Here is a 111,279-nt window from a genome sequence, read left to right on the forward strand (position 1 = left end):
ATCAGATCGCGAGGTATTCGGCGCGCAATTGTTCGTTTTCCAGCACTTCCTGCGCCGTGCCGTCAAAGACGATTCCCCCGGTATCGAGGATCACCGCACGGTCGGCCAGTTTCAGCGCGCGGATCGCGTTCTGCTCCACAAGGATCGTGGTGATGCCCTGCTCCTTGATGATCGCCAGTGTCTTTTCGATCTCGTCCACGATGACGGGGGCCAGCCCCTCATAGGGTTCATCCAGCAGCAAGACCTTGATGTCGCGGGCCAGGGCGCGGGCGATGGCCAGCATCTGCTGCTCGCCCCCCGACAGGGTGGTGCCTTCCTGATTCTTGCGTTCGCCCAGACGCGGGAACAGCTCGTAAAGCCGGTCCAGCGACCAGCCGATGGGCGGCGCGATCTGCGCCAGCTTCAGGTTTTCCTCAACCGTCAGGCCGGGAATGATACGGCGGTCCTCGGGCACCAGGCCCAGCCCCCATTGCGAGGCCTCATGCGCCTTCATCTTGTGCAAGGGCTTGTGGTCGAGCCAGATTTCCCCTTTGCGCACCTCGGGGGAGGCCAGTCGCGCGATGGCGCGCAGGGTCGATGTCTTGCCCGCGCCGTTGCGGCCCAGCAGCGCCAGGATTTCGCCCTCGTGCACGTTAAAGCTGATGCCCTGCACGATATAGCTTTCGCCATAATAGGCCTCAAGATCCCAGACCGACAGAAAGGCGGGGGCGGTGGCGGCGTGGTTGGCGTTCTTTTCGAGGGTTTGGGTGTTCATGAAACCTGTCCTTTGGCGGTCGGGTGGGGCAAGCCCGGTCTATGCGGCATCCTGGGATTCACCCAGATAGGCTTCGCGGACCTTGGGATGTCCCTTGATCTTTTCAGGCGTGTCTTCGACCAGCGGGGTGCCCTGCGCCAGCACGGTGATCCGCTCGGCCAGGGAGAACACCACATGCATGTCGTGTTCGATGATCGCGATGGTGATGTCGCGCTCGTCCTTGATGCGTTTCAGCAGGTCGATGGTGTTGTTGGTGTCGGCCCGCGCCATGCCCGCCGTGGGTTCATCCAGCAGCAGCAGGCGGGGGTCCTGTGCCAGGCACATGGCAATCTCAAGCCTGCGCTTGTCGCCCCGCGACATGGCGGCGGCATGCATCCCGCGCTTGTCGATCAGGTTCATGTCCTCCAGCATATGCTCCGCCTTTTCGACGATGTCGCGCTGGCTGGTCACCGATGTGATGGCGTTCAGCTCGAACGCGCCGTCGCGCTTGGCGAAACAGGGGATCATCATGTTTTCCATCACCGTCAGGTCGCCAAAGATTTCCGGCGTCTGGAACACGCGGCTGATGCCCATCTGGTTGATCTCATAGGGTTTTCGCCCCAGCACCGATTGCCCGTCGAACATGACGGACCCGGTATCCGGGATCAGCTTGCCCACCAGGCAGTTCAGCAGGGTGGACTTGCCCGCACCGTTGGGTCCGATGATCGCATGGCAGGAGTTTTCCGCCACGCTCAGGTTCACGTTGCTCAGGGCCTGCAGACCGCCAAAGCGTTTGCCCACGTTCTTGACTTCGAGAATTGCCATTGTGTCGGTCCTTATTCCGCAGGTGTCTTGGAGCCGTCAGGCGCGTCGTTCCTGGCACTTTTTCGGCGGAACAGCCGCGCGATGCGCTGGCCGCCCTCCACAAGGCCGCCGGGCAGGAAGATCACGACGATCATGAACATCAGGCCCAGGGTCAGGTTCCAGCCCTTGCCCACAAAGGGATGCACGATGACCACCAGGAAATCCTCGATCCCGTCCGGCAGGAAGGAAAACCAGCTGTGCAGCACGTTGTCGTTGATCTTGGAAAAGATGTTCTCGAAGTACTTGATGAAACCGGCGCCCAGCACCGGGCCGATCAGCGTGCCCGTGCCGCCCAGGATCGTCATCAGCACAACCTCGCCCGAGGCGGTCCATTGCATCCGTTCGGCCCCGGCAAGCGGGTCCATCGCGGCCATCAGCCCACCGGCCAGCCCGGCGTACATGCCCGAGATCACGAAGGCGGCCAGCGCATAGGGACGGGTGTTCAGGCCGGTATAGTTCATCCTTTGCTGGTTCGACTTCACCGCCCGCAGCATCATGCCAAAAGGCGAGCGGAAGATGCGGATGGCAAGGTAGAAGGTCAGCAGCATGATCACCGCACAAAAGTAGTAACCGGCGTTGAAGTCGAAGGACCAGTCGCCCAGACGCATGGTATAGGTGCTGCGCATCTCGACCAGGCCCAGCAGGTGCGGCACGCTTTCCCAGCTGTCGATCAGGACCTGCGGGTCCGAACGGTAGACCTGCAAGCCGGTTTCGCCATTGGTGATGGTGGTGCCAAAGAAGCGGCCCAGAAGGTCAGAGTAGCTGATCGCGAACATCATCTGGGCAAAGGCCAGCGTGAGGATCGAAAAGTAGATCCCGGACCGCCGCAGCGAGATGAAGCCGATCATCAGGGCAAAGACGCCCGAAATCACGATCGCCAGCGGCAGCCCCCAGATGATGTTGTAATCCAGCAGCTTGTACATCCAGACCACGGCATAGGAACCGACCCCGAGAAAGGCCGCATGACCAAAGCTGAGATAGCCGGTCAGGCCGAACAGGATGTTGAACCCGATGGCGAAGATGCCGAAGATCACAAAGCGCTGCATCAGGTCGGGATAACCCGCGTTGAATTGCGCCATGGCCGATCCCGCCGGGAAGGGGTTGAGCAGGAAGGGTGCGAAAAGCGTCAGGATGGCGACGATGATCAACAGGGCGGTGTCTCTTTTTGCGGTGCCGAACATGTCTTATTCCTCCATCACGCCCTTGCGGCCCATCAGGCCTCGGGGACGTGTCAGCAAGATGATGATTGCCACCACATAGATGATGATCTGGTCGATGCCGGGCAGGATCGCCTTGATCTCGTTCATCGAGGCAAAGGATTCCAGGATGCCCAGCATGAAGCCGGCCAGCACCGCGCCGGGCAGGGAGCCCATGCCCCCCACGACCACCACGACGAAGCTGAGCACGAGGAAATCCATGCCCATGTGGTAATTGGGTGAGTTGATCGGCGCATACATGACGCCCGCGAGGCCCGCGACGGCGGCGGCGATGCCGAACATGATGGTAAAGCGGCGGTCGATGTCGATGCCCAGCAGGCCCACGGTTTCGCGGTCCGCCATGCCGGCGCGGACGACCATGCCGAAGGTGGTGAATTGCAGAAAGGCAAAGACGGCCCCGATGATCACCGCCGAGAAGGCAAAGTAGACCAGCCGCCAATAGGGATAGGCAAGTGCTGTATCCAGCCCCAGCAGGGCGCCGAAGTCGAAACTGCCGCGGAAGGCGTCGGGCGCAGGCGTGGGGATCGGGTTGGCACCGTAGAAATACTTGATGACCTCCTGCAGCACGATGGCAAGGCCAAAGGTCACCAGGATCTGGTCGGCATGGGGGCGTTTGTAGAAATGCTTGATCAGCCCGCGTTCCATCACATAGCCGATCACCAGCATCACCGGGATGGCAAAGAGGATCGCCAGGGGCACCGACCAGTCGATGATCAGCCCGCCGATCTCGGGGCCGAACCAGTTCTCCATGATCGGGGTTTTCACCTCCAGCGGACGGCCAAGGAAATCCTTCTGCGTCTCGTCGATGCTGATGGTGCTGATTGTCAGGATCTTTTGCAGCGTCACCGAACAGAAGGCACCGATCATGAACAGGGCGCCATGGGCAAAGTTGACCACGCCCAATGTGCCAAAGATCAGTGTCAGCCCCAGGGCGATCAGCGCATAGGCCGACCCCTTGTCGAGACCATTAAGAATTTGAAGAAGGATAGCGTCCATGATCCCCACCCGAGGTATGCGCGCAGCCGCCGGTCGAAACCGGGGCTGGCGGGTCGTTTAAGAGGGAAGGGCGGGGAGTGTCCCGCCCTCCTGGTAGGTCCGGCTCAGGCGCCCGGGTTGCATTCGCCCAGGTCGCCACCGGCGAACATCGGGTGGTCGGGTTCGTATTCGACCTGCGCGCGCGGCGTGACTTCGACGATTTCCAGCGTGTCGTACTCATTGGACGGGTTCTCTGTCCCCTTCATGACAAGCACGTCCTTGAAACACTGGTGGTCGGCACCGCGATAGGTGGTCGGACCGTTGCCCATGCCGTCGAAGTCGAAATCTTCGAGCGCTTCGGCAACCGCGCAGGGGTTGAACGACCCGGCACGTTCGACCGCATCCGCATAAAGCAGCGTCTGCACGTAGCAGGTATGCGCGGAGTTCGAGGGCGGACGGCCATATTTTTCGCCAAAGGACTTGGTAAAGGCCTTGGAGCCTTCATCCTGAAGCTGCCAGTTCCAGTTCATCGACCCGATCACGCCCTGCACGTTCTTGCCCGCACCGGCGGCCATCAGTTCAGAGTAGAGCGGCACGACGATTTCGAACTTCTTGCCGTTCACTTCCTTGTTCAGCAGGTCGAACTGCACCGCGTTGGTCAGCGAGTTCACCATGTTCCCGCCGTAGTGGTTCAGAACCAGCACATCGGCACCCGAGTTCAGCACCGGCGCGATGTAGGACGAGAAGTCGGTGCTGGCCAGCGGCGTCAGCACGTTGTTGACGGTTTCCCAGCCCATCGCCTCGGTGGCGGCGGCCATGGATTCCTGCTGCGTCCAGCCCCAGGTGTAATCGGCTGTCAGGTGATAGGCCCGGCGGTCCTTGCCGTATTCCTTCGCCAGCACGGGTGCCAGGGCGGCACCGGACATATAGGCGTTGAAGAAGTGACGGAAACCGTTGGCTTTCTTGTCCTTGCCGGTGGTGTCGTTGGAGTGGGTAAGACCGGCCATGAAGATCACGCCCGCTTCCTGGCAGAGACCCTGAACCGCAACAGCCACGCCCGAGGACGAGCCGCCGTTGATCATGATGGCGCCGTCTTTTTCAATCATCGCCTTGGCGGATGCGCGGGCGGCGTCCGATTTGGTCTGGGTGTCGCCGGTCACGAAAGTGACCTTCTTGCCCAGAATGCCGTTCCCCTTCAGCGCCTTGGAGCTGAAAGTGTTCATCATCCCGCCGTCGCCTTCGCCGTTCAGGTGCTGGACAGCCAGCTCCTGGGCGCGCAGCTCGTCAAGGCCCTCTTCGGCATAGGGGCCGGTCTGCGGCACGTTGAAGCCGAATGTGACGGTGTCGCCGGTGGGCGCATTGGTAAACCCGGAATGGGCGTCAGCACGCAGATAGGTGGGCAGCGCAAGACCTGCACCGGCCACGGCGCTGGTTTTGATCAGACCACGACGTGTCAGTTTCGAAAATGACATGAATTCCTCCCGATTTGTAAACGCATGCCGGCTTCCTCCGTCCGACACACGCGGCACTATTGTGCAAATACTTTATCACCCGGCTTGTGAAACCCATCAATAAGTCCTTTTAAATTCTGCATAATCCTGTAAATATATTCGCAATGAGTTTATCGAGATTGTAAATATCATGATATTGCAGCGCAGAAACACGTTGAAATTGCACAGTTTTACCGGATGTTTTTGCCATGGCGCGTGAGGCGCTGACCGGCAGCCGGATCCGCGAAAGGCGGATCATGGCATCGCTCAAGCAGGCCGACCTGGCGCGCGCCATCGGGATCTCCGCCAGCTACCTGAACCTGATCGAACACAACAAGCGCAGAATCGGCGGCAAGCTGCTGCTGGACATCGCCGCCGCCCTGGAGGTGGAGCCGCAAACCCTGACCGAAGGGGCCGAAGCGACGCTGGTCGCCGCCCTGCGCGAAGCGGCCCATGAGGCGGGGTTGAGCGGGGCGGAAGCGGACCGGGCCGACGAATTCGCCGGGCGGTTTCCGGGCTGGGCCGATGTGCTGGCAGGCACCCGCCGCCGCCTCGACGCGCTGGAGACCACGGTGGAGGCGCTGACCGACAGGCTGGGCCATGACCCGCATCTGGCGGCCTCCATCCACGAGCTTCTGACGACGGCTGCCGCGATCCGCTCCACCGCCTCGATCCTGGCAGAGACCAAGACGCTGCAACCGGAATGGCGCGACCGGTTTCATGCCAACCTGAACGAAGACAGCGACCGGCTGTCCGCCAGCGCGCAGAATCTGGTGGCCTATCTTGATGCGGAACCCGGGGCGGAGGATGCCGCCAGTTCCCCGCAGGAAGAGGTGGAGGCTTTCCTCTCTGCGCGCGATTTCAGTTTCGAGATGCTTGAGGGCGCCGCCGACACCGATGCGCTGATCAGTGGGATGCTGGCGGACGATCCTGTCCTGCGCACGCCTGCCGCGCTTTTCATCGCCCGTATCGTCCTGCGCCAGATCGCGCGGGATGCCGCACAGCTGCCCCTTGCCCGTCTGCGCGCCGCCCTTGCGGTCTCGGGGGTGGATCCGGTTGCGCTTGCGCGCGCGCTGGATCAGCCGGTCGGGCGGGTGCTGCGCCGGCTTGCCGCGCTGCCGGAGCTTGAGGCCGGGATGATCGTCTGCGACCGCTCCGGCACGGTCACCTTTCGCAAGACGGTGGATGGTTTTTCGGTGCCGCGCCACGGTGCCTGCTGCCCGCTTTGGCCCCTGTTTGCGGCGCTTGGGCAACCGGGCACGATCATCGCGCAACGGGTCAGCCAGCTGGGCCGGGCGCAGGCGCAGTTCCAGTGCTATGCGGTCAGCGAACCGGTGACGCCCCAGGGCTACAACGCCCCGCCGCTGGTACATGCCATGATGCTGCTGCTGCCGGTGCCGGAAGGCGGCACATTCGGGCTTCCGGTGGGGGCAACCTGCCGGGTCTGCCCGCATGAGAACTGCAGCGCCCGGCGCGAACCGTCGATCCTCAGCGCCGGGGCCTGAGCCTGGCACAACCGTGGCACGCGCCCCTGGCCCTTTCGCTCAAACCTTTGCGGTCGCAGGCAAATTCGGAGCTTTGACAGGTCGCATCTTCCGGTGCATGTTGAAGCGCGGCCGCAACAGGCCGCATGGGGAGGGAAAACCGCGCATGAGCAAACATGTCGTTTTGGTGGAGGACGAGCTGAACATCGCCGAAGCGATCCGCTTTGTCCTGTCGAATGACGGATGGCGGGTGGAGACATTGGCAAACGGGCTGAACGCGGTGGAGGTGATCCGCAAGGCCCGCCCGGATCTGGTTTTGCTGGATGTGATGTTGCCGGGCCGCAGCGGGTTCGAGATATTGCATGATCTGCGGGCCGATCCGGCCTTTGCCGATCTGCCGGTGATGATGCTGACCGCCCGCGGCCAGAGCCGCGACCGCGAAATGGCCCGCAAGGCCGGGGTGAGCAAATTCATGACCAAACCCTTTTCCAATGCCGAGATGCTGGAGGCCGTGCGCGAACTGACGGCCTCTGCCTGAGGGCCGGGATGCCCGCGCGACGCCTGTTTCTTGAACGGCGCAGCTACCGGATGCGCCGGGCGATGGATGCCGTGCGCCTGTTGCCCTTCGTGGGGCTGGCCCTGTGGATGGTGCCGCTGCTCTGGGCGGTGCCGGGCGACGGGCAGGGCGCGCCGATCCCGATGTCCTCCGCCCTGCGCTATCTCTTCGGGGTCTGGGTGGTGCTGATCCTCGGGGCGCTGGGCCTGTGGTGGCGCACCGGGCGCGGTGCCGCAGAGGATGGCGCGGACGATCCGCCCCGGCCGCGCTGATGGTGGCACTGAACGAACTTGTCATTGTCTGTCTGGCCTATGTGGCCGGCTTGTTCCTTGTCGCCTTCCTGGCAGAGCGCGCGGCGCTGCGGGGCAACGGCGGCGCGCTGCTGCGTTCTCCGCTGGTCTATACGCTGTCGCTGTCGATCTACTGCACGGCCTGGACGTTTTACGGTGCCGTCGGCTATGCGGCGCGCTCGGGGCTGGAATATGTCACCATCTATCTTGGCCCCAGTCTGGTGATGATCGGCTGGTGGTGGGGCCTGCGCCGGCTGGTGCGGATCGGGCGCAGCCAGCGGGTCACCTCCATCGCCGACCTGATTTCAAGCCGCTATGGCAAGTCCAACAGCCTGGCGATCATCGTGACCCTGATGGCGGTGATCGGTGTCACCCCTTACATTGCGCTGCAATTGCAGTCGGTCGTCCTGTCGCTGTCGATCTTCGCGGCAAACGGGGAGGGCGGCAGCTACAACCCGGTCAGCGCGGCCCTGTGGGTGGCGGCAGGGCTGGCGCTGTTTACGGTGCTTTTCGGCACAAGGAACCTCAACGTCAACGAACGCCACCACGGCGTGGTGATCGCCGTGGCGGTGGAGGCCATCGTGAAACTTGTCGCCTCGCTGGCCGTGGGCATTTTCGTGGTCTGGAGCCTTGGCGGCGGGGTGGAACAGACGCTGGCACGGGTCGATGCCTCGGCCATCGGGGAATGGCAGGTGCAGGGCGGACGCTGGGCCACGCTGACGCTCTTGTCGGCGGCGGCCTTTGTCTGCCTGCCGCGCATGTTTCAGGTCATGGTGGTCGAGAATGACGAGGAACGGCATCTGCAGATCGCCTCCTGGGCCTTTCCGCTTTACCTGATGCTGATGAGCCTCTTTGTGGTGCCCATCGCGGTGGTGGGGCTGGACCTGATGCCGCCCGGGTCAAACCCTGATCTCTTTGTGCTCAGCCTGCCGCTGAGCCAGGGGCAGAACGGGCTGGCGATGCTGTCTTTCCTGGGCGGATTTTCATCGGCCACCTCGATGGTGATCGTGGCCACGCTGGCCCTCTCCACCATGGTGTCGAACCATATCGTCATGCCGATCTGGCTCAGCACCCGGCATGGCAGCGCGGTGCAATCGGGCGATGTCAGGCAGGTGGTCCTGCTGGCGCGGCGGCTGTCGATCCTGCTGATCATCGCGCTTGGCGTGCTCTATTACCGCATCTCCGGCGGCAGCGCCGCGCTTGCCGCCATCGGCACGATCTCTTTCGGCGGGGTGGCGCAGTTCCTGCCGGCACTTCTGGGGGGGATATTCTGGCGCGGCGCCACGCGGTCGGGCGCGCTTTGCGGTCTCGGGATCGGCTTTGCCATCTGGGTGTTTACCATGCTCTTGCCCAGTTTCGGCGTCGGGGCCGCGCTCTCGGCAGAGATCTTCAACCAGGGTCTCTGGGGGCAAAGCTGGCTGCGGCCGCAGGCACTGTTCGGGATCTCGGGGCTGGACCCGACGGTGCATGCGGTGGTCTGGTCGCTGTCGCTGAACGCGCTGGCCTTCGTCGCGGTCTCCATTGTCAGCTTTCCCGACCCGATCGAACGTCTTCAGGGCGCGCAGTTCGTGAACGTGCTGGAACATTCCGGCCCGGCGCGCAACTGGACCGCCTCCGTGGCGGGCAGCGAGGACCTGATGATCATGGCGCAGCGTATCCTCGGCGCGCCCGAGGCGCAGGCCTTCTTCCGGGCCGAGGCCGAGGCCCAGGGCATCACCGGCGGCCTGCCGGAACCGACACCCGCCTTTGTGCAGGCGCTGGAGCGGGAGCTGGCAGGTTCCGTCGGGGCCGCGACGGCCCATGCCATGGTCAGCCAGATCGTCGGTGGCACCTCTGTTTCGGTGCAGGACCTGCTGGCGGTGGCGGACGAATCCGCCCAGATGCTGGAATATTCCAACCAGCTTGAGCAGAAATCCCGCGAATTGACCGAAACCGCGGCCAAACTGCGCAGCGCCAATGAAAAGCTGACCCAGCTTTCCCTGCAAAAGGATGGGTTCCTCAGCCAGATCAGCCATGAGCTGCGCACGCCGATGACCTCGATCCGGTCGTTTTCCGAAATCCTGCGCGATGCGGGCAAACTCTCGGAGGCCGACAAGACGCGCTATGCCTCCATCATCCATTCGGAGACCCTGCGCCTGACCCGTCTGCTGGACGAACTTCTGGACCTGTCGGTGCTGGAAAACGGGCAGGTGACCCTGCGCATGGGGCAGGACAGGCTGAGCGACATCATGGACCGCGCGGTGACAACGGCGCTGGCCGGGGCAGGGCCTGCGCTGGCGGTGCGGCGTGAAACCGAAGCGCCCGATATCGTGCTGCACACCGATATCGACCGTCTGGTGCAGGTCTTCATCAACCTTGTCTCCAACGCGCGCAAATATTGCGACGCGGCAGAACCTGCGCTGACCATCCGCACCAGCCGACATGCCGGTGGCCTGTGGATCGACTTTGTCGACAACGGCAGCGGGATCGACGCGGACGTGCAATCGGTCATCTTCGAAAAGTTCTTTCGGATCAGCGGGGAAGAGGCCGAGGGCGTGGGCCTTGGCCTTGCCATCTGCCAGGAGATCATGTCGCGGCTCGGCGGGCAGGTGATCTATCTGCCGATCGAAAACGGAACCGCCTTCAGGGTCAGCCTGCCGCAGAGCGTTCTGGTGCAGGAAACCGGAAATCCGGGCAAGACGGCGGTGTCTTAAAGGGCTGCTGAAAAACGCCGGGTATTGTCGTTGGGGAGGGAAATTGTTCCTTGCAAAGGCGTTTGTTCGGATCACAGAGGGACGCGCCCGACACTGGGAGGGCGCGTTCCAGACGTTTGAACAGCGTGCCGCGCTGCAAATACTCTGTGCTGTCAATGATTTGCGTGACGTTGCAAAAGCGCCCTCCCGTGGGGAGGGTCGGGCGCGGCCCGGGCTTTCAGCCCGCGCCAAGCGTTGTGGCGACCGCATCGACGAACAAGTTCCCAGTTGCGGCTTGGAAAATCGCATACACACTTGTTTTTCAGCGGCCTGTTAAAGGGCTTGGTAACGGGTTTGACGTTAAGGCTGTGGCAATGATGCGCGCATGAAGGGTGGCCATGGGGCAAGCTCGACAAAATTCAGACCCTGGGGAAGGCTCCGTTCTGCGGCGCAAGACCGACCGGGGGCGCGCCAGCCATCAGGCCCGCGCGATGACTTTGGCCAAATCCCTGCGCCTTGGCCTGGCGAAGGTGGCGGATGAGCTGTTTGACCTGGCGCTGGCCGCCCTTGCCATCCGGGTGGCAGAGGTGGCGGGTGATGAGGTGCAGGATCACTTTGACGCGCAGCACCTGTTGATCCTGCTTGATGGTCCCGATGGGCGGCCCGCGGCGGCGGCGCTGGACCCTTTGCTGGTCGGCGCGCTGATCCAGCAGCAGACCATGGCGCAGGTATTGCCCGATGCCGGGGGCGATCCGCGCCCGATGACGGATACCGATGCGGCCATCACCGCCCCTTTCGTGAATGCGCTGATCAGCCGGGCGGCGGCGCTGCCCGACGCGCCCACGGACAAGCGGCTGCTGGCGGGATATGCCTTTGGCAGCCGGGTCGATACGCCGCGCCTGCTGTCCCTGGCGCTTGAGGCACAGGCGTATCGCCTGATCACCCTGACCGTGGATATTGCGGGCGGCCTGCGGCAGGGCCAGATCCTGTTCTGCATGCCGGAACCGGATGATGCCACGGCACAGCACCCCACGGCGCAGGAGGGGCAGGAGGCTGCCAGCAGGGCTGAACAGCGCCCCGCCACATTGTCGGAATCGGTGCTGGCGCTGGATGTTGCACTGGACATCGCGCTGGCGCGGCTGCGCATGCCGCTGGCAAAACTGGGCCGGTTGCAGGTGGGCGATCTGCTTGACCTGAACGGGGCGCGCTTTGACCGGGCAGAGGTGCTCAGGCCCGGCGGCGGCACGCTGGCGCGTGGTATGCTGGGGCAGCTGGACGGATGCCGTGCGCTGCGGATCGTGCCGGCCAAACCGGCGGCGCAGACCCCCCGCCGCCGCGCCAGCGACCGGGCGGAGCTGGATCAGCGCGAGCCTGAACCGCTGCCGCAGGCGGGCATGCCAGCGTCGGAGCCGCCGGAGATGCAGGCTTTGGATGTGAGCCCCGCAGGTGCCGATGCCATGCCCGACCTGCCGGATTTGTCCGACCTGCCGGAACTGGATCTGTCAGACATGAGTGACCTGCCCGAACTTGACGATCTGCCTGACCTGGACGATCTGCCCGGGCTTGACGACCTGCCTGACCTGGACGACCTGCCAGAGCTGGACGATCTGCCCGACCTGTCAGAGCGCAAGGCAGGCTGAACGATCAGGTGAAAGGGGCGTCCAGCGTCGGCCGGATGTTGGAGATGTCATAGCCACCCGCGCGGGCGGCGGCGACGATCTCCTCCGCCGGCATCCGCCCGGCCTGACCCAGCGCCCAGGCGATGGTGGACCGTGTGCCGGAGGCGCAATAGGCCAGCACCACATCATCCGTGTCTGCCCCCAACGCGCGGTTTTGCCCGATCACTTCCGGCACCATGGTCTGATGGGTCAGCGGTTGCAGCGCAAAGCCGATGCCGGCCGCTTCGGCGGCGGCCCGGATGGCGGCGGCCTGGTGGCTGGGCGGCACCTCGGCGTCCGGGCGGTTGCACAGGATGCGGGTGATGCCCGCAGCGCGAATGGCCTCCATGTCCGACGGATCGATCTGGGGGGCCACGAAATAGCGGGGGGTGAGTTGTCGAATGTCCATGGGATGATTTACGCAGACCGTTGCCTTCTGTCCAGCGATGCGATGCGTTTCGGGTCCGGAACTAGCCCAGAAAGATGCCGACGATCACCATCATCAGGCCGATCACGGAGAGAAACAGCGCGCCCAGGTTCAGCGGGATCGCGGATTTCAGCACCTGGCGCATCGCCTCATCGTCCAGCCTGGCACGTTTGGCGCGTGACACGCTGATGATGCACCAGATCAGCCCGACCAGCCCCAGCAGCGAAATCGCCGCCCCGGTCCAGATCACGATGTCCAGTATGTTGGTCGCACTTGTTTCCATGGCGCCTCCGCTACGCCAAAGAGGGGACCGGATCAAGTGCGTCTTGCAGGGCGCGCGGCGCGCTTGTAGTCAGTGCCGACCAACACCAAGCGCAGGAGAACGCAATGAGCGATACAGGCACCAACCCCGAAGTTGTCGATACAGTGGGCGATGCGACCTACCGCGTGACCGCCAATGAACTGCGCCAGTTCATCGAACGGATCGAACGGCTGGACGCCGAGAAAAAGGACCTGGCCGAGCAGCAGAAGGAAGTCATGGCCGAGGCCAAGGCGCGCGGCTATGACACCAAGGTGATGCGCAAGGTGATTGCCCTGCGCAAGCGCGACAAGGACGACATTGCCGAAGAGGAAGCGGTGCTGGAAATGTACAAGGAAGCGCTGGGCATGTGAGCCGGCGGGGCGGCCATTCAGGAACTTTTTACGCCGGCATGATTAATTCGGGCCGAACAAGTTCATCAGGGTGGCCGCATGACGTACATTATATCAGCAGTGTCGCGGCCATTTTTGACCGTGGCGCTGGTCTTGGCGGGATCGTGCGGTGCGGGTTATGGCCAGCAAGCCTGGGCCGAGGTGGATGCCGCGCAAAATGCCCGCAACAGGATCAGCCTGGCCGCGCGACAGCGCATGTTAAGCCAGCGGATGGCCAAAAGCGCCTGTCTGTCGATGGTGTCGGTCGACGCGGAGGTCGAAGCGCGCCGCGCGCATGATGCCGCAACCAGTTTTGACGAGATGCTTGTCAGTCTTGCCGAGGGCAATGCCGAACAGGGCGTGCTGAAAGAAACCTATCCGGACGTCCGTGCGGGGCTGGCGCGCACTGCGGCTCTTTCTTCGGGGCTGACCGCGTCGGTAAGGCAAATCGCGGCGGGTGACCTGCACACAGTTGTTGTCTGGTTGATGGTCAGCCGCAATGTTCCGGCCTTGACTGAAATGAATGCAACCATGGAATTGATGGAGGCGCATTACGGCACCGCGCAGATTGATCCCGGGATCGCTGCGGCAATTGTGCTTGCGGGCCGTCAGGGCATGCTGAGCCAGAAAATGGTCAAGGAGCTTTGTTTCCTGTCGATCGGCATCGGGGGCGCGGATGTGCGCGAAGCTCTGGCAGATACAGTCGATGTCTTTGACACGGCGCTTCACCGGCTGTTCAGGGGCGGCAAGGACGGCGCGTTGGGCGGCAAGCCGAAGCCTAAGCAGCGCGGTCAGTTACGTGCCGTGAAAAAAAGTTGGAAGCCGATGAAACAGATGCTGGAGGAGGTTGTGGGAGGTGGTGAGATCACCGAAGAAATCCTGCGTGACGCCGCCCGGCAAAGTGAAGTTGTGCTACAAGAAGCCGATGCGCTTGTCCTGCTTTATACGCAGGACTAGACTCAGCGCCCCAAATCCCCTTGCACCCCAGCGCCCTGCTCAATAGAAGGGCAGAAATTTTCGCCCGCGCCCCATTCGGCGCGGCCTTATTCTATGGAGCACACATGCAGGTCAACGAGACGCTGAACGACGGTCTGAAACGCGGCTATGCCATCACGCTGACGGCGGCTGAACTGGACGCCAAGGTGAACGAGAAACTGGCCGAGGCGCAGCCTGACGTTGAGATGAAGGGTTTTCGCAAGGGCAAGGTGCCGATGGCGCTGCTGAAAAAGCAGTTTGGCCAGCGCGTGATGGGCGAAGCGATGCAGGAAAGCATCGACGGTGCGATGAACGAGCACTTTGAGAAATCCGGCGACCGCCCCGCGATGCAGCCCGAAGTCAAGATGACCAACGAAGACTGGAAAGAAGGCGACGACGTCGAGGTCACCATGACCTATGAGGCGCTGCCCGAGATCCCCGAGATCGACATGTCCCAGATCGAGCTGGAAAAGCTGGTGGTCAAGGCCGACGACGCCGCCATCGACGAGGCGCTGAAGAACCTGGCCGAAACCGCGCAGGATTTCAAAGCCCGCAAGAAAGGCTCCAAGGCCAAGGACGGTGACCAGGTTGTCATGGACTTCGTCGGCAAGGTCGACGGAGAAGCCTTTGAAGGCGGCTCTGCCGAGGATTATCCGCTGGTGCTGGGCTCCAACTCCTTCATCCCCGGCTTTGAAGACCAGCTGGTGGGCGTGAAGGCCGGCGAGGAAAAGGCGGTCACCGTCAATTTCCCCGACGACTACCAGGCCGAGCATCTCAAGGGCAAGGAAGCGACCTTTGACTGCACCATCAAGGAGGTCAAGGAACCCGTCGCCGCAGAGATCAACGACGAACTGGCGACCAAGTTCGGCTCCGAGGATCTGGAAGGTCTGAAAAAGCAGATCGCGGAACGTCTGGAAGCGGAATATGCCGGTGCCTCCCGTGCGGTCATGAAGCGCGGTCTGCTCGATGCGCTGGACAAACTGGTGAGCTTCGATCTGCCGCCCTCGCTGGTGGAAGCCGAAGCGGGCCAGATCGCGCATCAGCTGTGGCACGAGGACAACCCGGACGTGCAGGGCCACGACCACCCCGAAATCGAAACCACGGATGAGCACAAGACGCTGGCGGAACGCCGGGTGCGTCTGGGCCTGCTGCTGGCAGAGATCGGTCAGAAGGCCGAGGTCGAAGTCTCGGACGCCGAGATGACCCAGTCGATCATGAACCAGGCACGCCAGTATCCGGGCCAGGAGCGTCAGTTCTTTGAATTCGTGCAGCAGAACCAGCAGATGCAGCAGCAGCTGCGCGCGCCGCTGTTCGAGGACAAGGTGATCGATCACATCGCCGAACAGGCGAAAGTGACAGAAAAAGAAGTGTCCAAAGAGGACCTTCAGAAGGCTGTCGAGGCGCTGGAAGACGAATAAACCGCGTCTCTTTAGAGGCTTGCAGGGCCGTGTCCGTTGGGTACGGCCTTTTGCGTTTGGGGGGCGATTTTTTCGAAAAAATCGGCCCGGAGTTTTTGAAAACTCCGGCGGGTGGCAAGGGTTGCATGCCGGGTGAAAGCGCCGTTTTCTTCGAAGAAAACGGTCCGGAGTTTTTGAAAACTCCGGTGCCACGCGGAATTGGAGAGCGCCGAGAAAGGCACAATCGCCCATTTCGATCTGGGGGCGGTGACCTATGGTCTGGTGCTGGCGGCATGGAGCAGGGGCCTTGGCACCGTGATCAACGGGCAGGGCATCATGCAATCGCCCGTGGTGCGCGAACATGCGCAGATCCCGGAGGATCAGGTGATCCTGAGCTGTGTCGCCATGGGCTGGCCCGATGACAGTTTTTCCGCCAATGCGGTGCGCTCCCGGCGGCGCGGGGTGGATGAGGTCGCCCGGTTTGTCGGGTTTGACTGACCGTCAGCCAAAGATGAGAAACCCGGTATAGGCGGTGTAACCCGCAAGCAGCGCCGCCCCTTCGCCCCGGCTGATCCGCCGGCCCGTTGCCCCCATGACCAGAACCGCCAGTGCGGCCGCTGTCATCACCCAGATGTCCAGTGTGACGAATTGCGCAGGTACCTGCATCGGGCGCACAAGTGCGGTGACGCCGAGAATTCCCAGCACGTTGAAGATATTGCTGCCGATGATATTGCCAAAGGCCATCTCGGCCTGACCCTTGCGTGCGGCGACAATCGAGGTCACCAGTTCCGGCAGGGAGGTGCCGACCGCCACGATGGTCACCCCGATCAAGGCCTCTGACACCCCCCAGGAGGCGGCCACGGCAACCGCGCCACTCACCAGGGCGCGTGCCGCGAGGATCGTCACGATCAGACCGCCCAGTACCCCGAGCGACGCGCGCCAGAGCGGCGCAGCGGGCGTGTCACTGATGCAGTCCAGGTTATCCTCACCGCGCCGCAGGGCGCTGACAAGATAAAGCGCCAGACCGGCCACCAGCAGCAGCCCCATGGGCCGGGTGATGCTGCCCCAGAGCACCAGCACAAGTGCGGCACCTGTGGCCCCCAGCATGACCAGCCCGTCCCGCTGCAGCGTTGCCCTGGCCACCACCATCGGGCTGAGCGCGCAGGTCAGCCCCAGGATCAGCAGGATATTGGCGATATTGCTGCCCACCACATTGCCGATCGCAATGCCGGGCGAGCCCGCAAGGGCGGCCTGCACCGATGTCACCAGCTCCGGCATCGAAGTGCCGAAACCCACCAGCGTCAGCCCGATCACCAGCGGGGATACGCCCCAGCGCGTGGCAAGGCCCACGGCCCCGTCCACCAGCCAGTTGCCACCGACCAGCAGACCGGCAAAGCCGATCACGATAAGCGCAAGATCAATCATTTGGGTGTCCCGGAAAGACCGGAACAGACACGATGCCGATCACTGCGCCACCCGGTAACGCCTAGATCATGGCGGGTGGTGCAGGCTTCAAGAGGTGGATGATAATATCGTCCGGCGCGGGCAGGGATCAGCCGCTGCGCAGCCCGGTCTCGACCAGCATGCCGCGGCGCTTGGCCTCGTAGTAATAGCCGCGCGCGTACCATTTGATGGCTGTGCTCTGGTCACCGTCCGAGAGCAGCCATGCCCCGCGCAGGTATTTCAGCGCATATTCAAGATTGGTATCGGCATCCAGCAACTCGGAGGGCGCGCCCTGGAAGCCCATCGACCGTGCGGTGGCGGGCAGGATCTGCAACAACCCGTAATAGGGGCCATTGCGCGCCTTGGGATTATGGGTGCTTTCGCGGATCGCCAGCTTGTGCACCAGCGGGCGCGGCAGCTCGTAATGATCGGCCCAATAGTTGATCTTTTGCCGCAGCTCCGGAGTCTCGTTGGGATGCAGCGGAATGGCAAGCCGCGGGGCGGGTTTGACCTCTGGCGCGGCGGCACAGGCAGAGACGGCAGCGGCGCAAAGCAAGGCCAGCGCGGCGCGACGGGTGTGATGAAACATTGTACGGATTCGCGATTGTGGCAACTGCGCAGAAACTACCGGCAGCGGGCTTTCTGGCAAGGGTGCAGCGCCGCGATGCGCGGGAAGTCGCAGGGGGATGCGCGGGAATCGGCCCAATGGGCCTGTAATGCAGGGGGATCAGGCCGGATGTGCCCATGCCTGCGGGAGGCCGGGCCGGTCAGCAGGCTGGCCCGAACACCCCCGAAACTTGCACTTCGGATCCGGATTTTCTAGACTTCCGGCATCGGTCAACACGCACAAGGGGAGGGCACAAGCTGAACATGCGTATCATCCGCCGACTTCAGCATGGTCCCCGCTACGCCCTGTAAATCCGTTTGCAGGGCTGGTCAGAGACGACACGTCGAACTGCCTGCCCAGGGCCGCGTTGCGGCACCCCTTTGTTTGACCAGAGAATCCCATGACCATCATCAATATCAACGCTTTGGGCGTCACCCTTGGCGCATCGCTGTTTTCTGACCTGAGCCTGAACATCACCAGGGGCGACCGCATCGGTCTGGTGGCCGCCAACGGGCGCGGCAAGACCACCCTGTTGCAATGCCTGGCCGGTGAGCTGGACCCCACGACCGGCGAGATCACCCGCGCGCGCGGGTTGCGCATTGGCTATGTCGCGCAGAATCTGCCGGAGGCGGCGCTTGGCCAGACGCTCTATGACCGGGTGCTTGCAGCACTTCCGGCGGAACAGGCCGAATACGAGGGCTGGCGGGTCGATGTGGTGCTGGACGATCTCAAGGTGCCATATGACATTCAGCACAAGGAGCTGGGCGCGCTCAGCGGTGGCTGGCAACGCACCGCGATGCTGGCTTCGGTCTGGATCACCGAACCGGATGTGCTGTTGCTGGACGAGCCGACCAACCATCTGGACCTGCAGCGGATCGGGCTGTTGCAGGGCTGGCTGGCAGCTTTGCCCCGTGATGTCGCGGTCGTGGCCACATCCCATGACCGGGCGTTTCTGGACGAGACCACCAACCGCACCCTGTTCCTGCGGGCGGAACGCTCCCGGGTGTTCCAGCTGCCCTATAGCGCCGCACGGGGCGCGCTGGACGAGGCCGATTCCGCCGACGAGCGGCGCTTTGCAAATGACCTCAACAAGGCGCAGCAATTGCGCAGGCAGGCGGCCAAGCTCAAGAACATCGGGATCAACTCCGGTTCCGACCTGCTGGTGGTCAAGACCCGGCAGCTGAACGAAAGGGCCGCACAGATGGAGGCGGCGGCCAGGCCCGCGCATCAGGAGCGCAGCGCGGGAGAGATCAGGCTCACCAACAGCGGAACCCATGCCAAGGCGCTGATAACACTGGATGATGTGCCGGTTGAAACGCCGGGCGGAGATCTGTTGTACCGGACCGGGCAGAAGTGGATCCTGCCCGGTGACCGGGTTGTGCTGCTGGGGGCCAATGGCACCGGCAAGACCCGTCTGGTCATGCTGATCGCGCAGGCGCTGACAGATGCCGCGGGCCCGGTGAAATGCGCGCCCTCGGTTGTGTCGGCCATTTCGGACCAGCATCTGAGCCAGCTTTCGGACCATGACACCCCGATGACGGCCATCACCGGGGCTTTCGACATCGGCGACCAGCGCGCCCGCGGGGTGCTGGCCGGGGCCGGGGTGGAGATCGGCATGCAGGACAGGAAGATCGGCGCGCTTTCGGGCGGGCAGAAGGCGCGGCTGGCGATGCTGGTGCTGCGGCTGAAGAACCCGAATTTCTACCTGCTGGATGAGCCGACGAACCATCTGGACATCGAAGGGCAGGAGGCGCTGGAGCAGGAGCTGATTGCGCATGGCGCCTCCTGCCTGCTGGTCAGCCATGACCGCAGCTTTCTGCGTCAGGTGGGGACCCGGTTCTGGTGGATTCGCGGTGGCAAGCTGGAAGAGGTCGCCAGCCCGGAGCCCTTCCTGGCCGGAGCGATGGGGGTCGCGCCGGGGTGAGGACCAGCTGTTGCGTGATGTCGGAAGGTGCTTGTGCGGCGTTTTCTGCTGCCCCGATTTTGCAGTGACTGGTACACAATGCACCCGCCCGGCCTCCGCCATGCGCGCCGCTTGTTGAGGCGGGCCTGCAATGTGACAGAAACGTCGGTTCTACCCGACACCGGATGCCGGAAACAAAAACGCCGCGCGGACCCTTCCGCGCGGCGTTTCAATGTCAGTCAGGAAAGGTTCAGCCGCGGCCTGCGGTGTCTTCCTGATCGCCAGATGCGGCTTCTTCGCCGGCATCATTGCCTGTGTCGATGTCCATGTCGTCCAGCTGCGCTGCGCCGATATCGTCGAACAGCTCCTGGATTTCGAACTCGGCCGCCGCTTCTTCTTCGGCTGCCAGTTCCTGGATGGATTTGCCGGATGCCTGAAGCTCGGCTTCTTCGACCGAACGGGCCACGTTCAGTTGAATGGTCGCTTCGACTTCGGGGTGCAGGACGATCAGCACGTCGTGCAGGCCCAGTTCCTTGATCGGGGCGCTCAGCACGACCTGCTTGCGGTCGATGGTGAACCCGCCTTCGGTCGCGGCATCGGCTGCGTCACGGGTGGTGACGGAACCGTAAAGCGCGCCCGCGTCGGAAGCGGAGCGAATCACGACGAACTGCTGACCGTTCAGCTTGTCCGCCATCTTGTCGGCTTCTTTCTTGGTTTCCAGGTTCTCGGCTTCAAGCTGCGACTTGCGCGCCTCGAAGGCTTCGACGTTGGCCTTGGAGGCCGACAGCGCCTTGCCCTGAGGCAGCAGGTAGTTGCGTGCAAAGCCGGGCTTTACGTCCACGACTTCGCCCATCTGACCCAGTTTGGCGACACGTTCCAGAAGGATAACTTGCATGTGCTTTCTCCTTACTTGACGGCGTAGGGCAGCAGGGCGAGGAAGCGGGCACGTTTGATGGCACGGGCCAGTTCACGCTGCTTTTTCGCAGAAACTGCGGTGATGCGGGAGGGGACGATCTTGCCACGCTCAGAGATGTAGCGTTGCAGCAGACGTGTGTCCTTGTAGTCGATCGCAGGTGCGTTGTCGCCCGAGAAGGGGCAGACCTTGCGACGGCGGAAAAATGGTTTTGCAGCCATGGTTTATGTCCTTTTCTTCAAGCTGATGATCAACGGCGCTCACGGCGCTCGGGGCGCTCGTCGCGTTTCTGCATCTGCACGGAGGGCAGCTCGGCGTGGGTGTCGACCTTGATGGTCAGAACGCGCATCACGTCGTCGTGCAGGCGCATCAGGCGTTCCATTTCCTGAACGGCCGGTGCAGGTGCATCCGAACGCAGGAAGGCGTAGTGGCCCTTGCGGTTCTTGTTGATCTTGTAGGCCATCGTCTTGACGCCCCAGTACTCGCTATCCACGAGTTTCCCGCCGTTGTCGGACAGGACGGTGCCAAAATGTTCGATAAGGCCTTCGGCTTGCGTGTTGGACAGATCCTGACGCGCAATCATGACATGCTCATATAGCGGCATGCGGTCTCCTATTTATATCAAGGCGCATTTCATAGGCGGGGCGGTATCCCTTGCGGCCCCACCACGAGAGACTGCGCGGTTCAACAGATGTGCAAAGGAAACGCCGATATACACGGTTTGCGGCGCAGGGCAAGCGCCCCGCGCCGTTTTTCACGCTATCCAGGTTGCGGGCCGCGCCCCGCCGCGAACAGCCCCCGGCGCAGGCCAAGCGCCGAAACGCTCTGCTGCAGCACCACAAGGGTCAGCAGCGCCATCATGCATTCCGCCAATGGCCCGGCCAGCCAGATCCCCGGCTCCCCCAGGATCAGCGGCAGACAGAATGTCAGCGGCAGGCCGAAAGCATAGCTTTTCGTCAGCCCCAGAAGGGCGGCGCGGCTGGCATTGCCGATGGCCTGGAAATAGGAGGCAATGACGATCAGCGGCCCGGCCAGCCAGAACATCGCGGTGTTCACCGGCAGGATGCGCGCGAATTCGGCGATGACCCCCGGCTCGGTGACAAAAAGGCCCGCGATGCTCTGCGGCATGGTGGCAAAGACCGCCTGCATTGCCGCGCAATAGACAAATGCGGTGCCAAGCCCGATCCGCAGCCCGGTGTCGGAACGTGCCCATGCCCGCGCGCCATAGTTGTTGCCGACGATGGTTTGCAGCGCATGGGTCAGCCCGAGCAGCGGCAGAAAGGCAAAGGTCATGACGCGGGTCAGGATGCCGAAGGCCGCGACAGTTGTTTCATAAAGCGGCGTGTTCACCAGTTGCAGCACCACGATCACCGCAGCGGAGCTGAGCGAGAGGCCGATGAAATTCAGGCTTTGCGGTGCCCCCAGCGCCAGAATGCGCCCCCAGCAGGCGTTGAGCGGGATGCGCAGCAGCAGACCGGGGCGCAGCTCGGTACGCCCGAAGCTGCGGAAGGCGATGATGATGACCAGCGCCAGCATCTGCGCCAGCGCCGTGCCAAGGGCGGAGCCGGCCACGCCCAAGCCCAGAAGGGCGATCAGGATATAGTTGAACCCGATGTTCGACAGCGACACCAGCAGGCTCATCGCAGCCATGAAGCCGACGCGCCCCTCGTTGCGCAGGGCGTCGGAATTGACCGCAAGGACAAAGAACAGCGGCGACATGAACACCGTGATGCCAAGATAGGTCTGCCCCATGGCCGCCAGCACCCCGGACCCGGAGGCCAGCGCCAGGGTCACGACCCCGCCAAACAGCAGATAAAGCAGCATCAGCACGCCGCTCATCAGCAGGGCGAGCCCATGGGCGCCGGTAAAGACTCGCGCCGCCCCGGCCCGGTCTCCGGCGCCCAGGTTGCGGGCAAGGATGCTGGACATGCCGTTGGAGACCAGCGTCGCCAGCGCGACGATCACCATATAAAGCGGAAACACCAGGGTCACGGCGCTCAGCGCGTCAGCGCCGACGTAGCGGCCGAGGAAAATGGCGTCCACGACGGCCAGCAAACCGTTCATCCCCATGACAAAGATGATGGGCAGGGCGGTTCGGGCAAAGATCGGGCCAAGGGCACCGTGGACAAATGGATTTGGAGCAGGGTTCGACATTGTGGTCCTCGCAAGCTGCTTCACATGGGGGAGGGTGCTCGCCTTGCCGACCTGCGAAGTGCATGTGAGGTCAGAGATGTTACACGACCTTCACCGTGACTTGCGTCTGCGAGCAGCAGGTGGCCGGACCTGCGGCAGGATTAGCGCAGGAAATCCTCTGTCGCAATGGCAAATCGGGGAGTGTCGCGCGCATTGGTATCCGCGTTGCGGTCCGTTCGGCGCGTGGCGAAGGGCAGGAAAGAGCCAAGTCTGACCGATGTGGCGGCAAGGATGAACGGCAGCGCCCGACGATGATGCGGCCAACCCCGGTTATCCCGGGTCGGCTTTCAGTTTTCCCGAACGCCATTTGAACATTTGAAGATGAGCCATCCTGACCACAGGGACGCATTCGGAACAACGACGGCGAGGATCGCAGGCTGTGGGCTTTCGACTGAGCATTTAGAATTAATGGGTCCAGAGCCTAAGGCAGCGTGCCGATTGCAAAGAAAACGCCATACCGCGCGAAAGGCATCCTTGTCGCGCCCGCCATGCAGGCCGTGACTTCCGGGATGATCGGTGCCGCGCGTGACAGCAGGATCATCACCGGGCCGCTTTCCTGAAAGATCGCGATTAAGGAGGCACGCTCCTCCGCATCCTTGACCAACAGGGCAACGCCCTTTTGCCCCCAGACCCGGCTGATCCAATACCCGGTTCCCGCGGCCAGGGACATGCCCGTGATCGCCGCCACGGCCCCCGCGGGAAAGCCGATCAAAACGCCCGCCAATATGGTGATGGTGAGTGCCGGCACCGCGACGAAGAGGTCTGCGAACAACAAGAACACAACCAGGCCGAACACAATCGCCGGGTCCACGCGCTGTGCCCATTCCAATAGTGCCTGAACGTTTTCGACCGTGAGAATCCCCAGCAGCCGTCCCGCAACGAAGGTCAGTGCAAACAGACCTCCAAGGATCAGCATGACTTTGAGGAGTGGTTTCATCGCTCAGGCCCCCTTCATGATGCGCGCTGCGGCCATGGGCGACAGGCGTTGAATGAGCCGGAGCAGTTTTACCTTGCCAACGTCGATGTTGGGGCGGCCGGTTGACAGGCCCGCGACGATCTCTGCCACGGCCTGTTCAGGTGTGATTTTTTGGCCACCGCGCCCGTCGGTCATCTTGGTGTCGACCATCGGCAGAAACACCTGTTTGACGGAGACGCTTGTCCCCTCCAACTGATAGCCGAGGGATTGCGAAAAGATATTCAACGCCCCCTTGGTGGCGCAGTAGATGGCGGACCCTGCCTTGGGGGCCAAGGCCAAACCGGAGTTGATGTTCACGATCATCGCCGATTGCGCCTGCATCAGTTGCGGCAAGAGCAGATGGATCAGGGCACAAACTGAGGTGAAATTGACATCAATCTCCCGGCGTATCGTTTCGTACCGGAAGTCAGGGTCAGTAAAGCGTGGCGTGAATTGAACGGCGGCATTGTTGAACAGCACATCAATGGCATCGCCCCGCTTCACCAACGCGTCCGCCGCACGCTCAACCGCAGCAATATCAGCCAGATCGGCCTCTTGGATCGAAATTTTGGGAAATTCCGCGCGTAGTGCATCCAACCCGCCTGATGGCCGCGCAATGACAGAGATGCGGTTGTTCGGTTCAAGCCGTCGCAAAATTGCAAGGCCCAGGCCCGACGCAGCTCCCGTGATTACAATGTGTTTGTTTTGAAGTTCCATGTCATACACCCGTTGCGCTTTCATGATTTGCGGGCACGTTAGGCAAACCCCAAGACGCTGGAATTAACCCGGGTTAAAACGCATGAAATTATCTGACTACGTCGCTGCGCACGGGCGGCCCCGCACATACGACGCAGGAGAATATCTGTTCCGCCAGGGTGAACAGGACGGATCAATCTACAGTCTTCAAAGCGGCTTGTTAAAGGCATACTATCTGTCGGAAGACGGAAAGGAGCACATCAAGTCCTTCATCCTTCCCGGCGGCAAGATCGGCAGTCTCGCATCGTGCTACCAAGGCGAAGCGTGCACGTTCAGTTTGGTCTGCCTGAAGCCATCCGCGCTTGTTGGTGTGAACTTTTCTGATCTCAATGAAGCGAGCCGATCTGATCCGGAACTGTCCGGCGAGATTGTCGATTTTCTGCTGAGCTTTGGCATTCGCAAGGAAATGCGCGAATATGAACTTCTGTGTCTGTCGGCAGAAGACCGGTACAAAAGGCTGTTGGAACACACGCCAGACCTGTTTGACCTGGTGACCCAGAACGAGATCGCGCGATATCTGGGTGTGACCCCGGTGGGATTGAGCCGGATCAAGAACCGAATTTCGTAGAGCGCGCTATTTGGAAACCAAAATACCAGCGGCAGCCTCCGCCCGGATTGGGCCTGCGGTTTCAACGGGCGGTCGCAACACTTTTTTGCGAACGCTGGCAAAATCCGCCGCACCGGACCCTTCCACCCTGCGCTGAATGGCTTGTCCTGCCCGGAAAAGGGCGACGGCAATGCCGGTTCTGCCCCCGGTCTCAACAAGGTCCGATCCGCGCCGCGGCTTCGCCCAGCTTTGGTCCAATTCCTTTTGCAGCATCACATCAACCAAACAAAGGCCAACCAAATAAAGGCCAACCAAATAAAGGCCAACCAAATAAAGGATTGGGCAGATGACGGCAGCAGCGGATTTTACCAAAGGCAGCGCAATCACGCGTGAACCGGTATCCATGGTGGACGGGGGCCGGATGCTGGCCCGCACATTGCAGCGCATCTGTGGTGCGGGGCTGTTTCTGGCAGCTTTCGTGATCTGGCTTGCGCCCGGCACCGCCGAGGCGGAAGTGATGTTGTTCCGGCTGTTGCTTTCCGTGGCGGCGGCACTGGCGGGACTGGGCATGATGCTGGCCAGCAGCAAGCCCGGGGCGCCCGAAATCGAAATCGACACGATCCGCCGCACCGTCAGCCTGGTCCGGCCCGACGGTTATGGCGCGCGGGAGGTGCTGACGCGCAGCAGCTTTGCCGAACTTGGCGCGGCCGAGGTCAGCGGTCCGGTTGTCCGTTTGTGGGATGCGCAGGGCGTCCTGCTGGCCGTCGCGACGCTGACGGATTCATCCCTGCGCAACAGCCTGATCAACGGCCTGCGCGACGCGGGCAAACTCGCCTGATGCGCTGACAGCAGATGCGCAGCCCGGAAGGGTTCGCAGAAGGCAATTGTTTGCTGGCGCGCAGTCGCTGTGAGGACATGTTGAATTGATTCCGTCGTGGCAAGCCGCACATCTGCTGCCACGACGATCAACCAACATCCTCCCAGGAGTACCACATGAAGCATATGATTTTTGCCGCGGCTCTGGCCCTTGGCGCGACCGGTGCAATGGCGGCCGACACGGCGACCAAGGCGGAAAAATACACGCTGGACCCCAGCCATTCGCAGGTCGTGTTCAGCTATGAACACCTCGGCTTTTCGACAACCTACGGCATCTTCTCGGGTTTCGAGGGTGAGATCATGTTCGATCAGGAAGACCCCGCCGCGTCTTCCGTCACCGTGTCCATGCCGGTCATGTCGATGTTCACCGGTTGGGAACAGCGCAAGAACCACTTCATGGCCGATGACTTTTTCGGTGCGGAAGAGGGCGACATGATCACCTTTACCTCAACCGGGATCGAGGTCACCGGCGAGGATACGGCCCTGATCACCGGCGATCTGACCATGAACGACGTGACCAAATCCGTGGTGCTGGATGCGAAGCTGAACCAGCTTGGCGACCACCCGCAAGAGGGCAAGCCCTGGGCCGGTTTCGATGCGACCACCACCATCGTGCGGTCCGACTTCGATCTTGGTGCCTTTGCACCCTATGTCAGCGACGAAGTTCAGGTGAACATCTCGGTCGAGGCGATGAAAGCCGACTGATCGTTCTGAGCGGAACAAGCGAAAGGCCGGGGATTGTTCCCGGCCTCAGACTGTTGACAAACCCGGAAACGACTGCCGCCTGAGGCTAATCGTTCTTCTGCGCTCTGCGTTACGTTGTCGAACGAAGGGCCGCGCCCGAGCCTGGGAGGGCGCATTGAGACGCGCATTCGGAGCGCCTCCCTTACAAATATCAATGTTGTCAGTGTGATACGAGAAGTCACCAAAAGCGCCCTCCCGTTTTGCCGGAGGCAAACCTTCGGTTTGACGGGAGGGTCGGGCGCGGCCCGGGCTTTCAGCCCGCGCCAAGGGTTGTGGCTGGCGTCGTGGAAGAACGATTTCGTTGTTTCGGGGGGAGCGGGTGCAGGAACGTGCGTTTTCAGCAGCCTCAGGCCGGGGATTGTTCCCGGCCTTTTTGCATCTGGAAGGCTGCGATTGGAAGGCTGCTATTCGGTGCCGGCCTGCGCGCGACTTGCGGTCAGCCGGATCGCGACATCCACTGCAAAGGCCAGGCTGTCCTCCTTGGGCATGTTGTCACCGATGCCAAAATCGCGCCGGTCCAGGGTCACATCCGCCCGCATCTCGGCGGCGTTGTCCCGGATCGACAGCAGGAAGGGCAGGGTCAGCGGCACTGACCTGTCCTTGATGGTCAGGGTGCCCAGGGCTTCGTACCCGTCGCTGGCATGACGGATCTCGCCGCTGAAGGTGGCGGTGGGAAAGCTCTCGGCGGCAAAGAAATCCGCGCCCAATGCCTGTTTGGTGACCGACCCCAGCGTCAGCGAGGGGATGGAAATGGTGGCGGTGACATCGCCCACGACACCGGTCGGCTGCGCATCGTCAAAGGAAATCGCGGCGGTCCAGTCGTTGAAACGGCCTTCGACCTCGGATCCGAACTGGGTCACGCGCAGCGCGATCGTGCCCTCCTGCACCTGCCAGTCAGAGGTGACTTCGCTCAGGGCCGGACCATTGGGGAGCGCCCCATCCGCGCCCTGCGCCATGCTCAGGGCCAGACCAAGCGAGGCGCACCAGATTGCCACAGCGGCCACCACCGGTAGGGCGCTGTGGCTGGCCTGCGGCAGGGGGCCAATCGGCGCGTCGCCCGGCAACATGCGGCGCAGGGTGCTGTCTCGGTCGATAAAGTGATGTTTCAGTGCGCCGATGAAATGCAGCAGGATTGCCCCGATCAGCACACGGCCCGAGATAAAGTGTACCGCACCGGCGAGATGTTCCAGGCTGGTGGATTTGGGCACCAGCGGCAGATTTTGTCCCAGCGGCCACCAGATCGGCGCAAATCCGGAGGCGGCGGCATGCCCGATCCAGCCCGACAGCGGCACAATCACCAGCGCGCCATAGAGCAGCCAGTGCACCAGCTCGGCCAGAAAACTCTCTGCCCTCTTGTCGGCGTTCAGCAGGCCCGGCCTGGGCTGGCTGACTGCCCAGAGGATACGGGCGAGGGCGACGAAAAAGACCAGCACGCCAAGGGTCTTGTGCAGCGAGAACAGCCAGGCCTTGCGTGCAAGTTCGGCATCTGTGGCATAGGGCAGATCCTCGGCCACGAGGCCCAGGACAATCAGGGTCAGGATCAGCAGCGCGGTCAGCCAGTGAAAGGTTTTCGCGACACCGCCATAGCGGATCTGGGTGTTGGTCAGGGGCATCTGGATCTCCGGTCGGGTTTGGCGCATAGATACCGGCTGTTTCCGCCGGGGCAATGCCAATAGACGCAGGCCCGCTGTGCAGCCATGCGCGATGCGCTGCGGGCTTGTTCCGGCAGGCCGTGCAGGCTAGACCCGGTGCCAACAAAGAGGAGGCCAAGATGAGCATCGCATTCGTATTTCCAGGGCAGGGCGCACAGACCATCGGGATGGGCAAGGCGCTGGCCGACAGTTACCCGGAGGCGCGGGCGGTGTTCGACGCGGTGGACGAGGCGTTGGGTGAGAAACTCTCGGCGCTGATCTGGGAGGGCGAGGCAGAGGCGCTGACCCTGACCGAAAACGCCCAGCCTGCGCTGATGGCAACCTCGATGGCCGCCCTTGCCGCGATGCGCGCCGAAGGTTTCGACCTGGACCGCGCGGCCTTTGTCGCGGGGCATTCGCTGGGGGAATATTCCGCGCTTTGTGCAGCAGGCACCCTGTCGCTGGCTGATACGGCGCGGTTGCTGCGCATCCGGGGCCGCGCGATGCAGGCGGCGGTGCCGGTGGGTCAGGGCGCCATGGCGGCGGTTCTGGGGCTGGATGCCGAGGCCGCCGAGAAAGTGGCGGCAGAGGCCGCACAGGGCGATGTCTGCCAGCTGGCGAACGAGAACGATCCCAGCCAGAACGTGTTGTCGGGCAGCAAGGCGGCGATTGATCGCGCCGTGGTGCTGGCCAAGGAGGCCGGTGCCAAGCGCGCGCTGCCGATGCCGGTCTCTGCGCCTTTCCATTGCGCGCTGATGCAGCCCGCCGCAGAGGAGATGGCCCGCGCCCTGGGCGAGGTCGGGATGAAGGACCCGGCCGTGCCGCTGGTGGCCAATGTGCTGGCGACCAGCGTGACGGATGCCGGGCGCATCCGCGAACTGCTGGTCGAGCAGGTGACAGGCCGGGTGCGCTGGCGCTCTTCGGTGGAATGGATGGCCGCCCAGGGCGTGACCGAGTTCTGGGAGATCGGCGCAGGCAAGGCCCTGTCCGGCATGATCCGCCGCATCGCCAAGGACAGCACCTGCCGCGCGGTCGGCACGCCGGAGGACGTGGCCGCGCTGAAAGACGCCTGATGTTCCGGCGCCTTGCCCTGCTCCTGTTGCTGGCGCTGGCCGCCTGCGCGACGATCGAGAACGCCAGCGATGGCACGACCCTGCGCGTCGAGGGCGACAGGCTGTATCTTGCGGGGACAATCACCAGCCGCACACCTGCCAATTTCGAGCGGCTTCTGGCGCAGAATCCGCAGGTCAGGACACTGGTGCCGACGCAGGTGAGCGGCTCTGTCGATGGGGCGGCGACGGTGCGCATGGGCTATCTGCTGCGCGCGCGCGGCATCGACACCCATCTGACGCCGGACAGCGTGGTCGACTCGGGCGGGGTGGATCTTTTCCTGGCGGGCAACCGCCGCACGATGGCGCGCGGCGCGTCCCTGGGGGTACACAGCTGGCGCAATGGCTACCGCGAGGGCAGCAGCTATCCGCGCAGCGCGCCGGAACACGATATGACCCGCAGCTATGTCACCGATATGCTGGGCAGCGATGCGTTTTACTGGTTTACCTTGGCTGCCGCCCCCTCGGACGGGATACATGAAATGACACCGGGCGAGATCGCCCGCTATGGCCTGCTGACAGAGCCGGTCGGGAATTGACCACGAAAAGGAAGATATATGTTTGATCTGACAGGGAAAAATGCGCTGATCACCGGCGCGTCCGGGGGCATCGGCGCAGAGATCGCGCGGCAATTGCACGCGCAGGGGGCGGTTGTCGGCCTGTCCGGCACGCGGACCGAGCCGCTGGAGGCGCTGAAGGCGGAACTGGGCGAGCGGGCGCATGTGCTGCCCTGCAACCTGAGCGACTTGGCGGCGGTGGATGCCCTGCCGAAACAGGCGGCTGAGGCGATGGGATCGGTCGATATTCTGGTCAATAACGCAGGCATCACCCGCGACAACCTGTTCATGCGGATGTCGGATGAAGAATGGCAGTCGGTGCTGGATGTGAACCTGACGGCAACCTTCAAGCTGTGCAAAGGCGTCATGCGCGGCATGATGAAGGCGCGCTGGGGCCGGATCGTGAATATTTCGAGCGTGGTGGGGGCCACCGGCAACCCCGGTCAGGCGAATTACGCTGCGTCCAAGGCGGGCATGGTGGGCATGTCCAAATCGCTCGCCTATGAGGTCGCAAGCCGTGGCATCACCGTGAACGCGGTGGCACCGGGCTTTATCGCCACGGCAATGACCGACAAGCTGACCGACGACCAGAAGTCTGGAATCATGGGGCAAATCCCTGCGGGCCGGATGGGCACCGCGGCGGAAATCGCGGGCGCGGTTGTCTATCTCAGCAGCGCGGAGGCCGCTTATCTGACCGGCACCACCTTGCACGTCAACGGCGGCATGGCCATGTTGTGACCCTGCGCCTGTGGCGTCAGGCCATGACCTTGAATCGCCAATACCCTGCCGCGCCAAGCGCTCTGGGGACATTGGCGATGTGACCTGTCTTGGGGCAATGGCCGGAGGCTGTAATAACATTTGCGTGTCATGCGTCATGTGCTAAAGGGGGCGCAGAATCGTAAAAGGGGGTGCTTGCGTGCCCTATGGGCCTTGTGCGAACAAGGGTCAGAGCCGCTTCGGAAACGGGGCATCCGCCAACCGCTGAACATCAGCATGAGGCTAGTATAAACGGGGGTCATACCGGCCACCGGAAGACATGAGGACTTATTATGAGCGACGTCGCAGACCGCGTAAAAAAGATCGTTGTGGAACACCTTGGTGTTGAAGAGGACAAAGTCACCGAGAATGCGTCGTTCATCGACGATCTGGGTGCCGACAGCCTCGACACCGTTGAACTGGTGATGGCATTCGAAGAAGAGTTCGGCATCGAGATTCCCGATGACGCAGCCGAGAACATCCAGACATTCGGCGACGCGGTGAAGTTCATCAAGGAAGCTTCCTAAGTCCATGGGCCGACGGCATGGCCGCGGCTGAAAACCATCGAACGGCGTCATCCTCTGCGGATTGACGCCGTTTTTCGTTTCTGCGGTGCGGCGGGGGTTGCGAAGCAGCACGGGCATTTGCCAATGTGCGGTCAGGCAGTTCTCAAGAGTGAAAGTCATTCACCGCATGTCCCGCAATGTTCCGACGATCAATACCCACCGGCTGACGCTGCGCGCGATGCGGCGCGAGGATTTTCCGCGTTTCGCGGAGATCTGGGCAACGCCGGCGGTGGTGACCCATATTTCCGGCAAACCCTGGCCCAAGACACGGTCATGGGATGCCTTTCTGCGCAATGCCGGGCATTGGCAGATCGCGGGCTTCGGGCAATGGGCGATCCAGATACATCGCCAGCCCGAAATGTCCGGGCAAACGGGATTTTTCTTTGGTTCCAGGGGATTGGGTGATGATTTTGACCCGTTTCCCGAGGCCGGATGGGTGCTGGAACCCGGGGCCCAGGGGCGCGGCCTGGGGTTGGAGGCGGCGCAGGCGGCACATGATTGGTTCGACAGGGTGGTGGCGGGCCGGACGGTTTGCCTGATCACGCCCGACAACGAAGGGTCGTTGCGGATTGCCGAGACTCTGGGCTATACCCCGATGCGCGAGACCGAGATGGACGGTGATCCGGTGGTCCTGCTGACCCGGAAGGGCCCGCCGGTATGAGCCGCGCCGGGGCTGCGGGACACCACAGGGGGTAAGGTTTGCCTGACTTGCTGCACGGCAGTGGTGCTGGCAGATTTTCAGCTATCGGAAACCAAGGTATTTTCACTCATGCTCTCATTTTCGGAATTTCTGCGGCAAAAGCAGCATCTGCTTATCTCGGCCTGCGCCCTGTACCTGACATTGGTGATGGTGCCGCAAATGCCGCTGGCCGGTCCGCATATCTGGCTGATTGCGGCCGCTTTTTCCATTTTCGTCAATTTGACCTATCTGGCCAAGACCCATGGCCGCCGCGCGCCGCTGGGGCCGGAGACGCTGATCGCTTCGGTCCTGATCTGCGGCGGTGTGCTGGGGCTTGTCACTTCGCCCGCGCTGATTGTCGTGACGATCTTTGCGCAGGGCATCTGGCATCTGATCCGGCGCCTGCAGCACGGCGTGCCGCTGAAGTCTTTGAACACGCTGGGCTGCTTTGTGGTTGAAACAAGCTATGGCCTTGTCCTGCTGGTGCTTTTCCTGCGCTGAGCCGTCTGCCGCCCGATTTGCCTGATCCAGCCGAGCCGAGCCTCGGCTCTTGAACACGGGGCCTTGGCCAAGGTATAGCCCTGTAAAAGACATGAGGGGGCATATGATGCGCAGAGTGGTGGTGACAGGATTGGGGCTGGTGACGCCCTTGGCCGACGGGGTCGAGGCAAGCTGGTCGCGGATTCTGGCGGGGCAATCCGGGGCAGGTCCGATCACCTGTTTCGACGCGAGCAATGTGATCACGCAATATGCCTGCGAAGTTCCCCTTGGCGACGGGTCCGACGGGACCTTTGACGCGGGCAAATACATGGAGCCCAAGGAACAGCGCAAGGTCGATACCTTTATCCTGTTCGGCATGGCGGCGGCGCAGCAGGCGGTGGAGGATTCCGGCTGGATGCCCGAAGACCGCGAGAGCCTTGAGCGGACGGGTGTTCTGATCGGCTCCGGCATCGGCGGGCTGAATTCCATCGCCAATACCGCGATCATGATGAAGGAAAAGGGGCCGCGCCGCGTGAGCCCGTTCTTTGTGCCGGGCGCGCTGATCAACCTGATTTCCGGACAGGTGAGCATTCGCTACGGGTTCCGGGGCCCGAACCATTCGGTCGTGACCGCCTGTTCCACCGGGGCGCATGCCATTGGCGATGCCTCGCGGCTGATCCAGCATGGTGATGCGGATGTGATGATCGCGGGCGGGGCCGAGGCCGCGATCTGCGAAATCGGGATTGCCGGGTTCAACGCCTGCAAGGCGCTGAGCACCAAGCGTGCCGATGACCCTACCAAGGCCAGCCGCCCCTATGACGCGGACCGCGACGGCTTTGTGATGGGTGAGGGGGCCGGCATCGTGGTGCTGGAGGAATATGAACACGCCAAGGCGCGCGGTGCCAAGATCTATGCCGAGGTGCTGGGATACGGGCTTTCGGGCGATGCCTATCACATCACCGCACCGGCGGAGGATGGCGACGGGGCCGAACGCTCGATGCGCAGCGCGTTGCGTGGTGCCGGGCTGGAGCCGGGTGATATCGACTATATCAACGCGCATGGCACCTCGACCATGGCCGATACCATCGAGCTGGGCGCGGTCGAGCGGATGCTGGGCGATGCGGCGGGCAAGGTGACGATGTCATCGACCAAATCCGCCACCGGGCACCTGCTGGGCGCGGCCGGCGCGATCGAGGCGATCTTCTCGATCCTTGCGATCCGCGATCAGGTGGCACCGCCCACCATCAACCTGGACAACCCGGCGGTGGAAACCGCCATCGACCTTGCGCCCAACAAGAAGGTCGAGCGCGAGATCAAGGTGGCGCTGAGCAACTCGTTCGGGTTCGGCGGGACAAATGCCTCTGTCCTGTTCGGAAAGGTCTGATTCATGTGGCGACATATTGCGTCCAACGCAGTGACTTTCCTGATTGTGGGACTGTTCCTGCTGGGCGGTGTCATTCTTTGGGGAAAGTCACAATATCAGGCTGAGGGGCCGCTGGATCAGGCGATTTGCCTGCAGGTCGAGCGTGGGTCCAACATGCGCAGGGTCAGTCAGAGCCTGGTCGATCAGGGTGCGATTTCCTCTGCCGCGATCTTTCGCATCGGCGCGGATTACGAGGAGAAGACGGGCCAGTTGAAGGCCGGCAGTTTCCTGGTGCAGCCCGGCACCTCGATGTCGCAGATCGTCGATGTGGTGACCAAGGGCGGGGCCAGCACCTGTGGCACCGAGGTGGTCTACCGGATCGGGGTGAACCGCGTGTCGGTTCAGGTGCGTGAACTGGACCCGGCCACCAATCGGTTCGTGGAGCGTGCGGAGTTCACGCCCGGCGAAGGCGATGTGCCGGAGGTTTTCACCACGCTCAGGGCAAAGCCTGACACCCGGTTCCGGGTGGCCATGGCCGAAGGTGTGACAAGCTGGCAGGTGGTCGAGGCGCTCAAGGGCATCGACCTGCTGGAAGGCGAGATTGCGGATGTGCCGCCCGAGGGCGCGCTGGCCCCCGACAGCTATGAGGTGCGCCCCGGCGACGACCGCGCGGCAATCCTGGCGCAGATGGAGGCCGCACAGGAGGTGCTGGTTGCCGCTGCCTGGGAAGCGCGTGATCCCGATCTGCCCATCGGCAGCCCCGAAGACCTGCTGATCCTGGCCTCCATCGTCGAGAAGGAGACCGGTGTGCCGGAGGAACGGGGGCAGGTGGCTTCGGTCTTTGTGAACCGGTTGAACCAGAACATGCGGCTGCAGACCGATCCGACGGTGATCTATGGGATCACCAAGGGGGAAGGTGTGCTGGGCCGGGGCCTGCGGCGGTCGGAGCTGCGTGCGGAGACGCCCTGGAACACCTATGTGATCACCGGGTTGCCGCCCACGCCGATTGCCAATCCGGGCCGGGCCAGCCTGATGGCGGCGGCGCAGCCGGATGAGACCGATTATGTGTTCTTTGTCGCCGATGGCACCGGTGGACACGCCTTTGCCACCACGCTGGAGGCGCATAACGAGAATGTCGCACGCTGGCGCCAGATCGAGGCGGAACGCGGTGCGGCGGCTGCGGGCAATGCTTCTACCGGGGGCAACTGAGGCGGCGCACGGTCGTATAAGGTGTTGTTAACACTTAAAAACTTGACTTTGCGAACGGTCTGACGTATAGATTCAGGCATGCTAGGACAGATGGCAGGCGGCCCCGGGGTGACCCGGGTGCCGCCTTTTTCATGTCTGTTCGGTCAGGGCCCCCTAATGCGCCCCGCCTTAAACTTGAACCGCCCATACCCTGCCGCGCTACGCGCTCTGGGGACATTGGCGATTTGATCTGTCTCAGGTCCAGGGCGGGACGCTGTAGCAAAAGGTTTGACTCTGAATGACGATCAAGACCCAGGAGCAAGACGTGGCATATAGCGCAGAGGTCTTTGAGGCCCTGCAAAATGCGGTCCGGGATCTGCGGCGGCGGATCGAGGACCTGACGACACAAGCGCAGTCCATTGAGGACATCGACGGAAAGGCGGTGATGCAGGCCCTGAAGGAGATTCAGGGGCTGATCCCGCAATGTGCAAAGGCGGAGAACAATCTTCATGAAAACAGAAACAGACAAGCTGGCATCGCAAGGGGAGCCTATACCCTCGATCTGGACAAAGCCCGGTTTGAGATCGGGTGCAAGCTGGATCGCCTGCGCCGGTGCAGACCTCCAAAAACAGTTTCTTGATGACCTTGACGAGGGGGAGCTGCTGGCATTGCCGTTTCTGTTCGAGTTCTGGGCGATGGACCATCAGCTGCCGCCCGAAGGCGCCTGGCGGACCTGGGTGGTGATGGGCGGGCGGGGGGCGGGCAAGACCCGTGCCGGTGCCGAATGGGTCCGTTCGATGGTGGAGGGGCCGATGCCGCTGGACCCGGGGCAATGCCGCCGGGTGGCGCTGGTGGGCGAGACCATCGAGCAGGTGCGCGAGGTCATGATCTTTGGCGACAGCGGCATCCTGGCCTGTTCGCCCGAGGACCGCAGGCCGGTGTGGGAGGCCGGCCGCAAGCGGCTGGTCTGGCCCAACGGGGCCGAGGCCTGTGTGCATACGGCGCATGACCCCGAAGGTTTGCGGGGGCCGCAGTTCGATGCGGCCTGGGTGGATGAGCTGGCCAAGTGGAAGAAGGCGCAGGCGACCTGGGACCAGTTGCAGTTTGCGCTGCGGCTGGGCGAGGACCCGCGGGTCTGTGTCACCACCACGCCGCGTAATGTGGGGGTGTTGAAGGCGCTGCTGGCCTCGCCCTCGACGGTGACGACCCATGCGCCGACGCAGGCCAATGCCGCGCATCTGGCGCAGTCCTTCCTTGACGAGGTGATGGCGCGCTATGCGGGCACGCGCATGGGGCGGCAGGAGCTGGAGGGCGTTCTGCTGGCGGAGCCTGAGGGGGCGTTGTGGACAACCGCGATGCTGGAGGCGGCGCAGGTGGCGCGGCTGCCGGAACTGGACCGGATTGTCGTGGGGCTGGACCCGGCGACGACATCGGGCAGTGCTTCGGACGAATGCGGGATCGTGGTGGTGGGCGCGCAGACGCGCGGGCCGGTGCAGGACTGGCGGGCCTATGTCCTGGCGGATGCGACGGTGCAGGGGGCGACGCCCACGGGCTGGGCACGCGCGGCGATTACCGCGATGGAACGCTTTGGCGCGGACCGGCTGGTGGCGGAGGTCAACCAGGGCGGTCAGATGGTGGGCGAGGTGCTGCGCGGGGTCGACCCGCTGGTGCCGCTCAAATCGGTACATGCGAGCCGGGGCAAGGTGGCACGGGCAGAGCCGGTTGCAGCGCTTTATGAGCAGGGCCGGGTGCGCCATGTCAGGGGGTTGGACAGGCTGGAGGACCAGATGTGCCGGATGACCGCGCAGGGGTTCGAGGGTGGCGGTTCGCCCGACCGGGTCGATGCGCTGGTCTGGGCGCTGCATGAGCTGATGATCGAGCCTGCGGCGAAGTGGCGGTCACCCGGTGTGCGGAGCCTGTAGCGGCCGGATGATTGCGTATCTCCGGCAGGAAGAATCGGGTGTTGCGCACCCCACCGGGCGGTGGGGTTTCGGGACCTTAATCAGTTTGAGGCAAAGTGTTCCTGCGTCGGATGAGACGGCTTCCGGCAGCAAGAGACATGAGGAGCGACGGTATGGTGTTTGATTTTCTGCGGCGCGGCACGGCGGCGGCGGGCGTGCCGGAGCAGAAGGCTTCGGCGACCGGGCCGGTGGTGGCCTATCAGACCTCTGGCCGCGTGGCCTGGAGCCCGCGCGACACGGTGAGCCTGACGCGCACCGGGTTCTGTGCCAACCCGGTCGGGTTCCGCTCCGTCAAGCTGATTGCGGAGGCGGCGGCGGCCTTGCCGCTGGTGGTGCAGGATGCCGAGCGGCGCTATGAGGCGCATCCGCTGGCGGCGCTTCTGGCGCGGCCCAACGGGGCGCAGGGCCGGGCGGAGCTGCTGGAGGCGCTTTATGCGCAGCTGCTGCTGAGCGGCAATGGCTATGTCGAGGCGGTGGGCGGTGCCGGGGGCCTGCCGGTGGAGCTGCATGTCTTGCGCTCTGACCGGATGTCGGTGGTGCCGGGGGCCGATGGCTGGCCGGTGGCCTATGAATATGCCGTTGGCGGGGCCAGGCACCGGTTCGAGGTGGCGGAAGGGGCAAGGCCCATCTGTCATATCCGGAACTTCCATCCGCAGGACGATCATTACGGCTTTGCCCCGTTGCAGGCCGCCGCGATGGCGATGGATGTGCATAACGCGGCCTCGCGCTGGTCCAAGGCGCTGCTGGACAATGCGGCGCGCCCCTCGGGGGCCATCGTCTACAAGGGGATCGAGGGGCAGGGCAAGCTGAGCGAGGATCAGTACGAGCGGCTGGTGAGCGAGATGGAGAGCCATCATCAGGGCGCGCGCAATGCGGGGCGTCCGATGCTGCTGGAAGGCGGGCTGGACTGGAAGCCGATGGGGTTCTCGCCCAGCGACATGGAGTTCCAGAAGACCAAGGAGGCCGCCGCGCGGGAGATTGCACTGGCCTATGGGGTGCCGCCGATGCTGCTGGGCATCCAGGGGGATGCGACCTATGCCAATTACCAGGAGGCGCACCGGGCGTTCTATCGCCTGACGGTGCTGCCGCTGGCCACGCGGGTCACGGCGGCGCTGGCGGGTTGGATGGCCGGGTTCAGCGGCGAGGTGCTGGAGCTGAAGCCCGATCTGGACCAGGTGCCCGCGCTGGCCGGAGAGCGTGACGCGCAATGGGCGCGGGTGGCGCAGGCGGATTTCCTGAGCCAGGCGGAAAAGCGCAGCCTGCTGGGGCTGCCTGCGGTAGCTGACGATGCATGAGCCGGGGTTCGAGCGGTTCGATTGCGCGCCGGGGTTGCGGTTGCAGGCCCATGAGGAAGTCAGCCGAATCCATCGGGAGAACCTGATGCGCCGGCTGGATCAGCTTGAGGGGGTGATGGCGCGGATGGAACGAAGATTGTGGCTGACCGTCTATGGGGTGGTTGCGGTGATACTGGCGCAGGCGGTGCAGTCGTTCCTGGCGGTAACCCCCTGAACATCTGAAATTCACAGGAGTTGTCATGGATCATGATCAAGGCGACCTCGGGGCGGTTCCGGGGAACGGGAAAGATATGTCCGGCGGGCTGCCGGGGCTGGAGCGCAAGTTTGCCCGCTTCGGGCAGGCCATCGAGGTCGAGGGCGGCACCGAGATCAGCGGCTATGCCAGCCTGTTCGGCGATGCCGATCAGGGCGGTGACGTGGTGGAGGCCGGGGCCTATGCCGCCAGTCTGAAGGCGGTCGCGGTGGCGGGGCGCAGCATCAAGATGCTGTGGCAGCATGATCCGGCCCAGCCCATCGGGGTCTGGGACGAGGTCCGCGAAGATGCGCGGGGCCTCTGGGTCAGGGGGCGCATCCTGTCGAGCGTGGCGAAGGGCCGCGAGGCGGCGGCGCTGATCGTGGCGGGGGCGATTGACGGATTGTCGATCGGCTATCGCACGCTGCGGGCGAGCAAGAACACGAAGGGCCAGCGGCTCTTGTCGGAACTGGAGCTTTGGGAGGTGTCCCTGGTGACCTTCCCGATGCTGCCCAGTGCGCGGGTCGGCGCCAAGGGGGACAGTGCGCCCCTGGGTGACGTGCTGCGGGAGATGGCGGCGGCCTTTGACGGGGCGCGCGCTGAACTGGCGCGCGGGACCTCCCGCGGCTGAACCAAGTGAGGACAATTGATGAGCAAGACCGAAACGGGGGGCACAGAGCTGTCTCCGGCGGAGGAGGTTCGCCAGGCGGTGACGGGTTTTGTCACCGACTTCAAGGGCTTCCGGGGCGAAATTGAGATGAAACTTCAACAAACAGAAGAGCGAGTGACAATGTTGGACCGCAAGATGACTGTACGGACCCCGCTGGCCGGTGGCGTGGAGGCGGCTGCGCCGCATCAGAAGGCTTTCAACGCCTATCTGCGCAATGGCGATGACGATGGGCTGCGCGGGCTGGAGCTGGAGGGCAAATCGCTGTCCACGGCTGTCAATTCGGATGGCGGCTATCTGGTCGATCCGCAGACCTCGGAGACCGTGCAATCGGTGCTGAACGCAACAGCGTCGATCCGCGCGATTGCCAGTGTCGTCCGGGTCGAGGCGACTTCTTTCGATGTGCTGGTGGATCATACCGACGTGGGCGCGGGCTGGGCCACAGAGGCGGGGCCGCAGGCGGAGACCGACACGCCGCAGATCGACCGGATCACCATCCCGCTGCATGAGCTGTCGGCCCTGCCCAAGGCGTCACAGCGGCTGCTGGATGACAGTGCCTTTGACATCGAGGGCTGGCTGGCCGGGCGCATTGCCAACAAGTTCGCGCGGGCCGAAGCGCAGGCCTTCATCAACGGGGACGGCGTGGACAAGCCCAGGGGGTTCCTGACCCATGCCACTGTCGACAATGATCTGTGGTCCTGGGGCAACCTTGGCTATGTGCCAAGCGGCGTGGATGGCAGCGTGACCGCCGATGCGATCATCGAGTTGGTCTATGCGCTGGGGGCGCAGTACCGCGCCAACGGGTCCTTCGTGATGAATTCCAAGACCACGGCGCTGGTGCGCAAGCTGAAGGACGCGGATGGCCGGTTCCTGTGGTCTGATGGTCTGGCGGCGGGCGAGCCTGCGCAGCTGATGGGCTATCCGGTGCTGGTGGCAGAGGACATGCCCGATCCGGGGTCGGATTCCATCTCCATCGCCTTTGGCGATTTTGCGGCCGGCTACACGGTGGCGGAGCGCCCCGATCTGCGCATACTGCGCGATCCCTTCAGCGCCAAGCCGCATGTGCTGTTCTACGCCACCAAGCGTGTGGGCGGCGATGTGAGCGATTTTGCCGCGATCAAGCTGCTGAAATTCGGCACGGCCTAACAGCCCGTGACGGATGCCGGGGCCGGGGAGACCTGACCTCGGCTCGGGTGCGCGCCTGAAGATATCTTCGCATCGCCTAGCTGCTCCCCTCTGACCGAGCGGTGCGGGTGGGTGCGCGCCCGGAATGATGACGACCACCGCCCGAGGGGGCGATTTTTGGAGATGATCCATGATGTTGATCGAAGTAACACCCGCCCCGGACAATGCCTTGCCCGTGGATGCGTTCAAGGCACATCTGCGGTTGGCCAGCGGCTTTGGTCTGGAGGATGTACAGGACGCGGTGCTCGTGTCGTTCCTGCGGGCTGCCGCGGCCGCGATCGAGGCGCGCACCGGCAAGGCGATATTGCGGCGCGCGTTCAGCCTGGAGCTGTCAGCGTGGCGTGATGCCAGTGGTCAGGAGCTGCCGCTGGCCCCGGTGCAGGCGGTCAGCCAGGTCATATTGGTGGCGCAGAGCGGCGCGGAGACCGAAGTGCCGGCGACCGGCTATTGGCTGGAGCGGGACATGCAGGCACCGCGGCTGCGGCCGGCGGGATCGGTGCTGCCACGGGTGCCTGGGCAGGGCAGTGTGAAGATCGTCTTTGAGGCCGGGTTTGCAGCGGAGTGGGAGGGGGTGCCCTCTGATCTGCGGCAGGCGGTGCTGATGCTGGCGGCGCATTACTATGAATACCGCAATGACACCGGGCTGAGCGGTGGCTGCATGCCCTTTGGGGTCAGCAGCCTGATCGAGCGCTATCGCGCAGTGCGCATGGGGCTGGGGGCATGAATGTGCCGCGCCTGAACCATGCGATGGTGCTGGAGACGCCGGAGCAATTGCCGGACGGTGCCGGGGGCTTTGTCGAGGGCTGGTTGCCGCTGGGCACGCTTTGGGCGGAGCTCACGGCGCGGACCGGGCGGGAGACACGGGCCGCCGGGGCTTTTGTCAGCCGCGCGGGGTTCCGGATTGTTGTGCGGGGCGCGCCCTTTGGCAGCCCGGAACGGCCACGCCCGCAACAGCGGCTGCGCGACGGGCAGCGGGTTTTCAAGATCACGGCAGTGACGGAGCGCGACCCGGATGGGCGTTACCTGATCTGTCATGCGCAAGAGGAGCAGGTGGCATGAGTTTTGCGGGGTCAGCGCCGTTGCAGGCGGCGGTATTCGAGGCGCTTGGCAATGATGCGGCACTGGGGGCCATCGTGGGGACGGCGATCTATGACGCGGTGCCATCGGGCAACCTGCCTGCGATCTATGTGCGGCTGGGCAGTGAGACAGCGAGAGATGCCTCCGACGGGACCGGGGCGGGTGCGCTGCATCGGTTCACGGTGTCGGTGATCACGACGCAACCTGGGTTTGCCAGCGCCAAGCAGGCGGGATCGGCGATCAGCGATGTGTTGCATGACGCGAATCTGACCCTGAGCCGGGGGCGGCTGGTGTCACTGCGGTTCGAGCGGGCGCGTGCCGCGCGCATCGACAGCGGTGCGGCGCGCCAGATCGACCTGCGCTTTGCCGCGCGGGTGCAGGACGACTGAGACGAGAATTTTCGGGATCAAGCAGGAGACGTGAAATGGCTGTTCAAGCTGGTAAGGACCTTTTGGTCAAGGTGGACATGACAAGTGACGGGCAATTCGAGACCATTGCCGGGCTGCGCGCCACGCGGGTGAGTTTCAATGCGGAGACCGTGGATGTCACCACGCTCGACAGTGCCGGGGGCTGGCGGGAATTGCTGGTGGGGGCGGGGGTACGTTCGGCCGCGATCAGCGGATCGGGGGTGTTTCGCGATGCGGGCACCGATGAACGGGCGCGACAGTTGTTCTTTGACGGGCTGACGCCGGATTTCCAGATCATCATTCCTGATTTTGGCGTCGTGCAGGGGCCGTTCCAGGTGACGGCGCTGGAGTATGCCGGGTCGCTGAACGGCGAGGCGACATTCGAGGTCAGCCTGATGTCGGCGGGTGAACTGGCGTTCACGCCCGATGCCACGGAGGTCTGAGCATGGCCAACCGGTGGCGGGGGGATGTGGCGGTTGTCATTGACGGGCAGCGCCATGTGGCGCGGCTCACGCTGGGGGCGCTGGCCGAGCTGGAAGAGGCGCTAAAGGCGGGGTCGCTGGTGGCCTTGGTGGAACGCTTCGAGAGCAACAGCTTTGCCAGCCGCGATGTTGTGGCGCTGCTGGGGGCGGGGCTGCGTGGCGGGGGGGCGCGGATCAGCGATGCCGCCCTCGCGCAGGCGGAGATCGGAGGCGGGCCGATGGCGGCGGCGCGGGCGGCGGCGGAGCTGCTGGCGCGGGCCTTTGTGGTGCCGGAGTGAGCAGCGGGCAATCTCTGGACTGGGGTGCGCTGATGCGGGCGGGGCTGCATGGGCTGCGGCTGAGCCCGGATGTGTTCTGGGCGCTGACCCCGGTGGAACTGCAGATCATGCTGGGGCGCGCAGGCGCGCAGGCCCCGATGCTGAGCGATGGGTTGGCGGCGCTGATGGCGGCCTATCCGGATCAGAGGAAGGAAACCGGCGATGGCTGAGTTTGAAGACATGGACGCGCTTGAGGACAATGCGCAGGGGCTGAACAGCACGCTGGCCGAGACCGGTGGGCTGGTGGCGGCCTTTGACGGTGAGTTGGGGCGGATGCGGGTGTCGCTGGCCGCGACTGGCAAAGACGTGGCGACATTGGAGAGGGGCCTGAGCAAGGGGTTGCGCAAGGCTTTTGATGGCGTGGTGTTCGACGGGATGAAACTGTCGGATGCGCTGACCACGGTGGCCCAGTCGCTGATGCGCACGACCTATAATGCGGCGATGCGCCCGGTGACCGATCACTTCGGGGGGCTGATCTCTCAGGGGGTGGGCAACATCATGCAGGGCATCCTGCCCTTTGCCGATGGGGCCGCCTTCAGCCAGGGGCGGGTGATGCCCTTTGCCAGTGGCGGCGTGGTCAGTTCGGCCACGGCGTTTCCGATGCGCGGTGGCACGGGCGTGATGGGCGAGGCAGGGCCGGAGGCGATCATGCCGCTGGCGCGGGGCAGTGACGGCAAGCTGGGGGTGCGCGGGGCCGGGGGCGGCACCACGGTGGTGATGAACATCACCACGCCGGATGTGCAGGGCTTCCAGCGCAGCCAGTCGCAGATCGCGGCACAGATGAGCCGCGCCCTGGGTGCCGGCAACCGCAACAGATAGAAGGGAGCAGCATCATGGCATTTCACGAGGTACGATTTCCCTCCAGCCTGAGCTTTGGCGCGATGGGCGGACCGCAGCGGCGCACGGATGTGGTGACGCTGGCCAATGGCTTCGAAGAGCGCAACACCCCCTGGGCGCATTCGCGCAGGGTCTATGACGCGGGTCTCGGGATGCGGTCGATTGACGATCTGCAGCTGCTGATCGGGTTTTTCGAGGCGCGGATGGGGCAGCTGCATGGTTTCCGCTGGAAGGATTGGGCGGATTACAAATCCTGCCGGGCGTCGCGGGAGCCTGCCTTTGACGATCAGACCATCGGCTATGGCGACGGGGTGAAAGCCGACTTCCCGCTGGTCAAGACATATCGCTCCGGCGCGCAGAGCTATCTCCGCCCGATCCGCAAGCCGGTTGCGGGCACGGTGCGCCTGGGGCTGGAGCAGGATGAAGTGCAGGAGGGGCTTGATTACGAGGTGGATCTGACCACGGGCATCGTCAGCTTTGCCCATCCGCCCGATCCGGAGATCGAAATCCGAGCGGGCTATGAATTTGACGTTCCCGTCCGGTTCGACACCGACCGCATCCTGACCTCGGTTGCCAGTTTTCAGGCCGGGCAGGTGCCGGATGTGCCTGTCATCGAGGTGCGGATCTGATGGCCGGGGTGAGCGCGGCGCTGCAGGCGCATCTGGAGAGCGGGCATACGACGCTGTGTCATGCCTGGCGGATCACGCGGCGGGACGGGGTCAGCTTTGCCTTTACCGATCACGACGTGCCGCTGGTCATGGAGGGCGAGCTGTTCCGCGCCGATACCGGGTTGAGCGCCAGGGCCATTGCGCAGAGCACGGGGCTGGCGGTGGACAACACCGAGGCGCTGGGCGCGCTGAGTGACGTGACCCTGCGCGAGGACGAGATCGAGCAGGGGCGGTTTGACGGGGCGCAGGTGCAGGCCTGGCTGGTCAACTGGGCCGATACATCCCAGCGCAAGCTGCAGTTTCACGGTACGATTGGTGAATTGCGCCGGGTTGGGGGGGCGTTTCGCGCCGAATTGCGCGGGTTGACCGAGGTGCTGAACCAGCCGCAGGGGCGGGTCTATCAGAAGCCCTGTACCGCGGTGTTGGGCGACAGCACCTGTCGTTTTGCGCTGGAGACGCCGGGCTATGTCGAGACGCGGAATGTGCGGGATGTGGAAGAGGGCCGCATCTTTGCCTGGGACAGCTTTCAGGGGTTCGAGGCGGGGTGGTTCACGCGGGGGCGGCTAGAGGTGCTGGACGGCACCGCGCAGGGGCTCTGGGGGTTGATCAAGCATGACCGGTTCGACGGTGCTCGGCGCGTGATCGAGCTGTGGGAGCCATTGCGGGGGGATCTGGCGGAGGGCACCTCCGTGAGGCTGGTGGCGGGCTGTGACAAGCGGATGGAGACCTGCCGACTGAAATTCAACAACCTGCTGAATTTTCAGGGGTTTCCGGACTTGCCGGGCGAAGACTGGGTGGTGGCGGTGCCACGGTCAACGGGGGCGAACACGGGCGGGTCGCTGCGGTGAGCCGGATCGTGGAGGCCGCACGCGGCTGGATCGGGACGCCCTATGTGCATCAGCAGGCCAGCAAGGGGGCGGGCTGTGATTGTCTGGGCCTTCTGCGTGGGGTCTGGCGCGAGGTGCTGGGGGCGGAGCCCGAGGCGGTGCCGGCCTATTCGATGGATTGGTCCGAGCCGCAGGGTGAGGAGCTGTTGTGGGCGGCCGCCCTGCGGCATCTGCGGGCCAGGCCGCTGGATCAGGCGCGGGCGGGCGATGTGCTGCTGTTCCGGATGCGGGCGGGATCGGTGGCCAAACATCTGGGGCTGCAGGCGCGGGCGGGCCGCGCACCGGCCTTCATCCATGCCTATGCGGGGCGTGGTGTGGTGGAAAGCCCGCTGAGCGCCCCCTGGGCGCGGCGGATCGTGGCGCGGTTTGAATTTCCTCAAGGAGACGGTTGATGGCAACGGTGATTTTTTCGGCTGCGGGTGCGGCATTGGGTGGCTCTGTCGGCGGCACGCTGGCGGGGCTGTCATCGGTTGCCATCGGACGTGCCGTGGGGGCGACGCTGGGCCGCTTTGTCGATCAGCGGTTGCTGGGGCAGGGCGGGCAGGCAGTCGAGACCGGCAAGGTGGACCGGTTTCGCCTGACCCGCGCGGGCGAAGGGGAACCGGTGGCGCAGGTCTATGGCCGGATGCGCATTGGCGGACATGTGATCTGGGTGTCGGATTTTCAGGAGGCGGTGAATGTCTCGGGCGGGGGCAAGGGGGCGCGGCCCACGCCGCAGACAACCGAGTACAGCTATTCGGTGAGCCTTGCCATCGCGCTTTGCGAGGGGGAGATCACCGGCATCGGGCGGGTCTGGGCCGATGGGGAGGAAGTGGCCCGGGACGATCTGAACATGCGGGTCTATACCGGGGGAGCGGATCAATTGCCCGACCCGGTGATTGAGGCGATCGAGGGCGCGGGGCAGGTGCCTGCCTATCGCGGGACCGCCTATGTGGTGATGGAGGACCTGCAGCTGGCGGCTTTCGGCAACCGCGTGCCGCAGTTTTCCTTTGAGGTGTTGCGCCCCGAACAGCGCGGCGCGCCGGGTTGGGCGCATATGCCGACCCATGGGGTGCGCGGTGTCGCCCTGATCCCTGGAACCGGGGAATGCGGGCTGGCCACGACAGATGTAACTTACGTCGATGGAGCAGAGGCGCGGTGGAGCGCCAATGTGAACACACCGGAGGGCAAGGCGGATTTTGCCGTGTCGCTGGAGGCGCTGGGCGAGGAATTGCCCGAATTGGAAGCCGCATCGCTGGTGGTGTCCTGGTTCGGCGATGACCTGCGCTGTGGGGAATGTACCGTCCGGCCCAAGGTGGAAGACCCCACCATCGAAGGGGAAAACATGGCCTGGCAGGTGGCGGGGCTGACCCGGAGCGCGGCGCAGGTCATCGCCCGGCAGGACGGCAGGCCGGTCTATGGTGGCACGCCGACGGACCGTTCGGTGATCGAGGCCATTCAGGCGATGACGGCGGCGGGCAAGGCGGTGATGTTCTACCCCTTTATCCTGATGGATCAGGGGGAGGGGAACAACCTGCCCGACCCCTACAGCGATGCCACCAGCCAGCCGAAACTGCCCTGGCGCGGGCGCATCACCCTGTCGCAGGCACCGGGACGGCCCGGCAGCCCGGATGGCACCGCCGGGGCCGAGGCAGAGGTGGATGCGTTCTTTGGCACGGTCACGGCGGCGGATTTTGCCGTGTCGGGCGAGACGGTGAGCTACTCCGGGCCGGATGAATGGTCCTTGTCGCGGTTCATTCTGCATTACGCGGCGCTTTGTGCCGCTGCGGGCGGGGTCGAGGCCTTTTGCATCAGTTCGGAAATGCGGGGGCTGACGCAGATCCGGGGCAGCGGCAACAGCTTTCCTGCGGTGGCGCGGTTGCGGGCGCTGGCGGGGGAGGTGCGTGCCCTGCTGGGGCCGCAGGTCAAGATCAGCTATGCGGCGGATTGGTCCGAATATTTCGGCTATCAGCCGCAGGACGGCAGCGGCGACCTGTACTTTCACCTTGATCCGCTCTGGGCGGATGACAACGTCGATTTCATCGGGATCGACAATTACATGCCGCTGGCGGACTGGCGCGAAGGCGAGGATCATCTGGATGCGCAGGATCACGATGCGATCCATGACCTGGATTACCTGCGCGGGAACATCGAGGGCGGCGAAGGCTATGATTTCTATTATCATTCGCCCGAGGCCCGGGCGGCGCAGATCCGGACGGAGATCACCGATGGCGCCTATGATGAACCCTGGGTCTACCGCTACAAGGACATCCGCAACTGGTGGCAGAATGCGCATCATGAGCGGCTGGGGGGCCTGCGGCAGGAGAACCCGACGGATTGGGTGCCTGCATCGAAGCCGATCTGGTTTACGGAATATGGCTGTGCGGCGGTGGACAAGGGGGCCAATGAGCCGAACAAGTTTCTGGATCAGAAAAGTTCGGAAAGTGCTTTGCCGCGCTATTCGACGGGGGCGCGCGATGATCTGATGCAGATGCAGTATCTGCGGGCGATCTCCTCCTACTGGGATGATCCGGCGCATAATCCGCAGTCTTCGGAATATGAGGGGCGGATGCTGGACATGACGCGGGCCTTTGTCTGGGCCTGGGACGTGCGGCCCTATCCGTTCTTTCCCAACAACCGCGATCTGTGGAGCGACGGGCAGAATTATGCGCGCGGTCACTGGATCAACGGGCGCAGCTCGGCCCGCACGCTGGCCTCTGTGGTGGGGGAGATCTGCAGGCGGGCGGGGCTGGATGCGTTCAGCACGCAGGGGCTGCATGGATATGTGCGCGGCTATGTCGTGGATCAGGTGGCGGATGCGCGGACGGCGCTGCAGCCGCTGATGCTGCGCCACGGTTTCGATGCGGTCGAGCGGGATGGGGTGCTGTCCTTCCGGTCTCGGGACGGGCGGACGCCGCAGGTGCTGGACCCGGCGCTGCTGGCGGTCAGCGAGGAACTGGACGGGGTAAGCGAACAGCTGCGCGAGGCGGAGGCCGAAATCTCGGGCCGGGTGCGGCTGCGCTTCGTGCAGGCGGATGGCAATTTTGACACCATTGCGGAGGAGGCGGTTCTGCCCGATGAGGCGACCCATGCGGTTGCGGCATCAGAGCTGAACATGGCGCTGACCCGGGCCGAGGGCCGACAGGTGGCCGAACGCTGGCTGGTGGAGGCGCGGGTGGCACGCGGGCATCTGCGGCTGGCCTTACCGCCCTCAAGGCTCGCGCTGGGCGCGGGGGATGTGATTGAACTGCCGGGTGAGGGGCAGGAGGGCGCGGCGCTTTACCGGATCGACCGGGTGGAGCAATCGGACCTGCAGCTGGTGGACGCGGTGCGGATCGAGCCGGAGGTCTATGATGCCGCTGAGCTCACGGATGAGCTGGTGCCATTGCGGCCCTTTGCAGCGCCGGTGCCGGTGCAGCCCTATTTCATGGACCTGCCGCTGCTGCGCGGCGACGAGGTGCCGTATGCGCCGCATCTGGCGGCGACGGCGCAGCCCTGGCCGGGGGCGGTTGCGGTCTATCAGTCGAGCACCGATGCCAATTACCGGCTGAACGGGATATTGCCCGCGCGCAGCACCATTGGCGTGACCCTGAACGATCTGGCAGCGGCATCGCCGGGGTTGATCGACCGGGGCGATGCCCTGGAGGTCAGGCTGACTGCCGGCACGCTGGAATCGGTGACCGAAGAGGCATTGTTGAGCGGGGCGAACCTGGCCGCGATCGGAGACGGATCGGCGGACAACTGGGAGTTGTTCCAGTTCCGGACAGCGACTTTGGTCGCACCGGGGGTCTACTGGCTGTCGGGGCGGCTGCGGGGGCAGGCGGGGAGTGACGCGCTGATGCCGCCGGTCTGGCCCGCCGGGTCGCGCTTTGTCCTGCTGGATGGCAGGCCGCAGCAGATTGATTTCAGCCCGAACCTGCGCCAGGTGGCACAGCATTTCCGCATCGGGCCCGCGCGGCGCGGCTATGACGATCCGTCCTATCGCCATCTGGTGACGGCCTTTGCCGGAAACGGGCAGCGCCCGCTGAGCCCCTGTCACCTGGGGGTCGTCAAACAGGCGGACAGCAGCTTTGATGTGAGCTGGATCAGGCGGACGCGGCTGAACGGCGATGCCTGGGAGGTGCCGGAGGTGCCATTGGGCGAGGAGAGCGAGCGCTATCTGCTGCGCATCACGGCGGGTGGCAGCATCCTGCGCGAACAACAGGTGGATGCGCCGGGCTGGACCTATAGCGCGGCGGATCAGGATACCGATGGTCTGACCTTGCCCTTCGAGGTCTCGGTGGCGCAGATCTCGGCGGTCTATGGGCCGGGGCTGGCGGAGACGCGGGTGGTGGGCGGCTGATGCGCGCGGTGCTGCTGAGCGATGTCCGGACGGCGGCGCGGGCCCTGCGGGCGGTGCCCGCGCCACAGCGCGCGGCGCTTTGTGCGCGGTTGTTCCTGGAGGCGGATTGGGCCGACCGCCACACCCGGCGATTGGGGCGGGTGCATCCGCTTTGGGGCAATGGCACCTTGCTGGCCGCCGCCGGGGCGCGGCGGCTTGCCCCGCCGGGCCGCTTTGATGACGCGGAGGATTGCGCGTGTTTTCAGATGGTTGTCACGGCGGTCCTGGAAAAATGCGCGGCTGCCTCTTGCAAGCAGGGCTTACATGCACACATGGGAAATTAGTTGCATCACGGGTTTGCCATTGGTTTTCTGATGCGGCATGAGGTAGTCTGAGCGCAGCAAAGGACGTGATGTTATGGCCGAACCCCGCAGAAATATCTCCAGCGTTGACCCGGTCTGGCAGCAGATCCAGCATGAAGCCCAGCAGGCGGTGAAGGATGAGCCGCTGATCGGCGGCTTTGTGCATGCCTGTATCCTGCACCATAAATCCATCGAAAAGGCGCTGTCCTACCGGATTGCGGCAAAGCTGGCGTCGAATGAGATGTCGATGGTCGTGGTGCGCGAGATCGTGGATGAGGCGATTGCCGAGGACCCCGGTCTGGTTGAAGCGGCGCGCGCCGATCTGGTGGCGATTTACGAGCGCGACCCGGCCTGTCACCGGCTGGTGCAGCCGATCCTCTATTTCAAGGGCTATCAGGCGGTTCAGGCGTACCGCGTGGGGCATCACCTGTGGAAGAAGGGCAAGCGCGACCTGGCCTATTTCGTGCAGATGCGGGTGAGCGAGATTTTCGGGGTGGATATTCACCCCGCGGCGCGGATCGGCAAGGGGATCATGATCGACCATGCCCATTCGATTGTCATCGGTGAGACGGCGGTGGTGGGCGACAACGTGTCGATGCTGCATTCGGTGACGCTGGGCGGGACCGGCAAGGAAGAAGAGGACCGTCACCCCAAGATTGGCGATGGCGTGCTGATCGGGGCCGGGGCCAAGGTGTTGGGCAACATCAAGGTGGGCCATTGCAGCCGGATCGCGGCGGGCTCCGTGGTGCTGGAGGAAGTGCCGCCCTGCAAGACCGTCGCGGGCATCCCGGCGAAGATCGTGGGCGAGGCGGGCTGTGATCAGCCGTCGGTGCTGATGGATCACATGTTCGGGACCAAGAGCGTCTGACTGCCAGCTGACATTGTGAAGAATTCAAAAAGTGAAGAATTGAAAAAGCCGGGGCGCGCGTGCGCCCCGGCTTTTGCATGATCACGGCCGCGTCCCTGACGCGGCGGGTGAGGGGCTGTCTGCCCCTCACACTCCCCGAGGATATATGCCTGCCAAAAAGGGATCAGGCGAGCATGGTCATCGGCGATTCGAGGTTGGCCTTGATCGCGTTCAGAAGCTGCGCGCCCAGGGCACCGTCGATGACGCGGTGATCGACCGAGAGGGTGACCGACATGACCGTGGCCACGCTGACCTGGCCTTCGGCATCCACCACCGGCTTTTTCACCCCTGCACCCACGGCCAGGATCGCGCCATGGGGCGGGTTGATGACCGCATCGAAGTTATCGATGCCGAACATGCCGAGGTTGGAGATGGCAAAGCTGCCGCCCTGGTATTCATGCGGCGCCAGCTTGCGGTCGCGGGCGCGGGTGGCGAGATCCTTCATCTCGGCCGAGAGGGCGGAGAGGGATTTCATCTCGGCGTCTTTCAGGACCGGGGTGAACAGCCCGCCTTCGATGGCCACGGCGACGGCGACGTCGGAGGGTTTGAGCTTGAACACCTTGTCGCCTGCCCAGACGGCGTTGGCCTCCGGGACCTCCTGCAGCGCCAGGGCGCAGGCCTTGATGATGAAGTCATTGACGCTGAGCTTCACGCCCCGTGCTTCAAGCTGTTTGTTCAGCTGGGCGCGGAAGGCCATCAGCGCGTCAAGCTGGATGTCGCGGCGCAGGTAAAAATGCGGCACGGTCTGCTTGGCTTCGGTCAGGCGCGCGGCGATGGTGCGGCGCATGCCGTCGAGTTTGACTTCCTCGTAGTCGCGGCCTTCGTACATCTTGGCGATGGCATCTGCGGAGGGGCCGGCCGGGGCCGCGGCCCTGGGCGCAGCGGCAGCGGCCTCGGCAGGTTGGGAGGCGGCGGTTTTGGGCGTGTCGGAGGCGGAGAGCCCTTCGACATCGGCCTTGACGATGCGGCCATGCGGGCCGGAGCCGGTGACGCCGGAAAGGTCCAGCCCCTTGTCCGCCGCGATGCGACGGGCCAGCGGCGAGGCAAAGATGCGGTTGCCGTCACCGCCTTTGGGGGCAGGTGGGGCGGCAGCGGTCTCGGGCCTGGCGGCTTCGGGTGCCGCCTTTGGCGCATCCTCTTTCGGGGCTTCGACCTTTGCGGGTGCGGGGGTGTCACCGATGTCATCGGCGCTTTCGCCCTCTTCCAGCAGCACGGCGATGGGGGTGTTGACCTTGACCCCTTCGGTGCCGTCGGTCACGAGGATCTTGCCGATCACCCCTTCGTCCACGGCTTCGAATTCCATCGTGGCCTTGTCGGTCTCGATCTCGCACATCACATCGCCGGAGGCGACGGTATCGCCCTCCTTGACCAGCCATTTGGCAAGCGTGCCTTCTTCCATGGTGGGCGAGAGGGCGGGCATGAGGATTTCTGTTGGCATCTGTCCGCTCCTTACTTGTAGGTGACTTTTTTGACGGCTTCGATGACCTCGTCGGTGGTCACCAGCGCGTGTTTCTCAAGATTGGCCGCATAGGGCATCGGGACATCCTTGCCGGTGCAGTTGATCACCGGGGCATCGAGATAATCGAAGGCCTGCTGCATGATGACACTTGAGATGTAATTGCCGACCGAGCCTTGCGGCCAGCCTTCTTCCACCGTGACGCAGCGGTTTGTCTTCATCACCGATTTGATGATGCTGTCGGTATCCATCGGGCGCAGGGTGCGCAGGTCGATGACCTCGGCCATTATGCCTTCTTCTGCAAGTTTGTCAGCGGCTTGCAGGGCATAGCTCATGCCGATGCCGAAGCTGACGATGGTCACGTCGTCGCCCTCGCGCCAGATCCGGGCCTTGCCGAAGGGAACCGTGTAATCCTCGATCTCGGGCACGTCGAAACTGCGGCCATAGAGGATTTCGTTCTCCAGGAAGATCACCGGGTTGGGATCGCGGATCGCGGTTTTCATCAGGCCTTTGTAGTCCGAGGCGGAATAGGGCATCGCCACTTTCAGGCCGGGGATCTGCATGTACCAGGCGGCGTAATCCTGGCTGTGCTGCGCGCCGACGCGGGCGGCGGCACCGTTGGGGCCACGGAACACCATGGGCGAGCCCATCTGACCACCGGACATATAGAGCGTCTTGGCGGCGGAGTTGATGATCTGGTCGATCGCCTGCATGGCGAAGTTCCAGGTCATGAATTCGACGATCGGGCGCAGACCGCCCCAGGAGGCGCCGACACCGATGCCGGCAAAACCATGTTCGGTGATCGGCGTGTCGATCACGCGTTTGGAGCCGAATTCATCCAGCAGACCCTGGGAGATCTTGTAGGCGCCCTGATATTCGGCAACTTCCTCGCCCATCAGGAAGACGTTTTCGTCGCGGCGCATTTCCTCGGCCATGCCGTCGCGCAGGGCTTCGCGGACCGTCTGTTTCTTCAGCGTGGTGCCTTCGGGCCAGTCGGGGGTTGTATCGACCCTGGGTTCGGGGTGCGACCTGGCCTCTGCCGGGGCCGCTGCGGATTTTTGCGACGCGTCATCGGCGGCGGGGGCTGCTGCCGGTGCTTCGGGTTTGGCGGCGGTGTCGATGTCATCCGCGCTTTCGCCTTCTTCCAGAAGAATGGCGATGGGGGTGTTCACCTTGACCCCTTCGGTGCCTTCGGCGATCAGGATCTTGCCGATGGTACCTTCGTCCACCGCTTCGAATTCCATCGTGGCCTTGTCGGTCTCGATCTCGGCCATGATGTCGCCGGAGGCGACGGTGTCACCCTCCTTGACCAGCCATTTGGCCAGGGTGCCTTCTTCCATGGTGGGCGAGAGGGCGGGCATGAGAATTTCGGTTGCCATAGTCTTATGCCTCCTGCGGGACTTCGGTTGCGTAGATATCGGTCCACAGCTCATCAAGTGCGGGCTCGGGGCTTTCCTTGGCGAATTCGGCGCTGTCGTTCACGACTTTCTTGATGTCCTTGTCGATGGCTTTCAGGTCCTCTTCACTGGCATGTTTGCCGGTCAGCAACAGGTTGCGCACGGCCTCGATCGGGTCGCGTTCGTCGCGCATCTTCTGCACCTCTTCGCGGGTGCGGTATTTCGCGGGGTCCGACATGGAGTGGCCGCGATAGCGGTAGGTCTTGATTTCAAGGATATAGGGGCCCTTGGCGGCGCGGCAGTGCGCGACCGCCTTGTCGCCCGCTTCCTTCACCGCCAACACATCCATGCCATCGACGGCCTCGCCGGGGATGCCGAAGGCCTTGCCGCGTTCCCAGATCTCGGCGGAGGAGGTGGAGCGTTGCTGCGATGTGCCCATGGCGTATTGGTTGTTCTCGATCACGAAGATCACCGGCAGTTTCCACAGGGCCGCCATGTTGAAGGCCTCATAGACCTGGCCCTGGTTGGCGGCACCGTCCCCGAAGTAGGTGAAGGTGACGTGGTCGTTGCCCTTGTATTTGTCGGCAAATGCGATGCCCGCACCCAGCGGCACGTTGGCGCCCACGATGCCATGGCCGCCGTAAAAGCGTTTCTCTTTCGAGAACATGTGCATGGAGCCGCCCTTGCCGCGTGAATAGCCGCCTTCGCGGCCGGTGAGTTCGGCCATCACCCCGTTGGGATCCATGCCGCAGGCCAGCATATGGCCGTGGTCGCGGTAGGTGGTGATGCGGCTGTCGCCTTCCTTGGTGGTGGCCTCAAGGCCGACAACCACGGCTTCCTGTCCGATATAGAGGTGGCAGAAACCACCGATCAGGCCCATGCCGTAAAGCTGGCCTGCTTTTTCCTCGAACCGCCGGATCAGCAGCATGTCCTTGTAATAGGCTTTCAGCTCGTCTGCCGAAACATTGGGTTTCCTGGTGGTTTTTCTGGCGGCCATGGGCATCTCCTCAGTGCGCGCGGGTGGCGGGCTGCGCAATTAGTTTAGCGTTAAACTATTCTGTAGCGGATTCGGTGACAGAAGTGTAGAGCGGTTTTCTGCACGCGTGCAACCGGGCGAAAATCCGTGCGTTTGAGGCTTATCTGATTACAATTTCATCAGGGCGCACCATGCCGAGCACCCGGCGCACCTGTTCGTCGACCAGATCCAGGTCCAGGTAATCGTCCGACATGCGCTTGGTCAGGTTCTCCATACGCGCCACATCCATGCGTACTGTGGACAGCTGGCTGCGCAACTCCTGGCTTTCGGCGAGGATTTCGGCGCGGCGGAACAGGCCGTAATCGCCCTGGACGGCGGCAAAGGTGAAATAGAGGCTGAGCGCGAATGCAATCGCAAAGAACAGCAATGTGCCGAAAGCCGGGCGTGCGGTGCGTGTCATCTGGTCTGCCTCAAATCGTCTCTTGGTGGACGTGACGGGAGTATGACACAGGTGATTCGCCAAGGGAATCCCCTCTGTGTGCGCAGATCAGTTTTTTGACATGAATATACCGGTCATTGCACGGGCAACACCGGGGGCAGGGCGGCGGGATTGGCCGCCGAATGCCTGTTTCAGCTGTTCAGCGCCGCGACGCCGGGCAGTTCCTTGCCTTCCATCCATTCCAGGAAAGCGCCCCCCGCGGTGGAGATATAGGTGAAATCATCGGCCACACCGGCCTGGTTGAGGGCGGCAACGGTGTCACCGCCGCCCGCGACGGAGATCAGCGTGCCGGCGCGGGTCTGGCGCGCGGCGGCCTGTGCGGCGGCAACGGTGGCGGTGTCGAAGGGGGCGATTTCAAAGGCCCCCATCGGGCCGTTCCAGATCAGGGTCTTCAGCCCGGCAAAGGCCGCTTGCAGCACGGCGATGCTTTCCGGGCCCGCATCCAGCACCATCTGGTCCGCTGCCAGTTTTGCATCCGGGCCCAGGGCCATGACCTCATGCGCGGCCCCTTCGGCGAATGCGCGCGCCACCAGCCCGTCGACCGGCAGGATCACCCGGCATCCGGCCTTGTCCGCCTGCGCCAGGATGTCCCTGGCGGTGCCGTAGAAATCCGGCTCTTTCAGCGACGCGCCCATGTCGGCACCAAGGGCCGCAAGAAAGGTGTTGGCCATGCCGCCGCCGATCACCAGCACATCGAGCCGGTTCACGAGGTTCTCCAGCAATTCGATCTTGGTCGAGACCTTGGCCCCGCCCACCACCGCGCCCACCGGGCGTTCCGGGGTGGCAAGGGCGGCTTCCAGCGCGCTCAGCTCGGCCTGCATCAGACGGCCTGCGCAGGCGGGCAGCAGCCGCGCCAGCGCCTCGGTCGAGGCATGGGCGCGGTGCGCGGCGGAAAAGGCATCGTTGCAATAGATGTCCCCCAGCGCGGCGAGGCGGCGGGCGAAGCCTTCGTCATTGGCCTCTTCCCCGGGGTAGAAGCGGATGTTTTCCAGCAGCAGCACATCGGCGTCCGCGTTCAGCCCCTGCTCGGCGGTTTCAAGACTGTCGATCAGGGCGACGGAACGTCCCAGCGCGCCCTCAAGCGCGGGCAGCAGCGGTTTCAGCGACATCTCCGGCACCACCTTGCCCTTGGGGCGGCCGAAATGCGCCAGCAGCAGGGGCTTGCCGCCTGCGGCAAGGATATCCGCGACGGTGGGCACGATCCGTTCGATGCGGGTGGCATCGGTGACGCGGCCATCCTCCACCGGCACATTGATGTCGACGCGCACCAGCACTGTCCTGCCGCCGAGTTCCATGTCGTCCAATGTCTTCCAGCCCATGCCGTGCCTCCGGTTTCAAATATGCTGGCTGTCTTTTGCCATATCAGGCGCGGGGGTCAATGCATCTGCTTGGCAATCGGCACAATCGACCTTAGGTATCGCTCAACCAATTTTGCGAAGGAGACCCGCATGGCCGAGATCAAAGACCCCGAAAATACGATCCTGATGGAGCTGAAAGGTGGCACCGTGACCATCGAACTGCTGCCGGATGTCGCCCCCAAGCACGTCGCGCGGATGAAGGAACTGGCCCGGGCGGGCAAATATGACAACGTCTGTTTTCACCGGGTGATCGACGGGTTCATGGCCCAGACCGGCGATGTGGAACATGGCAACATGGAAGACGGTTTCAACCTGCGGATGGCAGGCACCGGCGGGTCGGATCTGGGCAATGTGCCTGCCGAATTCTCCAAGGTGCCGCATGCACGCGGCTCGCTGGGTGCGGCGCGTTCGGCCAATCCCGACAGTGCCAACAGCCAGTTCTTCATCAACTTCAAGGACAATGATTTCCTGAACGGCCAGTATACCGTTTACGGTCAGGTGGTGTCGGGGATGGAGCATGTGGATGCCATCGCCAAGGGCGAGCCGCCCGCCCAGCCGGACCGCATGATCAGCGTCAAGGTTGCCGCGGATGCGTAAGCTGATCCTCTGTGGCCTGTGCGCCACCTTTGCCGCCGGCCCCGCGCTGGCCACCGGGCTTGAAATCGTGGTCGAGGGCGAGGCCAATGGCACCGTGACCATCGACCTGCTGGAGGACCTCGCACCCCAGCATGTGGAGCGCATCACCACGCTGGCAGAGCAGGGGGCCTATGACGGCGTCGTGTTCCACCGGGTGATTGACGGTTTCATGGCGCAGACCGGCGATGTGGAATTCGGCAAGGAAGGCGGCGACATGTCCCGCGCGGGCATGGGCGGCTCCGATATGCCGGACGTGCCGGCCGAGTTCTCCGACACGCCCTTTGACAAGGGTGTCGTGGGCATGGCCCGGGCGCAGAACCCGGATTCGGCCAACAGCCAGTTCTTCATCATGTTCGACGAGGGGCATTTCCTGAACGGCCAATACACCGTGGTCGGCCGGGTGACCGGCGGCCAGGACGTGGTGGACGCGATCAAACGCGGCACCGGCGGCAATGGCGCTGTCGAGGGCACGCCGGACGTGATGCGCAAGGTCACCGTGACCGAGTGATCTGTGCTGCAGGCAAAGCAAGGGGCGGGCCGTTTGGTCCGCCCTTTTGCGTTTGGGGAGGTGGTGTGGGAAGGGAGGTTCTGAGATCAACGTGTCGTGGGGCGCAAGCCGGGTATCGCCCGACCTGGAGGGCGTTCCGAACTTAAGTGTGGCAGGGAACATCTCGGCCCGCAGGCCGGTCATGGTTTGGCGGAGGCTGCAAAATCGCCCTCCGGGGGGAGGTCGGGCGATGCCCGGCTTGCGCCGGGCGGGGTGAGCGATACCGACTTGTGTCGGTGGCACTTTATTTCTCAACCATGATGAGTCCTATCGGGAGAACACCCAGCCTCACCAAATCGCCTACCCGTCATGCCAAAGGCATGCAGACGATCAACGGCGCACCTTTGGTGCGACCGGCGGACAGGCGATGGCCCGGCGCCTTCGGCTTGTTCCGGGCTTTGGTGGTGGTTGGCAGCAAAGTCCGCGCTGTTGCCAACCAGTCACCCGTCGGCGACGGTCGAGGCCGGGCCAATAGAGCCTAGGCGTCCCGAAACCTGAGGGCCGCGCCCGCCCAGAGGGCGGGTCGGGCGATGCCCGGCTTGCGCCGGGCGGGGTGGGCGCGGCCCGGAAGCGGGGCGTCCGGGCGTTGTGGTTAACCGGGGTTTCGGCCCGTACAGCCAATCCCACATCACCCCCCAAACAAAAAAAGGCGCCGCAGCCTGCGACGCCCTTTGAAACCGGGATGCCGATGCCTCAGGAGGCGGGGTTCGGCTTCTGGGTCGGTGCGTTCTTGGCACCGGGGTTCAGAGGGTCGTCCTGACGCTGGACGGAGCCTTCGAAATGCGCGCCGGATTCAATCGCGATGGTCTTGTGGATGATGTCGCCTTCGACCCGTGCGGTCGAGGTCAGGCGGACCTTGAGGCCGCGCACGCGGCCCACGATACGGCCGTTGATCACCACATCATCGGCAACCACTTCACCCTTGATGGTCGCGGTTTCGCCGATGGTCAGCAGATGCGCGCGGATGTCGCCCTCCACGGTGCCTTCGACGTTGATATCGCCCGTGGTCTTCATGTTGCCGGTCACATGCAGATCGGAAGACAGGACCGAGGCCGGGGGTTTCGCCTTGGGCGCCGATGCCTTGAACTCGTTGGGCTTGGGCTGGGCAGGCGTGGACTGCGCCGGGGCCTGCGGTGTCGCCTGGCGCTGGCTTTCGGCATCCTTGTTCGGGGCGGGATCGTTGATTTTGCTCTTAGAAAACATCGTTTGCAGCCTTGATATAGATCATGGGGTTAACAGCTTTGCCGCCGACTCGGACTTCATAGTGCAGATGAACGCCGGTGACACGTCCGGATGCTCCCATATCACCAATGTGCTGCCCGCGCGAGACCCTTTGTCCGACCTTCACGCGAATGCGCGACTGATGGGCATAGCGGGTCTCGATCCCGAACTCATGCTGGATCTTGACCAGACGGCCATAGCCGGACTGCCAGCCCGCATGGGTGACCACGCCATCCGCGGTGGCATAAAGCGGCGTGCCGATCCCGGCGGCGAAATCGACGCCGGAATGCATCCGCCGGCCGCCGGTCTTGGGATCGCGGCGATAGCCGAACTGGCTGGTGAAGCGAAAAGCGGATTTGACCGGTTTGGCAAAGGGCGCTTTCTGCGCCGCGATCCGGTAGAGGTTCAGCCGGTCCATCTGGTTCAGCAGACGGTTGGCGCGCAGCGTGTCGGGGGAGGGCTCCTCGCCCCGGGTGGTAAAGGAGAGCGGCGTCATCGGGCCACCCTGGCCGGAATAGCCGCGCTTGACGGTGGCCAGGATGCTGTCGGTGGACATGCCCGCATTGCGGAACATCTTGTCCAGCGGGGCGACGGAAACGGTCATCGCCTCTTCGAGCTGGCGGAAAATCGCGTCGTTCTGGTCTTTCATCAGGGCGATCTGCTGGGCCATTTCGTCGGCCTGCAACAGCGCGTCCTGTGCATCGACGATCACCTGATCACGTTCCTTGGCGGTCTCGGCCAGTGCTTCGGCCAGAAATTCGATGGGGGCGCTGGAGGCGGCGGCCTGCACGACGCCGGTGCCGCCTTCGGCCAGCGACCCCTCAAGCGCGGCAAGCTGGGCGCGGGCGTCCTGACGCTCTTTCATGGTGTCGCGCAGGGTGGACTGGATCACGTCGATTCCGGTTTCCAGCTCGCGGCGGCGGGTTTCGGATTCCAGCAGTTCGGACTGCATCGTGGAAATCTGCTTGAGTGCTGCGTTGAACCGGTTCTGGGCGGCCAGCGCCTCTTCGGCGCGGCCATCGCGCTGTGCGGAAAGATCGTTCAGACGGGCCTGGTAGGTGCGCTGATCCCGCTTGGCCTGTTCGCGGAAGTTGCCCGACCCGATGCTGTCCATCAGCAGGATGGCGGTGGCGACGATGGCCCAGGCAACGACGGCGGCACAGCCGGCAAAGGCGATGATCTGGGTGCCGGGACGCAGGCGGATAAAGCGCGTGTCACTGTCGGATTTGAGAAACACGCGACGTTCGGGAAAGTACTTCTCCAGCGTCGCATGGACCTTGATGGCAAGCGTAGAGCGCAATGTATATTCCTTTTTCCGTCCCAAAACGGGCGCGGTAATCCCCATACGCGCCCGAATTCAGATTTTCTTAGCTACACTGTGACCTTGGGGCAACCCTGTTGACCTGTCAGGGGGCGGCATTTCACCGGAATGCGGCATATTGGCAAAAATCCGCCGATACCAAGAGCTTGACGATTTGTGTTGAAGTTGAGCGTCTCAGCCCGAGGCGGTCAGCGGCCAGTAGAAGTCCGGCGGAATGCCCGCTTCGGCGCGTTTTTCCTCGTTGAACGGGGGTTTCAGATCGCCGTGGAAGTAGGTCCGCACAAGGCTGTGAAACCGTTCCTTGGGGTCTTCGTCGAAGCGCCCGCAGAGAAAGTGAAACCACTTGGACCCATAGGCGACATGGGCCACTTCCTCGGCATAGATCGTCTCAAGCGCGGCCACGGCGCTGTCGGCCCTGGCCTGTTTGAAGATCTTGATCATGCCGGGGGTCACGTCCAGGCCGCGGGCCTCAAGCACCATGGGCACAACCGCCAGCCGGCCCATCAGGTCATCCACCGTATCCTCTGCCGCGCGCCACATGCCCGCATGGGCGGGCAGCGCGCCGTAATGGCTGCCCATTTCTTCAAGGCAATCGCACATCAGGTTGAAATGTTTGGATTCCTCATCCGCCGCCTTGACCCAGTCGTCGTAGAACCCCATCGGCAGGCGGGTGTCGGTGAACCGCGCGATGATGTCCCAGTGCAGATCTACCGCGTTCAATTCGATATGGGCGACAGCATGCAGCAGGGCGATGCGCCCCTCGGGCGTGCCGGGGCGGCGGCGCGGCACGTCGCGCGGGCTGAGCAATTCGGGCGCGGCGGGGCGGGCAGGGTGCAGCGGCGGGTCGGCATGGCCGATTTCAGGCGTCTCGCCCGCCGCGCGGGCGGCCTGCCACGCCGCCGCATGGCGGCGCGACAGGGCGGTCTTTTCGCGGCCATCGGCACAGCGCAGCACCGCCTCGGCCATCTGGGCAAGGGCAATCACAGGGCGCGCGCCGCCTCCAGCACCGCCTCCACATGGCCGGGCACTTTGACCTTGCGCCAGACCTGCGCGATCCTGCCGTCGGCGCCGATCAGATAGGTCGCGCGTTCGATGCCCATGGATTTCTTGCCGTACATGTTTTTCTCGACCCAGACGCCATAGGCCTCGGTCACGTCGCCCTGTTCATCCGACAGCAGCGGCACGGTCAGCGCATGTTTGGCCACGAATTTATCGTGCTTGGCCATGGTATCGCGGGAAATGCCGAAGACCTTTGCGCCTGCCGCCTCGAAGTCCGACAGGTTTGCCGAGAAGCCGATGCTTTCCGTGGTGCAGCCCGGTGTGTCGTCGCGCGGGTAGAAGAACAGCACGACCGGTTTGCCGCGCAGGTCAGAGAGGGTCACCTCGCCGCCGCCGGTCACAGGAAGGGTAAAGTCTGGTGCTTGTTCGGAAATCTCGGGCATTGATCACGTCTCTTTCACTTGGATGCAGGATGTCGGGCTGTCATACTATGCCAATTCAGGCGCGTGCCAAGAGGGCCGGCCGATTTGGGACACAGATGAGCAAACCCGACACGCCCCGCCCCAGACGCAAGCCGCATCAGCATGTGGCGCGTTTCGGCCTGTGGTCGATCCTGCTGCTGAGCCTTGCCGCCGGGGCGCTGGTGGGGGCGCTGTGGCTGTCGATGGGCCAGCCCCTGCGCGCGCCCGGCTGGCTGCAGGAGCGGATCGAGGCGCGGATCGCGCGTGAGCTGCCCCAGGTCCGGGTCTCTCTGGGCGAGGCGGAGCTGGTGGTGGAGGAAGGCTGGCATCCGCGCGTGCGCCTGCGCAATGTCGCCATCAGCACGCCCGAAGGGGCCGAGATCCTCAGCCTGACGGAGTTCAAGACCGGCTTTGCCCTGCGCCCGCTGCTGGACGGGATCGTGCAGCCGCAATCCATATCGCTCTCGGGGGTGGTGGTGACCCTGCGCCGGGATGCGGCGGGCCGGGTGGCGCTGAGCGCAGGCGTGGGGCCGGGCAGCTTCAGCCGCGAGGCCGCGACCCTGCCGCAGCTGATCGCCCAGCTTGACGGTGTCTTGCAGCGGCCGGCCTTGCAGGCGCTGACCGAGGCGGAGCTGCGCGCCGTGACCCTGCAGTTCGACGACCTGCGCGCGGGCCGCAGCTGGACCGTCGATGGCGGGCGGCTGCTGTTATCGCGCGAGGCCGGGGTGCTGGCGCTGTCGGCGGATCTGGCGCTGCTCAGCGGCGGGGCCGGGGTGGCGACCCTGTCGGCCAATTATGCCAGCCGCATCGGTGCCAGTGCCGCCGAATTCGGTGTCAGTTTCGAAGGCGTCGCAGCCGAGGATATTGCAACCCAGGGCCCTGCCTTTGCCTGGCTGGGGGTGCTGCGCGCACCGATTTCAGGCGCGGTGCGCAGCGGGCTGAACGATGCGGGGCAGTTCATGCCGCTGAACGCCACCCTGCAGATCGGCGCGGGCGTGGTGCAGCCCAATGCGCGGACCCGGCCGATCCCCTTTGAGGGCGCGCGCAGCTATTTCAGCTATGATCCCGCCGAGGCGCTGCTGCGCTTTGCCGATGTGCGTCTGCGCAGCAAATGGATCAGCGCGGAAAGTTCCGGCACCGCAACCCTGGGTCTGACGCCGGAGGGCCAACTGAGCGATCTGGTCGGGCAGTTCACCATCCGCGACCTGCGCGCCAATCCGGCTGATATCTATCCCGCGCCTGTCGGGCTGGCCGAAACCGACCTCGATTTCCAGATGCGGTTGAACCCGTTCCGCCTGCAATTGGGGCGGGTGCAGATCAGCGATCAGGGCAAGACGCTGCTGCTGGATGGCAAGCTCTCGGCGCGGCCCGACGGCTGGCGGGTGGCGCTGGACGGGCAGATGGACGGGCTGACACCTGAGCGGCTGCTGCAGCTTTGGCCCGAGGGGCTGAAGCCCAAGACCAGGACATGGCTGGTGGAGAATGTCCGCAAGGGGGAGGTCAGCAACCTTGACCTGGCGCTGCGGGTGGCACCGGGCAAGGCACCGCAGACCTATGTGGGCTTCGATTATGCCGGGGCCGATGTGCAGTTTCTGAAAACCATGCCGCCGGTGACCGGGGGCAAGGGGCATTTCAGCCTGATGGACAACCGGCTGGTGGTGGCTGTGGATGAAGGGGTGGTCACGGCGGATGAAGGCGGCGATGTGCGTCTCGGGGCTTCTTCCTTCATCATTCCCGATGTGCGCGTGCGTGATGGTGCCCCGGCGGTTGTCCGGCTGGAGGCGGAAGCGAGCGTGACCGCGGCGCTGTCCCTGCTGAACCGGGCGCCGCTGAACGTGATGGACAAGGCCAATCTGCCGGTCGATCTGGCAGGCGGGCGCGCCGCGCTGAGCGGTCAGATCGCCCTGCCGCTCAAGAAAGGCAGCAAGGACAAGGTGGTCTTCGACGTGTCGGGCAAACTGCGCGATGTCAGCAGCAGCGTTCTGGTCAAAGGTCGCGCGCTGTCGGCCCCCGAAATCGACGTGGTGGTGGACAATGACCGGGTGATCCTGACCGGTGCGGGAGAACTGGATGGCGCAGGCTTTGACGGCAGTTTCGTGCTGCCCATAGGGGCGGGGCCGGCAACGGAAGAAGCGCCACGGACAGCCGGTTTGCGCGCGGAGGTCAGCCTGGATCAGGCGGCGCTGGACGCCTTCGGGATCGCCCTGCCGCCCGGGACTGTCGCGGGGCAGACAAAGGCGCAACTGGAGGTGGACCTGCCGAAGGGCCGCGCGCCGGAGTTCGATCTGCAATCCGATCTGCGGGGGCTGCGCCTGTCGGTGCCGCAGCTGAACTGGGCCAAACCCCCGGCCAGCGCCGGAAAGCTGCGCGTGACCGGGCAGCTGGGTGCCACGCCGCGCGTGGACCGTCTGGCGATTTCCGGCCCCGGCCTGAGTGCCGAGGGCGCGGTGCGGTTGCGCGAAGGCGGGGCGCTGGACCGGCTGAGTTTTGACAGGCTGCGCGCGGGGGAATGGCTGGATGCGGCGGTGGATATCGTCGGGCAGGGCGCGGGCAAGCCGGTGCAGGTGGTGCTGCGCGGCGGTGTGCTGGACATGCGGCAGGCCGATCTGGGCAGTGGCGGTGGCGGCGGCGCACAGGCCAGCGGCCCGCCGGGCCCGCCGATGCAGGTCCGGCTGGACCGGTTGCAGATCACCGATACCATCGCCCTGACCGACCTGCGCGGCAATTTCGGCACGGCGGGGGGGCTGGACGGTTCCTTCCAGGCCCGGCTGAACGGCGGCACCCCGGTCGAGGGGCGGATCGTGCCGCAGAACGGACGTTCCGCCGTGCGGCTGATATCGGCGGATGCGGGCGGGGTGCTGCGCGCCGCCGGATTGCTGCGGCAGGTGGTGGGCGGGCAATTGTCGCTGACGCTGCTGCCGGTGGGGACCGGCGGGGCCTTTGACGGCACCCTTGAAGTCACGGATGTGCGGGTCAAGGATGCGCCGGGCATCGCGGCGCTGCTGAACTCGATCTCCGTGGTGGGGCTGATCAACGAGCTGAACGGGGACGGCATCTATTTCGATCAGGTCGAGGGCAGGTTCCGCCTGACGCCAAAGCGGCTGACCCTGACCGAAGCCAGCGCCGTCGGCGCCTCGATGGGCCTGTCGATGGACGGGATCTATGCGCTCGATTCCGGCGTGATCGACATGCAAGGGGTGATCACCCCGGTCTATCTGCTCAACGGCATCGGGTCGGTGCTGACCCGCAAGGGCGAGGGGCTGATCGGGTTCAACTATACGCTCAAGGGCCCGGCCAGACAACCCAGTGTCGGGGTCAACCCGCTGTCGGCGCTGACGCCCGGCATGTTCCGCGAGATCTTTCGCAGGCCGCCGCCCAGGGTGCCGCAGGCTCCGGGGGTGCCGCAGCCACCGCAAAAACCCGTTGTCCGGCGCACGCCGGGGCGATAGACGGCCCGGAAAAAGGCGCACCATGAAACTGTCCGATTTCGATTTCGACCTGCCCGAGGCATTGATCGCGACCCGGCCCGCCGTGCCGCGGTCTTCGGCGCGTCTGCTGGTGGCCGATGGGGCTGCGCTGCACGATTGCCGGGTGACCGACCTGACCAACTGGCTGCGCCCCGGCGACCGGCTGGTGCTGAACGATACCCGGGTGATCCCGGCGCGGCTGTCCGGGGTCCGGCTGCGCCAATCGGCGCAGGGCCAGGTCACCGCCCGGATCGAGGCCACCCTGCTGGAGCCGCGCGCCGATGGCACATGGGCCGCGCTGATCAAGCCGCTGCGCAAGCTCAAGGTGGGCGAGCGGGTGGATTTCAGCCCGGAGCTTCATGCAACGCTGGAAGCGGTGGCCGAGGGGCAGGGCCATCTGCGCTTCAACTGCAAGGGCGCGGATTTCGACGCGGCGCTGAACGCGGCGGGGGCGATGCCGTTGCCGCCCTATATCGCGGCGAAACGCCCGGCAGATGCCCGCGACCGGACGGATTACCAGACCATCTGGGCGCGCCATGCGGGGGCGGTCGCGGCCCCCACGGCATCGCTGCATTTCGACGCGCCGCTGCTGGAGGCCCTGGCGGAAAGGGGCGTCTGCTTTTCCCATGTGACGCTGCATGTGGGTGCGGGCACCTTCCTGCCGGTCAAGGTGGATGACATCACCCGGCACAAGATGCATGCCGAATGGGGACAGGTCAGCGCCGAGGCCGCATCGGAGATTGCCGCAACAAAGGCGGCAGGTGGCCGGGTGATCCCGGTGGGGACAACCGCCCTGCGGCTGATCGAGACCGCGGCGCGGGAGGGGGAGATCAGGCCCTGGGAGGGCGACACCGACATCTTCATCACGCCGGGTTTTCGCTTTCACGTCACGGATGCGCTGATGACGAATTTCCATTTGCCGAAATCCACCCTGATGATGCTGGTCTCCGCGCTGATGGGGCCGCAGGCGATCCGTGACATCTATGACCATGCAATCGCGCAAGAATACCGGTTCTTCTCCTACGGGGATTCCAGCCTGCTCATTCCGGGTCAAAAGTGACACAAGTGCCAGGTGCCAGGCAAAACCGGCTTTTGCGTCACATCGCTGACCCGGAGTGCGGCGCTGCGTCCGAAGGACGGGGCAGGGGCCGGGCGCCTTCGGCATGTTCCGGGCCTGGGTGCCAGTGATCGAACGGCAGTTTCGTCCGCTTATCTGACCTTCACGCGCGTTGCAGCGAAGGTCCGGAAAGAGTCCGGAGTGACTTAACCACACAGGGCAGCGCCTGACCGCGGGTGGGCAGCGGAACGTCCGTGGGTGCCACTTTATTTCTAATCTTTGGCGTGGGGATGATGAACCGCAATACGGTGAGAAAGCGCCCGCCCATGGGGCGGTCGGGCGCTGCCCGGCGGTGCTGCGCACCTTGACTCCGGGCTTTGGCGGACGGCCGCTTTGTTCGCTCACCTGACCTTGCCCCATACCACGCCCAAGGTCTGGTCCGGGTCGGAAATGCCTGGCACGGCCCAGTGACAAGATTCAGCAAATGCGCCGCCAGGAGTCGGAGTTGCGCGACAATCGACAACAAGGGCGGTTCCGGCCCGACATGTGACACGATTCGCAAAAAATCGCCTGAATGTCGTATAACCGGGTGACGCCGCTGCCCAAGAGGTTCAGGGAGGGGCCAAACGGCAGATTGGATTCGCAGCGATGATACAGGTTCTTTCCAGCGCATGGGCGCTTTTGCTGGGCATGTGCCTGTTGATGGTCGGCAACGGGATGCAGGGCACGCTGCTGGGTATCCGTGGCGCGCTTGAAGGTTTTTCCACCTTCGAGATGTCCATTGTCATGTCGGCCTATTTCGTGGGCTTTCTGGGCGGGTCGCGGCTGGCGCCGCATATGATCCGCAGGGTCGGGCATGTGCGGGTCTTTGCGGCACTTGCCTCGCTGATCTCGGCGGTGATGATTCTCTATCCGACCTTTCCGGCGGTCCCGCTCTGGGCAATCGGGCGCGTGCTGATCGGGTTCTGCTTTTCCGCGGTCTATGTGACGGCGGAAAGCTGGCTCAACAATGCCGCCGACAATTCCAACCGGGGGCAGGCGCTGTCGCTTTACATGATCGTGCAGACGCTGGGCATCGTCGTGGCGCAGGCGCTGCTGCTGGCGGCGGACCCTTCGGGCTATGTGCTCTTCGTGATCCCCTCGGTGCTGGTCAGCGTGGCGGTGACTCCGATTCTGCTGACGATCAGCCCGACACCGGCCTTTGACACAACCAAACCCATGAGCCTGCGGGAACTGGCACGGTTCTCGCCGCTGGGCTGCATTGGCATGTTCCTGCTGGGCGGCGTCTTCTCGGCGCAGTTCGGCATGGCCCCGGTCTATGGCGCGGAGGCGGGGCTGAGCGTGGCGCAGATCTCGACCTTCGTGGCCACCTTCTTTGTCGGTTCTGTGGTGCTGCAATATCCCATCGGCTGGGTCTCGGACCGGATGGACCGGCGCACATTGATCGTCATCACCTCTGCCATCGGGGCGGCAGGCTCGATCATGGGGATGATGCTGGGCGATGTGTTCTGGCTGCTGCTGATCTCCGCCTTCATCGTGGGCGGCATGTCGAACCCGCTCTATTCCCTGCTGATCGCCCATACCAACGATTTCCTCGAACATGAGGACATGGCCGCAGCTTCGGGCGGGATGATCTTTATCAACGGGCTTGGGGCCATCCTGGGGCCGATCATCACCGGCTGGATGATGGGCACCTCGCTGGGGCCGGGCGGGTTTTATCTGTTCACGGCGGTCCTCTTCGTGATCCTGGCGGTCTATGCCACCTACCGCGCCACCCGCCGTCCCGCCGTGCCGGTGGACGAGACCGGAAACTATGTCGCGCTATACCCCACAGCCACAGCTGTCGCCGTCGAATATGCGCAGGAATATGCCATCGAAAGCGAGCAGGATGACGAAAACAACAGTTGAACGCGGCAAACATGTCGCAATTGATATAAATCGTGAGTCGCCGTTGGGGTTAAGATGTTCATAAGGTGGAATGATCTTGCCATAGGTCGCAAGATTGCGTGCAAGCTGAGGAGTGTGATCCATGCAAGGCCCTGATGAAGTACTTTCGTTCTGGCTGGACGAAGTTGGCCCCAAGGGCTGGTACGAGGCCAGCGACGCGCTGGACGCCACCATCCGTGACCGCTTCGAGGCGACATGGGAGGCGGCCTGCGAGGGCAAATTCTCGCTCTGGCTGACCTATCCCTCGGGCGCATTGGCCTACATCATCCTGATGGATCAGTTCTCGCGGAACATGTTCCGGGGCCAGGCCAGGGCCTTTGCCAGCGACCGTGCCGCACTTGCGGCAGCGAAATCCGCGATCGAGCGGGGCTGGGACCTGAAGATCGACGAACCGGCACGACAGTTCTTCTACATGCCGCTGATGCATTCCGAGAATCTGTGTGATCAGGACCGCTGTGTGCGGCTGATGTGCGAACGCATGCCCGAAACCCGCGAGAACAACCTGCTGCATGCGCGTGCGCACCGCGAGGTGATCCGGCGGTTCGGGCGGTTCCCCTATCGCAACGAGGCCCTGTCGCGCGCGGGCACCAGCTGCGAGATCGCCTATGTCAGCGATGGCGGCTATGGGCAGACTTTGCGCGAATTGCAGGCAGAATCCGCCGTCGCCTGACGACTTTCAGTTCTCGCGGTTGTGACAGATCAAAAAGTGGTTTAACGGTAAACTATATCTGTCTGTCACATTGCGAGGACCTCGAGAATGGCTGCAAAATCCTTTGATCTTATCGTGATCGGTGCGGGGCCCGGTGGCTATGTCGCCGCAATCCGGGGGGCGCAACTGGGGCTTTCCGTGGCGATTGTCGAGCGCGAGCATCTGGGCGGCATCTGCCTGAACTGGGGCTGCATCCCGACCAAGGCGCTGCTGCGCTCTTCCGAAGTCTTCCATCTGATGCACCGGGCCAAGGAATTTGGTCTGAAGGCCGAGGGCATCGGTTATGATCTGGACGCGGTGGTCAAACGCTCGCGCAAGGTGGCGGGGCAATTGTCGGGCGGGATCGGCCACCTGATGAAGAAGAACAAGATCACCGTGGTGATGGGCGAGGCGACGTTGCTTGCCAAGGGCAAGGTCAGCGTCAAGACCGACGCAAAGAATGGTGGGGGCACCGAAGAGCTGACCGCCAAGAACATCGTTCTGGCCACCGGTGCGCGGGCCCGCGAACTGCCGGGGCTGGAGGCGGATGGCAAGCTGGTCTGGACCTACAAGCACGCGCTGCAGCCGACACATATGCCGAAAAAACTGCTGGTGATCGGTTCCGGGGCCATCGGCATCGAATTTGCCAGTTTCTACAATACCCTGGGGGCCGACACCACCGTGGTCGAGGTGATGGACCGCGTCTTGCCGGTGGAGGATGCCGAGATTTCCGCCTTTGCCAAGAAGGCCTTTGAGAAACAGGGCATGAAGATCATGCAGAAGGCCATGGTCAAGCAGCTGGACCGGGCCGGTGACAAGGTGACCGCCCATATCGAGGTGGGCGGCAAGATCGAGAAACAGGATTTCGACACGGTGATTTCCGCCGTGGGCATCGTCGGCAATGTGGAGGGGCTGGGTCTGGAGGACCTGGGCGTGAAGCTGGACCGCACCCATGTGGTCACCGATGAATATTGCCGCACCGGGGTCGAGGGGCTTTATGCCATCGGCGACATCGCCGGGGCGCCCTGGCTGGCGCATAAGGCCAGCCATGAGGGTGTCATGGTGGCCGAGCTGATCGCGGGCGGGCATCCGCATCCGGTCAAACCCGAAAGCATCGCGGGCTGCACCTATTGCCACCCGCAGGTCGCATCGGTGGGCTATACGGAGGCGAAGGCCAGGGAGCTGGGCTTTGACATCAAGGTGGGCCGTTTCCCTTTCATCGGCAATGGCAAGGCCATCGCACTGGGAGAGGAAAGCGGGATGATCAAGACCATCTTTGACGCCAAGACCGGCGAATTGCTGGGCGCGCATATGGTGGGGGCGGAAGTGACCGAGCTTATCCAGGGCTATGTGGTGGGCCGTCAGCTGGAGACCACCGAGGAAGACCTGATGAACACGGTCTTCCCGCATCCGACCCTGAGCGAGATGATGCATGAGGCGGTGCTGGATGCCTATGGGCGTGTGATCCACATGTGATCCCGCCGGGGTGTGATCTGACGGACGCGCTGCGCGCGACACGATCTAGGCTCTGGACCCATTAATTCTATATGCTCAGCGGCGATTTCGCGAAATTTCAATGGTTTGGGGCGTGCAGCCAATAGTGGTTCTATTTGCAAGCGACCCAAGACGTTGAAATGAAGTGAAATCACCGCCCGTCGCTCCGAAGGAGCGCCGACTCATGTTGGCACGCCTTTGGCGTGACGGGTTTGACGGATTTTCCCGCAGCCCACTGCCCGGCAGGGCATTGCGCAGCAATGTCCCGAGAGGAGGCGTCACATCTGCTTGAAATAGAACCACTATTCTTGCGCAGATGTTCCTGGTCTGCGAAAAAATCTGTCAAACTGAGCATATAGAATTAATGGGTCCAGAGCCTATGGGTGTTTGTTGCGGGCCTGAGCCCCTCGGGGCGGATGTTGCGCGGTTCGAAGGGTTTGATTTTCTGCTGAGAAGGTGTTCAGGGCGCGATGCGTCCTGAACGACCTGTTTCGATGGTTTTCCGAGTCTGAACCGCCTCAAGGACAAGCCGCTGCGCGGGGCCTGCGGCCTCCTTGACCCGGTTCAGACTCTTGTTGTGCCAGACTCTTGTTATGGACGGGCCGCAGGGCCGGTGGCATAAGCAGGGCATGGTAAGTCTCAATCGTGTCGTCATGCAGCCGGCCAGCCGCCGGATGATCAATGCCCTGGGTCCCTCGGATCTGGATTGTGCAGAGATATCAGGCAAATGGGGCAAGAGGTTCGATTTCAAATCCTACAGCCAGTTTCGCTATCCCGAGTATGACGTCTGCGGTGAACCCTTTACCGATGCGGCGGGGGTGCCGCTGACCTTTGACCTGATCCTTGCCAATCAGGTCTGGGAACATCTGGACCGGCCCTATGCCGCCACCCGCAACATCCATCGCATGTTGCGCCCGGGCGGGTATTTCTGGGTTGCGGTGCCGTTTTTCGTGCCGCTTCATGCGGCCCCGCAGGACAATTCGCGCTGGAGCGCGCGGGGGCTGAAGAACCTGTTGATCGAGGGCGGTTTCGCGCCCGATGCCATCCATGCGGAGCAATGGGGCAACCGGCATGTGGCAATGCGCAACCTCGAAGCGCGCTGGCCGCCGGAATATGACGCAGAGACCGACGACATCAGGAACGACCCGGAGATGCCGATCTGTTCCTGGGCGCTGGCGCAGAAGGTCTGAGGCGAGGGGCGGATGGCAGCGAAACAGACGTCTTTTGCGCTGGTCCTGGCGCTTTGGGCCGCGGGGCTGGGCGCTGCGGCGCAATATGGCAAGGTCTCGGTGATTTTCGACATGCTGCCGGGGGTCTATCCTGCGGCGGGGGCGTCGCTGGGTTTTGCCGTGTCGCTGGTGGGCTTTGTCGGCATCCTGCTGGGGGTGGTGGCCGGGCTGGTGGTGGCGCGGGTCCGCTATCGCCGGGCCTTGCTGATGGCGCTGTGGCTGGGGGCGGTGCTGTCGCTGTTTCAGTCTTTGTTGCCGCCGCTGCCGCTGTTGCTGGTGTCGCGGGTGATCGAAGGCGCCTCGCATCTGGCGATAGTCGTGGCGGCCCCGACGCTGATCGCGCAGATCAGCGCGGAAAAGGACCGCGGCTTCACCCTGACCCTTTGGGGCACCTTCTTTGGCGTGGCCTTTGCGGTGCTGGCGGTGCTGGGGCGGCCGCTGGCGCTGGCCTATGGACCGCAGGCGGTCTTTGCCGCCCATGGCGCCTATATGGCGGGCTGTGCGCTCTATCTGTCGTCGCGCCTGCGCCGCCTGCCGGACGAGGGGCCGCAGCCGGTGTTTTCGCTGTTGCGGGTGCTGCGGGACCATGTGGCGATCTACCGCTCGCCGCGGCAATCCGCGGCGGGGCTGGGCTGGCTGTTCTATACCTTCAGCTTTGTCTCCATCCTGACGGTTCTGCCGCCCTATCTGGATCCGGGGCTGCGCGGCTGGATCATGGGGGCCATGCCGCTGGTCAGCATCGCGGTGTCGATGACAGCCGGGGTGGCGCTGCTGCGCCGGATCGCCGCGGTGCGGGTGGTCGAACTGGGATTCGCCGGATCGCTTGCCGCCGCACTCTGGCTCTGGGCCAGTCCGGGCGCGCCGCTGGCCTGTCTGGCGCTGGCCGCCGCGATGGGGCTGATCCAGGGCGCCAGCTTTGCCGCCGTGGCACAATTGAACGATACCGCCGCTTCCCAGGCCCGGGCCAACGGGGCGATGGCGCAGATGGGCAACCTGGGCAATACCATCGGCACGCCGGTGATGGCCGCCGGGTTGATCTGGCTGGGCTATGCCGCGCTGCCGGTGCTGGCGGGGGGCGCTTTCCTGGCCGGGCTGCTGGTCCACCTGTGGCTGGGACAGCGCCGCGCCGCCTGAATGTTCTTCTTTAGTTCTTATTTTATCGTTGGAGAATCCCGCGTCCGCGCCTATGTAGAAACCGGGAAACGGGGTGCTGTATGGCTGAGCTGAAAAATATCGAAGTGCGCGGCGCGCGCGAACACAATCTCAAGAACATCGACGTGGATATTCCGCGCGACCAACTGGTTGTTATCACCGGGCTTTCCGGCTCGGGGAAATCCTCGCTCGCCTTCGACACGATCTATGCCGAAGGGCAGCGCCGCTATGTCGAATCGCTCAGCGCCTATGCGCGGCAGTTCCTCGACATGATGCAGAAGCCCGATGTGGATCACATCAGCGGGCTGTCCCCGGCGATTTCCATCGAACAGAAGACCACCAGCAAGAATCCGCGCTCCACCGTCGGCACGGTGACGGAGATCTATGACTACATGCGCCTGCTGTTTGCGCGGGTCGGCACGCCCTACTCCCCGGAGACCGGCAAGCCGATCGAGGCGCAGCAGGTGCAGGACATGGTGGACCGGATCATGACCATGGAGGAGGGGACCCGCGCCTATCTGCTGGCTCCGATCGTGCGCGACCGCAAGGGCGAATACCGCAAGGAATTCATCGAACTGCGCAAGCAGGGCTTCCAGCGGGTCAAGGTCGACGGCGCTTTCCACGAACTGGACGAGCCGCCCACGCTCGACAAGAAGTTCCGCCATGACATCGACGTGGTGGTGGACCGGATCGTGGTCCGCGAGGGGCTGGAGACGCGGCTCGCCGATTCCCTGCGCACAGCGCTTGATCTGGCCGATGGCATCGCGATCCTGGAAACTGCTCCGGCAGAGGGGGAACCCGAACGCCATACGTTTTCCGAAAAATTCGCCTGTCCGGTCAGCGGCTTCACCATTCCCGAAATCGAACCGCGGCTGTTTTCCTTCAACGCGCCTTTCGGGGCCTGCCCCTCCTGTGACGGGCTGGGGGTTGAGCTGTTCTTTGACGAGCGTCTGGTGGTACCGGACCAGAACCTGAAGATCTATGACGGCGCGCTGGCCCCCTGGCGCAAGGGCAAGAGCCCCTATTTCAAGCAGACCATCGAGGCGATTGCGAAACATTACGACTTCAACCAGCAGACCCGCTGGAAAGACCTGCCCGAGCAGGTGCAGCAGGTGTTCCTCTACGGGTCCGGCAAGGAAGAGATCAAGTTCCGCTATGACGAGGGCGGGCGCGTCTATGAGGTGACGCGCGTCTTCGAAGGGGTGATCCCCAACATGGAACGCCGCTATCGCGAGACGGATTCGAACTGGATCCGCGAGGAATTCGAGCGCTATCAGAACAACCGCCCCTGTGGCACCTGCGGCGGCTACCGCCTGCGGGCAGAGGCGCTGGCGGTCAAGATCGGCCCGGCGGATGATCTGAAACATGCAGGCCAGGTGGTGCAGATGTCGATCCGCGAGGCCTTCGACTGGTGCAACACGGTGCCGGCGGCGCTCAGCCCGCAGAAAAACGAGATCGCCCGCGCCATCCTGAAGGAAATCCGCGAACGGCTTGGGTTCCTCAATAACGTGGGGCTTGAATACCTGACACTGGCACGCTCCAGCGGCACCTTGTCTGGCGGCGAAAGCCAGCGCATCCGGCTTGCCAGCCAGATCGGCTCCGGCCTGACCGGGGTGCTCTACGTCCTTGACGAACCCTCGATCGGGCTGCACCAGCGCGACAATGACCGGCTTTTGCAAACGCTGAAGAACCTGCGCGATCAGGGCAATACCGTGATCGTGGTGGAACATGACGAAGAAGCGATCCGCGAGGCGGATTATGTGTTCGACATCGGGCCGGGGGCCGGGGTGCACGGCGGGCAGGTGGTCAGCCATGGCACGCCCGATCAGGTGGCGGCAGACCCCAATTCGATCACCGGCCAATATCTGACCGGCAAGCGCGAAATCCCGATCCCGGCAACCCGGCGCAAGGGCAAGAACAAGAAAGTGCAGGTGGTCAAGGCGACCGGCAACAACCTGCAGAATGTCACGGTGGATTTTCCTTTGGGACAATTCGTCTGCGTCACCGGCGTGTCGGGCGGCGGCAAATCCACCCTGACCATCGAAACCCTGTTCAAGACCGCCTCGATGAACCTCAACGGCGCACGCCAGACGCCCGCACCCTGCGAGACCATCAAGGGGCTGGAGCACCTCGACAAGGTCATCGACATCGACCAGCGCCCGATTGGCCGCACGCCGCGCTCGAACCCGGCAACCTACACCGGGGCCTTCACCCCGATCCGCGACTGGTTCGCAGGGCTGCCCGAATCCAAGGCGCGCGGCTACAAGCCGGGGCGCTTCAGCTTCAACGTCAAGGGCGGGCGCTGCGAGGCCTGCCAGGGCGACGGCGTCATCAAGATAGAGATGCACTTCCTGCCGGATGTCTATGTGGAATGCGAGACCTGCAAGGGCGCGCGCTACAACCGCGAGACGCTTGAGATCAGGTTCAAGGGCAAGAGCATCGCCGATGTGCTGGACATGACCGTGGAAGACGCCCAGGCGTTCTTTCAGGCGGTGCCGTCGATCCGCGAAAAGATGGACGCGCTGATGCGGGTGGGTCTGGGCTATATCAAGGTCGGCCAGCAGGCCACGACGCTTTCGGGCGGCGAGGCGCAGCGCGTGAAACTCTCCAAGGAGCTGAGCAAACGCTCGACCGGCCGCACGCTCTATATCCTGGATGAACCGACCACGGGGCTGCATTTCGAAGATGTGCGCAAACTGCTGGAAGTGCTGCATGAACTGGTCGATCAGGGCAATTCCGTCATCGTGATCGAACATAATCTCGATGTGGTGAAAACCGCCGACCATATCATCGACATCGGCCCCGAGGGCGGCGATGGCGGTGGCCGTGTGGTGGCCACCGGCACCCCGGAAGACGTGGCCGAAGTGGCGGAAAGCTACACCGGCAAATACCTCAAGCCGATGCTCACCAAGGCGCGGGCGAAAGTGGCGGCAGAGTAACCCCGGACTTCATTGTTCCGAAAATATACCACGGGGGTCCGGGGGTGTGAAACCCCCGGTGCGCCGCCCTCCCGGCGGCCGTGACAATCCGGTTCACAGCACCGCGCGGGCAATCCGGATCAATTGCAACGTCTCGTACTGGCTGTCGCTCAGCCGGATCACCTGACCGTTCAGCACCGCATAATTGACGTCCGGTCCGGGGGCGGGCAGGCGGTACAGACGGCTGAGTTCATACTGGGTCAGCGCGGCGGTGGGCGCCACGTTCAGCCCGCTGCCGATATCGGCCACCTGGGCCAATTCGTTGATCAGCAGCAGGCCGGTGTAATCCTCCTGATCCAGCAGCACCGGCATCCCGTCGATCAGCGCATAGCGCTGACCGTTCGGGGCAGGGGCCAGACCAAAAAGCCGCGCGATCTGCGCCGATTGCAACAGCAGGTTCTCCGAAGGGGTCAGGCCGCGCCGCAGATAATCGTCGCGCTGCCGCAGCCAGAGCCGGTCGTATTCCGCGTCATCGTAGCTGAGCCATTGCTCCTGGGTCACGCCCTGTTTCGCCAGACCGGGCGGCACGCAGGCCGGGGTCTTCTTGGCCAGGCCGGGGGGGCAGTTGCGATAGGTGATCAGTTGTTCGATCGGGGTGTCGGCGACCACCAGTTGCGGTCCGGCCAGGGCAAGGGCAACGCCACCCAGCAGGGTCAGCATGTCGCGGTCCGCCGGGGCCTTCACGCGCAGGATCTCTTCCGCCCGCTTGTCCCAGTCGGCACCGCGCAGCTTGCCTTTGCCCGCTTTCAGCGCCTTGTCCGGCTTGTCGTTCCTGGCCTGTTGCTTGTCGGCTTTCCCGGGTTTGTCCGGCTTGCCCTTTGCAATGTCCCTGGTCTTGTCCTTGCCCCTGGCCTGTTTGTCCTTGCCATGGCCCTTGGCCTTGTTGCCCTTGGCGGGCTTTTCGGCTTTTGCACCCTTGCCGTGCCCCTTGCCATTGTCCTTTGCCAGCCAGAGCTGCGCGCTGTGATCCGCGGTGGTCAGGGCGTTGACAGAGGAGGCGCTGACAGGGCCTGCGGCAAATGGCGCGGCGGCCAGGGAACTGGCCAGACCGACGCTCAAGAGGGCGGATGTCATCAGATGTCGCATGTGTTTCCTTCCCGGTGCGGCGGCGCATAAACGTCACCTTTACGCATTCAACCGATGGGAAGGCAGATAGGTTCCCGGGAGGGATTGCCCGTCGGCGTGGCTCCGCCGACGGGGCTGGCGGGCATCAGCCGTTGCGGCCACGGGCCGCGAGACGGGGCAGCATGGCGGAAAAATCGCGGCCCTTGCCGTCTTCTTCCTCGACGAAGGTCTTGTAGATTTCCAGCGCCCGCGCCCCCATCGGGGTGTCGGCATCCACCAGTTCGGCAGCCTGTTGCGACAGGCCAAGGTCCTTGAGCATCAGTTCCGCGGCAAAACCGGGTTTGTAACCGTTGTCGGCGGGCGATTTCGGCCCGACCCCCGGCGCCGGGCAATAGGCGTTCATCGACCAGGAATAGCCCGAAGAGGTGCTGACCACCTCGAACATGCGCTGACGGTCAAGGCCAAGCTTGTCGGCCAGGGCAAAGGCCTCGCAGGTGGCGATCATCGTGGCGCCCAGGATCATGTTGTTGCAGATCTTGGCGGCCTGGCCCGCGCCCGCAGCGCCGCAATGGACCGCCTTCTGGCCCATGATCTCGAACAGCGGTTGCGCTGCGGCAAAGGCCGCTTCGGACCCGCCCGCCATGAAGGTCAGCGTGCCGCCTTCGGCCCCGCCAACGCCTCCGGACACAGGCGCGTCTACCGCAAGAAGCCCTGCATTTTCAGCGGCTTCCGAGGTGTTCCTCGCGCTTTCCACATCCACGGTCGAACAGTCGATGAAGACCGCGCCCGCGCGCATATGGCCAATCGCCTCTGCCGCGACCTGGCGCAGGATCGACCCGTTTGGCAGCATGGTGATCACCACATCCGCGCCGGTGACGGCATCGGCGATGCTGTCGGCGACGGTTACGCCGCTGGCAGTGGTCCCGGCCACGTCATACCCCGCGACCGCATGGCCTGCCTTGGCAAGGTTCGCCGCCATCGGCCCCCCCATGTTGCCAAGTCCGATGAATCCGATTTTGAGCGCGGCCATAGAATGTCCTTTCAGAGTTTCACCGCATCCGCACCCAGCGGTTGCAGCATGTGATAGATTGCCGCCGGGGGCACTTGACCCCCGGCATGTTGCCAGCGCGGATTGCGGTCCTTGTCGATGATCGCGGCGCGGATGCCTTCCAGGAAATCGCCGTCTTCCATCGCGCGATAGGTAAAGCGGTATTCCAGATCCAGCGCATTTGCCATTGTGGGGCCAGTGTCGCGCAAGCGGTGAATGATCTCAATCGTGCAGGCCGCCGAGAGCGGCGAGACACGGGAGAGTTTCTTCAATGTGTCCTTTGCAAAACCGGTATCCGCAGTTTGCAAACTGTCCAGAACCGCCTCCAGATCCGCGCCAGAAAAATGCCTGTCAATCTCGGCAAGCTGGTCGCGCAGGCTGCCGGGGGGCGGTGTTTCCCCTTTGATTTCAGCGGGATCGCCGGTGGTTTCCAGTTTCGCAATAACCTCTGGCCAGGACGCTTCCGGCAGAAAGACATCTGCAAACCCTGCAAATATCGCATCATCCGGCCCCAGGCGTGTTGCCGTGGTGCCCAGGTATTCGCCCAGCCTGCCGGGGGCGCGGGCAAGGATCAATGTACCGCCCACGTCGGGCACCAGACCGATGCCGCATTCGGGCATGGCGATCTGGCTGCTTTCCCCGACAACCCGGTGCGACCCGTGGCAGCCGATGCCGACGCCGCCGCCCATGGTGAACCCCTGCAGGAACGAGACGACGGGCTTGTCATAGCCGAAGATCTTGTTGTTCAGCCGGTATTCATCGGCCCAGAACCGGCGGCCATAGGCGTAGTCACCCCTGGTTCCGGTCTCGTATAATTCGGCAATATCCCCGCCGGAACAGAAGGCGCGTTCGCCTTCGGCGTCGATCACCACCAGCGCCACGGCGTCATTCCCCGCCCAGTCATCCAGCGCCGCCTCGATCGCCAGACACATGTCATAGGTCATGGCGTTCAGCGCCTGGGGCCGGGTCAGGGTGATGCGCCCGGCGCGGCCCGTGATGCGGATGTCGATATCGCTCATGGCAGGGCCTCAGCGGTTCTTCAGCATGTCGCGGGCGACGATCACGCGCATGATTTCATTGGTGCCTTCAAGGATCTGATGCACCCGCAGATCGCGCACCAGCTTTTCGATGCCATAATCCGCAAGATAGCCGTAGCCGCCGTGCAGCTGCAGGCATTGATCCACCACCTTGCTGCCCGTCTCTGTCACGAATTTCTTGGCCATGGCGCAGAACTTGGTCGCATCGGGCGCCTTGTTGTCCAGCTTCCACGCCGCCTGCCGCAGGAAGATGCGCGCGGCCTGAAGCTCGATCTCCATATCCGCAAGGCGGAACTGCAAGCCCTGGAACTGGTCGATGGTCTGACCAAAGGCCTTGCGCTCGCCCATATAGGCGAGGGTCTTGTTCAGCGCCGTCTGCGCCGCGCCCAGCGAACAGGCGGCGATGTTCAACCGGCCGCCATCCAGACCCACCATGGCATATTTGAAGCCCTTGCCCTCTTCCCCCACGAGATTGGCAGAGGAAACATCGCAATTGTCGAACTGGACCTGTGCCGTGGGTTGGCTGCGCCAGCCCATCTTGTCCTCCAGCCCGCCAAAGCTGAGGCCCTTTGTCCCATCCTCGACCAGCAGGGTGGAGACGCCCGCCGCCCCGTCGTCAGAGGTGCGTGCCATCACCACATAGGCATCGGAATAGCCGCCGCCGGAGATGAAGGCCTTGCTTCCGTTCAGCCGGTAGCCTTCGTTGGTGCGTTCCGCGCGGGTCTTGAGCGCTGCGGCGTCAGAGCCTGAGCCGGGTTCGGTCAGGCAATAGCTGAGCACGGTGTTCATGGCGACCACATCGGGCAGCACCCGGCCTTTCAGCGCATCGCTGCCGAATGTGTCGATCATCTTGGCGCACATGTTGTGGATCGACAGGAAGGCCGCGACAGAGGGGCAGGCCATCGAAAGCGCCTCGAACACCAGTGTCGCGTCCAGACGGCTGAGCCCCGAACCGCCAACCTCTTCCGAGACATAAAGACCGCCAAAGCCCAGTTCACCGACGCGCGGCCACAGGTCCCGGGGAATGGTGCCGTCCTTTTCCCAGGCATGGGCATGGGGCGCGATCTGATCCTGGCCGAAATCACGCGCCATATCGAAGATGGCTGTTTGTTCCTCTGTCAGTGCAAAGTCCATCGTGCTCCCTCCCCAAATCACGTTATTGAACGCTTGTTAATATCCATTCCTTGCAGAAATATTGCGAGCGATTTCCGGTGTCAGTCACTGGAAATTTCGGCCAGCGCATTCCCCGCAGAGGGGTCTCCCAGTCGGGCGGCGGTTTCGAACCAGTGGCGGGCCTGAAACAGGTCGTGTGGCAGGCCGTCCGCATCGCGGTACATCTCGCCCAGGCGCCGCGCGGCCCCTGCATGGCCTTCATTGGCCGCATCCCAGAACCATTGCGCCGCCGTGCGCCGGTTCTGCGCGGTGCCATCGCCGTCATAAGTGGCCCTGCCCAGCAGGTACTGGCAGGCCCGCCCGCCCAGCTGCGCCTGTTGCAGGGCGGTCTGATAGGCCGCTGCCCGGTCCATGGGCAGGCCGGCCCCGTCCCAGAGGGCCTGCGCGTAGTTGCAGGTGCCGGCCTGGTGTTTGGCGGTCGTGGCCTGCCGGAACAGGGTCGCGGCCCGGGTCAGATCCGCATCCACCCCCAGGCCATCGCGATAGGCCTCGCCAAGGCGGTTCTGCGCCGCTGCATCGCCCTGGGCCGCCGCAAGGGCAAACCACTGCGCTGCGGCGGCGGGATCGGGGTCTTGCAGCAGCCCGTCGGACAGAAAGATGCCCACCAGCCGCTGTCCGGGGCCATCGCCCAGGTCAGCCGCCTGTTGTGCAAGCTCCCGGGCGCGGGGCAGGTCGGCAGGCACGGCAGTGCCTTCGTAATAGAGCAGGGCGAGGGTGCTTATGGATTTGGCCGCGCCCAATCCCGCAGCGCGTTCCAGCAGGGCGATGGCGCGGGGCACATCCACGTCGGTCTGCGCCCCGGTCAGCAGGTGGATTGCCAGGTTGTTCATCGCCAGCGTATCCCCCGCCTCGGCGGCGCGGGCCAGTTTGTCGATCTCGGTCTCTTCCATGATCAGACGCCCATCCGCGCTGATCCGCAGCAGCCCCGCGCTTGCATCGATGTCGATGCGCGCCTCGCTGCTGGTGGGGTAAGATGTGCCGTCCACGATCACCTGCGCGCCTGTCAGCTGGATTTGGCGGCCATCCAGCACCACCTCGACCCCGCCCGCGATGGGATTGAGCATCTGTTCCTGCCCGCCGGAGACGGAGAAGGTGACGCCATTCATGGTCATGCTCGGGCTGTTCTGCGCGGCGGGCGGGCCCGCCAGAAGGGCCACACAGGGCAGGCTCAGCAGCAGAATCCTCGCGAAAAGGCGCATCCGTTCCTCCGTTCGGGTGGCAAAGGGGCCGTCTTGCGGCCCGCTTTGGTCTTGCAGGTGGTGTGGATGTTTACTCCATCACAGGGATGGAGAATTCACCACCCTCCTTGATGCCCGAAGGCCAGCGCGCGGTCACGGTCTTGGTGCGTGTGTAGAACTTGAACGCATCCGGCCCGTGCTGGTTCAAATCGCCAAAGACGGATTTCTTCCAGCCGCCGAAGGTGTGATAGGCCAGCGGCACCGGGATCGGCACGTTGACACCCACCATGCCGATGTTGATCCGGTTGGCAAAATCACGCGCCGCGTCGCCGTCGCGGGTAAAGATCGCGGTGCCATTGCCGTATTCATGGTCCATCGCCAGACCCAGCGCTTCCTCATAGGTCTGGGCGCGCACGCAGGTCAGCACGGGGCCGAAAATCTCGTGCTTGTAGATGTCCATGTCCTTGGTCGCGCGGTCAAAGAGGTGCGGGCCGACGAAATAGCCGTCCTCATAGCCCTGCAATTTGAAGTCGCGCCCGTCGACAACCAGTTCCGCGCCCTGGTCGATGCCGGTCTGTACCAGACGTTCGATGTTGGCCTTGGCGGCGGCGGTCACGACCGGGCCGTAATCCACATCCTTGCCGGCGGTATAGGGGCCGACTTTCAGCTTTTCGATGCGCGGCACCAGTTTCTCGATCAGCCGGTCGGCGGTTTCGTCACCCACCGGCACAGCCACGGAAATCGCCATGCAGCGTTCGCCCGCAGCGCCATAGCCCGCGCCCACCAGCGCATCGGCTGCCTGATCCATATCCGCGTCGGGCATGATGATCATGTGGTTCTTGGCGCCGCCAAAGCACTGCACCCGTTTGCCGTTGGCGCAGCCGGTGGCATAGATATATTCCGCGATGGGGGTGGAGCCGACAAAGCCGACCGACTGGATCACCTCGTCGTGCAGGATCGCGTCCACCGCTTCCTTGTCGCCGTTGACAACCTGCAGGATTCCCTTGGGCAGGCCCGCTTCTTCCATCAGTTCGGCCAGCATCAGCGGCACGGAAGGGTCACGTTCGGAGGGTTTGAGGATGAAGGCATTGCCGCAGGCAATGGCCGGCGCGAACATCCACATCGGGATCATGGCGGGGAAGTTGAAGGGGGTGATGCCCGCCGTCACGCCAAGCGCCTGGCGCATGGAATACATGTCGATGCCGGGGCCCGCGCTGTCGGTGAATTCACCTTTCAGCAGCTCCGGCGCGCCGATGCAGTATTCCACCACTTCCAGGCCACGCTGCACGTCGCCGGCGGCATCGGGCAGGGTCTTGCCATGCTCGCGGCTCAGCGCCTCGGCCAGCTTGTCCATGTCGCGGTTCAGCAGGGCCACGAATTTCATCAGCACCCGCGCGCGGCGCTGCGGGTTTGTTGCCGCCCATGCGGGCTGTGCGGCCTGTGCATAGGCCACGGCCTGGGCCATTTCGGCACCATTGGCCAGCGGCACGCGCGCCTGAACTTCGCCGGTGGCGGGGTTCATCACATCGGCGAAACGGCCGGAGGTGCCTTTGACATGGGCACCGTTCAGATAATGGGTCAGTTCTTGCATAGCGGATCTCCCTTGGGTTGGCGGCAGATTAGTCTTGCAAAAAGGCATGTTAAAGGGGCAAGTTTTCAAAATGGTTTTGCATTTTTGCAAGACGATCTGCAGGAGAAGGCGAAAGGGCCGCGCGCATGGAAAATTGGGACGACATCCGCCTGTTCCTGGCCGTCGCGCGGGAGCGCAGCCTGTCGGGCGCAGGCAAGGTGCTGCGGCTGGACCCGGCGACGCTGGGCCGCCGGGTGGCACGGCTGGAAAAGACGCTGGAGGTTGGCCTGTTCGTGAAATCGCCGCAGGGCTATGCGCTGACGGAAGCGGGCGCGCAGCTGCTGGAGCGGGCAGAGGCGGTGGAACAGGCGATGCGGCTGGCCTCTGCCGGGGTGGCGGTGCCCAGCGACCGGATGACCGGACAGATTCGCATCGGTGCGCCGGACGGGGCGGCGAATTTCCTGTTGCCGCAGGTCTGCGCCGCGCTGGGGCGCGACCATCCCGAGCTGGACATCCAGATCGTCGCCCTGCCGCGCGTCTTCAACCTGTCGCGGCGCGAGGCGGATATGGCCATCGGTGTCTCCGCACCCACGGCGGGACGGCTGATCGTGCAGAAGGTCAGCGATTATCACCTGCATCTGGCGGCCTCGGACGGCTACCTTGGTGCGCAGGGCGTGCCGGCCTCGGTCGCCGATCTGAAGCATCACCGCATCGTGGGCTATATCCCCGACATGATCTTTGACCGCGAGCTGGATTATCTTGCGGATCTGGGCCTGACGCGGGTGGCGCTGGCCTCGAATTCGGTCTCGGTCCAGTTGCAGATGGTGGCGCGGGGCGGGGGCATCGGCGTGGTCCATGATTTCGTGCTGCCCTTCGCGCCCGAGGTGCAGCGCATCCTGACCGCCGAGGTCAGCCTCAAACGGTCGTTTTACCTGATCCGCCATGCCGACGATCAGTCCAACCGCCGGTTGAGCCGCTTTGCCGACCTCTTTGGTGCCGCGATCCGCTCGGAACTGGCGCTGCTGGAGGCAAAAGCTTGACAGCTAAACGCTTTCTGGTGACGCTGGACTTACGGGGTGCGTCAAAACAGGAGGAACGCCATGCTGGTGTCGCAAATTCTCAAATCGAAATCCGATGATGCGGTGGTGACCTCTGCGCCCACCCTTCTGATTTCAGAGGCGGCGCGGATGTTGTCGGAGAAGCGGATCGGCACATTGGTGATCTCCAAGGACGGCAAGACCCCGATCGGCATCCTGTCAGAGCGTGATATCGTGCGCGAACTGGGCAATCAGGGCGCGGGCTGCCTGAGCATGACCGTGGACAAGCTGATGACAACCAAGCTGGTGACCTGCAGCCGCGACGACCGCGCCGATGCGATCCTGCAGCAGATGACAGACGGCAGGTTCCGTCACATGCCGGTGCTGGAAAACGGCGCGTTGGTGGGGCTGATTTCGCTGGGCGACGTGGTCAAGGCGCGCCTGTCCGAACTCTCGATGGAGAAAGATGCCCTGCAGGGCATGATTATGGGCCACTAGCGCTTGCGCCTCAGGCGCGCGCATGTTTGCTTGCGCGCGAAAACGACCAGATCCAGGAAGTCCCATGCGCATTGGCCTTTACCCCGGCACCTTCGACCCCATCACATTGGGCCATATCGATATCATCCGCCGGGCGACGCGGCTGGTGGACAAGCTGGTGATCGGCGTGGCCATCAACCGCGACAAGGGGCCGCTGTTCGACCTGGACGAAAGGGTCGAAATGATCCAGGACGAATGCGCCGAACTGGGCCGGCAGACCGGGGTCGAGATTGCGGTGCATCCCTTTGAGAACCTGCTGATCAACTGCGCGCGGGACGTGGGCGCGCAGATCATCATCCGGGGCCTGCGGGCGGTGGCGGATTTTGAATATGAATACCAGATGGTCGGCATGAACCGGCAGCTTGATGACAGCATCGAGACGGTGTTCCTGATGGCCGAGGCGCAGCATCAGGCGATTGCCAGCAAGCTGGTCAAGGAAATCGCCCGTCTGGACGGGGATGTCAGCAAGTTCGTGACCCCCAGCGTCAATGCCAAGCTGCTGGAACGCTTCGGCTGAGCTTACATGCGGCTGGCGATCACGTCGGCCGTGTCCAGCATCCGGTTGGAAAACGCCCATTCATTGTCATACCAGGCCAGCACCCGCAGCAGGGTGCCGTCCTGAATTCGCGTCTGGTCGGTGGCAAAGACGGCGGAATGGGGGTTGCCCCTGAAATCGGTCGAGACCAGCTTGCGGTCGGTCACCCCCAGCACGCCCCTGAGCGGACCTTCGGCCGCCGCTGCGCGAAAGGCGTCGTTGACCGCCTCTGCCGTGGTGGATTTGTCCAGCGTCACCACCAGATCGCAGCAGGACACATCCGGTGTCGGCACCCGGATGGCATGGCTGGTGATCCGCCCCGCCAGATGCGGCAGCACATGGTCCAGCGTCCGCGAGGCGCTGGTCGAGGTCGGCACCATCGACAGCGCACCGGCCCGGGCGCGATAGAGGTCCTCATGGGCGGCATCGGTCAGGTTCTGCGAATTGGTATAGCAATGCACCGTGGTCATCATGCCGTGCCGGATGCCAAAGGCCTGATCGAGGACATGCACCATCGGCACCAGGCAATTGGTGGTGCAGGAGCCGTTCGACACCACCCTGTCCGCGGCGGTCAGGCTGTCATGGTTGATGCCGTAAACCACGGTCTTTGCCTCGCCCTTGGCAGGCCCCGAGATCAGCACGCGCCCCGCGCCGTTGCGCAGATGCGCCTCGGCCTGGACCGGATCGGTCATATGGCCGGTACATTCCAGGGCGATGTCCACATCCTGCCAGTTCAGCCTTTCGGGCCGGGGCTCTGCCGTGACACGGATCGGGCCGCGGCCCAGGTCCATGGTGCCTTCACCCAGGGTCACGGTGCCGGGATAGATGCCATGCACGGAATCGAATTCGAACAGATGCGCGGCTGTTTCCAGCGGGGCCAGATCGTTGATCGCCACCACCTCGAAGCGCCCCGGCGCCTGGCGCATCAGGCTGCGCAACACGCTGCGCCCGATGCGGCCGAACCCATTGATCCCCAGCCTGATGGTCATCACGACACCTTTTTGATCAAATCCAGATGCCCCTAGATTGCGCCCTCAAGAGGCCAAGTCAACGGGGGCGGGGGCAGAAACAAGTACCGATACAATATCGAGGGAGGAGCGGGCAGGCGGCACTTTGCAAAATGCAGGGGGGAGGTTTGCAAATTCCCGGCGTCAGCGCCAGAAGGCGATCCATTCGATCAGGTCGAACAGTTTCTTGCCCAGATAGATCAGGTGTTCATTGCCGAAGATCATCGTGTCCGCGACAAAAGCCGCGATCAGGATCAGGCCGAGGAAGATAGCGATACGGTTGGTCACGGGGGCGCGCCTGCCTTTGTGCATCAGGTCAGACCGATATGACAGCCCCGCGCCGCCCGCGCAAGCGTCAGCCCAACTGGCCCATGGCCACGGCCACATCCGCCATCCGCACCGAAAACGCCCATTCGTTGTCGTACCAGCCCAGAACCCGCACGGTCCGGCCCGCGACCACGATGGTCTGATCCGGTGCGAAGATGCAGCTTTCCTCGGTGTGGTTGAAGTCGATGGAGACTTTCTGCTCGGGGTCATAGCCCAGAACCCGCTTCATCGACCCTTCCGCGGCGGTCTTGGCGGCCAGGTTGATCTCTTCGACCGTGACATCGCGGCAGGCCTGAAAGGTCAGATCCACGGCGGAGACATTTGGCGTCGGCACCCGCATCGCGGTGCCGTCCAGCTTGCCCTTGAGGGCCGGCAGCACCTCGCCCAGGGCCTTGGCCGCACCGGTGGAGGTGGGGATCAGCGCCATGGCAGCGGCCCGCGCGCGGTACAGATCCTTGTGGCGGCGGTCCAGCGTCGGCTGGTCGCCGGTATAGCTGTGGATGGTGGTCATCAGCCCGCTTTCGATGCCCACCGCGTCATGCATGACCTTGGCCATCGGTGCCAGGCAGTTGGTGGTGCAGGACCCGTTGGAGATCATCCGGTCGGACTTTACCAGCGTGTCATGGTTGACGCCGTAGACAATGGTCTTGTCCACGTTCTTGCCCGGAGCCGAGAGCAGGACCCGTTTCGCACCCTGTTCCAGGTGCACATTGGCCTTGTTGCCATCGTTGAATTTGCCGGTGCATTCCAGCACCACGTCGCAGCCGTGCCAGTCCAGCTCTTCGAGGTTGTAGGTCGACATCACCTCGATATCGTTCTGGCCCAGGTTCAGATAGCCGTCGTCGATGGTGATCTCACCGGGGAAACGGCCATGGACAGAGTCGTATTTCAGCAGATGCGCTGCGGTTTCCAGCGGGCCGGTTGCGTTGATCTTGACCACTTCGATGTCGTCGCGCCCTGTGGCGGCGATATGGCTCAGGGTGCAGCGGCCGATCCGGCCAAATCCGTTGATACCGACTTTGATGGTCATTTGGTCATCCTCTGGGTGCAGCTTTGGGCGCTCTATAGCGGTCCGTGCTGCGGATGCGAAAGGGGCAAACGCGCGTGATTTCAGATTGTTAGCGATAAACCTTGGTGTTAGCGGTAAAGGCATGGCAGCTTTGCATTTGCCGCGCGGCGCGGGCAGGCTAACTGTGCCAGAACAACAAGGGGCACAAAATGAGCGGATTGATTGCATTGCTGGATGATGTGGCGGCCATCGCCAAGGTGGCGGCGGCCTCTGTCGACGATGTGATCGGGCAGGCGGCCAAGGCGGGCAGCAAGGCGGCGGGGGCCGTGATCGACGACGCGGCGGTGACGCCGAAATACCTGCATGGGTTCGAGGCCTCGCGCGAATTGCCGGTGGTCTGGCGCATCACCAAGGGATCGCTGCGCAACAAGCTGGTGTTCCTGCTGCCGGCCGGTCTGGCCCTGTCGAATTTCGCGCCCTGGGCGATTTCGCCGCTGCTGATGCTGGGCGGGGCCTATCTGTGTTTCGAGGGGGCCGAAAAGGTCGCCCATGCCATGGGCCTGTCCGCCGGGCACGGGGATTACCCGGGCAAGGAGAGCGTGGTGGAAGACCCCGCGCATCTGGAAGAGCAGAAGGCGCAGGGTGCCATCAAGACCGATTTCATCCTGTCGGCAGAGATTATGACCATTGCCCTTGCCGCGATCCCGCCCAGCAGCTTCTGGATGGAGGCTGCGACCCTGGCGGTGGTTGCCGTGATGATCACCGTAGCCGTCTATGGCGCGGTGGGTCTGATCGTGAAGATGGACGATCTGGGGCTGGCCATGGTCAAGCGGGGGCGGCTCTCGCTGACCCGCGCGCTGGGGCGGTTGCTGGTGAAGGGGATGCCGGGGTTCCTGCGGTTGCTGACCATTGTCGGCACCGCTGCGATGCTCTGGGTCGGCGGGTCGATCATCATTCACGGGCTGGAGGAACTGGGGTTCGGCACGCTGGGCCACTGGATCCACGACGCCGCTGTCGCGGTCGCGCATCAGGTGCCTGCGGGGATCGAGGCGGGTACGGAATGGGCGGCAAAGGCGGCGATGGACGGTGTGTTCGGGCTGTTGCTGGGCCTGCTGCTGATCCCGGTGGGTGAGAAACTGATCACACCGCTGTGGCGCGCACTGCCCTTCGGGAAAAAGCCCGCCTGACCGGGCGCAGGGGACCTCTGCGGCGCACAGGTACGCCGTCTGATCCACAAACGCCCCGCCCGGCGCAGGCCGGGAATCTGGCAACTTGTGGTCCGGTCCCTGCGGCGGATGCTTAACGCTGGCGCGCTCTGGCGACCTGTGCGGCCAATCCGGCCAGCGCCAGATTGCCGCTGAGCACATAGGCCGCGACACCGCCAGCCATGCCGCCACCGGTCAGCAGCCAGCCGCCAAGGGCGACAACACCGGTCACAAAGGCAACCGTCATATATGTAACGGGCATGGGCAATCCTCCCAGTCCAGAGGTTTTCGAAACAGCGGGTTTCACATCCGGTTCGAACGGGTGGTTCGAAGGGGTGCGAATACTACCTAAAGTAGATCATACTGCCGCATAAACCAGCCTTTCTTGTAAGATCGGCAGGAACTGGCCATCCCGGCAAAGACTTGCCCATGCAAGGGATGGGACCGGGCACGGGAGGCGCGCTACCGGCGGCAGAAGGCAGCGAAATCTTCGATGAATTCGCCAATTGCCCGGCGGTTTGCCGGCTGGCTCAGATGGCTTTCAATCTCGGCCGGAGAGTTCTTCATAAGCTCAAATCGCAGGAAGAGGTCCGCGCAGAACCGCGTGCTGACCGTGGCCAGGACAAGCCGGAGCTGTGCAAGCACATCCTCGCCCCGGTGCGAGGCATGCATCAGGACGATGGGCTTGTTGATGATCTCATCCCGCGACACCAGCCAGTCCAGGGCGTTTTTCAACCCGCCGGGGATTGCCCTGACATATTCGGGGCTTGCGAGGATCAGCCCGTCACAGTCCCCGATCTGCGCGACAAAATCGCGAACCGCTTCGGGCAGGGGGCCGCCTTCCAGATCCGGCGAGAACACCGGCAGGTCAGCGATCCGGTCGAACAGGCGCACTTCATGGTCCGGGCGGGCTGCCACGGCCAAGGCCCGCAACATCGCCGTATTTGTCGACAGGTTTCGGGCGCTGCCCGAGAGTGCAAGGAATTTCATGGATTGCGCTTAGCATCCGCGCCAACCGGTTCCAACATCGCACCGGCCGGCACAGCAACTTCCCGGCTGCGCCGGGAAGGTTTGTTCACCCGGCCATATCCACCCTGTGCCCTGAAAGGCGGGCAGATATGGCCGGTTTGCTTTTCGATGGCCGCAGGTTCAGAGCAGCGCCTTGGCCTTGTTCGCCACGTTCTGGGCGGTGATGCCGAATTTCTCGAACAATTCCTCCGCCGGGGCAGAGGCGCCGAAACGGTCCATGCCGACGAAATCGGCCTTGCCGAACTTGCCGCGTTCGCCCAGCAGCCATTGGTCCCAGCCCTGGCGCACACCGGCCTCGATGCCGACACGGACGGCACCACCGGGCAGGATGCGCTTGCGATAGGCGTCGTCCTGGGCGGCAAACAATTCCATGCAGGGCATGGAGACCACCCGCACGCCGATGCCTTCGGCCTGCAACAGCGCGCGCGCCTCAAGTGCCACGCTGACTTCGGAGCCGCTGGCGATCAGGATCACCTGACGCTTGCCCTCGGCCTCGGCCAGCACATAGGCGCCTTTTTCGACCATGTTGTTGTTCTTGTGGTCCTTGCGCACGGTCGGCAGCCCCTGACGGGTCAGCGACAGCACCGAAGGCGTTTTCCTGGAGGTCAGCGCGATTTCCCAGGCCTCTGCCGTCTCCACCGTATCGGCGGGGCGGAAGACATAGGTGTTGGGGGTTGCGCGGCTGATTGCCAGATGTTCGACCGGCTGGTGGGTCGGCCCGTCTTCACCCAGACCGATGGAATCATGGGTCATGACAAAGACGGTCGGGATTTGCATCAATGCTGCCAGACGCATGGAGGGGCGGGCGTAGTCGGTGAAACACATGAAGGTGCCGCCATAGGGCCGCACGCCACCGTGCAGCGCCATGCCGTTCATCGCCGCCGCCATGCCGTGTTCGCGGATGCCCCAATAGACATAGCGCCCGCCGCGGTTGTCCAGGTCAAAGACACCCAGATCGCCCGTCTTGGTGTTGTTGGATCCTGTCAGGTCGGCAGAGCCGCCCACGGTTTCCGGCATGATCGGGTTGATCACTTCCAGCACTTTTTCCGAAGAGGCGCGGGTGGCCAGCTTGGGCGCGGCTTCCGACATCTGCTTCTTGAAGGCCTTGATGGTGGCGCTCAGCTTTTTCGGCGCGTCCAGGGCCAGGGCGCGGTTGAAGGTCTCGCGCTTGTTGCGCGACATCGCGTCAAAGCGTTCCTCCCAGGCGCGGCGTTCGTCCGCGCCGCGCTTGCCGATCGCCTCCCAGGCGGATTTCACATCCGACGGGATTTCGAAGGGTCCGTAGGGCCAGCCATAGGCCGCCTTGGCATCGGCCAGCTGACCCGCATCGGTCAGCGCGCCATGGCCTTTCGAGGTGTCCTGCGCCGCATGGCCCAGGGCGATATGGGTCTTGCAGGCGATCATCGTGGGCTTGTCGGACTTGCGGGCCTCGGTCAGGGCCGCGTCGATCTCTTCGGGGTTGTGGCCGTCAATCTCGATGCAATGCCATCCGGCGGCGGTAAACCGGCCGATCTGGTCGGTGCGGTCGGACAGGGAGACAGGCCCGTCGATGGTGATGTTGTTGTTGTCCCACAGCACGATCAGCTTGCTCAGGTTATGACGCCCCGCCAGCGTGATCGCCTCCTGGCTGACACCTTCCATCAGGCAGCCGTCGCCTGCGATGACATAGGTGTGGTGATCGACGATCTTGCGGCCATAGGTGGCGCGCTGGATCTCCTCGGCCATGGCAAAGCCCACGGAATTGGCGATGCCCTGACCCAGCGGTCCGGTTGTCGTCTCGATCGCATCGGCAAGGAAATTCTCGGGGTGCCCGGCGGTGCGCGCGCCCATCTGGCGGAAATTCTTCAGCTCTTCGATGGGGAATTGCGCGTCGCCCACCAGGTGCAGCAGGGAATAGATCAGCATCGACCCGTGACCGGCGGACAGGATGAACCGGTCCCGGTCGGGCCACAGCGGGTTGGCGGCGTCGAATTTCAGATGCTTTTCGAACAATACGGTGGCGACATCGGCCATGCCCATGGGCATCCCGGAGTGACCGGAGTTCGCGGCGGCGACCGCATCCAGGGCCAGGGCGCGGATGGCGGTGGCTTTGGACCAATGGTCCGGGTGTGCTTTGGCAAGGGCGTCAAGATCCAAGGGAAGCTTCCTTATAGCGCGTCAGGGTTGCGCCCGTGCATAGCAGTCAAGGGGCAAAGTTCAAGCGCAACAGGCACGGGCGCTGCTTTGCGGATCAACTTCGCCGGTCAAGTTGCTGATCTGAAAGGGGGGCGCATTTGTCCGATCCTTTGGTTAGGATAATAAAAATCCTTGTGCAGGGGCGATTCGCCCGGAATTCTGCCGGGGCAGTGACGGTCGGTGACAGACAGGACGTGAAGGAACCGGGGAATGAGTGACATAGATGAACTGCAACGCCGCATCACCGCGGCCATGGACCGGGTTGCCGCCGGCCTTGAAGGCCTGGGCAAGGACGCGGGCGCGCCGGACCCCGAAATGGTCCAGGCGCTGGAGGACGAGCGCACCGCAAACGCGCAGCTGACCGAGCGGGTGCGCACCCTGAAAGCCCGCGCTGAATCCGAAAACGCAACGCTGCGCACACAGGTCGAGGAATCGCAGGCCCGGATCGCCCAGCTTGATATCGAGCTGCAGCGCGTCCGCCGCGCCAATGCGCAATTGACCGATGCCTGCGCCGCCTTGCAGGAGGCCAACGCCGAAGGGGTGGGGGATGCGCATCTGATCAACAAGGCGATGCTGGCCGAACTGGAAGGGCTGCGCGCCGCCCGCGCCGCCGATGTGGCCGAAGGCAGCGCTATCCTCGCCGCGCTTGGTCCGCTGCTGGACAGCGCAGGGGACACCGCCGCCACCGCCGATACCGACGAAGCCGAGGAGGACGCCTGATGCCAGAGGTACGAATCACAATTGGCGGACGCCAGTTCGAGGTTGCCTGTCAGGAGGGTGAGGAAAGCTATCTGCATTCCGCCGCCAAGATGCTGGATGACGAGGCGCAGGTGCTCTCCGATCAGGTCGGGCGCATGCCCGAGGCGCGGATGCTGCTGATGGCGGGCCTGCTGCTGGCCGACAAGACCGCCAGCGTCGAAGACCGTATGGCCGAGGTAAAGGCCGAACTGGCGGAGCGCGAGGCGGAACTCGCCGGGCTGCGCAATGTCAAGATCGAGCCGGAGCGCGTCGAGGTGCCGGTGGTGCCGCAGTCGGTCAAGGACACGCTGGCGGAACTGGCCGCAAGGGCAGAGGCACTGGCCGCCGAGGTCGAGGAAAAGTCGGCGTGATCCGCCCCGCGCTGTGCATCGCGGCGCTTTTGCTGCCCGCCTGCGCTTGGGCAGAGATGCAGGTGCAGGCGATGCGCTATACCTGCGAGCGGGGTGTCGAGGTGCCGGTGGTCTATGTCAACGACGAGACCGGTCCCGGCATCGCTGTCCTCCATGTCGAGGGCGGCATGTACAACCTTCAGTCAGAGCAAAGCGCGTCGGGCGCGCGCTATGGCTATCCGTCCGACGGGTCGCATTACGTCTGGTGGACCAAGGGCGAGACTGCCACGCTGCTCTGGCACGACGGCACCGACGGCTCGGAAGAAACCCTGCTGGCGGAATGCGTGGTGAAGTGACAGCGCCGGTGGGCCGGACCGCATCCGGTCCGGCTTGGCCCGGCAGGCGGCCTGTCGCCGTGACCGGGGTGCTTAGCCGTTCGCTTCGCGGATCTTGTCTGCGGCGTCCTTGTCATAGGCCACGCCGTTTTCCTCGAACAGCGTGTCCAGCTCGCCTGACAATGTCATTTCGGTAATGATGTCGCAGCCGCCGACGAATTCGCCCTTGACGTAGAGTTGCGGGATTGTCGGCCAGTCGGAGAAATCCTTGATCCCCTGGCGGATCTCTTCGTCTGCCAGCACGTTCACGTCGGAATAGGTGACACCCATATAGTTCAGCACCCCCGCCACGCGGGAAGAGAACCCGCACTGCGGCATTTCCTTGGTGCCCTTCATGAAAAGCACCACATCGTTTGCAGTGATCGTATCCTTGATCCGCGTTGTCGCATCGCTCATCGTTTTATCCTCGATAAATCCTGTTCAGACTGGGGCGCGCGTGGTCAGCGCCAGGGCGTGCAATTCGCCATTGGTCCCGTCCATCTTGCCCTTGAGCGCAGCATAGACCGCGCGTTGCTGTTGCACCCGGTTCATCCCCTTGAAAGAGGCATCCTCCACCATCGCCGCCATATGCACGCCATCGTTCCCCTCGACCACGATTCGGGCATCGGGAAAGGCCGCGCGGATCAATTCTTCGATCTCACTGGCTTGCATCGGCATGGCAGGTCTCCGGTTATCATGTCGTCGCGACAGATGTAGTTGCCACAGCGGGGCAGTGCAAGCCATCCGCTGCCGCCTGACCCATCTGTGACCAAGGTCGCGCTGGACCTTTGCACGGGCCGGGGGTGTTCTTATCTGATTGAGCGCGGGTGCCCCGCGCATTACATTCCGGGGCAAGAGTGCATCGGACCTCTGGTCCCGGGACGAGAAGGATGATCAGCATGGCAGCGCAGACAGCACCGGAACAGGCCCTGGCGTGGATCGACGCGGGCCAGCGCGTGGCCCTTGCCACGGTGATCGAGACCTGGGGTTCTGCCCCGCGCCGGGTGGGCGCGCAGCTGGTCGTCTCGGGCGAGGGGCAGATGGAGGGCTCGGTTTCCGGCGGCTGTGTCGAGGGCGCGGTGGTGATCGAGGCGCTGGAGGCGCTGGAGCAGGGCGGCACCCGGCTGCTGGAATATGGCGTCAGCGATGGCGATGCCTTTGCCGTGGGTCTGGCCTGTGGCGGCACCATCCGCATTCTGGTGGAACCGGTGGGAGAGGCCGGCATGCCCGAGGCGATGCTGCGCGATCTGGTCGCGGCCCGCGCCGAACGTCGCCCCGTCGCCTATGAGGTGGCGCTGGACGGCAGCGCGCGCAGGCTGGTGCACGAGGGACATGAGGACAGGTTCCGCATGGACCGTTCCGGCGTTGACGCAGATGGCAAGACCTTTATCGCCATTCACAATCCGCCGCTGCGGCTGATCGTGGTGGGCGGGGTGCATATTGCCCAGCATCTGGTCGGCATGGCGCGCAGCACGGGGTTTGATCCCGTTGTGGTGGACCCGCGCGAGGCCTTTGGCGCGCAGGCGCGGTTTCCGGATGCGCGGGTGATCAACGACTGGCCCGATGCCGCCTTGGAGACGATCGGGCTGGATGCCCGCTGTGCGGTGGTGCTGCTGACCCATGATCCCAAGCTGGACGATCCGGCAATCACCTGTGCCCTGCGCTCAAAGGCCTTCTATATCGGCGCGCTTGGCAGCACGCGGACACATGGCGCGCGGGTGGCGCGGCTGGCGGAGGCGGGGTTTGCCGAGCATGAGATCGGGCGCATCCATGGTCCCATCGGGCTGAACATCGGGGCCGCAGGCCCGGCAGAGATTGCGGTGGCGATCCTGGCGGAGATGATCCAGACGCTGAGGCAATCGTGAAGTTTGGCCCGGTCCCTCTTTCTCAGGCCGAGGGGGCGGTGCTGGCCCATTCCGTGCCGACCCGGGGCGGGCGGCTGCGCAAGGGCCGCGTGCTGTCGGGCGCGGATCTGCAGGCGTTGGCGGAAACCGGCATTGCAGAGGTGATCGTGGCCCGGCTGGGGTCTGATGACCTGGGCGAGGATCTGGCGGCGGAACGGTTGGCCACTGCCGTGCTGGGGCGGGGAAAGGGGCTGAAGCAGACCCGCCCTTTCACCGGCCGCGTCAACCTGCTGGCCAAGGGGCCGGGGGTGGCGGAACTGGATGTGGCCGCACTTGAGGCGGTGAATGCGGTGCATCCGATGATCACCATCGCCACCGTGCCGCCCTGGCAGCAGATGCGCGACGGCGGCATGGTGGCGACGATCAAGATCATCTCCTACGGGGTGCCGGAGGCGGACCTGGCACAGGCCTGCGCGGCGGTGGCGGCCGCAGGCGCGATCACCCTGCGCCAGCCGGTGCTGAAGACCGCCACATTGATCATCACCGAAATCCCCGGCGGTGTCGGCGACAAGGGCCGCAACGCCATCGCAGGCAGGTTGGAAGCGCTGGGAGTGACGCTGGAGACGGTGAAACTGGTGCCGCACCGGCGCGCCGAGCTGGCAGCGGCGCTGGCGGCCTGCACATCGGAGCTGCTGCTGGTCCTGACCGGCTCTGCCACCTCTGACGGCGAGGACGTGGCACCCGCCGCCCTGCGCGCGGCCGGTGGCAGGGTCACGCGCTTTGGCATGCCGGTCGATCCGGGCAACCTGCTGTTCCTGGGGGCGCTGAACGACCGCCCCGTGATCGGCCTGCCGGGATGCGCCCGCGCACCGGCGCTGAACGGTGCCGACTGGGTGCTGTCCCGGGTGATCTGCGGCGTACCGGTCAGTTCCGCCGATATCGCGGGCATGGGGGTGGGCGGATTGCTCAAGGAAATTCCGACCCGTCCGCAGCCCCGCCGGGGCCGCTGAAGCGGCGCGGATGCGCAGCCTTGGTACTTTAGTCCAATATCCCGTGATATCCGTTTTTATCTATTCTCAATAGAGGCTCTGCGTGATTTACTCACGTTCAAACAAGGTCACAAATGGGAGGATTTCATGACACAGGTCAAAATGACCGTGAACGGCAAAACCGCGTCCGGCGACGTGGAGGGCCGCACGCTCTTGGCACAATTCCTGCGCGATGATCAGGGCCTGACCGGCACACATATCGGCTGTGACACCAGCCAGTGCGGTGCCTGCGTGGTCCATGTGAACGGGCAGGCCGTGAAAGCCTGCACCATGCTCGCCATCGAGGCGGACGGTGCCACCGTTGACACCATCGAAGGGCAGGCCAATGCGGATGGATCGCTCAATGTGATCCAGCAGGCGTTTCAGGACCACCACGGCCTCCAGTGCGGGTTCTGCACCCCCGGCATGGTGATGTCGGCGGCGGCCCTGCTCAAGGAGAACCCCAAGCCGACAGAGGCCGAAGTGCGACACTACCTTGACGGCAACATCTGCCGTTGCACGGGCTACCACAACATCGTCAAGGCGATCATGGCCGCATCCGGCCAGGACGTCAGCGCGATCGCAGCAGAATAAGCACATCAACGCGTGGGGTCGGACCCACCCTGCAAGAGGAGATGTAGGGTGGGGGCCACCCAAGACATTCGGGAGGAATGAAGATGCCTAAAGACGGCGGAATTGGTGCCAGCACGAAGCGGCGCGAGGACGTCCGGTTTCTGACAGGGAACGGACGATACACCGACGATATCAACCTGCGGGGACAGGCCTATGTCTTTTTCCTGCGCTCCGACGTGGCACATGGCAAGCTGACCAGCGTGGACACGTCGGCGGCCGAAGGCATGGACGGGGTCGTCAGGATCTTCACCGGCAAGGACTTTGAAGGCGTGGGCGGCATGCCCTGCGGCTGGCAGGTCACCGACAAACACGGCCAGCCGATGCAGGAACCGGGCCACCCGGTGCTGGCCCAGGGCAAGGTGCGCCATGTGGGCGAACCCATCGCCGCTGTCGTGGCCGAGACGCTGGCCCAGGCCCGCGATGCCGCCGAGGCGATTGTCCTGGAGATCGAGGAACTGCCCGCCGTCATCAACATGAAGGAGGCGGTCAAGGACGGCGCGCCCAAGGTGCATGAGGAGCTGCCCTCGAACCTCTGCTATGACTGGGGTTTCGTGGAGGAGAACAAGGAGGCGGTGAACAAGGCCTTTGAAGAGGCCGCACATGTCACCACGCTGGAACTGGTCAACAACCGTCTGGTCGCCAACCCGATGGAGCCGCGTGTGGCGGTGGGCGATTACAGCCGTTCAGACGGCGAACACACGCTCTACACCACCTCGCAGAACCCGCATGTGATCCGCCTGCTGATGGGCGCCTTCGTGCTGGGCATCCCCGAGCACAAGCTGCGCGTCGTGGCCCCCGATGTGGGCGGCGGTTTCGGCACCAAGATCTTCCACTATCAGGAAGAAGCCTTCTGTACCTTTGCCGCCAAGGCCTGCAACCGTCCGGTGAAATGGACCTCCAGCCGGTCGGAGGCCTTCATGTCGGATGCCCATGGCCGCGATCACGTGACCAAGATCGAACTGGCGCTGGACGGGGACAACAACTTCACCGCGATCCGCACCGACACCTATGCCAACATGGGCGCCTATCTGTCGACCTTCGCGCCCTCGGTGCCGACATGGCTGCATGGCACGCTGATGGCGGGCAACTACAAGACGCCGCTGATCTATGTGAATGTGAAGGCGGTGTTCACCAACACGGTGCCGGTCGATGCCTATCGCGGTGCCGGACGGCCCGAGGCGACCTTCCAGCTTGAGCGGCTGGTGGACAAGGCGGCGCATGAGCTGGGCGTGGACCCGATCAAGCTGCGGCGTCAGAACTTCATCACCGAATTCCCCTATGCCACCCCGGTGGCAGTGGAATATGACACCGGCGATTATTTCGCCACGATGGACAAGCTGGAAGAGATGGCTGACATCGCGGGCTTTGCGGCGCGCCGCAAGGAGAGCGAGGCCAAGGGCAAGCTGCGCGGCTTTGGCGTGAACTGCTATATCGAGGCCTGCGGCATCGCGCCGTCGAACCTTGTGGGCCAGCTGGGCGCGCGGGCGGGGCTTTATGAAAGCGCCACGGTGCGGGTCAATGCCACCGGCGGGCTGGTCGTGATGACAGGTTCCCACAGCCACGGGCAGGGGCATGAGACCTCCTTTCCCCAGGTGATTGCGGAAATGATCGGCATCGACGCCTCGATGGTCGAGATCGTGCATGGCGACACCGCGCGCACGCCGATGGGCATGGGCACCTATGGGTCGCGTTCCATCGCGGTGGGCGGATCGGCCATGGTCCGCGCGACGGAAAAGATCATCGCCAAGGCCAAGAAGATCGCCGGCCATATCCTGGAGGCCTCCGAAGGCGATATCGAACTGAAGGATGGCATGTTCAGCGTGGCGGGCACCGACAAATCCCTGGCCTGGGGCGATGTGACGCTGGCAGCCTATGTGCCGCACAACTATCCGCTGGAGGATCTTGAGCCGGGGCTGGAGGAGACGGCATTCTACGATCCGTCGAACTTTACCTACCCCTCGGGCGCCTATGCCTGCGAGGTGGAACTGGACCCGGAGACCGGCCAGGTCACCATCGAGCGGTTCTCGGCAGCGGATGATTTCGGCAATATCATCAACCCGATGATCGTCACCGGCCAGGTTCATGGCGGGCTGGCACAGGGGATCGGCCAGGCGCTGTTGGAGAACTGCGCCTATGACAGCGACGGCCAGTTGCTGAGCGCATCCTACATGGATTACGCGATGCCGCGGGCCAGCGATCTGCCCTTCTATGACGTGGACCATTCCTGCCAGACACCCTGTACCCACAACCCGCTGGGCGTGAAAGGCTGCGGCGAGGCGGGGGCGATCGGCTCTCCTCCGGCGGTGGTCAACGCGGTGCTGGACGCAATGCGCTCCGGCGGCAAGGATGTGGCCCATATCGACATGCCGGTGACGCCATCGCGCGTCTGGGCCGCGATGCAGGGGTGATCTGAGACGGGGGGTCCGGGAGGCGTTGCCCCCCGGATCCCCCGGAGGTATTTTGGCATAAAGAAGCAGGTACCCCGCGAGACCCGCAGGCGGTGCCAGGTTCGAAAGGAAAGAAGATGTATAATTTCGACGTCGAACGCCCCACCAGCATCGCCGATGCGGTGCAGGCGATGAGCAAGGAAGAGGCCCAGCCGATTTCCGGCGGGCAGACCCTGATCCCGACGCTGAAGGCGCGGCTGGCCGCCCCTTCGGTGCTGGTGTCCCTGACGGGGATCGAGGAAATGAAGGGGGTCCGCATGTCTGACGACGGCAGGCTCTGCATCGGCGGCGGCACCACCCATGCGACCGTGGCGGCGGAGGCGGCGGCGCATTATCCGGGTCTGGCAACGGTTGCGGCGCGCATCGGCGACCCGGCGGTGCGCAACCGGGGCACCATCGGCGGCTCTCTGGCCAACAACGACCCTTCCGCCTGCTATCCGGCGGCGGCCCTTGGTTCCGGCGCCACCATCGTGACCAACAACCGCGAAATTGCGGCGGATGATTATTTCCTCGGCATGTTCACCACCGCACTGGAAGAGGGCGAGATTGTCACGGAAGTGAAATTCCCGATCCCGCAGGCGGCGCATTACGAAAAATTCCTCCAGCCCGCCTCGCGCTTCCCGCTGGTCGCGGTCTTTGTCGCAAGGTTCAGCGACGGGGTGCGCGTGGCGGTGACAGGTGCCTCCAATGACGGTGTCTTCCGCTGGACCGAGGCGGAAGAGGCGCTTTCGGCCAATTTCTCTGCCGATGCGGTGGCGGGGCTGAAAGCCGAAGGCGACATGATCAGCGATCTGCATGGCACTGCCGAATATCGCGCCCATCTGGTTGGCGTGATGACCAAACGGGCGGTTGCCGCCATCGCCTGACCGGGCGCCATGGCCTGAAAGTCGTGGTCTGAACTGAAATCCGCGTGCCCCAGGGGTGCGCGGATTTTTGCGTATCCTGGCCTATCTTCAGGGGCGGCGGAACCGCCACCGCCACCAGACGTTAACTCACAAGCGCTGCCCGAACGGCGTTCGGAACAATGTGAGGAACACCAAATGAAGACGCTATTGAAATCGACAACATCCCTGAGCATGAGCCTGCTTCTGGCGTTGCCGGGGGGCGCATTTGCGCAGTCCGAAACACCGGCCTGCGATCTGACCGGGGGGGAGGTCACTTTTCCCTGCATGTTTGACGATCAGGCCGTGAAGACAGCTGAAGAGCTGGTTGTGCGCCGCGCCATGAAAGAGGAATCCGCCGCGACAGAGAATTCTGAGGCGGCGCCGACAAGTGAAGAGCAACAGGCCCAGGCGGAGGCGGACGCACAGGCCGCAGCCGAGGCACAGGCGGCACAGGATCAGGCTGCCGCTGACGCGCAAGCTGCTGCAGATGCCCAGGCAGCTGCTGACGCCCAAGCTGCTGCTGAGGCGCAAGCAGCACAGGATCAGGCCGCCGCAGATGCACAGGCCGCAGAAGATCAAGCTGCTGCCGATGCACAGGCTGCGCAGGATCAGGCCGCCGCTGATGCGCAGGCTGCTGCAGATGCACAAGCTGCTGCAGATGCACAAGCTGCACAGGATCAAGCCGCTGCAGATGCACAGGCTGCGGAGGATCAAGCTGCCGCAGATGCTCAAGCTGCCGCTGATGCTCAGGCCGCTGCCGAGGCGCAGGCTGCAGAAGATCAGGCCGCGGCTGATGCGCAGGCCGCTGAAAGCGCCGCTGCCGCTCAAACACAGGCGGAACAGGATCAAGCCGCAGCTGACGCTCAAGCCGCAGCTGACGCACAGGCCGCCGCCGACGCACAGGCTGCCGCTGATGCGCAGGCCACATCCGAAGCCGAGGCAGAGCTGACCGCCGAAGCCCAGGCCGAAGCGGACCGTCAGGCAGCCGAGCTTGAAGCCCAACGCGCCGCAGACCGCGAGGCCGAGCGTCAGGCCATCGCCGCCGCCGCCGCAGCGGCCGAGTCTCAAAGCAGTGATGCCGACGTGGTGACCGAAGAGATCACCGAGGAAAACCTGCGCTCCTCCGACGAGGAATTCGAGACCGCCGTGACCGGCGACCAGCAACCTGCAGCCGCCAATGACGACAGCGGCTTGAGCAAATTCGAAAAGGCGCTTCTGCTGGGGCTTGGTGCCGTGGTGGTGGGCTCCGTGCTCAAGAACGGCGACAAGGTTGTCAGCCGCTCGGGCGACCGGGTGGTGGTCGAGGATCCCAATGGCGACCTGCGGGTGCTGAAGGATGAGGATGCGCTGATCCGCCAGGCGGGCGATGAGGTCCGCACCCAGACCTTCGACGACGGCTCCAGCCGCAGCATCGTGACCAAACCGGACGGTTCGCAGATCATCACGATCCGCGCCCGCGACGGTTCGGTCCTGCGACGGGTTTCCGTGGATACGCAGGGCAACCAGGTGGTGCTGTTCGATGACCTTGTCGAAGAACAGCGGGTTGTGGTGAACGACCTGCCGCAGGTGAACCGACAGCAGCAGGTGGAAATGGTCAGCAACCAGAACGAGGAAGCCCTGCGCGCGGCGCTGCAACGCGAACTGGCGGCTGATACCAACCGCACCTTCTCCCTGCGGCAGGTCCGCGACATCAGCCAGGTGCGTGCCCTGGCACCGCAGCTGGAGCTTGATGCCGTCCGCTTCCCGACCGGTTCCGCCGCGATCCAGCCGGAACAGGCGCGCAGCCTGGCCCGGATCGGCACCGCCCTGCGCGAACAGATCGCACAGGATCCGCGTACCGTGATCCTGGTCGAGGGGCATACCGATGCTGTCGGCAGCGCCACCTACAACCTGGCCCTGTCGGACCGCCGCGCCGAAACCGTGGCGCTGGCGCTGACCGAATATTTCAAGGTGCCCGCGCAGAACCTCGTCACCCAGGGCTATGGCGAATCCGACCTCAAGATCCCGACGCTTGATGCGGAACCGGCCAACCGCCGCGCGGTGGTGCGCAACATCACCGCCCTGCTGCGCTGACCCTCTCGCACGGGGCATGAGACGCAAAAAGAAACCCCCGCAATGCGTTGCGGGGGTTTTTCGATTCCGTCGGCGCTGACAGCTGTCTGGCAGGCAGGGGCAGCGCTTTGTTGCGGCGAAGTGCCGAACTCAGGCCTTGCTGGGCAGGGGCCCGCTCTTTGTAGCGGCGAAGTGCCGGTCTCAGGCCTTGCTGGGCAGGGGCCCGATCAGCATGACCATCTGGCGGCCTTCTCAGAGTCCGGCTTTGCCGGGCGCGTCAGAAGGCCGCTCTTTATAGCGGCAAAGTGCCGAACTCAGGCCTTGCTGGGCAGCGGCCCGATCAGCATGACCATCTGGCGGCCTTCCATCTTGGGGAAGTTCTCGACCTTGCCACGCTCCTTGGTGTCCTCTGCCACCCGTTCCAGCAACTCGCGGCCCAGGTTCTGGTGCGCCATCTCGCGGCCCCGGAAACGTAGGGTGATCTTGACCTTGTCGCCGTTCTCAAGAAACTTGAAGACATTGCGCATCTTGACGTCATAGTCGTTCGTATCCGTGTTGGGACGGAACTTGACCTCTTTGATCTCGATGATCTTCTGCTTCTTGCGGGCTTCGGATTCGCGCTTTTGCTGTTCGTACTTGAACTTGCCAAAATCCATGATCTTGCAGACCGGCGGATTGGCGTTGGGCGAAATCTCGACCAGGTCCAGCCCGGCCTCTTCGGCCATTTCGAGGGCGCGGTTGGGCGTCACGACGCCGACGTTTTCGCCATCTGCGCCGATCAGGCGGATTTCCGGGGAACGTATGTTTTCGTTGACGCGCGGTCCGGTGTCACGTTGCGGTGGCGCGTTATGAGGTCTGCGAGCGATGGTGGTCATCCTTTGGTGGTTGCTGTATTTTCGAAGTTGCAAGGTAGACGTGGCAACCGCCTTCTTCAAGCCGGTAAATTGGTGCAATGGACGTCTTTCGCGCCAAATTCCCCTTGAATGTATCGGGGTTGTTCCGCATTTGGGCCGACAAGGTGTGCAGGGCCAGTGTTGGCCCCGGCGCTGTCAAAGAGGGAAAGAATATGAAAAACCTGATCTGGATTATCGTGGCGGCACTTGTCGCTGTTGGCGGCTACATGCTGTATTCCGGCAAGTCACCGTCTGAACTGGCCAATGACGCTTCCGAAGCTGTGAATGAGGTCTCCGAAACAGTCAATGCACCCGAAGCACTGGAAAGCGCCTCCGAAACCGCAGGCGAAGCCGCTGACGCGGTGCAGGGCGCCGTGAGCGAAGCGGTCGATGCCACGGCAGATGCCGCAAAGGCAGCCGGTGAAGCGATTGCAGAGGCGACAGAAGGCGCTGTCGAGGCGGTCGAGAATGCGGCCAGCGACGCTGCCGAAGCGGCCTCTGACGCCGTGACAGCCACCACCGAAGCGGCCTCCGACGCGGCGAATGCAGCGGGCGACACCGCAGCGGATGCGGCAGATGCAACCGCTGATGCAGCTTCCGACACGGCGGATGCGGTGGCCGATGCCGCCACGGACACGGCCGAAGCCGCCGAAGACGCGGCAGATGCCACAGCCGAGGCTGCCGACAGCGCAGCCGCAACCACGGAGCAGGCAGCGGAAGCCACCGCCGAGGGCACCGAGCAGGCCGCGGATGCGGCCGTTGAAAGCACCGAAGAGGCCGCGGAAACCGCAGCCGAGGCAACCACCGAGCCGGCCGCAGAGGCATCTGTCGATGCCACAACCGGCGACACGGCAGAGGCCGAGGCCGCCGCCGGTGTCGATGGGGTTGAACCTTCGATGGTGGATCAGCTGCTGACAGTGGATGGTTTCGACCTCGGCAAGGTGACCGAGATGATCGAGAACTCCGATCTGGGCGCCTTGCAGAAAACCACCCTGACCACAGGTCTTAAGGCGGCGCAGGACAATCCTGATCTGCTCAAGGCGACGCTGGAAAAAATCCGCGAAGCGCTGAACCTCTGATCCGCTTCGACGCCAAAAAGAAACCGCGCCCCGGTGACGGGACGCGGTTTTTTCATGTCTGGTGAGTGGTTTACAGCCACTGACGAAATGCCTGAAACACCATGCATCAGTCAGAGCGTTGAAATCTCCGATTTCAGGCAGCGTTACCTGGTGCAGGTTTTTCGCATGACGCTTTAGCCGACAAAGGCCTTTTCGACCACGAAATGCTTGGGATCGGAATTTGCCCCTTCCTCAAGGCCAAAGCTCTCAAGCGTTTTCATCATGTCCTTGTTGAAATCAAGGCTGCCGCAGACCATGCCGCGGTCGGTTTCCTTGTTGATCCCGTCAATCCCCAGATCGGCAAAGACGGTCCCGTCCTGCAACAGGGTGGTGATGCGGCCCATCTTGGGGCTTTGTTCACGGGTGGTGGTCGGGTAATAGCGGATCTTGGCCAGGTTTTCGGCCCCGATCAGCTCCTGCATCAACTCGTCGGATTTCAGGTTCTCGATCAGCTGGCGGCCATATTCCAGCTCTGCCACATCGCGGCAGGTGTGCATCATCACCACTTCATCGAATTTCTCATAGGTCTCCGGCTCGCGCAGCAGGGAGGCAAAGGGCGCAAAGCCGGTGCCGGTGGCAAAGAACCACAGCCGCTTGCCCGGCAGCAGCGCGTCATGCACCAGGGTGCCCACCGGCTTGGGCCGCAGGATGATGTGGTCACCGGGCTGGATGTGCTGCAGTTTCGAGGTCAGCGGACCGTCCTGCACCTTGATCGAATAGAATTCCAATTCGTCGTCCCAGGCGGGGGAGGCGATGGAATAGGCCCGCAACAGCGGCTTCTGCTTGCCGGTCTCGGGGTGCGGATCACCCATCAACCCGATCATCACAAATTCGCCCGACCGGAACCGCAAAGATGCGGGGCGGGAGACGCGGAAAGAGAAAAGCCTGTCTGTCCAGTGCTTTACCGATGTCACGGTCTGCGCGTCAGGCAGGGCGGGCTGGGCTGTGGTCTGGTTCACTGGGGTCTGCTCGGTCATAATCACATGTACACAAGCGATCGCTTGCGTTCCCTTCTTAGAAGATGAATGGGGTCAGGGCAATCTTTGCCTTTGTCGCAGCTCAGCCGCGCAGGCGCGACTGATAGTCATGCGCCTGCCAATTGGCGCGGAACTGCCATTGGTCCTGGGGTTGGCGGGCGGCGATTTCGTCATGCACTTCGACCTCGTCAAAGCCGGCCCGGCGCGCCATCGCATATTGGTCGGCAATCAGATGGCCCCGGGCGCGCAGCCGTCCGGTGAACCCCCGCAGGCGCAGGGCGCGCGCAATGGTAAAGCCGCGCCCGTCGGCGGAGGAGGGGAAATCAACCCGGATGACCTTGAGCCCCGACAGATCGACCGCTTCGGGATCGGCATCCGAGGCCAGGTCCAGCGCCACGCAGTCATTGGCGGCCCCGGTGGCGCAAAAGCCACCGGTCCAGTCGTCTTCCACAAAGCCGCTATCGTTGATCAATTGGGTCATGTCTTGCCTCCGGTTCGCACCATCTTGCCATCGACAAAATGGATGCCGCATTCGTCTTTTTCGCTGTCTCTCCAACGGCCTGCGCGGGGATCTTCACCCGGTTTCACCGGCGATGTGCAGGGCGCGCAACCAATGGAGGGGTAGCCCTGCGCCACCAGCGGATGGCGCGGCAGGCGGTTCTCGGTCATATAGGTCTGCACATCGGCAGGGTCCCAATAGGCCAGCGGGTTCACCTTGATCCGGTCCGGCACGCCATTGCCGCGCTGCTCCAGCTCGAAATGTTCCAGCGCAGCGCGGGTGCCCGACTGGAACCGCTTGCGCCCCGAAATCCAGCCGTCAAAGCCGCGCAGGGCGGTTTGCAGCGGCACGGTCTTGCGCAGGTTGCAGCAGGCGTCGGTGTCGCGCTGGTGCAGGGTGTTGTCCGGGTCCACCGCACGGATGTTGCCGGACCGCAGGATCGTCACATTGCGCAGGCCCAGACGTTCGGTCAGTTCCTGCTGGTAAACCAGCGTTTCGGTGAACAGCAGTTCGGTGTCGATGAACAGCACCGGCAGGTCGCGGTTCACCATGGAGGCCAGATGCAGCAGCACCACCGATTCCGCCCCGAAGCTTGAGACAAGCGCAAGATGCGGGATCTCTTCTACCGCGCGGCGCAGCACATCCGTGGCACTGTGATGACGCAGCTCGGCGTTGAGCGCGCCAACCCGGTCCAGGGCAGGTTGCGCAGCCCCGCTGGCCTGCGCCGCCGGTACATGTCGGTCTCGGTCAAGCGGCATCTGCCCGTTCCTTGCTTTCTGCCTCGGGGTAAAGGGCGGCCTTGAACGGGGCCATCCCCAGCCGACGGTAGGTCTGCAGGAAGGTCTCCGCAGGTTCCGTGCGCAGGTCGAGATAGGCCAGCACCAGACGTTCCACCGCCGGGATGATCTCATCGGCAGAGAAACCGGGGCCGGCACGGGTGCCGATGGTTGCATCTTCGGTGCCGTCACCGCCCAGGGTGATCTGGTAGTTTTCCACGCCCGCGCGGTCCAGCCCCAGGATGCCGATATGGCCCACATGGTGGTGGCCGCAGGCATTGATGCAGCCCGAGATCTTGATCTTGAGCGGGCCCACTTCATGCTCCAGCTTCAATTCGTCAAAGCGGGTGGCGATTTCCTGCGCGATGGGGATCGAACGTGCCGTTGCCAGCGCGCAGTAATCCATGCCGGGGCAGGCGATGATATCGCTGATCAGCCCGATGTTGGCGGTGCCCAGCCCCTCGGCCCGCAGCGCGGCAAAGACCGACGGCAGGTCCGATTTATGGACATGCGGCAGGATCACGTTCTGCTCGTGGCTGATGCGCAGCTCGTCATGGCCATAGCGCTTCGCCAGCGCCGCCATCAGCCGCATCTGCCGGGCAGAGGCATCGCCGGGCGTCTTGCCATGCGCCTTGAGGCTGATGGAGACAATGGCATAGCCCGGCGCACGGTGCGCGGAGAGGTTGGTATCGGCCCAGCTGCGGAACAGCGGGTCGTTCTGATAGGCGTTGCGATAGGGCGCCTCATCCGCCACCCGGAACCGGGGGGCGGCGAAATCGGCCTTGATCCGGGCCAGCATTTGCTGGTCCACACCGCCGAACTGCGGGCGGATCAGCGCATAGCGCGCATCGACGCGGGCGCGGATGTCTTCGATCCCGTTCTCATGCACGGTGATCTTGATGCGCGCCTTGTACTTGTTGTCGCGGCGGCCCAGCAGGTTGTAGACGCTGACAATCGCTTCCAGCGTCGGCAGCAGGTCTTCCTCCGCCACGAAATCATAGAGCACCTTGCCGATCATCGGCGTGCGACCCAGGCCGCCGCCCACAATGACCTCATAGCCGATTGCCCCGTCGCGCTCCACGATGCGCAGCCCGATGTCATGCGCCTTGATCACCGCACGGTCTGCTTGCGCTCCGGTCACGGCGACCTTGAACTTGCGCGGCAGGAACTGGAATTCCGGGTGGTCGGTGGACCACTGGCGGATCAGTTCGGCCACCGGGCGCGGGTCCGCGACCTCATCCGCGGCGGCACCGGCGAAATGGTCGGCGGTCACGTTGCGGATGGTGTTGCCTGAGGTCTGGATGGCATGCATGTTCACCGCCGCCAGCGCGTCCAGCATGTCGGGCACGTCGCGCAGTTCGGGCCAGTTGTACTGGATGTTCTGGCGTGTGGTGAAATGGCCGTAACCCTTGTCCCATTTCTCGGCAATCATCGCCAGCTGGTCCATCTGCCGCGAGTTCAGCGTGCCATAGGGGATCGCGACGCGCAGCATATAGGCGTGCAGCTGCAGGTAGAGCCCGTTCATCAGGCGCAGCGGCTTGAATTCATCCTCGGTCAGGCTGCCGTCGATGCGGCGTTCCACCTGGGCGCGGAACTGGGCGTTGCGCTCGGCCAGGAAAGCGGCGTCGAAATCGGTATAATGGTACATCAGAAACGCTCCTCTTTGACGGTTTCCTGCTTGCCATGGGGATAGTTGGAAGGCCCGGTGGCGCGGAAATCCTCGCGGAAATGGGTGGGGTGCGGCACGCCGTCCTGCAGGGTGACATCGGCCAGATAGGCGCCCACGATGCTGCCCGGCTGCGACTGCGCCTCGATCAGGCGCAGATCGGCGTCGGCCTCATCGGTCAGCACTTCGGCCTCGGCCAGGTCACGAGTCCAGCCATCTGCGGTCATATAGATCACATCGCCTTCAAGCAGGGCGTTGGCGGTGACAACTTTGGGCGTGAAAGGTTTGGGCATCAGGCCATCTCCTCGATCGGCATGTCAGTGGCGGCTTGCACGGCGGCGCGCGGGGCAAGTCCGTAAAAGGTCAGGGCGGGGCCGGTCATCTGCGCATCGGCGATGTCTGCGGCCATCCGGTCCAGCGTGGTTTCCAGCACCCGCTGCTCGGGACGCGAGGCGTTTTCGATCACCGTGACGGGCGTGGCGCGGTCCGCCCCATGCATGATCAGGCGGCCCTGCACGAAACGGGCGGATTTCTTGCCCATGTAGATCGCGGCAACCTCGTTCGGGCGGGCAAGCGCGGCCCAGTCGTGATCGGCGAACCCCTTCATGTCATGTCCGGTAAGGAAGCGGACAGAAGCATTGCGCCCCCGGCGGGTCAGGCTCTGGCCGATGGCCGCCACCGCGGCAGAGGCCGAGGTGATGCCCGGCACGATATGCCAGGTGATGCCATGGGCGTCGATGGCGTCGATTTCCTCGTCCAGGCGGCCGAATACGGTGGCATCGCCTGATTTCAACCGCACCACCTGGGCGCCTGATTGCGCATGTTCCACCAGCAGGGCGTTGATCGTCTCCTGGCTGGTGGAGGGGCCGAAACCTTCCTTGCCCACGTCGATCATCACCGCCTCGCGGCGGGCGAGTTCGAGGATCTGCGCCGAGATCAGCCGGTCGTAGATCACCACATCCGCCTCATCCAGCGCGCGGCGCGCCTTGAGGGTCAGCAGCTCCGGATCGCCCGGACCGCCGCCGACAAAGGCGACATGGCCCGCGCGGGCGGCACGGGTCAGGTGATCCTCCAGCAGCGTGCCGAGGCTGTCCTTCACCCGGTCCTCGCCTGCGGCGATGGCGCGGGGGCCGGTGTTGAAATAATAGTCGCGCCAGAAATCGCGGCGCGCGCGGCCAAAGGGCAGGGCATCGGCCAGCTTGCGAAAGCCCTTGCCGATCCGCGCCAGATTGCCCAGCGTGGCGGGCAGGCGTTCTTCCAGGTCGGCCTTGATGGCGCGGGCCAGCACGGGCGCTGCGCCCTCGGTGCCGATTGCCACGGTCACCGGGTCGCGGTCCACGATGGCCGGCGTGATAAAGGCGCTGTCGGCAAGATTGTCGACGATGTTGACCAGCGCCCCCTCGGCCCGCGCGATGGCGGCGGTGCGGGCATCCTCGCCTGCGTCCTCATCGGCGGCATAGAACAGCCTTGTCTCCCGCGCATCGCCCGGGGCAAAGGCGCGGCGGTGCAGGGTCAGCCTGCCGGCTTCTGCCCAGTTTTCGATCTCGGGCGCGGGGGCCGGGGCATAGACATGGATCCGCGCGCGGGTCTTGAGCAGCAACCGCAGCTTGGCCAGCGCCGCATCACCGCCGCCCGACAGCGCGATGCGCTGGCCCTCGGTGGCGAGAAAGATGGGAAAATGGTCCATGATGTGCCCCTTGCTGCGGCCGGTGTGATGCGTTGACTTACCTCTCTATATAGGAAATATTCCCTGTACTGGGCCATATGCCCGCGCAGATAAGGAATATTGTTCTGTTTTCAGCGCCAGATAGAACAAGTTTGTGACGAAAAGGAAAATCACAGGATGCCTGTTCGGATAGACGAGACAGATCGGAAAATTCTTGGCCAGTTGCAACGCGATGCGGCGCAATCGCTGGATGATATTGCCAAGGCGGTGGGCTCTTCCAAGACCCCGGTATGGAATCGCATCCGCAAGATGCGCGAGGCCGGGATCATCGGCCAGCAGACCGTGATCCTGGACGCCGAAGCGCTGGGGTTCGAGGCCTGTTTCTTTGTCCTGATCCGCACCTCGGAGCATGAGGCGGAATGGCAGGCGGCCTTCCTCAAGGCTTTGCGCGACCGCCCCGAAGTGCAGGAGGCGCATCGGCTGGCGGGGGATATCGATTATATCCTGAAGGTGCGGGTAAAGAACGCGCGGGCCTATGACGCGTTCTATCAGGCGCTGATCTCGGAGGTGCGGGTGCATAACGTCACCGCGCTCTTGTCGATGGAAGAGATCAAGTCCACCGTGGCCCTGCCGCTGTGACCTGAACTGGCCGTGACGTGATCTGAAGGACGCGGCCTTGCCGCGATTCCTTTCTACGGGCACCCGTGGCGGCCTGAGCCCCTGTCGGCGACGGGGCTTTGCCTTGTGCCGGGGTTTTCATTGCTGAGAAGGTGTTCAGGGCGCCTTGCGTCCTGAACGACCTTTTCCGAGGGTCTTGCGAACCGCTCCGGCCTCAAGGACAAGCCGCTGCGCGGGGCCTGCGGCCTCCTTGACCCCGGATCGGTTCACGGCTGGATCAGCAGCTTTTCGAGCCTGTGGAAATGATAGGTGGCGGCATAGCGCGGGGTTTCGGCCAGGGTCATCCCGGGCAGATGGGCAAAGAGCGCGGGCAGCGCGCTTTGCAGTTCCAGCCGGGCCAGCGGCGCGCCGACGCAGAAATGCAAGCCGCCGCCAAAGGCCGCATGGGGCCTGCCGGGGCGCTGCGGGTTGAACAGGTCCGGGGCGACGTGGATGTCGGGATCATGGCCCGCCGCCCCCAGGATCAGCGCGATCTCATCGCCCTTCTTCAGGGTCACATCGCCCAGGTCGATGTCTTCGTAGGCGTAGCGGGTGAACATGTGCAGCGGCGGGTCGAAGCGCAGCAGTTCCTCGACCGTGGCGGCGATGTTCTGCGGCGCCAGGGCCAGCGGGTCGGTCTGATGTTCCAGCAGGCATTTCACCGCATTGCCCATGGCGTGCACAGTGGCCTCATGGCCCGCGTTCAGCAGCAGGATGCAGGTGCCGATCAGCTCCTCGCTGTTCAGCTTTTCACCTGCGCTTTCGGTGGCGATCAGTTCCGAGATCAGGTCATTGCCGGGGTCGCCGCGACGGCGGTCGATGTAATCGGTCAGATAGCTGACGAATTCGCCTGTTGCGGCTTCGGCGGCGTCCTCGATGGCGCGGCTGCGGCCCGCCATATACATTGCCACCATGGTATTGGACCAGCGCAGCAGGTCCGGCCAGCGCTCTTCCGGCACCCCCAGCAGCCGCGCGATGATGCGCACCGGCAGCTGCGTGCAGACCTGCGGGATCAGGTCGATCGGCCCCGTCGCGGGCAGGGCGGCCAGCAGTTCCTGCATGATCTGGTCGATATCCGGTTGCAGGTTCGCGATCCGCCGCGAGGTGAAGGCGCGCAGCACCTGGGCCCGCAGCCGCGTGTGCCGGGGCGGCTCCAGCTCCAGCATCGAATGCGCCTCGACCCGGTGCCATTGGGTCAGATGCGCCGGGGCCGGGGCCGGTTCCGGGTTCTGCCGGCCCAGCCTGCGGTCGCGCAGCAGCGCGGTGATGGTGGCCGCGTCAAAGGCGGCCAGCATCCCGTAATCCTCCCAGAACAGCACCGGCCCGCGCGCGCGGGCTTCATCATAGACGGCATAGGGGTTCTGGATGAACCCGGGGTCGAGCGGGGATTGGGAAAGGCGTTTCATCCCGACCAGATGCCCGAGCGGCTCTGGTCAAGGCAAGGGCGCATGTGCAATCTGGCCTCATGATAAGCGGAATACGGCAAAGAGCGGCAGTGATGCTGGCCTTCCTGGCGGTTGTGGCGGCCCTCTCGGGGGGAGTCTGGCGGTATTTCCATGAACAGGGCCTGGACCTGCTGGCCGA

At 63.9% G+C, this 111,279-nt stretch carries 113 protein-coding genes (1 of these 113 only partly in view); 66 read left to right on the forward strand and 47 right to left on the reverse strand.

Features of this window, described 5'->3' with window-relative positions; translation table 11 throughout:
* Position 1 precedes the first annotated feature (1 nt).
* The 5 genes from ACWNZ3_RS07785 to ACWNZ3_RS07805 all read right to left on the reverse strand — a co-directional run bounded on the left by ACWNZ3_RS07785 (position 2) and on the right by ACWNZ3_RS07805 (position 5,261).
* Complete coding sequence (locus tag ACWNZ3_RS07785) at positions 2–754, reverse strand: ABC transporter ATP-binding protein (RefSeq protein ID WP_269364407.1); 753 nt, start codon at positions 752–754, stop codon at positions 2–4.
* Between the two features lie 39 nt (positions 755–793).
* A complete protein-coding gene (locus tag ACWNZ3_RS07790; protein WP_269364405.1) occupies positions 794–1,558 on the reverse strand; it encodes an ABC transporter ATP-binding protein in 765 nt (254 codons plus the stop codon).
* An 11-nt stretch (positions 1,559–1,569) separates the two neighbouring features.
* The gene (locus ACWNZ3_RS07795; protein WP_274575316.1) at positions 1,570–2,778 is read right to left on the reverse strand and encodes a branched-chain amino acid ABC transporter permease; all 1,209 of its coding nucleotides are present in this window, start codon (positions 2,776–2,778) and stop codon (positions 1,570–1,572) included.
* A gap of 3 nt (positions 2,779–2,781) precedes the next feature.
* Positions 2,782–3,810, reverse strand: a complete 1,029-nt coding sequence (locus ACWNZ3_RS07800) for a branched-chain amino acid ABC transporter permease (RefSeq protein WP_114273310.1) — start codon at positions 3,808–3,810, stop codon at positions 2,782–2,784.
* A 104-nt stretch (positions 3,811–3,914) separates the two neighbouring features.
* Positions 3,915–5,261: a substrate-binding protein gene (locus ACWNZ3_RS07805; RefSeq protein WP_269364399.1), complete on the reverse strand. Its 1,347-nt coding sequence runs from the start codon at positions 5,259–5,261 to the stop codon at positions 3,915–3,917.
* A 227-nt stretch (positions 5,262–5,488) separates the two neighbouring features.
* Here ACWNZ3_RS07805 and ACWNZ3_RS07810 point away from each other — a divergent pair, with 227 nt between their 5' ends.
* The 5 genes from ACWNZ3_RS07810 (at position 5,489) to ACWNZ3_RS07830 (ending at position 11,921) form a co-directional block, all read left to right on the forward strand.
* Entirely contained in the window at positions 5,489–6,784 is a 1,296-nt protein-coding gene (locus ACWNZ3_RS07810; RefSeq protein ID WP_496901745.1) for a short-chain fatty acyl-CoA regulator family protein, read from the forward strand.
* Between the two features lie 145 nt (positions 6,785–6,929).
* The gene (locus tag ACWNZ3_RS07815) at positions 6,930–7,301 is read left to right on the forward strand and encodes a response regulator transcription factor (protein ID WP_114273307.1); all 372 of its coding nucleotides are present in this window, start codon (positions 6,930–6,932) and stop codon (positions 7,299–7,301) included.
* Positions 7,302–7,309: 8 nt separating this feature from the next.
* Positions 7,310–7,591 carry a hypothetical protein gene (locus ACWNZ3_RS07820; protein ID WP_496901746.1) on the forward strand — a complete coding sequence of 94 codons (282 nt, stop codon included), beginning with the start codon at positions 7,310–7,312 and terminating at the stop codon, positions 7,589–7,591.
* Positions 7,591–10,302: an ATP-binding protein gene (locus ACWNZ3_RS07825; RefSeq protein ID WP_496901747.1), complete on the forward strand. Its 2,712-nt coding sequence runs from the start codon at positions 7,591–7,593 to the stop codon at positions 10,300–10,302. Before ACWNZ3_RS07820 ends, ACWNZ3_RS07825 begins: the two co-directional genes overlap by 1 nt.
* Positions 10,303–10,772: 470 nt before the next feature.
* Positions 10,773–11,921: a FliM/FliN family flagellar motor switch protein gene (locus tag ACWNZ3_RS07830; RefSeq protein WP_496901748.1), complete on the forward strand. Its 1,149-nt coding sequence runs from the start codon at positions 10,773–10,775 to the stop codon at positions 11,919–11,921.
* A gap of 4 nt (positions 11,922–11,925) precedes the next feature.
* Here ACWNZ3_RS07830 and ACWNZ3_RS07835 read toward each other — a convergent pair whose 3' ends face one another.
* Both ACWNZ3_RS07835 and ACWNZ3_RS07840 read right to left on the reverse strand, forming a co-directional pair.
* A complete protein-coding gene (locus ACWNZ3_RS07835; RefSeq protein ID WP_496901749.1) occupies positions 11,926–12,348 on the reverse strand; it encodes a protein tyrosine phosphatase family protein in 423 nt (140 codons plus the stop codon).
* 61 nt (positions 12,349–12,409) lie between these two features.
* Complete coding sequence (locus ACWNZ3_RS07840) at positions 12,410–12,649, reverse strand: hypothetical protein (protein WP_269364387.1); 240 nt, start codon at positions 12,647–12,649, stop codon at positions 12,410–12,412.
* A 104-nt stretch (positions 12,650–12,753) separates the two neighbouring features.
* Between ACWNZ3_RS07840 and ACWNZ3_RS07845 the strand changes: the two genes are divergently transcribed.
* From ACWNZ3_RS07845 to ACWNZ3_RS07860, 4 genes are all read left to right on the forward strand, one after another.
* Positions 12,754–13,038, forward strand: a complete 285-nt coding sequence (locus ACWNZ3_RS07845; RefSeq protein WP_067288826.1) for a DUF2312 domain-containing protein — start codon at positions 12,754–12,756, stop codon at positions 13,036–13,038.
* 78 nt (positions 13,039–13,116) lie between these two features.
* Complete coding sequence (locus ACWNZ3_RS07850; protein ID WP_496901750.1) at positions 13,117–14,013, forward strand: type IV pili methyl-accepting chemotaxis transducer N-terminal domain-containing protein; 897 nt, start codon at positions 13,117–13,119, stop codon at positions 14,011–14,013.
* Between the two features lie 104 nt (positions 14,014–14,117).
* Positions 14,118–15,449 (forward strand): trigger factor, encoded by a 1,332-nt coding sequence (gene tig / locus ACWNZ3_RS07855; protein WP_269364382.1) that lies wholly within the window; start codon positions 14,118–14,120, stop codon positions 15,447–15,449.
* Positions 15,450–15,647: 198 nt separating this feature from the next.
* A complete protein-coding gene (locus ACWNZ3_RS07860; RefSeq protein ID WP_496901751.1) occupies positions 15,648–15,926 on the forward strand; it encodes a nitroreductase family protein in 279 nt (92 codons plus the stop codon).
* A 3-nt stretch (positions 15,927–15,929) separates the two neighbouring features.
* On the opposite strand, the gene ACWNZ3_RS07865 is transcribed toward ACWNZ3_RS07860, so the two are convergent.
* Positions 15,930–16,853, reverse strand: a complete 924-nt coding sequence (locus ACWNZ3_RS07865; RefSeq protein ID WP_274575305.1) for a calcium/sodium antiporter — start codon at positions 16,851–16,853, stop codon at positions 15,930–15,932.
* A gap of 127 nt (positions 16,854–16,980) precedes the next feature.
* Positions 16,981–17,460: a transglycosylase SLT domain-containing protein gene (locus ACWNZ3_RS07870; protein ID WP_274575304.1), complete on the reverse strand. Its 480-nt coding sequence runs from the start codon at positions 17,458–17,460 to the stop codon at positions 16,981–16,983.
* 418 nt (positions 17,461–17,878) lie between these two features.
* Here ACWNZ3_RS07870 and ACWNZ3_RS07875 point away from each other — a divergent pair, with 418 nt between their 5' ends.
* The gene (locus tag ACWNZ3_RS07875; RefSeq protein ID WP_496901752.1) at positions 17,879–19,402 is read left to right on the forward strand and encodes an ABC-F family ATP-binding cassette domain-containing protein; all 1,524 of its coding nucleotides are present in this window, start codon (positions 17,879–17,881) and stop codon (positions 19,400–19,402) included.
* A gap of 229 nt (positions 19,403–19,631) precedes the next feature.
* Here ACWNZ3_RS07875 and rplI read toward each other — a convergent pair whose 3' ends face one another.
* The 6 genes from rplI to ACWNZ3_RS07905 all read right to left on the reverse strand — a co-directional run bounded on the left by rplI (position 19,632) and on the right by ACWNZ3_RS07905 (position 24,159).
* The gene (gene rplI, locus ACWNZ3_RS07880) at positions 19,632–20,276 is read right to left on the reverse strand and encodes a 50S ribosomal protein L9 (RefSeq protein ID WP_274575300.1); all 645 of its coding nucleotides are present in this window, start codon (positions 20,274–20,276) and stop codon (positions 19,632–19,634) included.
* An 11-nt stretch (positions 20,277–20,287) separates the two neighbouring features.
* Entirely contained in the window at positions 20,288–20,515 is a 228-nt protein-coding gene (rpsR, locus tag ACWNZ3_RS07885; RefSeq protein ID WP_005852865.1) for a 30S ribosomal protein S18, read from the reverse strand.
* 29 nt (positions 20,516–20,544) lie between these two features.
* On the reverse strand, positions 20,545–20,898 hold the full coding sequence (gene rpsF, locus ACWNZ3_RS07890) for a 30S ribosomal protein S6 (RefSeq protein WP_067288809.1): 354 nt from the start codon (positions 20,896–20,898) through the stop codon (positions 20,545–20,547).
* A 155-nt stretch (positions 20,899–21,053) separates the two neighbouring features.
* Positions 21,054–22,448: an MATE family efflux transporter gene (locus tag ACWNZ3_RS07895; RefSeq protein ID WP_496901753.1), complete on the reverse strand. Its 1,395-nt coding sequence runs from the start codon at positions 22,446–22,448 to the stop codon at positions 21,054–21,056.
* Positions 22,449–22,908: 460 nt separating this feature from the next.
* A complete protein-coding gene (locus ACWNZ3_RS07900; RefSeq protein WP_496901754.1) occupies positions 22,909–23,424 on the reverse strand; it encodes a VTT domain-containing protein in 516 nt (171 codons plus the stop codon).
* Between the two features lie 3 nt (positions 23,425–23,427).
* Positions 23,428–24,159, reverse strand: a complete 732-nt coding sequence (locus ACWNZ3_RS07905) for an SDR family oxidoreductase (RefSeq protein ID WP_496901755.1) — start codon at positions 24,157–24,159, stop codon at positions 23,428–23,430.
* 82 nt (positions 24,160–24,241) lie between these two features.
* Between ACWNZ3_RS07905 and ACWNZ3_RS07910 the strand changes: the two genes are divergently transcribed.
* The 3 genes from ACWNZ3_RS07910 (at position 24,242) to ACWNZ3_RS07920 (ending at position 26,326) form a co-directional block, all read left to right on the forward strand.
* Complete coding sequence (locus tag ACWNZ3_RS07910; RefSeq protein WP_496901756.1) at positions 24,242–24,766, forward strand: Crp/Fnr family transcriptional regulator; 525 nt, start codon at positions 24,242–24,244, stop codon at positions 24,764–24,766.
* A 325-nt stretch (positions 24,767–25,091) separates the two neighbouring features.
* Positions 25,092–25,583 (forward strand): hypothetical protein, encoded by a 492-nt coding sequence (locus tag ACWNZ3_RS07915; RefSeq protein ID WP_496901757.1) that lies wholly within the window; start codon positions 25,092–25,094, stop codon positions 25,581–25,583.
* Between the two features lie 155 nt (positions 25,584–25,738).
* Positions 25,739–26,326, forward strand: a complete 588-nt coding sequence (locus ACWNZ3_RS07920) for a YceI family protein (RefSeq protein ID WP_274575297.1) — start codon at positions 25,739–25,741, stop codon at positions 26,324–26,326.
* Positions 26,327–26,769: 443 nt separating this feature from the next.
* On the opposite strand, the gene ACWNZ3_RS07925 is transcribed toward ACWNZ3_RS07920, so the two are convergent.
* Positions 26,770–27,978 (reverse strand): cytochrome b/b6 domain-containing protein, encoded by a 1,209-nt coding sequence (locus ACWNZ3_RS07925; protein WP_496901758.1) that lies wholly within the window; start codon positions 27,976–27,978, stop codon positions 26,770–26,772.
* 158 nt (positions 27,979–28,136) lie between these two features.
* Here ACWNZ3_RS07925 and fabD point away from each other — a divergent pair, with 158 nt between their 5' ends.
* The 27 genes from fabD (at position 28,137) to cysE (ending at position 50,239) form a co-directional block, all read left to right on the forward strand.
* Positions 28,137–29,069 (forward strand): ACP S-malonyltransferase, encoded by a 933-nt coding sequence (gene fabD, locus ACWNZ3_RS07930; RefSeq protein ID WP_496901759.1) that lies wholly within the window; start codon positions 28,137–28,139, stop codon positions 29,067–29,069.
* Positions 29,069–29,644 carry a COG3904 family protein gene (locus ACWNZ3_RS07935; RefSeq protein ID WP_496901760.1) on the forward strand — a complete coding sequence of 192 codons (576 nt, stop codon included), beginning with the start codon at positions 29,069–29,071 and terminating at the stop codon, positions 29,642–29,644. Before fabD ends, ACWNZ3_RS07935 begins: the two co-directional genes overlap by 1 nt.
* 18 nt (positions 29,645–29,662) lie before the next feature.
* Positions 29,663–30,400 (forward strand): 3-oxoacyl-[acyl-carrier-protein] reductase, encoded by a 738-nt coding sequence (gene fabG / locus ACWNZ3_RS07940; RefSeq protein ID WP_269364353.1) that lies wholly within the window; start codon positions 29,663–29,665, stop codon positions 30,398–30,400.
* Positions 30,401–30,711: 311 nt separating this feature from the next.
* The gene (locus tag ACWNZ3_RS07945; protein WP_025048350.1) at positions 30,712–30,945 is read left to right on the forward strand and encodes an acyl carrier protein; all 234 of its coding nucleotides are present in this window, start codon (positions 30,712–30,714) and stop codon (positions 30,943–30,945) included.
* Between the two features lie 166 nt (positions 30,946–31,111).
* Positions 31,112–31,645: a GNAT family N-acetyltransferase gene (locus tag ACWNZ3_RS07950; protein ID WP_274575291.1), complete on the forward strand. Its 534-nt coding sequence runs from the start codon at positions 31,112–31,114 to the stop codon at positions 31,643–31,645.
* Between the two features lie 108 nt (positions 31,646–31,753).
* Positions 31,754–32,164 (forward strand): hypothetical protein, encoded by a 411-nt coding sequence (locus ACWNZ3_RS07955; protein ID WP_269364349.1) that lies wholly within the window; start codon positions 31,754–31,756, stop codon positions 32,162–32,164.
* A gap of 106 nt (positions 32,165–32,270) precedes the next feature.
* Positions 32,271–33,527 (forward strand): beta-ketoacyl-ACP synthase II, encoded by a 1,257-nt coding sequence (fabF, locus tag ACWNZ3_RS07960; RefSeq protein ID WP_269364347.1) that lies wholly within the window; start codon positions 32,271–32,273, stop codon positions 33,525–33,527.
* A gap of 3 nt (positions 33,528–33,530) precedes the next feature.
* On the forward strand, positions 33,531–34,715 hold the full coding sequence (gene mltG / locus ACWNZ3_RS07965) for an endolytic transglycosylase MltG (protein ID WP_274575290.1): 1,185 nt from the start codon (positions 33,531–33,533) through the stop codon (positions 34,713–34,715).
* Between the two features lie 277 nt (positions 34,716–34,992).
* Positions 34,993–35,334, forward strand: a complete 342-nt coding sequence (locus ACWNZ3_RS07970; RefSeq protein WP_496901761.1) for a hypothetical protein — start codon at positions 34,993–34,995, stop codon at positions 35,332–35,334.
* Complete coding sequence (locus ACWNZ3_RS07975) at positions 35,273–36,616, forward strand: DNA-packaging protein (protein ID WP_496901762.1); 1,344 nt, start codon at positions 35,273–35,275, stop codon at positions 36,614–36,616. Before ACWNZ3_RS07970 ends, ACWNZ3_RS07975 begins: the two co-directional genes overlap by 62 nt.
* 152 nt (positions 36,617–36,768) lie before the next feature.
* Positions 36,769–37,950, forward strand: a complete 1,182-nt coding sequence (locus ACWNZ3_RS07980; protein WP_496901763.1) for a phage portal protein — start codon at positions 36,769–36,771, stop codon at positions 37,948–37,950.
* Complete coding sequence (locus ACWNZ3_RS07985; protein ID WP_114273281.1) at positions 37,943–38,164, forward strand: GTA head formation protein, RCAP_rcc01685 family; 222 nt, start codon at positions 37,943–37,945, stop codon at positions 38,162–38,164. Before ACWNZ3_RS07980 ends, ACWNZ3_RS07985 begins: the two co-directional genes overlap by 8 nt.
* A 76-nt stretch (positions 38,165–38,240) precedes the next feature.
* Entirely contained in the window at positions 38,241–38,813 is a 573-nt protein-coding gene (locus ACWNZ3_RS07990; RefSeq protein ID WP_496901889.1) for an HK97 family phage prohead protease, read from the forward strand.
* An 18-nt stretch (positions 38,814–38,831) separates the two neighbouring features.
* Positions 38,832–39,995 (forward strand): phage major capsid protein, encoded by a 1,164-nt coding sequence (locus ACWNZ3_RS07995; protein ID WP_269364340.1) that lies wholly within the window; start codon positions 38,832–38,834, stop codon positions 39,993–39,995.
* A gap of 169 nt (positions 39,996–40,164) precedes the next feature.
* Positions 40,165–40,758 (forward strand): head-tail connector protein, encoded by a 594-nt coding sequence (locus ACWNZ3_RS08000; RefSeq protein WP_496901764.1) that lies wholly within the window; start codon positions 40,165–40,167, stop codon positions 40,756–40,758.
* On the forward strand, positions 40,755–41,093 hold the full coding sequence (locus ACWNZ3_RS08005) for a head-tail adaptor protein (RefSeq protein WP_496901765.1): 339 nt from the start codon (positions 40,755–40,757) through the stop codon (positions 41,091–41,093). The genes ACWNZ3_RS08000 and ACWNZ3_RS08005 overlap by 4 nt, the downstream gene beginning before the upstream one ends.
* Positions 41,090–41,500 (forward strand): DUF3168 domain-containing protein, encoded by a 411-nt coding sequence (locus ACWNZ3_RS08010; protein WP_496901766.1) that lies wholly within the window; start codon positions 41,090–41,092, stop codon positions 41,498–41,500. Before ACWNZ3_RS08005 ends, ACWNZ3_RS08010 begins: the two co-directional genes overlap by 4 nt.
* A gap of 35 nt (positions 41,501–41,535) precedes the next feature.
* Positions 41,536–41,961 carry a phage major tail protein, TP901-1 family gene (locus tag ACWNZ3_RS08015; protein WP_114273276.1) on the forward strand — a complete coding sequence of 142 codons (426 nt, stop codon included), beginning with the start codon at positions 41,536–41,538 and terminating at the stop codon, positions 41,959–41,961.
* Between the two features lie 2 nt (positions 41,962–41,963).
* Positions 41,964–42,278 carry a gene transfer agent family protein gene (locus ACWNZ3_RS08020; protein ID WP_496901767.1) on the forward strand — a complete coding sequence of 105 codons (315 nt, stop codon included), beginning with the start codon at positions 41,964–41,966 and terminating at the stop codon, positions 42,276–42,278.
* Entirely contained in the window at positions 42,275–42,487 is a 213-nt protein-coding gene (locus ACWNZ3_RS08025; protein WP_269364331.1) for a rcc01693 family protein, read from the forward strand. Before ACWNZ3_RS08020 ends, ACWNZ3_RS08025 begins: the two co-directional genes overlap by 4 nt.
* Positions 42,480–43,136, forward strand: a complete 657-nt coding sequence (locus tag ACWNZ3_RS08030) for an RcGTA-type gene transfer agent tail tape measure protein (protein WP_496901768.1) — start codon at positions 42,480–42,482, stop codon at positions 43,134–43,136. Before ACWNZ3_RS08025 ends, ACWNZ3_RS08030 begins: the two co-directional genes overlap by 8 nt.
* Before the next feature lie 14 nt (positions 43,137–43,150).
* A complete protein-coding gene (locus tag ACWNZ3_RS08035) occupies positions 43,151–43,783 on the forward strand; it encodes a phage distal tail protein, Rcc01695 family (RefSeq protein WP_496901769.1) in 633 nt (210 codons plus the stop codon).
* Positions 43,783–44,670, forward strand: coding sequence for a phage/gene transfer agent baseplate hub protein (locus ACWNZ3_RS08040; protein WP_496901770.1), 888 nt, complete (start codon positions 43,783–43,785; stop codon positions 44,668–44,670). The genes ACWNZ3_RS08035 and ACWNZ3_RS08040 overlap by 1 nt, the downstream gene beginning before the upstream one ends.
* Positions 44,667–45,101, forward strand: coding sequence for an NlpC/P60 family protein (locus ACWNZ3_RS08045; protein WP_269364323.1), 435 nt, complete (start codon positions 44,667–44,669; stop codon positions 45,099–45,101). The genes ACWNZ3_RS08040 and ACWNZ3_RS08045 overlap by 4 nt, the downstream gene beginning before the upstream one ends.
* Entirely contained in the window at positions 45,101–49,030 is a 3,930-nt protein-coding gene (locus ACWNZ3_RS08050) for a baseplate multidomain protein megatron (protein ID WP_496901771.1), read from the forward strand. The genes ACWNZ3_RS08045 and ACWNZ3_RS08050 overlap by 1 nt, the downstream gene beginning before the upstream one ends.
* Positions 49,030–49,353, forward strand: coding sequence for a DUF7742 family protein (locus ACWNZ3_RS08055; protein WP_269364320.1), 324 nt, complete (start codon positions 49,030–49,032; stop codon positions 49,351–49,353). The genes ACWNZ3_RS08050 and ACWNZ3_RS08055 overlap by 1 nt, the downstream gene beginning before the upstream one ends.
* Before the next feature lie 73 nt (positions 49,354–49,426).
* On the forward strand, positions 49,427–50,239 hold the full coding sequence (gene cysE / locus ACWNZ3_RS08060; RefSeq protein WP_269364318.1) for a serine O-acetyltransferase: 813 nt from the start codon (positions 49,427–49,429) through the stop codon (positions 50,237–50,239).
* 163 nt (positions 50,240–50,402) lie between these two features.
* Here cysE and ACWNZ3_RS08065 read toward each other — a convergent pair whose 3' ends face one another.
* The 5 genes from ACWNZ3_RS08065 to ACWNZ3_RS08085 all read right to left on the reverse strand — a co-directional run bounded on the left by ACWNZ3_RS08065 (position 50,403) and on the right by ACWNZ3_RS08085 (position 55,925).
* A complete protein-coding gene (locus tag ACWNZ3_RS08065) occupies positions 50,403–51,716 on the reverse strand; it encodes a pyruvate dehydrogenase complex dihydrolipoamide acetyltransferase (protein WP_496901772.1) in 1,314 nt (437 codons plus the stop codon).
* 11 nt (positions 51,717–51,727) lie between these two features.
* Positions 51,728–53,113 (reverse strand): pyruvate dehydrogenase complex E1 component subunit beta, encoded by a 1,386-nt coding sequence (locus tag ACWNZ3_RS08070; protein ID WP_496901773.1) that lies wholly within the window; start codon positions 53,111–53,113, stop codon positions 51,728–51,730.
* A 4-nt stretch (positions 53,114–53,117) separates the two neighbouring features.
* Positions 53,118–54,128, reverse strand: a complete 1,011-nt coding sequence (gene pdhA / locus ACWNZ3_RS08075) for a pyruvate dehydrogenase (acetyl-transferring) E1 component subunit alpha (RefSeq protein ID WP_269364312.1) — start codon at positions 54,126–54,128, stop codon at positions 53,118–53,120.
* Between the two features lie 139 nt (positions 54,129–54,267).
* Positions 54,268–54,567, reverse strand: a complete 300-nt coding sequence (locus ACWNZ3_RS08080) for an FtsB family cell division protein (RefSeq protein WP_114273264.1) — start codon at positions 54,565–54,567, stop codon at positions 54,268–54,270.
* A gap of 170 nt (positions 54,568–54,737) precedes the next feature.
* Positions 54,738–55,925: a phosphoglycerate kinase gene (locus ACWNZ3_RS08085; RefSeq protein WP_496901774.1), complete on the reverse strand. Its 1,188-nt coding sequence runs from the start codon at positions 55,923–55,925 to the stop codon at positions 54,738–54,740.
* A 129-nt stretch (positions 55,926–56,054) separates the two neighbouring features.
* Here ACWNZ3_RS08085 and ACWNZ3_RS08090 point away from each other — a divergent pair, with 129 nt between their 5' ends.
* Together ACWNZ3_RS08090 and ACWNZ3_RS08095 are read left to right on the forward strand one after the other, a co-directional pair.
* On the forward strand, positions 56,055–56,561 hold the full coding sequence (locus ACWNZ3_RS08090) for a peptidylprolyl isomerase (protein ID WP_114273261.1): 507 nt from the start codon (positions 56,055–56,057) through the stop codon (positions 56,559–56,561).
* A complete protein-coding gene (locus ACWNZ3_RS08095; RefSeq protein ID WP_496901775.1) occupies positions 56,554–57,108 on the forward strand; it encodes a peptidylprolyl isomerase in 555 nt (184 codons plus the stop codon). Before ACWNZ3_RS08090 ends, ACWNZ3_RS08095 begins: the two co-directional genes overlap by 8 nt.
* A 732-nt stretch (positions 57,109–57,840) precedes the next feature.
* On the opposite strand, the gene ACWNZ3_RS08100 is transcribed toward ACWNZ3_RS08095, so the two are convergent.
* From ACWNZ3_RS08100 to ACWNZ3_RS08115, 4 genes are all read right to left on the reverse strand, one after another.
* Complete coding sequence (locus ACWNZ3_RS08100) at positions 57,841–58,350, reverse strand: bactofilin family protein (RefSeq protein WP_114273259.1); 510 nt, start codon at positions 58,348–58,350, stop codon at positions 57,841–57,843.
* Positions 58,340–59,668 (reverse strand): M23 family metallopeptidase, encoded by a 1,329-nt coding sequence (locus tag ACWNZ3_RS08105; protein WP_269364303.1) that lies wholly within the window; start codon positions 59,666–59,668, stop codon positions 58,340–58,342. Before ACWNZ3_RS08105 ends, ACWNZ3_RS08100 begins: the two co-directional genes overlap by 11 nt.
* A gap of 195 nt (positions 59,669–59,863) precedes the next feature.
* Positions 59,864–60,673, reverse strand: a complete 810-nt coding sequence (locus ACWNZ3_RS08110) for a ferritin-like domain-containing protein (RefSeq protein ID WP_496901776.1) — start codon at positions 60,671–60,673, stop codon at positions 59,864–59,866.
* The gene (locus tag ACWNZ3_RS08115; RefSeq protein WP_269364301.1) at positions 60,670–61,131 is read right to left on the reverse strand and encodes a peroxiredoxin; all 462 of its coding nucleotides are present in this window, start codon (positions 61,129–61,131) and stop codon (positions 60,670–60,672) included. The genes ACWNZ3_RS08110 and ACWNZ3_RS08115 overlap by 4 nt, the downstream gene beginning before the upstream one ends.
* Before the next feature lie 95 nt (positions 61,132–61,226).
* Between ACWNZ3_RS08115 and ACWNZ3_RS08120 the strand changes: the two genes are divergently transcribed.
* From ACWNZ3_RS08120 to uvrA, 8 genes are all read left to right on the forward strand, one after another.
* Complete coding sequence (locus ACWNZ3_RS08120; protein WP_496901777.1) at positions 61,227–64,598, forward strand: YhdP family protein; 3,372 nt, start codon at positions 61,227–61,229, stop codon at positions 64,596–64,598.
* 22 nt (positions 64,599–64,620) lie between these two features.
* Positions 64,621–65,676, forward strand: coding sequence for a tRNA preQ1(34) S-adenosylmethionine ribosyltransferase-isomerase QueA (gene queA, locus ACWNZ3_RS08125; RefSeq protein ID WP_496901778.1), 1,056 nt, complete (start codon positions 64,621–64,623; stop codon positions 65,674–65,676).
* Between the two features lie 645 nt (positions 65,677–66,321).
* Complete coding sequence (locus ACWNZ3_RS08130; protein WP_496901779.1) at positions 66,322–67,581, forward strand: MFS transporter; 1,260 nt, start codon at positions 66,322–66,324, stop codon at positions 67,579–67,581.
* Between the two features lie 121 nt (positions 67,582–67,702).
* Positions 67,703–68,290 carry a DUF924 family protein gene (locus tag ACWNZ3_RS08135; protein WP_114274721.1) on the forward strand — a complete coding sequence of 196 codons (588 nt, stop codon included), beginning with the start codon at positions 67,703–67,705 and terminating at the stop codon, positions 68,288–68,290.
* Positions 68,291–68,377: 87 nt separating this feature from the next.
* The gene (lpdA, locus tag ACWNZ3_RS08140; protein WP_496901780.1) at positions 68,378–69,784 is read left to right on the forward strand and encodes a dihydrolipoyl dehydrogenase; all 1,407 of its coding nucleotides are present in this window, start codon (positions 68,378–68,380) and stop codon (positions 69,782–69,784) included.
* Positions 69,785–70,431: 647 nt separating this feature from the next.
* Entirely contained in the window at positions 70,432–70,992 is a 561-nt protein-coding gene (locus ACWNZ3_RS08145) for a methyltransferase domain-containing protein (protein ID WP_269364292.1), read from the forward strand.
* A gap of 12 nt (positions 70,993–71,004) precedes the next feature.
* Positions 71,005–72,165: an MFS transporter gene (locus tag ACWNZ3_RS08150; protein ID WP_269364290.1), complete on the forward strand. Its 1,161-nt coding sequence runs from the start codon at positions 71,005–71,007 to the stop codon at positions 72,163–72,165.
* Between the two features lie 80 nt (positions 72,166–72,245).
* Positions 72,246–75,122: an excinuclease ABC subunit UvrA gene (uvrA, locus tag ACWNZ3_RS08155; protein WP_496901781.1), complete on the forward strand. Its 2,877-nt coding sequence runs from the start codon at positions 72,246–72,248 to the stop codon at positions 75,120–75,122.
* Positions 75,123–75,215: 93 nt separating this feature from the next.
* Here uvrA and ACWNZ3_RS08160 read toward each other — a convergent pair whose 3' ends face one another.
* From ACWNZ3_RS08160 to ACWNZ3_RS08185, 6 genes are all read right to left on the reverse strand, one after another.
* Complete coding sequence (locus tag ACWNZ3_RS08160) at positions 75,216–76,247, reverse strand: hypothetical protein (RefSeq protein ID WP_496901782.1); 1,032 nt, start codon at positions 76,245–76,247, stop codon at positions 75,216–75,218.
* Positions 76,248–76,371: 124 nt separating this feature from the next.
* Complete coding sequence (gene mmsB / locus ACWNZ3_RS08165; RefSeq protein WP_496901783.1) at positions 76,372–77,256, reverse strand: 3-hydroxyisobutyrate dehydrogenase; 885 nt, start codon at positions 77,254–77,256, stop codon at positions 76,372–76,374.
* 11 nt (positions 77,257–77,267) lie between these two features.
* Positions 77,268–78,293 carry an enoyl-CoA hydratase/isomerase family protein gene (locus ACWNZ3_RS08170; RefSeq protein ID WP_496901784.1) on the reverse strand — a complete coding sequence of 342 codons (1,026 nt, stop codon included), beginning with the start codon at positions 78,291–78,293 and terminating at the stop codon, positions 77,268–77,270.
* 9 nt (positions 78,294–78,302) lie between these two features.
* A complete protein-coding gene (locus ACWNZ3_RS08175) occupies positions 78,303–79,445 on the reverse strand; it encodes an acyl-CoA dehydrogenase family protein (protein ID WP_496901785.1) in 1,143 nt (380 codons plus the stop codon).
* Positions 79,446–79,525: 80 nt separating this feature from the next.
* Positions 79,526–80,683 carry a tetratricopeptide repeat protein gene (locus tag ACWNZ3_RS08180; protein WP_496901786.1) on the reverse strand — a complete coding sequence of 386 codons (1,158 nt, stop codon included), beginning with the start codon at positions 80,681–80,683 and terminating at the stop codon, positions 79,526–79,528.
* Between the two features lie 70 nt (positions 80,684–80,753).
* The gene (locus tag ACWNZ3_RS08185; RefSeq protein ID WP_274575265.1) at positions 80,754–82,253 is read right to left on the reverse strand and encodes a CoA-acylating methylmalonate-semialdehyde dehydrogenase; all 1,500 of its coding nucleotides are present in this window, start codon (positions 82,251–82,253) and stop codon (positions 80,754–80,756) included.
* 125 nt (positions 82,254–82,378) lie between these two features.
* Between ACWNZ3_RS08185 and ACWNZ3_RS08190 the strand changes: the two genes are divergently transcribed.
* The 3 genes from ACWNZ3_RS08190 (at position 82,379) to coaD (ending at position 84,323) form a co-directional block, all read left to right on the forward strand.
* Positions 82,379–83,272 (forward strand): LysR family transcriptional regulator, encoded by an 894-nt coding sequence (locus ACWNZ3_RS08190; RefSeq protein WP_269364277.1) that lies wholly within the window; start codon positions 82,379–82,381, stop codon positions 83,270–83,272.
* Positions 83,273–83,332: 60 nt separating this feature from the next.
* The gene (locus ACWNZ3_RS08195; RefSeq protein ID WP_114274711.1) at positions 83,333–83,767 is read left to right on the forward strand and encodes a CBS domain-containing protein; all 435 of its coding nucleotides are present in this window, start codon (positions 83,333–83,335) and stop codon (positions 83,765–83,767) included.
* A 64-nt stretch (positions 83,768–83,831) separates the two neighbouring features.
* Entirely contained in the window at positions 83,832–84,323 is a 492-nt protein-coding gene (gene coaD / locus ACWNZ3_RS08200; RefSeq protein ID WP_274575264.1) for a pantetheine-phosphate adenylyltransferase, read from the forward strand.
* A gap of 2 nt (positions 84,324–84,325) precedes the next feature.
* Here coaD and gap (ACWNZ3_RS08205) read toward each other — a convergent pair whose 3' ends face one another.
* From gap (ACWNZ3_RS08205) to gap (ACWNZ3_RS08215), 3 genes are all read right to left on the reverse strand, one after another.
* Positions 84,326–85,330 (reverse strand): type I glyceraldehyde-3-phosphate dehydrogenase, encoded by a 1,005-nt coding sequence (gene gap, locus ACWNZ3_RS08205; protein WP_496901787.1) that lies wholly within the window; start codon positions 85,328–85,330, stop codon positions 84,326–84,328.
* Between the two features lie 162 nt (positions 85,331–85,492).
* Complete coding sequence (locus ACWNZ3_RS08210) at positions 85,493–85,636, reverse strand: hypothetical protein (RefSeq protein WP_269364270.1); 144 nt, start codon at positions 85,634–85,636, stop codon at positions 85,493–85,495.
* Between the two features lie 67 nt (positions 85,637–85,703).
* On the reverse strand, positions 85,704–86,705 hold the full coding sequence (gene gap, locus ACWNZ3_RS08215; RefSeq protein ID WP_269364267.1) for a type I glyceraldehyde-3-phosphate dehydrogenase: 1,002 nt from the start codon (positions 86,703–86,705) through the stop codon (positions 85,704–85,706).
* A 188-nt stretch (positions 86,706–86,893) separates the two neighbouring features.
* Between gap (ACWNZ3_RS08215) and ACWNZ3_RS08220 the strand changes: the two genes are divergently transcribed.
* Complete coding sequence (locus tag ACWNZ3_RS08220; RefSeq protein WP_496901788.1) at positions 86,894–87,871, forward strand: DUF808 domain-containing protein; 978 nt, start codon at positions 86,894–86,896, stop codon at positions 87,869–87,871.
* Between the two features lie 112 nt (positions 87,872–87,983).
* On the opposite strand, the gene ACWNZ3_RS08225 is transcribed toward ACWNZ3_RS08220, so the two are convergent.
* From ACWNZ3_RS08225 to tkt, 3 genes are all read right to left on the reverse strand, one after another.
* Complete coding sequence (locus ACWNZ3_RS08225) at positions 87,984–88,151, reverse strand: hypothetical protein (protein WP_496901789.1); 168 nt, start codon at positions 88,149–88,151, stop codon at positions 87,984–87,986.
* 200 nt (positions 88,152–88,351) lie between these two features.
* Entirely contained in the window at positions 88,352–88,879 is a 528-nt protein-coding gene (locus ACWNZ3_RS08230; RefSeq protein ID WP_496901790.1) for an NADPH-dependent FMN reductase, read from the reverse strand.
* Between the two features lie 159 nt (positions 88,880–89,038).
* Positions 89,039–91,054 carry a transketolase gene (tkt, locus tag ACWNZ3_RS08235; protein WP_496901791.1) on the reverse strand — a complete coding sequence of 672 codons (2,016 nt, stop codon included), beginning with the start codon at positions 91,052–91,054 and terminating at the stop codon, positions 89,039–89,041.
* A gap of 249 nt (positions 91,055–91,303) precedes the next feature.
* On the opposite strand from tkt, the gene ACWNZ3_RS08240 reads away from it, so the two are divergent.
* From ACWNZ3_RS08240 to ACWNZ3_RS08250, 3 genes are read left to right on the forward strand one after another with little or no spacing between them, the layout of a single operon-like run.
* A complete protein-coding gene (locus ACWNZ3_RS08240; protein ID WP_269364261.1) occupies positions 91,304–91,813 on the forward strand; it encodes a hypothetical protein in 510 nt (169 codons plus the stop codon).
* Positions 91,813–92,202 (forward strand): cell division protein ZapA, encoded by a 390-nt coding sequence (locus tag ACWNZ3_RS08245; RefSeq protein WP_269364259.1) that lies wholly within the window; start codon positions 91,813–91,815, stop codon positions 92,200–92,202. The genes ACWNZ3_RS08240 and ACWNZ3_RS08245 overlap by 1 nt, the downstream gene beginning before the upstream one ends.
* Positions 92,199–92,537: an MliC family protein gene (locus ACWNZ3_RS08250; protein ID WP_274575255.1), complete on the forward strand. Its 339-nt coding sequence runs from the start codon at positions 92,199–92,201 to the stop codon at positions 92,535–92,537. The genes ACWNZ3_RS08245 and ACWNZ3_RS08250 overlap by 4 nt, the downstream gene beginning before the upstream one ends.
* 72 nt (positions 92,538–92,609) lie before the next feature.
* Here ACWNZ3_RS08250 and grxD read toward each other — a convergent pair whose 3' ends face one another.
* Complete coding sequence (gene grxD, locus ACWNZ3_RS08255; protein ID WP_269364256.1) at positions 92,610–92,972, reverse strand: Grx4 family monothiol glutaredoxin; 363 nt, start codon at positions 92,970–92,972, stop codon at positions 92,610–92,612.
* A gap of 24 nt (positions 92,973–92,996) precedes the next feature.
* On the reverse strand, positions 92,997–93,233 hold the full coding sequence (locus ACWNZ3_RS08260) for a BolA/IbaG family iron-sulfur metabolism protein (protein WP_269364254.1): 237 nt from the start codon (positions 93,231–93,233) through the stop codon (positions 92,997–92,999).
* A 221-nt stretch (positions 93,234–93,454) separates the two neighbouring features.
* On the opposite strand from ACWNZ3_RS08260, the gene ACWNZ3_RS08265 reads away from it, so the two are divergent.
* The 6 genes from ACWNZ3_RS08265 to ACWNZ3_RS08290 all read left to right on the forward strand — a co-directional run bounded on the left by ACWNZ3_RS08265 (position 93,455) and on the right by ACWNZ3_RS08290 (position 101,464).
* Entirely contained in the window at positions 93,455–94,420 is a 966-nt protein-coding gene (locus ACWNZ3_RS08265) for an XdhC family protein (RefSeq protein WP_496901792.1), read from the forward strand.
* A complete protein-coding gene (locus tag ACWNZ3_RS08270) occupies positions 94,417–95,409 on the forward strand; it encodes a molybdopterin-binding protein (protein WP_496901793.1) in 993 nt (330 codons plus the stop codon). Before ACWNZ3_RS08265 ends, ACWNZ3_RS08270 begins: the two co-directional genes overlap by 4 nt.
* A gap of 126 nt (positions 95,410–95,535) precedes the next feature.
* Positions 95,536–96,021, forward strand: coding sequence for a (2Fe-2S)-binding protein (locus tag ACWNZ3_RS08275; protein ID WP_269364248.1), 486 nt, complete (start codon positions 95,536–95,538; stop codon positions 96,019–96,021).
* A gap of 83 nt (positions 96,022–96,104) precedes the next feature.
* Positions 96,105–98,468 (forward strand): xanthine dehydrogenase family protein molybdopterin-binding subunit, encoded by a 2,364-nt coding sequence (locus ACWNZ3_RS08280; protein WP_269364246.1) that lies wholly within the window; start codon positions 96,105–96,107, stop codon positions 98,466–98,468.
* Between the two features lie 116 nt (positions 98,469–98,584).
* On the forward strand, positions 98,585–99,373 hold the full coding sequence (locus tag ACWNZ3_RS08285; protein WP_269367696.1) for an FAD binding domain-containing protein: 789 nt from the start codon (positions 98,585–98,587) through the stop codon (positions 99,371–99,373).
* A gap of 174 nt (positions 99,374–99,547) precedes the next feature.
* Positions 99,548–101,464: an OmpA family protein gene (locus ACWNZ3_RS08290; RefSeq protein ID WP_496901794.1), complete on the forward strand. Its 1,917-nt coding sequence runs from the start codon at positions 99,548–99,550 to the stop codon at positions 101,462–101,464.
* 293 nt (positions 101,465–101,757) lie between these two features.
* Here ACWNZ3_RS08290 and infC read toward each other — a convergent pair whose 3' ends face one another.
* A complete protein-coding gene (infC, locus tag ACWNZ3_RS08295; protein WP_269367698.1) occupies positions 101,758–102,318 on the reverse strand; it encodes a translation initiation factor IF-3 in 561 nt (186 codons plus the stop codon).
* Positions 102,319–102,509: 191 nt separating this feature from the next.
* Here infC and ACWNZ3_RS08300 point away from each other — a divergent pair, with 191 nt between their 5' ends.
* Positions 102,510–103,415 carry a translation initiation factor 3 gene (locus ACWNZ3_RS08300; RefSeq protein WP_496901795.1) on the forward strand — a complete coding sequence of 302 codons (906 nt, stop codon included), beginning with the start codon at positions 102,510–102,512 and terminating at the stop codon, positions 103,413–103,415.
* 173 nt (positions 103,416–103,588) lie between these two features.
* Here ACWNZ3_RS08300 and ACWNZ3_RS08305 read toward each other — a convergent pair whose 3' ends face one another.
* The 6 genes from ACWNZ3_RS08305 to cysG form a co-directional block, all read right to left on the reverse strand.
* Positions 103,589–104,431 (reverse strand): ferredoxin--NADP reductase, encoded by an 843-nt coding sequence (locus ACWNZ3_RS08305; RefSeq protein ID WP_269367700.1) that lies wholly within the window; start codon positions 104,429–104,431, stop codon positions 103,589–103,591.
* 82 nt (positions 104,432–104,513) lie between these two features.
* On the reverse strand, positions 104,514–104,912 hold the full coding sequence (locus ACWNZ3_RS08310; RefSeq protein ID WP_269367701.1) for a DUF934 domain-containing protein: 399 nt from the start codon (positions 104,910–104,912) through the stop codon (positions 104,514–104,516).
* Complete coding sequence (locus ACWNZ3_RS08315; protein ID WP_274575244.1) at positions 104,909–105,688, reverse strand: phosphoadenylyl-sulfate reductase; 780 nt, start codon at positions 105,686–105,688, stop codon at positions 104,909–104,911. Before ACWNZ3_RS08315 ends, ACWNZ3_RS08310 begins: the two co-directional genes overlap by 4 nt.
* Positions 105,678–107,354: a nitrite/sulfite reductase gene (locus tag ACWNZ3_RS08320; protein WP_269367703.1), complete on the reverse strand. Its 1,677-nt coding sequence runs from the start codon at positions 107,352–107,354 to the stop codon at positions 105,678–105,680. The genes ACWNZ3_RS08315 and ACWNZ3_RS08320 overlap by 11 nt, the downstream gene beginning before the upstream one ends.
* Positions 107,354–107,665: a DUF2849 domain-containing protein gene (locus tag ACWNZ3_RS08325; protein ID WP_269367704.1), complete on the reverse strand. Its 312-nt coding sequence runs from the start codon at positions 107,663–107,665 to the stop codon at positions 107,354–107,356. Before ACWNZ3_RS08325 ends, ACWNZ3_RS08320 begins: the two co-directional genes overlap by 1 nt.
* Entirely contained in the window at positions 107,665–109,059 is a 1,395-nt protein-coding gene (cysG, locus tag ACWNZ3_RS08330) for a siroheme synthase CysG (RefSeq protein ID WP_496901796.1), read from the reverse strand. Before cysG ends, ACWNZ3_RS08325 begins: the two co-directional genes overlap by 1 nt.
* A gap of 156 nt (positions 109,060–109,215) precedes the next feature.
* Between cysG and ACWNZ3_RS08335 the strand changes: the two genes are divergently transcribed.
* On the forward strand, positions 109,216–109,677 hold the full coding sequence (locus ACWNZ3_RS08335; protein ID WP_114275635.1) for an Lrp/AsnC family transcriptional regulator: 462 nt from the start codon (positions 109,216–109,218) through the stop codon (positions 109,675–109,677).
* A gap of 245 nt (positions 109,678–109,922) precedes the next feature.
* Here ACWNZ3_RS08335 and ACWNZ3_RS08340 read toward each other — a convergent pair whose 3' ends face one another.
* Entirely contained in the window at positions 109,923–111,101 is a 1,179-nt protein-coding gene (locus ACWNZ3_RS08340; RefSeq protein WP_496901797.1) for a cytochrome P450, read from the reverse strand.
* 92 nt (positions 111,102–111,193) lie between these two features.
* Between ACWNZ3_RS08340 and ACWNZ3_RS08345 the strand changes: the two genes are divergently transcribed.
* Positions 111,194–111,279: the 5' end (the start) of a sensor histidine kinase gene (locus ACWNZ3_RS08345; protein ID WP_496901798.1), read on the forward strand. It continues 1,645 nt past the right edge of the window; only the first 86 of its 1,731 coding nucleotides appear in the window; the start codon lies at positions 111,194–111,196; the stop codon falls past the right edge of the window.

Source organism: Sulfitobacter sp. IGS-18, assembly GCF_059628195.1.

Bases quoted from the DNA above. Each gene is read 5' to 3' on its own strand.
- ACWNZ3_RS08325 (WP_269367704.1), bottom strand. From the start codon at position 107,665: ATGCCCAAACCTTTCACGCCCAAAGTTGTCACCGCCAACGCCCTGCTT.
- ACWNZ3_RS08335 (WP_114275635.1), top strand. From the start codon at position 109,216: ATGCCTGTTCGGATAGACGAGACAGATCGGAAAATTCTTGGCCAGTTG.
- ACWNZ3_RS08300 (WP_496901795.1), top strand. From the start codon at position 102,510: ATGAAAAACCTGATCTGGATTATCGTGGCGGCACTTGTCGCTGTTGGC.
- ACWNZ3_RS08175 (WP_496901785.1), bottom strand. From the start codon at position 79,445: ATGGACTTTGCACTGACAGAGGAACAAACAGCCATCTTCGATATGGCG.
- mltG (WP_274575290.1), top strand. From the start codon at position 33,531: ATGTGGCGACATATTGCGTCCAACGCAGTGACTTTCCTGATTGTGGGA.
- ACWNZ3_RS08090 (WP_114273261.1), top strand. From the start codon at position 56,055: ATGGCCGAGATCAAAGACCCCGAAAATACGATCCTGATGGAGCTGAAA.
- ACWNZ3_RS07995 (WP_269364340.1), top strand. From the start codon at position 38,832: ATGAGCAAGACCGAAACGGGGGGCACAGAGCTGTCTCCGGCGGAGGAG.
- fabF (WP_269364347.1), top strand. From the start codon at position 32,271: ATGCGCAGAGTGGTGGTGACAGGATTGGGGCTGGTGACGCCCTTGGCC.
- gap (WP_269364267.1), bottom strand. From the start codon at position 86,705: ATGACCATCAAAGTCGGTATCAACGGATTTGGCCGGATCGGCCGCTGC.
- infC (WP_269367698.1), bottom strand. From the start codon at position 102,318: ATGACCACCATCGCTCGCAGACCTCATAACGCGCCACCGCAACGTGAC.
- ACWNZ3_RS07870 (WP_274575304.1), bottom strand. From the start codon at position 17,460: ATGTTTCATCACACCCGTCGCGCCGCGCTGGCCTTGCTTTGCGCCGCT.
- ACWNZ3_RS08195 (WP_114274711.1), top strand. From the start codon at position 83,333: ATGCTGGTGTCGCAAATTCTCAAATCGAAATCCGATGATGCGGTGGTG.
- ACWNZ3_RS08260 (WP_269364254.1), bottom strand. From the start codon at position 93,233: ATGCCGATGCAAGCCAGTGAGATCGAAGAATTGATCCGCGCGGCCTTT.
- ACWNZ3_RS08120 (WP_496901777.1), top strand. From the start codon at position 61,227: ATGAGCAAACCCGACACGCCCCGCCCCAGACGCAAGCCGCATCAGCAT.
- ACWNZ3_RS08265 (WP_496901792.1), top strand. From the start codon at position 93,455: ATGGCAGCGCAGACAGCACCGGAACAGGCCCTGGCGTGGATCGACGCG.
- fabG (WP_269364353.1), top strand. From the start codon at position 29,663: ATGTTTGATCTGACAGGGAAAAATGCGCTGATCACCGGCGCGTCCGGG.
- ACWNZ3_RS08170 (WP_496901784.1), bottom strand. From the start codon at position 78,293: ATGAGCGATATCGACATCCGCATCACGGGCCGCGCCGGGCGCATCACC.
- uvrA (WP_496901781.1), top strand. From the start codon at position 72,246: ATGGCTGAGCTGAAAAATATCGAAGTGCGCGGCGCGCGCGAACACAAT.
- ACWNZ3_RS07835 (WP_496901749.1), bottom strand. From the start codon at position 12,348: ATGGACATTCGACAACTCACCCCCCGCTATTTCGTGGCCCCCCAGATC.
- ACWNZ3_RS08305 (WP_269367700.1), bottom strand. From the start codon at position 104,431: ATGACCGAGCAGACCCCAGTGAACCAGACCACAGCCCAGCCCGCCCTG.
- ACWNZ3_RS07845 (WP_067288826.1), top strand. From the start codon at position 12,754: ATGAGCGATACAGGCACCAACCCCGAAGTTGTCGATACAGTGGGCGAT.
- ACWNZ3_RS08030 (WP_496901768.1), top strand. From the start codon at position 42,480: ATGGCTGAGTTTGAAGACATGGACGCGCTTGAGGACAATGCGCAGGGG.
- ACWNZ3_RS07875 (WP_496901752.1), top strand. From the start codon at position 17,879: ATGACCATCATCAATATCAACGCTTTGGGCGTCACCCTTGGCGCATCG.
- ACWNZ3_RS08130 (WP_496901779.1), top strand. From the start codon at position 66,322: ATGATACAGGTTCTTTCCAGCGCATGGGCGCTTTTGCTGGGCATGTGC.
- ACWNZ3_RS08245 (WP_269364259.1), top strand. From the start codon at position 91,813: ATGCCAGAGGTACGAATCACAATTGGCGGACGCCAGTTCGAGGTTGCC.
- ACWNZ3_RS07925 (WP_496901758.1), bottom strand. From the start codon at position 27,978: ATGCCCCTGACCAACACCCAGATCCGCTATGGCGGTGTCGCGAAAACC.
- ACWNZ3_RS07910 (WP_496901756.1), top strand. From the start codon at position 24,242: ATGAAATTATCTGACTACGTCGCTGCGCACGGGCGGCCCCGCACATAC.
- ACWNZ3_RS08040 (WP_496901770.1), top strand. From the start codon at position 43,783: ATGGCCGGGGTGAGCGCGGCGCTGCAGGCGCATCTGGAGAGCGGGCAT.
- ACWNZ3_RS08285 (WP_269367696.1), top strand. From the start codon at position 98,585: ATGTATAATTTCGACGTCGAACGCCCCACCAGCATCGCCGATGCGGTG.
- ACWNZ3_RS07985 (WP_114273281.1), top strand. From the start codon at position 37,943: ATGCATGAGCCGGGGTTCGAGCGGTTCGATTGCGCGCCGGGGTTGCGG.
- ACWNZ3_RS07815 (WP_114273307.1), top strand. From the start codon at position 6,930: ATGAGCAAACATGTCGTTTTGGTGGAGGACGAGCTGAACATCGCCGAA.
- mmsB (WP_496901783.1), bottom strand. From the start codon at position 77,256: ATGGCCGCGCTCAAAATCGGATTCATCGGACTTGGCAACATGGGGGGG.
- ACWNZ3_RS07935 (WP_496901760.1), top strand. From the start codon at position 29,069: ATGTTCCGGCGCCTTGCCCTGCTCCTGTTGCTGGCGCTGGCCGCCTGC.
- coaD (WP_274575264.1), top strand. From the start codon at position 83,832: ATGCGCATTGGCCTTTACCCCGGCACCTTCGACCCCATCACATTGGGC.
- ACWNZ3_RS07830 (WP_496901748.1), top strand. From the start codon at position 10,773: ATGACTTTGGCCAAATCCCTGCGCCTTGGCCTGGCGAAGGTGGCGGAT.
- ACWNZ3_RS07895 (WP_496901753.1), bottom strand. From the start codon at position 22,448: ATGTCGAACCCTGCTCCAAATCCATTTGTCCACGGTGCCCTTGGCCCG.
- ACWNZ3_RS08095 (WP_496901775.1), top strand. From the start codon at position 56,554: ATGCGTAAGCTGATCCTCTGTGGCCTGTGCGCCACCTTTGCCGCCGGC.
- ACWNZ3_RS08230 (WP_496901790.1), bottom strand. From the start codon at position 88,879: ATGAAATTCCTTGCACTCTCGGGCAGCGCCCGAAACCTGTCGACAAAT.
- ACWNZ3_RS07820 (WP_496901746.1), top strand. From the start codon at position 7,310: ATGCCCGCGCGACGCCTGTTTCTTGAACGGCGCAGCTACCGGATGCGC.
- ACWNZ3_RS07920 (WP_274575297.1), top strand. From the start codon at position 25,739: ATGAAGCATATGATTTTTGCCGCGGCTCTGGCCCTTGGCGCGACCGGT.
- gap (WP_496901787.1), bottom strand. From the start codon at position 85,330: ATGACCATCAGGCTGGGGATCAATGGGTTCGGCCGCATCGGGCGCAGC.
- ACWNZ3_RS07915 (WP_496901757.1), top strand. From the start codon at position 25,092: ATGACGGCAGCAGCGGATTTTACCAAAGGCAGCGCAATCACGCGTGAA.
- ACWNZ3_RS08005 (WP_496901765.1), top strand. From the start codon at position 40,755: ATGAATGTGCCGCGCCTGAACCATGCGATGGTGCTGGAGACGCCGGAG.
- ACWNZ3_RS07945 (WP_025048350.1), top strand. From the start codon at position 30,712: ATGAGCGACGTCGCAGACCGCGTAAAAAAGATCGTTGTGGAACACCTT.
- ACWNZ3_RS07790 (WP_269364405.1), bottom strand. From the start codon at position 1,558: ATGGCAATTCTCGAAGTCAAGAACGTGGGCAAACGCTTTGGCGGTCTG.
- ACWNZ3_RS07850 (WP_496901750.1), top strand. From the start codon at position 13,117: ATGACGTACATTATATCAGCAGTGTCGCGGCCATTTTTGACCGTGGCG.
- pdhA (WP_269364312.1), bottom strand. From the start codon at position 54,128: ATGGCCGCCAGAAAAACCACCAGGAAACCCAATGTTTCGGCAGACGAG.
- ACWNZ3_RS08050 (WP_496901771.1), top strand. From the start codon at position 45,101: ATGGCAACGGTGATTTTTTCGGCTGCGGGTGCGGCATTGGGTGGCTCT.
- ACWNZ3_RS08225 (WP_496901789.1), bottom strand. From the start codon at position 88,151: ATGCCCGTTACATATATGACGGTTGCCTTTGTGACCGGTGTTGTCGCC.
- cysE (WP_269364318.1), top strand. From the start codon at position 49,427: ATGGCCGAACCCCGCAGAAATATCTCCAGCGTTGACCCGGTCTGGCAG.
- queA (WP_496901778.1), top strand. From the start codon at position 64,621: ATGAAACTGTCCGATTTCGATTTCGACCTGCCCGAGGCATTGATCGCG.
- rplI (WP_274575300.1), bottom strand. From the start codon at position 20,276: ATGCAAGTTATCCTTCTGGAACGTGTCGCCAAACTGGGTCAGATGGGC.
- ACWNZ3_RS08315 (WP_274575244.1), bottom strand. From the start codon at position 105,688: ATGCCGCTTGACCGAGACCGACATGTACCGGCGGCGCAGGCCAGCGGG.
- ACWNZ3_RS08015 (WP_114273276.1), top strand. From the start codon at position 41,536: ATGGCTGTTCAAGCTGGTAAGGACCTTTTGGTCAAGGTGGACATGACA.
- ACWNZ3_RS07805 (WP_269364399.1), bottom strand. From the start codon at position 5,261: ATGTCATTTTCGAAACTGACACGTCGTGGTCTGATCAAAACCAGCGCC.
- ACWNZ3_RS07970 (WP_496901761.1), top strand. From the start codon at position 34,993: ATGACGATCAAGACCCAGGAGCAAGACGTGGCATATAGCGCAGAGGTC.
- ACWNZ3_RS08160 (WP_496901782.1), bottom strand. From the start codon at position 76,247: ATGCGACATCTGATGACATCCGCCCTCTTGAGCGTCGGTCTGGCCAGT.
- ACWNZ3_RS08280 (WP_269364246.1), top strand. From the start codon at position 96,105: ATGCCTAAAGACGGCGGAATTGGTGCCAGCACGAAGCGGCGCGAGGAC.
- ACWNZ3_RS07785 (WP_269364407.1), bottom strand. From the start codon at position 754: ATGAACACCCAAACCCTCGAAAAGAACGCCAACCACGCCGCCACCGCC.
- ACWNZ3_RS08070 (WP_496901773.1), bottom strand. From the start codon at position 53,113: ATGGCAACCGAAATTCTCATGCCCGCCCTCTCGCCCACCATGGAAGAA.
- fabD (WP_496901759.1), top strand. From the start codon at position 28,137: ATGAGCATCGCATTCGTATTTCCAGGGCAGGGCGCACAGACCATCGGG.
- ACWNZ3_RS07840 (WP_269364387.1), bottom strand. From the start codon at position 12,649: ATGGAAACAAGTGCGACCAACATACTGGACATCGTGATCTGGACCGGG.
- ACWNZ3_RS08035 (WP_496901769.1), top strand. From the start codon at position 43,151: ATGGCATTTCACGAGGTACGATTTCCCTCCAGCCTGAGCTTTGGCGCG.
- ACWNZ3_RS07800 (WP_114273310.1), bottom strand. From the start codon at position 3,810: ATGGACGCTATCCTTCTTCAAATTCTTAATGGTCTCGACAAGGGGTCG.
- ACWNZ3_RS07865 (WP_274575305.1), bottom strand. From the start codon at position 16,853: ATGATTGATCTTGCGCTTATCGTGATCGGCTTTGCCGGTCTGCTGGTC.
- ACWNZ3_RS08000 (WP_496901764.1), top strand. From the start codon at position 40,165: ATGATGTTGATCGAAGTAACACCCGCCCCGGACAATGCCTTGCCCGTG.
- ACWNZ3_RS07810 (WP_496901745.1), top strand. From the start codon at position 5,489: ATGGCGCGTGAGGCGCTGACCGGCAGCCGGATCCGCGAAAGGCGGATC.
- ACWNZ3_RS08080 (WP_114273264.1), bottom strand. From the start codon at position 54,567: ATGACACGCACCGCACGCCCGGCTTTCGGCACATTGCTGTTCTTTGCG.
- ACWNZ3_RS08180 (WP_496901786.1), bottom strand. From the start codon at position 80,683: ATGCGCCTTTTCGCGAGGATTCTGCTGCTGAGCCTGCCCTGTGTGGCC.
- ACWNZ3_RS08190 (WP_269364277.1), top strand. From the start codon at position 82,379: ATGGAAAATTGGGACGACATCCGCCTGTTCCTGGCCGTCGCGCGGGAG.
- ACWNZ3_RS08055 (WP_269364320.1), top strand. From the start codon at position 49,030: ATGCGCGCGGTGCTGCTGAGCGATGTCCGGACGGCGGCGCGGGCCCTG.
- ACWNZ3_RS08240 (WP_269364261.1), top strand. From the start codon at position 91,304: ATGAGTGACATAGATGAACTGCAACGCCGCATCACCGCGGCCATGGAC.
- ACWNZ3_RS08010 (WP_496901766.1), top strand. From the start codon at position 41,090: ATGAGTTTTGCGGGGTCAGCGCCGTTGCAGGCGGCGGTATTCGAGGCG.
- cysG (WP_496901796.1), bottom strand. From the start codon at position 109,059: ATGGACCATTTTCCCATCTTTCTCGCCACCGAGGGCCAGCGCATCGCG.
- ACWNZ3_RS08220 (WP_496901788.1), top strand. From the start codon at position 86,894: ATGAGCGGATTGATTGCATTGCTGGATGATGTGGCGGCCATCGCCAAG.
- ACWNZ3_RS08275 (WP_269364248.1), top strand. From the start codon at position 95,536: ATGACACAGGTCAAAATGACCGTGAACGGCAAAACCGCGTCCGGCGAC.
- ACWNZ3_RS07990 (WP_496901889.1), top strand. From the start codon at position 38,241: ATGTCCGGCGGGCTGCCGGGGCTGGAGCGCAAGTTTGCCCGCTTCGGG.
- ACWNZ3_RS08340 (WP_496901797.1), bottom strand. From the start codon at position 111,101: ATGAAACGCCTTTCCCAATCCCCGCTCGACCCCGGGTTCATCCAGAAC.
- ACWNZ3_RS07950 (WP_274575291.1), top strand. From the start codon at position 31,112: ATGTCCCGCAATGTTCCGACGATCAATACCCACCGGCTGACGCTGCGC.
- rpsR (WP_005852865.1), bottom strand. From the start codon at position 20,515: ATGGCTGCAAAACCATTTTTCCGCCGTCGCAAGGTCTGCCCCTTCTCG.
- grxD (WP_269364256.1), bottom strand. From the start codon at position 92,972: ATGAGCGATGCGACAACGCGGATCAAGGATACGATCACTGCAAACGAT.
- ACWNZ3_RS08310 (WP_269367701.1), bottom strand. From the start codon at position 104,912: ATGACCCAATTGATCAACGATAGCGGCTTTGTGGAAGACGACTGGACC.
- ACWNZ3_RS08100 (WP_114273259.1), bottom strand. From the start codon at position 58,350: ATGTTTTCTAAGAGCAAAATCAACGATCCCGCCCCGAACAAGGATGCC.
- ACWNZ3_RS08150 (WP_269364290.1), top strand. From the start codon at position 71,005: ATGGCAGCGAAACAGACGTCTTTTGCGCTGGTCCTGGCGCTTTGGGCC.
- ACWNZ3_RS08145 (WP_269364292.1), top strand. From the start codon at position 70,432: ATGGTAAGTCTCAATCGTGTCGTCATGCAGCCGGCCAGCCGCCGGATG.
- tig (WP_269364382.1), top strand. From the start codon at position 14,118: ATGCAGGTCAACGAGACGCTGAACGACGGTCTGAAACGCGGCTATGCC.
- ACWNZ3_RS07905 (WP_496901755.1), bottom strand. From the start codon at position 24,159: ATGGAACTTCAAAACAAACACATTGTAATCACGGGAGCTGCGTCGGGC.
- ACWNZ3_RS07980 (WP_496901763.1), top strand. From the start codon at position 36,769: ATGGTGTTTGATTTTCTGCGGCGCGGCACGGCGGCGGCGGGCGTGCCG.
- ACWNZ3_RS08135 (WP_114274721.1), top strand. From the start codon at position 67,703: ATGCAAGGCCCTGATGAAGTACTTTCGTTCTGGCTGGACGAAGTTGGC.
- lpdA (WP_496901780.1), top strand. From the start codon at position 68,378: ATGGCTGCAAAATCCTTTGATCTTATCGTGATCGGTGCGGGGCCCGGT.
- ACWNZ3_RS07900 (WP_496901754.1), bottom strand. From the start codon at position 23,424: ATGAAACCACTCCTCAAAGTCATGCTGATCCTTGGAGGTCTGTTTGCA.
- ACWNZ3_RS07955 (WP_269364349.1), top strand. From the start codon at position 31,754: ATGCTCTCATTTTCGGAATTTCTGCGGCAAAAGCAGCATCTGCTTATC.
- ACWNZ3_RS08185 (WP_274575265.1), bottom strand. From the start codon at position 82,253: ATGCAAGAACTGACCCATTATCTGAACGGTGCCCATGTCAAAGGCACC.
- rpsF (WP_067288809.1), bottom strand. From the start codon at position 20,898: ATGCCGCTATATGAGCATGTCATGATTGCGCGTCAGGATCTGTCCAAC.
- ACWNZ3_RS08115 (WP_269364301.1), bottom strand. From the start codon at position 61,131: ATGCCCGAGATTTCCGAACAAGCACCAGACTTTACCCTTCCTGTGACC.
- ACWNZ3_RS07825 (WP_496901747.1), top strand. From the start codon at position 7,591: ATGGTGGCACTGAACGAACTTGTCATTGTCTGTCTGGCCTATGTGGCC.
- ACWNZ3_RS08020 (WP_496901767.1), top strand. From the start codon at position 41,964: ATGGCCAACCGGTGGCGGGGGGATGTGGCGGTTGTCATTGACGGGCAG.
- ACWNZ3_RS08290 (WP_496901794.1), top strand. From the start codon at position 99,548: ATGAAGACGCTATTGAAATCGACAACATCCCTGAGCATGAGCCTGCTT.
- ACWNZ3_RS08320 (WP_269367703.1), bottom strand. From the start codon at position 107,354: ATGTACCATTATACCGATTTCGACGCCGCTTTCCTGGCCGAGCGCAAC.
- ACWNZ3_RS07795 (WP_274575316.1), bottom strand. From the start codon at position 2,778: ATGTTCGGCACCGCAAAAAGAGACACCGCCCTGTTGATCATCGTCGCC.
- ACWNZ3_RS08065 (WP_496901772.1), bottom strand. From the start codon at position 51,716: ATGCCAACAGAAATCCTCATGCCCGCCCTCTCGCCCACCATGGAAGAA.
- ACWNZ3_RS08085 (WP_496901774.1), bottom strand. From the start codon at position 55,925: ATGGGCTGGAAGACATTGGACGACATGGAACTCGGCGGCAGGACAGTG.